At 63.8% G+C, this 92,655-nt stretch carries 72 protein-coding genes, 1 pseudogene, 1 CRISPR repeat array and 1 riboswitch; of the genes and pseudogenes, 64 read left to right on the plus strand and 9 right to left on the minus strand.

All coding sequences use genetic code 11. From position 1 onward, the window contains the following. The first annotated feature begins 1,664 nt into the window (after window positions 1-1,664). On the plus strand, window positions 1,665-2,477 hold the full coding sequence (locus A9Z00_RS07160; RefSeq protein ID WP_296975493.1) for a DUF2935 domain-containing protein: 813 nt from the start codon (window positions 1,665-1,667) through the stop codon (window positions 2,475-2,477). Between the two features lie 149 nt (window positions 2,478-2,626). Continuing rightward, entirely contained in the window at window positions 2,627-4,759 is a 2,133-nt protein-coding gene (locus A9Z00_RS07165; RefSeq protein ID WP_296975494.1) for a right-handed parallel beta-helix repeat-containing protein, read from the plus strand. 218 nt (window positions 4,760-4,977) lie between these two features. On the opposite strand, the gene A9Z00_RS07170 is transcribed toward A9Z00_RS07165, so the two are convergent. Continuing rightward, window positions 4,978-6,147, minus strand: a complete 1,170-nt coding sequence (locus A9Z00_RS07170; RefSeq protein ID WP_296975495.1) for a conserved virulence factor C family protein — start codon at window positions 6,145-6,147, stop codon at window positions 4,978-4,980. 203 nt (window positions 6,148-6,350) lie between these two features. Between A9Z00_RS07170 and A9Z00_RS07175 the strand changes: the two genes are divergently transcribed. The 3 genes from A9Z00_RS07175 to A9Z00_RS07185 all read left to right on the plus strand — a co-directional run bounded on the left by A9Z00_RS07175 (window position 6,351) and on the right by A9Z00_RS07185 (window position 10,470). After that, window positions 6,351-7,412 (plus strand): Gfo/Idh/MocA family protein, encoded by a 1,062-nt coding sequence (locus tag A9Z00_RS07175; RefSeq protein ID WP_296975496.1) that lies wholly within the window; start codon window positions 6,351-6,353, stop codon window positions 7,410-7,412. Window positions 7,413-7,728: 316 nt separating this feature from the next. Further along, window positions 7,729-9,348, plus strand: coding sequence for an ABC-F family ATP-binding cassette domain-containing protein (locus A9Z00_RS07180; protein WP_296975497.1), 1,620 nt, complete (start codon window positions 7,729-7,731; stop codon window positions 9,346-9,348). A 192-nt stretch (window positions 9,349-9,540) separates the two neighbouring features. Beyond that, window positions 9,541-10,470, plus strand: coding sequence for a cation diffusion facilitator family transporter (locus A9Z00_RS07185; RefSeq protein WP_296975498.1), 930 nt, complete (start codon window positions 9,541-9,543; stop codon window positions 10,468-10,470). A gap of 746 nt (window positions 10,471-11,216) precedes the next feature. On the opposite strand, the gene A9Z00_RS07190 is transcribed toward A9Z00_RS07185, so the two are convergent. Beyond that, window positions 11,217-11,546: a helix-turn-helix domain-containing protein gene (locus tag A9Z00_RS07190; protein ID WP_296975499.1), complete on the minus strand. Its 330-nt coding sequence runs from the start codon at window positions 11,544-11,546 to the stop codon at window positions 11,217-11,219. 135 nt (window positions 11,547-11,681) lie between these two features. On the opposite strand from A9Z00_RS07190, the gene A9Z00_RS07195 reads away from it, so the two are divergent. The 34 genes from A9Z00_RS07195 to A9Z00_RS07360 all read left to right on the plus strand — a co-directional run bounded on the left by A9Z00_RS07195 (window position 11,682) and on the right by A9Z00_RS07360 (window position 50,574). Continuing rightward, on the plus strand, window positions 11,682-11,822 hold the full coding sequence (locus tag A9Z00_RS07195; RefSeq protein ID WP_296975500.1) for an anti-repressor SinI family protein: 141 nt from the start codon (window positions 11,682-11,684) through the stop codon (window positions 11,820-11,822). 175 nt (window positions 11,823-11,997) lie between these two features. Further along, the gene (locus tag A9Z00_RS07200; protein WP_296975501.1) at window positions 11,998-12,765 is read left to right on the plus strand and encodes a YveK family protein; all 768 of its coding nucleotides are present in this window, start codon (window positions 11,998-12,000) and stop codon (window positions 12,763-12,765) included. A gap of 13 nt (window positions 12,766-12,778) precedes the next feature. Next, complete coding sequence (locus A9Z00_RS07205; protein WP_296975502.1) at window positions 12,779-13,426, plus strand: CpsD/CapB family tyrosine-protein kinase; 648 nt, start codon at window positions 12,779-12,781, stop codon at window positions 13,424-13,426. 22 nt (window positions 13,427-13,448) lie between these two features. Further along, complete coding sequence (locus tag A9Z00_RS07210) at window positions 13,449-14,735, plus strand: efflux RND transporter periplasmic adaptor subunit (RefSeq protein ID WP_296975503.1); 1,287 nt, start codon at window positions 13,449-13,451, stop codon at window positions 14,733-14,735. Continuing rightward, window positions 14,732-16,492, plus strand: a complete 1,761-nt coding sequence (locus tag A9Z00_RS07215) for a hypothetical protein (RefSeq protein ID WP_296975504.1) — start codon at window positions 14,732-14,734, stop codon at window positions 16,490-16,492. Before A9Z00_RS07210 ends, A9Z00_RS07215 begins: the two co-directional genes overlap by 4 nt. A gap of 196 nt (window positions 16,493-16,688) precedes the next feature. Next, window positions 16,689-18,620 carry an asparagine synthase-related protein gene (locus A9Z00_RS07220; RefSeq protein ID WP_296975505.1) on the plus strand — a complete coding sequence of 644 codons (1,932 nt, stop codon included), beginning with the start codon at window positions 16,689-16,691 and terminating at the stop codon, window positions 18,618-18,620. A 6-nt stretch (window positions 18,621-18,626) separates the two neighbouring features. Further along, the gene (locus tag A9Z00_RS07225; protein ID WP_296975506.1) at window positions 18,627-18,761 is read left to right on the plus strand and encodes a paeninodin family lasso peptide; all 135 of its coding nucleotides are present in this window, start codon (window positions 18,627-18,629) and stop codon (window positions 18,759-18,761) included. Window positions 18,762-18,839: 78 nt separating this feature from the next. Then, the gene (locus tag A9Z00_RS07230) at window positions 18,840-19,775 is read left to right on the plus strand and encodes an aldolase (RefSeq protein ID WP_296975507.1); all 936 of its coding nucleotides are present in this window, start codon (window positions 18,840-18,842) and stop codon (window positions 19,773-19,775) included. Beyond that, the gene (locus A9Z00_RS07235; RefSeq protein WP_296975508.1) at window positions 19,772-20,068 is read left to right on the plus strand and encodes a lasso peptide biosynthesis PqqD family chaperone; all 297 of its coding nucleotides are present in this window, start codon (window positions 19,772-19,774) and stop codon (window positions 20,066-20,068) included. The genes A9Z00_RS07230 and A9Z00_RS07235 overlap by 4 nt, the downstream gene beginning before the upstream one ends. Next, the gene (locus tag A9Z00_RS07240; RefSeq protein WP_296975509.1) at window positions 20,065-20,571 is read left to right on the plus strand and encodes a lasso peptide biosynthesis B2 protein; all 507 of its coding nucleotides are present in this window, start codon (window positions 20,065-20,067) and stop codon (window positions 20,569-20,571) included. Before A9Z00_RS07235 ends, A9Z00_RS07240 begins: the two co-directional genes overlap by 4 nt. Next, window positions 20,571-22,673 carry an ABC transporter ATP-binding protein gene (locus tag A9Z00_RS07245; protein WP_296975510.1) on the plus strand — a complete coding sequence of 701 codons (2,103 nt, stop codon included), beginning with the start codon at window positions 20,571-20,573 and terminating at the stop codon, window positions 22,671-22,673. The genes A9Z00_RS07240 and A9Z00_RS07245 overlap by 1 nt, the downstream gene beginning before the upstream one ends. 404 nt (window positions 22,674-23,077) lie before the next feature. Continuing rightward, a complete protein-coding gene (locus A9Z00_RS07250; RefSeq protein WP_296975511.1) occupies window positions 23,078-25,093 on the plus strand; it encodes a polysaccharide biosynthesis protein in 2,016 nt (671 codons plus the stop codon). 40 nt (window positions 25,094-25,133) lie between these two features. Then, window positions 25,134-26,021, plus strand: a complete 888-nt coding sequence (galU, locus tag A9Z00_RS07255; RefSeq protein ID WP_296975512.1) for a UTP--glucose-1-phosphate uridylyltransferase GalU — start codon at window positions 25,134-25,136, stop codon at window positions 26,019-26,021. Between the two features lie 6 nt (window positions 26,022-26,027). Continuing rightward, on the plus strand, window positions 26,028-27,218 hold the full coding sequence (locus tag A9Z00_RS07260; RefSeq protein WP_296975513.1) for a glycosyltransferase family 4 protein: 1,191 nt from the start codon (window positions 26,028-26,030) through the stop codon (window positions 27,216-27,218). Further along, the gene (locus A9Z00_RS07265; RefSeq protein ID WP_296975514.1) at window positions 27,176-28,336 is read left to right on the plus strand and encodes a glycosyltransferase family 1 protein; all 1,161 of its coding nucleotides are present in this window, start codon (window positions 27,176-27,178) and stop codon (window positions 28,334-28,336) included. Before A9Z00_RS07260 ends, A9Z00_RS07265 begins: the two co-directional genes overlap by 43 nt. 10 nt (window positions 28,337-28,346) lie before the next feature. After that, window positions 28,347-29,465, plus strand: coding sequence for a glycosyltransferase (locus A9Z00_RS07270; RefSeq protein WP_296975515.1), 1,119 nt, complete (start codon window positions 28,347-28,349; stop codon window positions 29,463-29,465). A gap of 2 nt (window positions 29,466-29,467) precedes the next feature. After that, a complete protein-coding gene (locus tag A9Z00_RS07275; protein WP_296975516.1) occupies window positions 29,468-30,385 on the plus strand; it encodes a glycosyltransferase family 2 protein in 918 nt (305 codons plus the stop codon). A gap of 12 nt (window positions 30,386-30,397) precedes the next feature. Next, entirely contained in the window at window positions 30,398-31,483 is a 1,086-nt protein-coding gene (locus A9Z00_RS07280) for an EpsG family protein (RefSeq protein WP_296975517.1), read from the plus strand. A gap of 32 nt (window positions 31,484-31,515) precedes the next feature. Beyond that, complete coding sequence (locus A9Z00_RS07285; protein ID WP_296975518.1) at window positions 31,516-32,715, plus strand: glycosyltransferase; 1,200 nt, start codon at window positions 31,516-31,518, stop codon at window positions 32,713-32,715. A 707-nt stretch (window positions 32,716-33,422) separates the two neighbouring features. After that, window positions 33,423-34,178, plus strand: a complete 756-nt coding sequence (locus A9Z00_RS07290; RefSeq protein ID WP_296975519.1) for a glycosyltransferase family 32 protein — start codon at window positions 33,423-33,425, stop codon at window positions 34,176-34,178. Window positions 34,179-34,688: 510 nt separating this feature from the next. After that, a complete protein-coding gene (locus tag A9Z00_RS07295; RefSeq protein ID WP_296975520.1) occupies window positions 34,689-35,933 on the plus strand; it encodes a nucleotidyltransferase domain-containing protein in 1,245 nt (414 codons plus the stop codon). Then, complete coding sequence (locus tag A9Z00_RS07300; RefSeq protein WP_296975521.1) at window positions 35,930-37,162, plus strand: glycosyltransferase; 1,233 nt, start codon at window positions 35,930-35,932, stop codon at window positions 37,160-37,162. Before A9Z00_RS07295 ends, A9Z00_RS07300 begins: the two co-directional genes overlap by 4 nt. Window positions 37,163-37,175: 13 nt before the next feature. Next, a complete protein-coding gene (locus A9Z00_RS07305; RefSeq protein WP_296975522.1) occupies window positions 37,176-38,198 on the plus strand; it encodes a glycosyltransferase family 2 protein in 1,023 nt (340 codons plus the stop codon). Between the two features lie 35 nt (window positions 38,199-38,233). Next, entirely contained in the window at window positions 38,234-39,388 is a 1,155-nt protein-coding gene (locus tag A9Z00_RS07310) for a polysaccharide pyruvyl transferase family protein (RefSeq protein WP_296975523.1), read from the plus strand. A gap of 15 nt (window positions 39,389-39,403) precedes the next feature. Then, window positions 39,404-40,654 (plus strand): glycosyltransferase, encoded by a 1,251-nt coding sequence (locus A9Z00_RS07315; RefSeq protein WP_367189281.1) that lies wholly within the window; start codon window positions 39,404-39,406, stop codon window positions 40,652-40,654. Further along, on the plus strand, window positions 40,612-42,030 hold the full coding sequence (locus A9Z00_RS07320; RefSeq protein ID WP_296975524.1) for a glycosyltransferase: 1,419 nt from the start codon (window positions 40,612-40,614) through the stop codon (window positions 42,028-42,030). The genes A9Z00_RS07315 and A9Z00_RS07320 overlap by 43 nt, the downstream gene beginning before the upstream one ends. Then, window positions 42,027-43,409 carry a glycoside hydrolase family 88 protein gene (locus A9Z00_RS07325; RefSeq protein ID WP_296975525.1) on the plus strand — a complete coding sequence of 461 codons (1,383 nt, stop codon included), beginning with the start codon at window positions 42,027-42,029 and terminating at the stop codon, window positions 43,407-43,409. Before A9Z00_RS07320 ends, A9Z00_RS07325 begins: the two co-directional genes overlap by 4 nt. Next, window positions 43,406-44,980, plus strand: coding sequence for a lipopolysaccharide biosynthesis protein (locus A9Z00_RS07330; protein WP_296975526.1), 1,575 nt, complete (start codon window positions 43,406-43,408; stop codon window positions 44,978-44,980). Before A9Z00_RS07325 ends, A9Z00_RS07330 begins: the two co-directional genes overlap by 4 nt. A 522-nt stretch (window positions 44,981-45,502) precedes the next feature. Then, a complete protein-coding gene (locus tag A9Z00_RS07335; RefSeq protein ID WP_296975527.1) occupies window positions 45,503-46,801 on the plus strand; it encodes an NAD-dependent epimerase/dehydratase family protein in 1,299 nt (432 codons plus the stop codon). Beyond that, window positions 46,798-47,352: a hypothetical protein gene (locus A9Z00_RS07340; RefSeq protein WP_296975528.1), complete on the plus strand. Its 555-nt coding sequence runs from the start codon at window positions 46,798-46,800 to the stop codon at window positions 47,350-47,352. The genes A9Z00_RS07335 and A9Z00_RS07340 overlap by 4 nt, the downstream gene beginning before the upstream one ends. Before the next feature lie 2 nt (window positions 47,353-47,354). After that, complete coding sequence (locus A9Z00_RS07345) at window positions 47,355-47,954, plus strand: sugar transferase (RefSeq protein ID WP_296975561.1); 600 nt, start codon at window positions 47,355-47,357, stop codon at window positions 47,952-47,954. Continuing rightward, complete coding sequence (locus A9Z00_RS07350) at window positions 47,954-48,865, plus strand: acetyltransferase (RefSeq protein ID WP_483316281.1); 912 nt, start codon at window positions 47,954-47,956, stop codon at window positions 48,863-48,865. The genes A9Z00_RS07345 and A9Z00_RS07350 overlap by 1 nt, the downstream gene beginning before the upstream one ends. Window positions 48,866-48,909: 44 nt before the next feature. Then, on the plus strand, window positions 48,910-50,037 hold the full coding sequence (locus tag A9Z00_RS07355) for a DegT/DnrJ/EryC1/StrS family aminotransferase (protein WP_483316282.1): 1,128 nt from the start codon (window positions 48,910-48,912) through the stop codon (window positions 50,035-50,037). 120 nt (window positions 50,038-50,157) lie between these two features. Further along, on the plus strand, window positions 50,158-50,574 hold the full coding sequence (locus tag A9Z00_RS07360; RefSeq protein ID WP_367189282.1) for a helix-turn-helix domain-containing protein: 417 nt from the start codon (window positions 50,158-50,160) through the stop codon (window positions 50,572-50,574). 57 nt (window positions 50,575-50,631) lie between these two features. Here A9Z00_RS07360 and A9Z00_RS07365 read toward each other — a convergent pair whose 3' ends face one another. Together A9Z00_RS07365 and A9Z00_RS07370 are read right to left on the minus strand one after the other, a co-directional pair. Then, window positions 50,632-51,756, minus strand: coding sequence for an MGDG synthase family glycosyltransferase (locus tag A9Z00_RS07365; RefSeq protein WP_296975563.1), 1,125 nt, complete (start codon window positions 51,754-51,756; stop codon window positions 50,632-50,634). A gap of 96 nt (window positions 51,757-51,852) precedes the next feature. After that, complete coding sequence (locus A9Z00_RS07370) at window positions 51,853-53,169, minus strand: SGNH/GDSL hydrolase family protein (RefSeq protein ID WP_296975531.1); 1,317 nt, start codon at window positions 53,167-53,169, stop codon at window positions 51,853-51,855. Window positions 53,170-53,498: 329 nt separating this feature from the next. On the opposite strand from A9Z00_RS07370, the gene gltB reads away from it, so the two are divergent. Beyond that, on the plus strand, window positions 53,499-58,103 hold the full coding sequence (gltB, locus tag A9Z00_RS07375) for a glutamate synthase large subunit (RefSeq protein WP_296975532.1): 4,605 nt from the start codon (window positions 53,499-53,501) through the stop codon (window positions 58,101-58,103). Between the two features lie 93 nt (window positions 58,104-58,196). Here gltB and A9Z00_RS07380 read toward each other — a convergent pair whose 3' ends face one another. After that, window positions 58,197-58,571: a helix-turn-helix domain-containing protein gene (locus A9Z00_RS07380; protein WP_296975533.1), complete on the minus strand. Its 375-nt coding sequence runs from the start codon at window positions 58,569-58,571 to the stop codon at window positions 58,197-58,199. Window positions 58,572-58,979: 408 nt separating this feature from the next. Between A9Z00_RS07380 and A9Z00_RS07385 the strand changes: the two genes are divergently transcribed. From A9Z00_RS07385 to A9Z00_RS07395, 3 genes are all read left to right on the plus strand, one after another. After that, the gene (locus A9Z00_RS07385; RefSeq protein ID WP_296975534.1) at window positions 58,980-59,231 is read left to right on the plus strand and encodes a hypothetical protein; all 252 of its coding nucleotides are present in this window, start codon (window positions 58,980-58,982) and stop codon (window positions 59,229-59,231) included. Window positions 59,232-59,381: 150 nt separating this feature from the next. Then, window positions 59,382-60,308, plus strand: a complete 927-nt coding sequence (locus A9Z00_RS07390; RefSeq protein WP_483316280.1) for an ABC transporter ATP-binding protein — start codon at window positions 59,382-59,384, stop codon at window positions 60,306-60,308. Next, on the plus strand, window positions 60,301-61,077 hold the full coding sequence (locus tag A9Z00_RS07395; protein WP_296975536.1) for an ABC transporter permease: 777 nt from the start codon (window positions 60,301-60,303) through the stop codon (window positions 61,075-61,077). The genes A9Z00_RS07390 and A9Z00_RS07395 overlap by 8 nt, the downstream gene beginning before the upstream one ends. 130 nt (window positions 61,078-61,207) lie before the next feature. Here A9Z00_RS07395 and A9Z00_RS07400 read toward each other — a convergent pair whose 3' ends face one another. The 3 genes from A9Z00_RS07400 to A9Z00_RS07410 form a co-directional block, all read right to left on the minus strand. Next, complete coding sequence (locus A9Z00_RS07400) at window positions 61,208-62,374, minus strand: acyltransferase (RefSeq protein WP_296975537.1); 1,167 nt, start codon at window positions 62,372-62,374, stop codon at window positions 61,208-61,210. A 143-nt stretch (window positions 62,375-62,517) separates the two neighbouring features. After that, the gene (locus A9Z00_RS07405) at window positions 62,518-63,855 is read right to left on the minus strand and encodes a glutamate-1-semialdehyde 2,1-aminomutase (RefSeq protein ID WP_296975538.1); all 1,338 of its coding nucleotides are present in this window, start codon (window positions 63,853-63,855) and stop codon (window positions 62,518-62,520) included. Window positions 63,856-63,987: 132 nt separating this feature from the next. Beyond that, the gene (locus tag A9Z00_RS07410; RefSeq protein ID WP_296975539.1) at window positions 63,988-65,073 is read right to left on the minus strand and encodes an LCP family protein; all 1,086 of its coding nucleotides are present in this window, start codon (window positions 65,071-65,073) and stop codon (window positions 63,988-63,990) included. A 246-nt stretch (window positions 65,074-65,319) separates the two neighbouring features. On the opposite strand from A9Z00_RS07410, the gene A9Z00_RS07415 reads away from it, so the two are divergent. The 3 genes and pseudogenes from A9Z00_RS07415 to A9Z00_RS07425 all read left to right on the plus strand — a co-directional run bounded on the left by A9Z00_RS07415 (window position 65,320) and on the right by A9Z00_RS07425 (window position 67,949). Then, window positions 65,320-66,357, plus strand: coding sequence for an ABC transporter ATP-binding protein (locus A9Z00_RS07415; protein WP_296975564.1), 1,038 nt, complete (start codon window positions 65,320-65,322; stop codon window positions 66,355-66,357). Then, window positions 66,354-67,147, plus strand: a pseudogene (locus tag A9Z00_RS07420) (ABC transporter permease). Before A9Z00_RS07415 ends, A9Z00_RS07420 begins: the two are co-directional and overlap by 4 nt. 10 nt (window positions 67,148-67,157) lie before the next feature. Then, entirely contained in the window at window positions 67,158-67,949 is a 792-nt protein-coding gene (locus tag A9Z00_RS07425) for an ABC transporter permease (RefSeq protein WP_296975540.1), read from the plus strand. A gap of 363 nt (window positions 67,950-68,312) precedes the next feature. On the opposite strand, the gene A9Z00_RS07430 is transcribed toward A9Z00_RS07425, so the two are convergent. After that, window positions 68,313-68,975, minus strand: coding sequence for a DNA-binding response regulator (locus tag A9Z00_RS07430; protein WP_296975541.1), 663 nt, complete (start codon window positions 68,973-68,975; stop codon window positions 68,313-68,315). A 259-nt stretch (window positions 68,976-69,234) separates the two neighbouring features. Between A9Z00_RS07430 and bcp the strand changes: the two genes are divergently transcribed. The 18 genes from bcp (at window position 69,235) to cas6 (ending at window position 89,618) form a co-directional block, all read left to right on the plus strand. Beyond that, window positions 69,235-69,723: a thioredoxin-dependent thiol peroxidase gene (bcp, locus tag A9Z00_RS07435; protein WP_296975542.1), complete on the plus strand. Its 489-nt coding sequence runs from the start codon at window positions 69,235-69,237 to the stop codon at window positions 69,721-69,723. Between the two features lie 532 nt (window positions 69,724-70,255). Beyond that, window positions 70,256-71,794: a glutamine-hydrolyzing GMP synthase gene (guaA, locus tag A9Z00_RS07440; RefSeq protein ID WP_296975543.1), complete on the plus strand. Its 1,539-nt coding sequence runs from the start codon at window positions 70,256-70,258 to the stop codon at window positions 71,792-71,794. Between the two features lie 201 nt (window positions 71,795-71,995). Next, window positions 71,996-73,012, plus strand: a complete 1,017-nt coding sequence (locus A9Z00_RS07445) for an HD-GYP domain-containing protein (RefSeq protein WP_296975544.1) — start codon at window positions 71,996-71,998, stop codon at window positions 73,010-73,012. A gap of 26 nt (window positions 73,013-73,038) precedes the next feature. Next, window positions 73,039-73,731 (plus strand): Crp/Fnr family transcriptional regulator, encoded by a 693-nt coding sequence (locus tag A9Z00_RS07450; RefSeq protein WP_296975545.1) that lies wholly within the window; start codon window positions 73,039-73,041, stop codon window positions 73,729-73,731. A gap of 221 nt (window positions 73,732-73,952) precedes the next feature. After that, window positions 73,953-74,054, plus strand: a riboswitch (purine riboswitch). A gap of 115 nt (window positions 74,055-74,169) precedes the next feature. After that, on the plus strand, window positions 74,170-75,501 hold the full coding sequence (locus tag A9Z00_RS07455) for an NCS2 family permease (RefSeq protein WP_296975546.1): 1,332 nt from the start codon (window positions 74,170-74,172) through the stop codon (window positions 75,499-75,501). Window positions 75,502-75,859: 358 nt separating this feature from the next. Further along, window positions 75,860-76,885, plus strand: coding sequence for a LacI family DNA-binding transcriptional regulator (locus A9Z00_RS07460; RefSeq protein ID WP_296975547.1), 1,026 nt, complete (start codon window positions 75,860-75,862; stop codon window positions 76,883-76,885). A gap of 145 nt (window positions 76,886-77,030) precedes the next feature. After that, window positions 77,031-77,732 carry an RraA family protein gene (locus tag A9Z00_RS07465; RefSeq protein WP_296975548.1) on the plus strand — a complete coding sequence of 234 codons (702 nt, stop codon included), beginning with the start codon at window positions 77,031-77,033 and terminating at the stop codon, window positions 77,730-77,732. Window positions 77,733-77,868: 136 nt separating this feature from the next. Beyond that, window positions 77,869-78,777: an NAD(P)-dependent oxidoreductase gene (locus tag A9Z00_RS07470; RefSeq protein ID WP_296975549.1), complete on the plus strand. Its 909-nt coding sequence runs from the start codon at window positions 77,869-77,871 to the stop codon at window positions 78,775-78,777. Window position 78,778: 1 nt separating this feature from the next. Next, on the plus strand, window positions 78,779-80,131 hold the full coding sequence (locus A9Z00_RS07475) for an ABC transporter substrate-binding protein (protein ID WP_296975550.1): 1,353 nt from the start codon (window positions 78,779-78,781) through the stop codon (window positions 80,129-80,131). An 83-nt stretch (window positions 80,132-80,214) separates the two neighbouring features. Next, the gene (locus A9Z00_RS07480) at window positions 80,215-81,111 is read left to right on the plus strand and encodes a carbohydrate ABC transporter permease (RefSeq protein WP_296975551.1); all 897 of its coding nucleotides are present in this window, start codon (window positions 80,215-80,217) and stop codon (window positions 81,109-81,111) included. A 21-nt stretch (window positions 81,112-81,132) separates the two neighbouring features. Beyond that, on the plus strand, window positions 81,133-81,975 hold the full coding sequence (locus A9Z00_RS07485; protein ID WP_483316283.1) for a carbohydrate ABC transporter permease: 843 nt from the start codon (window positions 81,133-81,135) through the stop codon (window positions 81,973-81,975). A 19-nt stretch (window positions 81,976-81,994) separates the two neighbouring features. After that, window positions 81,995-82,690 (plus strand): RraA family protein, encoded by a 696-nt coding sequence (locus A9Z00_RS07490; protein ID WP_296975553.1) that lies wholly within the window; start codon window positions 81,995-81,997, stop codon window positions 82,688-82,690. Further along, complete coding sequence (locus tag A9Z00_RS07495) at window positions 82,668-83,729, plus strand: Ldh family oxidoreductase (protein ID WP_296975554.1); 1,062 nt, start codon at window positions 82,668-82,670, stop codon at window positions 83,727-83,729. Before A9Z00_RS07490 ends, A9Z00_RS07495 begins: the two co-directional genes overlap by 23 nt. A 25-nt stretch (window positions 83,730-83,754) precedes the next feature. Continuing rightward, a complete protein-coding gene (locus tag A9Z00_RS07500; RefSeq protein WP_296975555.1) occupies window positions 83,755-84,921 on the plus strand; it encodes an iron-containing alcohol dehydrogenase in 1,167 nt (388 codons plus the stop codon). A gap of 15 nt (window positions 84,922-84,936) precedes the next feature. Beyond that, entirely contained in the window at window positions 84,937-86,406 is a 1,470-nt protein-coding gene (locus A9Z00_RS07505; protein ID WP_296975556.1) for an aldehyde dehydrogenase family protein, read from the plus strand. 16 nt (window positions 86,407-86,422) lie between these two features. Further along, a complete protein-coding gene (locus tag A9Z00_RS07510) occupies window positions 86,423-87,568 on the plus strand; it encodes a glycerate kinase (protein ID WP_296975557.1) in 1,146 nt (381 codons plus the stop codon). A 34-nt stretch (window positions 87,569-87,602) separates the two neighbouring features. Continuing rightward, window positions 87,603-88,589: a 2-hydroxyacid dehydrogenase gene (locus A9Z00_RS07515; RefSeq protein ID WP_296975558.1), complete on the plus strand. Its 987-nt coding sequence runs from the start codon at window positions 87,603-87,605 to the stop codon at window positions 88,587-88,589. Window positions 88,590-88,874: 285 nt separating this feature from the next. Continuing rightward, on the plus strand, window positions 88,875-89,618 hold the full coding sequence (gene cas6, locus A9Z00_RS07520; RefSeq protein WP_296975559.1) for a CRISPR-associated endoribonuclease Cas6: 744 nt from the start codon (window positions 88,875-88,877) through the stop codon (window positions 89,616-89,618). A 205-nt stretch (window positions 89,619-89,823) separates the two neighbouring features. Further along, window positions 89,824-92,474: direct repeats of the CRISPR family, unit length 30 nt; unit sequence GTTTTGATCGTACCTATGAGGAATTGAAAC. Window positions 92,475-92,655: the final 181 nt, after the last annotated feature.

Raw genomic sequence — 92,655 nt, forward strand, 5'->3', positions numbered from 1 at the left:
GCGGCGACGATCGTTCGGCACAGCAGGAAGCTCATCCTGAAACTGGCTCACGACTTTCCATACCGCCATGCGTGGAAGCGAATCGAAGCGCGGCTGGCGACCATGTCAGGTTAGAGATTCCCACAATTTTACATGGAAAACCAAAAGCCCCTTGCGGTGGGGGAGGGGGGAGGAATACCTTTCAACGCTGACGGGGAGTTGTCTGGCTGGGAACTTCCCTGTTATTTACAGGGTGTTATGCGCTAACATCTCGTGATTTTACCGAAACAATGGGCTTTCGAAATTTAGGATAAATTATTCATTCAAGGCCGTTCGGGATAGGGTGTTACATGGCCGGGCACCGCTCCCTCCGTCTTAATATGGAAAGACGAGAAATATATTATCCTAGAGATGGAAATATTGACAAAAAAATTATTTTTATATATAATTAAGAATACAATTAAATAATATCAAAAAAATCGATAAAGGAGAACTTTAGACAAGCTGCTGCAGCACAATTATCAATGACTGTATCAGAATCAATTCAGACAACATTTTCACCTGAGATTTCTTCGATATTGGGGTGGAGTGGAGCACAAATTGCATCTAAACTTGGAATAACATATCAGGCTTCACGCCATTTTGAAAGGACATATGGTCCGATTCAAATTCCTGCTGGAAAAAAATATACGATTTATTGCGCACCTACCTAATAATATAATTTGTATGAATTTGAGGTTTGGGAAGACGATTGGCTTTATGATGATTTTATAGGATTGTTCGAATATCGTGATCCTACCGGACTATACTTTTACTGGCAAGATGAAACAGGATGGTAATCATCAGAATTTGATATCCAAATTACAACCAGAAAAATGAGGAGTCGCTTTCCAAAGTGCACTGGAACGTGAGAACAAGAAATATACTCGCGCTTGTTTTCTTCGCTTGTTCGGTCATACTGACCGTTGCAGGGTTCGTCTGCTTGCTCAACAGCACTGAATGGGGGATGGAGAAAGCCCTCCATTTGATTGGGCTGTATCAGCACGTGGAATCGGACAAGACAGATATTTTCGGGCAGTTCCTCCAATCTTTCATCTGGACGTACCAAATATTCGGCATATTGCTTGTTGGACTGGGCGCGATGGCTCTATGGATTTGCATCATGCTGACGTTTAAGTTGAAATAACAAATGCCGCCCATGCTCTGGCTATCGTCACTTCCAGCTGGAGCATGGGCATTTCTGTTCAGGCGGGAGCTTTCCGTTTTCGCACACTCGGCACGATACGCGCAGTTGCGTGCAATCGGTGGACGCGAATGTCATCCCCGGCTTCGAATCCGATATGAGCGTCGGGCTCATGGACCGGCGATTCTTCTGACCGCAAGTGTAAGGAAGGGAAGCGGCGGACCATGCAAAATGACTAACGGACCGGAAAGGGCGTCAGGCGGCCGGCGTACGCGAATTCGGGGCGTCGATCGCGCCGTTCGGGGATGACGGCTCGGTGCTACCCGAGGTCACATGGATCAGACGAGCGGTGCTGCCGTCTTCTTTTTTTGTCGGCGGTCCGCGCCCGGCCGGACGGCCGGTATCGTGCCTGCTGACGGCTTGCCTTCGTTCTGCCGCTCCTGACGTGGTCATATACTCCATACGGTTGTCACGACAGCCGGAAAGGAGCGGAGAACGTTTCATGAACATGGCGAGCCTTGCGGAGGAGGGACCGCTGTTTGAACACCGGTTCTGGCTGCAGATTCTGGGCGACCACGCCCGCTTCATCCTGATGGCGCTGTCGCCGGCGGAGCGGGAGGACGTCCGCCGGGCCGAGTCGTTCATCGCGCGGTTCGACGCGCTGCTCGCGGCCGCCCGGATGCGGGACGCGGAGACGCGGCTTCCGGCGCTGAACCGGGAGGCGGCGGAGGCGACCCGGGAGCTGAAGGCGTTCAAGCTCGATCTGCTCGAGCGGCTCCTCACCGGCAAGGTGGACCTGCTGTTCACACCGACGTTCCTGAACCACATGGTGAACGAGCTCGAGGAATACGAGCGCATTCTCGCGGAGCTGCTGGCCGGTCGTCCCGTGCCGCGCCTTCACCCGCTGCACTACGACATCGTCTGGCTGCAGGACGCCATCGGACACGCGGCGGAGCTGTCGTACGACATGGACCCGGTGGAGCGGCGCTGGATCGAGAAGAGCCGGGCGTTTCAGATGGAGTTCGGGGCCTTTTTCCTGAAAGCGATCGAAATGGCGGGGTATCTGCGCACTTCGCTCGGCACGTTTCCCGCCTTCGAGAAGTTCCACTCCGACATCGATCTCGAGATGAAGCTGTTCATGCGCTTCCTGCAGGAGCTGGAGGAGCTGCAGATCGGACCGAAACTGCTGGACCGGATCCATCCGCTCATGCCGGACCATATGTTCCGCGAGGAATGCTACTATCTGACGAAGCTGGCCGCCTACGGCCTCGTGCCCGATCCGGGGTGCGACCCGTCGAGGCCCAGGACGGCCTGACAGATACGGCTTCCGTCCCGGCCGCCGACTGTCGATTCGGATCGAAACAGGGAATGAAATCCCAATTATTGCAGAACTGTGCGATATACCCATTCCTTGTCCAACAAAATCTCGTATACTGAAACGGGACGAGGAAGGGAGTGATCGCGATGAAGCGATGGATGGGCCGACTGCTGCTTGCGGCGCTGCTCATCCTGACCGGTGCGGTCGCAGCGGCGGACGGCCAGTTGTCCGCCCAGACGGAGAAAGCCTATCGCCTGGTGCCCGCCGATTTCGGCATCTACACGGACGGTACGCATCCGGTCGAGACGACGAAAGGGTTCAACGATGCGCTTCAATGGGCGCATGAACAGGGGTACACGACATTCATCGTGCCGCCCGGCACCTACATGATCAAGAAGGGCGTGAAGGGTCAGTCCAGCCCCGACGCCCGGATCAACATGGTGCCGAACATGAAGCTCGTATTTGAAGAAGGCGCCGTGCTCGTGAAGGAGCCGAACGACGCGGAGCGGTACGATTTGCTCTTCATCGGCTACGGCGTCAACAACGTGACGATCCGGGGAGGCGTCTTCGTCGGCGACCGGGACCAGCATGATTACAGTCAGAAAGACAGCCCGTATTCGGCGGGGACGCACGAAGGCGGGATCGGCATTCTGGTGGCCGGCGCGAAGAATGTCACGATCGAGGGAATCGAGGCGTACGGATTCACGGGCGACGCGATCGCGATCGGCGGCTACGGCCAGATGATCCGGGATCTGTACGCGGGGCATTTCGTTTCCGGCACGATCGGAGAGGACGGCCAGCCGGCGCCCGACCCGAACCGGATCCGGACGGCCCAGCCGGTGAAGCTGAGTCACGAGCTGTTCCAGAAAGAACCGTACTTCGAACTGTCGAACAACATCAACCTTCCCGCCGAATTCGACCTGTATTTCTATGACGAGGCCGGGAACCTGATTGGCGCGAAGAAGGAGGTGCGGGTCCGGCAGCGGCTCCGCATTCCGGACGGCGCGGCTTCGATTCATCTCGTGTTCGAGCGCTCGACGAACACCGGCTCGTACATCGAAATCTGGTGGCGGGCGCCGTCGCGCAACGTCATCATCCGCAATTCGGATCTGCACTACAACCGTCGCCAGGGCATCACGATCGGCGGGGCGGACAACGTGCTGATCGAAAACAACGTCATTCACGGCATGCGCGGGATCGCGCCCCAATCCGGCATCGACGTCGAGGGCGGTTACGGCCAGAACGGATTTCTCAACACGAACATCGTGATCCGGAACAACAAATTCTACGACAACGCCTCCTATGACATCATCCTGTACGACGGCTACAACGCGGTCGTGGAAGGGAATCATCTGGCGTCGAAGGGCGCCATCGGGGTCGCGGTATCGAAGCCGTTCACGGGAGCGGTCATCCGGAACAACCATTTCGACGGGACGCGGCTTTTCGTCTACCATGACGTGGCGATCATCGGCAACAAAATGAACGATTCGTACACGTTCATCGAGGGGCCGAACGTCATTGTCGACGGGATGAAGTTTACGGACGCCACTTTCAACGTGAACAGCATCGAGCCGTTCGGCGTGGAAGTCCGGAACGTCACGATGACGCACAACAAGCGGGCGGACAGTTCCTTCGGGATCTGGGTGGAGCCGATTCGCATCACGAACCTGACGATCATCGGCGAATCGCGGCTCGGCGTCATCAAAGCGGGCAACGCGGAAGGCAACGTGTTCACGAACCTGCGGCTCATCGGCCACAGCGGCGGCACGCTGCCGCCCGGGACGTACAACGGATGCTACTTCGAGGAGGCGCCGGAGAACAAGCGCGAGCTGTCGATCACGAAAGGCGGCAAGTACGTGTTCGAAAACTGCACGTTCAAGGCGCCGATCATCCCGCTCGGCATCTACCACGTCGACGCGGATGTGACGATCCGCAAATCGGTCGTGGAGCTGACCGGCGACAGCCACGGCGTGAACGTCGGATCCGCGAAATCGTTCGTGTTCGAAGAGAACACGGTGCTGGCCAACAACCTCAAGCGGAAGGAACTCGAGCTCGTGAAGATCAACGACTACTGGCAGCGGGACAAACCGTACGACGTGCAGAAGGTCGTGATCCAGAAGAATGTGATCGAGTCGAACATCGAGGCGCGGGGCATCTCGACGATGTATGCGGGTATCGGCGCTCCGCCGTACATTGTGAAGGACAACACGCTCTACAATGCGAAGTTGTTCCTGAAGGAGAACGACGTGCAATCCGGCAACCGGGAACTGACGAAGTGACGGAAATGGAACGGATGCCGCGGCGGTGAAGGTAAAAAAAGACCCGCTGGACGCGCGGCTTCACGCGGTCGGAACGGTCCCTTCAGCGACAGCGAAAATAACAACCATGCATCGGCCGGACTCCGCGAAATGCGGAGTCCGTTTTGATGCTGATGTTCAATCCGAATGGAAAGGCCTCCTCGAAGGAGGGGGCGGCCTCATGCTGGTTCTTGTTGCAGCTATTGCTGCGTGTCCCGGCGCTCGCGGCGGGCGGCGGGCATCTGCTGCCAGACCGTGCCCGCGGCCTCCTCGCCGCGCTCGATCCGCTCGAGCGCCATCCTGGCCTGCAGCCGGACCTCGAACTCCTCGTCCTCCGCCGCTTCGCGCAGGGCAGGCAGCGCCGACTCGTCCCCGAGCTCGTAGAGGAAGCGGGCCGCGCGCCAGCGGACGAGCTTGTTCGGATCCTTGAGCGCCCCGATCATCGCGGGCATCGCGGCCGGGTCGCCGAGGTCGTTCAACGTGTCGCCCGCGGTGCGGCGGACGGCGGGCGACCGGTCCCCCAGCGCTTCGATGAGCAGCGGCAGCGCCTCCGGCGAACGGAGATCGCCGAGATAGACGACCGCGAGCCGCCGGATCGAGACGTGGTCGTCGCGCAGCGCCTTCGCGAGCAGCGGCAGCATGGAGGGCTCCGGCTGCGTCCGCTCCAGCGCCGCGTAGCGCGTTTGCCAGTCCGGCGCCTCGAGCGCCCGCGCGAGCTCCTCCGCGGAGAGCGGCCGCCGTTCACGCGGCGCAACCGGAACGTCCGGCGCTGCCGGCCCCATCGCCTTCGCGGCCTCGACCAGCTCGCGCAGCCGCTCGTCCGGATAGGCGGCATCGAGCTCCGCCGCGACCTGGGCGGCGATCTCCTCCGGCTCCCCGTAGCGGATGCCGTACTCCTCCAGCCGACGCTCCATGATCAGCGTCGAGCCGGCCGCCTCGTGGACGGCGCGCGAGAATTTCTCGGGCAGCCCGAGGCGGGCCACCTCGCGGTCGCCGCTGCGGACGCGGACCTGCATCGGGATGCCGCGGTACACCTGCACGAGGACGTGCAGCTCGCCGAATGCGGCGTCCGGTCCGGCCGGCGCCGGTGCGGCGTTCGGATCCGCGCCCTCCGCCGTCTCGAAGAGCTTCGCCGCTTCGGCCAGTATCCGCTGCCAGTCGGCGCCGGGCTTGCGGTCGAGCGCGATGAAGTCGGCGGTGCGGAACACGCCCTTGACGCCGTCGATCTTGAGCAGGCTCCGGAGCGGCTCGGGCGCCTCCTCCGCCCGTTCCGGCGTGTACGCGGCGCGCCGTCCGGCCGGCCACCGCTCGTCGACGTTCAGCTTCATCGTGTTCGGACTCGGTGTCGGTTCCACGGACAACAGCTTCATGGCGGAATCTCCTCCTTGCGTCGCCCAAGGGACGGTTGCCGATTCATGACTGCTGATCCTATAGTAACCGATCTTCGCGTCCGAACCAAACCCGGATGACAAAAAAGGCACACAAGGAGACCAAAATCGCATCTGGGAAGGAGCCGTCCGCAGGACTATACTGAAGGGCGGAGAGAAACCATCCCGGGGAGGACATCCAAGGCATGACGGGCACAGTCCGCGTCGGCGTCATCGGCGCCGGCATGATCGGAAACGAACATTTGCGGGTATTCGGACAACTGGAAGAAGCGGAGGTCGCCGGCGTGGCCGACGCCTCTCCGTCCGCGGCCGAAAGCCGCGCGCGGGAGCACGGCGTGAAGGCGTACGCGTCGCCGGAGGCGCTGCTCGACGACCGGTCGATCGACGCGGTCGTCATCGGCGTTCCCAACCGCTATCACGCGCCGCTGGCGATCGCGGCGATGGAGCGCGGCAAACACGTGCTGCTCGAGAAGCCGATGGCGATCAACGAGGAGGCGGCGAGGCAGATCCTCGATACGCAGAAGCGGACGGGCCGCGTGCTCATGATGGCGCATCAGATGCGCTGGACCGGCCTCGCGCGCGCCGCCAAGGCGAAGATCGACGCGGGCGAACTCGGCCGCATTTACAACGCGAAGACCGGCTGGATCCGCCGGAAGGGCATTCCGGGTTGGGGAAGCTGGTTTACGCGCATGGACGAGGCCGGCGGCGGACCGCTCATCGATATCGGCGTCCACATGTTGGACCTCACCCTGTACCTGATGGGCAATCCGAAGCCGGTGTCCGTCTACGGCGCGACCTACGCCGAATTCGGCCCGCACCGGCGGGGGATCGGCGACTGGGGCACGCCGGACTGGAACGGTTATTACGACGTCGAGGATCTCGCGACGGCGCTCATCAAGCTGGACAACGGCGCGACGCTCTCCCTCGAGGTGAGCTGGGCGGCGAACGCCGCCGGGCTGACGGACAAGCCGTTCGTCCACCTGATGGGGACGGAGGCGGGCATCGGCATCATCGGCGACCGCGGCGTGATCGTGAGACAATCGGAAGCCGGGGTCGTCGAGGAGGCGCTCGAGCCGCTCGACGGCGAGGAGGACCGCGTCCTGCTGAGCCGGCATTTCATCGAGTGCGTCCGCGAAGGGAAGGAACCGATCGCGCCGGCGCTGTCCGGCTATGTGAACAACCGGATTCTGAGCGCGATCTACGAATCGTCCCGCACGGGCCGCGAAGTGCAGCTGAGCTGGGATTGATCCCGGCGGAACGGACATCCGGCGAGCCCCCGGGGCGGCATGGCCGCCCCGGGGGCTCGATTGCATTTGGCAGCGGCGCGGATCTTGCCGCCGTTGTACCTGGCGTTCGGGGCCTGCGGTTCGCTGACGGCCTTCCCGGTCGTGCAGGACGGATCCGCGTGGGCCTATGTGACCAGGCTGCCGATCCCGGTGCCGCGTTCCGGAAATCCGCGAGGCGGTACCGGGTGCTCCGGCGCGAATGACCGTCTGTGGCTTCTGTGCTATAATGCGGAAGGACGACATCCGAAATTACGGGAAGAAGCGGGGAAGTGATCCGATGATCAGCGTCAGCGGCGTGTCGCTCCGGTTCGGGAAGCGCGCGCTTTTCGAGGACGTCAACATCAAGTTCACGCCGGGCAATTGCTACGGCCTCATCGGGGCGAACGGCGCGGGCAAGTCGACGTTCCTGAAGATTCTGTCCGGCGAGATCGAGCCGACGACCGGCGAGGTGCACGTGACGCCGGGCGAGCGGATCGCCGTGCTGAAGCAGGACCATTTCGCATATGACGAGTACAAGGTGCTCGATACGGTCATCATGGGGCACAAGCGTCTGTACGACGTGATGAAGGAGCGGGAGGCGATCTACGCGAAGCCGGACTTCACCGATGAGGACGGCATGCGGGCGGGCGAGCTCGAGGCGGAGTTCGCCGAGCTGAACGGCTGGGAGGCGGAATCGGAAGCCGCCAGCCTGCTGAACGGGCTCGGCATTCCGAACGAGCTGCACGACCGGTACATGAAGGAGCTGGACGGCAACCAGAAGGTGCGCGTCCTGCTGGCGCAGGCGCTGTTCGGCAACCCGCAGATTCTGCTGCTCGACGAGCCGACGAACCATCTGGACGAGAAGTCGATCGAGTGGCTGGAGGATTTTCTGCTGCATTATGAGGGGACGGTCATCGTCGTCTCCCACGACCGGCACTTCCTGAACACGGTCTGCACGCACATCGCGGACATCGATTACGGCAAGATCCAGCTCTACGTCGGCAACTACGATTTCTGGTACGAGTCGAGCCAGCTGGCGCAGAAGCTCATGCGCGAGCAGAACAAGAAGAAGGAAGAGAAGATCAGGGAATTGCAGGCGTTCATCCAGCGGTTCAGCGCGAACAAGTCGAAGGCGAGGCAGGCGACCGCCCGGAAGAAGCTGCTCGAGAAGATCACGCTCGACGACATCAAGCCGTCGAACCGGAAGTATCCGTTCATCCAGTTCAAGCCGGAGCGCGAGGCGGGCAAGCAGCTCCTGCACATCGAAGGCCTGACGAAAACGATCGACGGCGTCAAGGTGATCGACAACCTGACGCTGACCGTGAACAAGGGAGACAAGATCGCGCTGGTCGGCCCGGAGTCGCTCTGGAAGACGACGCTCCTGCAGATTCTGGCGGGCGAGCTCGAGCCGGACGCGGGCACGTGCCAGTGGGGCGTGACGACGACGCGGGCGTATTTCCCGAAGGACAACTCGCAGTATTTTGACGGCGTGGAGTTGAATCTGGTCGATTGGCTGCGGCAGTTCTCGAAGGAGCAGGACGAGACGTTCATCCGCGGCTTTCTCGGGCGGATGCTGTTCTCCGGCGACGAGGCGCTGAAGAAGGCGAGCGTCCTGTCCGGCGGCGAACGCGTGCGCTGCATGCTGGCCCGGATGATGCTGTCCGGGGCGAACGTGCTGCTGATGGACGAGCCGACGAACCATCTGGATCTCGAGTCGATCACGGCGCTCAACAACGCGTTGATCGAGTTCGACGGAACGATGATCTTCACTTCGCAGGACCGCCAGTTCGTCTCGACGATCGCGAACCGGATCCTCGAGATCACGCCGCACGGCGTCATCGACCGGCTGATGACGTACGACGAATATCTCGGGAGCGACGAGGTCAAGGCGTTGAGGGAGCAGGCCGATTCCGCTTGATGGCACGGCGAAGCCGCCGGGCGCTGAAGCCCGGCGGCTTCGCGCTTGGGATCCCGGGCGCGGAAGGGCCGGCCTGCCGGCGGGTCGGGGTTGGCATGCGGACAGACTGTTGCATGGATGCATAAAATGCGCATCGCATCAAAACTGTTTCACTGGACCCACACGGACGCCGTCGGGTATGATACTGCTGTTGTGAAAGATTCGTCAGGAACGGGGGTGCCCGGGCTGGATCCGTATCAAAACATTCGCGCCGGCGAACGGGGCGCCTGGGCGAGCATTGCCGCGTATCTCCTGCTCTCGGGTGTCAAGCTGGCCGCCGGGTACTGGTTTTCCTCCAGCGCGCTGACCGCGGACGGGTACAACAATCTGTCCGATATCGCCGCTTCGGTGGCGGTGCTCATCGGCCTGCGCATCTCGCGCAAGCCGCCCGACCGGGATCATCCCTACGGCCATTTCCGTGCCGAGACGATTGCCGCGCTGATCGCTTCCTTCATGATGTCGATGGTCGGTCTGCAGGTGCTGTTCGATGCCGGACGATCGATCTTCACGGGGGACCGGGCCGCACCGGATCCGCTGTCCGCGTGGGTCGCATTGGGCGCCGCGCTCGTCATGCTGGGCGTCCACTTCTACAACCGGCGGCTGGCGGCGCGCATTCGCAGCCACGCGCTGATGGCCGCGGCCAAGGACAATCTGTCCGACGCGCTGGTCAGCCTCGGCGCGGCGGCGGGCATCTTCGGCTCCCAGTTCGGCATGCCCTGGCTCGATCCGGCTGCCGCCGTCGTCGTCGGTTTGCTCATTCTCCGGACGGCCTGGGGCATCTTCTACCGTTCATCCCATGCGCTGACCGACGGATTTGACGCGAAGGAACTCGAGACGCTGCGCAACACGATCGAGCGGACGAAGGGCGTCCGCCGCATCAAGGACATCAAGGCGCGCGTTCACGGCAGCAACGTCCTGATCGATGTCATCATTCAGGTTGACCCCGAATTGTCGCTGATCGAAAGCCACCGGATCAGCGACGAGATCGAGCGCCGGATGGAGCGCCGGCACAATATCGCGAACGTGCATGTCCACGTCGAGCCGGATGAGGATGCGCGTTCGCCGCAGACGAACGGGTCGTGAGCGCGGGGCCGCCCCGGAATGGGTGGTCTCGCGCTTTCAGTTTCGGCGGAGGCGATGCCGGGAATGGGGGCAGGGGCGCGCGGCGGCGGCAAGAACGCGGGGATCGGCGCATGAACAGGAATAACGGTATGGCGTACCGTTGGCCGGCGGATGCGCGCGTACCGCGAGGGTTTTCGGGCCGTGTAACGGTACGGTGTACCGTTGGCGGGCCGGAAGCGGCTGATGAACGGGAATTAACGGTACGGTGTACCGTTAGCCGGCGGATGTGCGCGTGCCGCGAGGGTTTTCGGGCCGTGTAACGGTACGGTGTACCGTTGGCGGGCCGGAAGCGGCGCCTGAACGGGATTTAAAGGTACGATGTACCGTTAGCCGGCGGATGCGCGCGAGTCGCGAGGGTTTTCGGGCCGTGCAGCGGTATGGTGTATCGTCGGCACCCGGCTCTGAGCACACCTCGCGGCAGCAAATCGGCGCACGCGAATGCGCCGGTCAGTTCCAACGGGCGCACAGCCGTGACGGTCCCGGAGAATCGACGCCGATTCCCCGTGGACACGCCGACCTGATTCGCGTGAAGAAAGCCTCCGGCCCGCCGTTCGCGGCGGATCGGAGGCTTTCGCGTTGATGCGCCAAATTCCGTACACCCGGAGAATACATTTTGGAACAATATAGGGTTGACACGATACGAATTGTATCATATGATAGGGACAAGTTGTTCGATATCGTGAACTGTCCCGGCGAACCAGAGACCGTCACCCTTGTGACTTGCGCCACTTCTGGTACTCGAGAAATTCCCGGAACTGCTCCTTGTCGACGCCGGATGCCATCGCTTCCCGAACCAGTTCCGTCCATTCGGGGTCCAGCGCGCCTTCCGGATCATCCTCGCCGAACAGCAGGACGTGCATCGGCACGCGGAGGGTGGCGGCCATCTTCTCGATGAACTGGATGGACGGATTGTTCTGGATTCCCCGCTCGACATTGCTGAGATAGGACTTGGCCACGCCTGCGGCTTCGGCCAGTTCCGTAAGCGACATCCGGCGCTGCATCCGGATGGCCTTGATCCTTGCACCTATGCTTTCCATTGTCCGTCTCGTCCTTTGCATGAAAGTTCCTGACATCCTGGTCATAGGAATTATACCATAGTTCCTTAAAGCGAACAAATCGCCGCGTGCGGAGGAGAAACCGTCATGCATGAGTCTGGGGAGGCTGGTCAAAACATGAACGCCGGAGTGCGGACCTTCGATCCGGAATGGGCGGCGCTGATCGAGCTGGCGAGAAGAATCGGCCTGACGATCGAGGAGATCCGGGATTTTCTGCGCGACCCGGAACGTCTGCGGCGCACGAAATGCACGGAATGAAAGGTCGGAGCGGCGGCGCAGCCGGCGGCTTAACCGGCCGGCGTATGCCGGAATGTTCACTATATAGAACAATCCTTACCTTGACGGCGAACAAACCGTACAAACCGCCGATCCGCCCGTCCGCCGCGCCCGGAGCGGGCCGCGCCGCGGGCGGATCTTCCGGAGGCGACGATGCTTGAGATCCGAAGAGATTGATTTGCGGGAATATGTGCGGATCGTACGCCGCAGGCTTTGGCTTATCCTGTTGATGGTGCTGGGCTGCACGACGGGCGCCGCGTATATCAGCTATGCCACCTACGTCCCGCTCTATTCGGCGCAGACGAAGGTCTATGTGAACAACGCGGACGCCCTGGATCCGTTCAGCCGGGGGGCCATGACGATCGGGCAGATGTCCGCGAATAACAGCGTCATCGAGACGTACAAGGAGATCATCCGAACCCCGATCATCATGGACAAAGTGGTCGAACGTTACCCGCAGCTCGACGTGTCGACCGAAGAGCTCATCCGCAGCGTGTCCGTACACGCGCTGAACAACACCTCCGTCATGATCATTTCCGTCACCAGCCTGTCCCACGAACGGGCGGTGATGATGGTCAACGCGATCACGGACGTGTTCGTGACGGAGCTGCCGAAAATCTCTCCGGGCCATTCCGCCGTGCTGCTGACCGAAGCGAAGTTCGCGGCGAACCCCTCCCCGGTGAACGAGAAGCGCAACACCTACATCGTCCTCGCTTTTCTCGGATCGCTGATCCTGGCCGTCGGCATCGCGATTCTGCTCGACGTGCTCGACGACCGGATCAAGGACGAGGCGGATGTCGTGCGGGTGCTCGGCATTTCGACGCTCGCTTCGGTGCCGAAGACGCGGCTCCGGTCGGGCCGGCCCCGCAGCCGCAAGGGAGCCAAGGGAAGGATCGGTGAGGAAGCCTATGCCACGGTCAAATAAAGAAGCGCCGACGTTGCCGATTGACGACGTTTCGCCGTTCATGGAAGCCTACCGGACGCTGAAGGCGAACATCGAGTTCGCTTCCCGCCGCAAGCCGATCCGCTCCGTTGCGATCGCCTCGGCCACACCCGGCGAAGGAAAATCGACCACGGCGCTCTACCTTGCGTCCGCCTACGCGCGGGCGGGGCAGACGGTCGTCCTCATCGACGGCGACATCCGCAAACCGACGCTCCACCAGGTGATCGACCGGCGCCGCAGCCCGGGGCTCTCGGATTATCTGCTGGATCCCGGCATGATGCCGTCCTACGTGCTGAAGGACACGTTCATCGGCGCCGCGTTCATCAGCGCGGGGCGCAGCGTGCCGAATCCGTCGGATCTGCTCGCCTCCGAGCGGATGACGGAGCTGATCGCGCTGCTGAAGCAGGCGTACGACATGGTCATTGTGGACACGCCGCCGATTCTGGCGGCCATCGACGCGAAAATTCTCGCCGCCAAATGCGACGGCGTCTTGCTCGTGCTCGAGAGCGGCAAGGCGCGCGAGAAGGCGGTGCTGAAGGCAAAGGAAGAGCTGCTGCTGGCGAACGCGAACCTGCTGGGCGCGGTGCTGAACAAAACGAGCCGGAAATCGAACCCTTATTATTATGAAGGTTACGGCAAATGAGGCGAACGAGGGGGTACCACCGGTGCGAAGAGCGCGAAGGATGCGGCATACGGCGCGCGCGGCGCGGCATGCCGTCGTCATCGCGATCTGCTTGGCGATAACGCCGGGCTGTTCGCTTCTCGGCGCATTCTCCGCGTCGCCGAAGGAGGCGGTCCAGGAGCCGCAGCTCCGCACGGTCCGGACCGAGACGGCGGTCGTGCGGCAGATCGAGGAACCGATCCAAGTGACGGCGGATGTCCTGTCATCGGTCCAGTTTGACATCGAGCCGGCCGTTTCCGGAACGGTCGAGACGCTGTACCGGAAACTCGGCGACGAGGTGAAGGCGGGCGATCCGATCGCGCGGCTCGTCTCGGAAGAACTGGAGATGGCGCTGGATCAGGCGCAGGCCGCCGTCGCCCAGGCGAGGGACGCGCTCCAGTCGGCGCGCCAGGAGCTGTCGGTCAGACGCCAGGAGCTCGCGGCGGATCTCCGCAGGATGGAGCGCGAGCTGGACGAGAGGCAGCGTCGGCACAACAAGCTGCTCAATGATTACGACAGCGGCCTGGCGACGAAGGCCGATGTCGAACGGTCCGCTGCCGAACTCGACGCGTTCCGGCAGGACCTGGAACTGGCGCGCAAGCGGATGCAATCCTTGAACGATTCCGACAGGATCCGGGACCTGGAGAGCCGGCTGTCCGACGCCACGCGGACGCTGCAACACCGCAACGAGGAGATGGAGAAGCTGACGATCCGGGCGAAGGTCGGCGGCATCATCACGCAGCTTTCGTTGATTGAAGGCATGATGGTCCGCGCGGACGTGCCGGTCGGCCGGATCGAGCAGGTGAACCCGGTGCGGATCGTCGCGCTGCTGAACGAAGAGGGCGCGAACTACGCAAAGGGCAAGACCGAACTGAACTATGTGCTTCCCGGCGGCGAAGAGCGTGGACAAGCCCCCGTGAGCTTCCTGTCCACGATTCCCGATCCGGAGAAAAACGCCTATGTGCTGGAGCTGACGGTGCCGAACGACGACGGGCGGCTCAAGCCGGGCATGAAGGTGGCCGTCGAACTGTCGGAGGCCGCCGAACTGACCGCGCTTGCGGTACCGCAGTACGCCGTGCTCGAGGAAGGAAGCCGGCGGTTCGTGTATGTCATCGAGGACGGCGTTGCAAGGAAGCGCGAGGTGATGACCGGCCGGTCGACGCCGTCCTATTACGAAGTGCTGTCCGGCCTGAGCGAGGGAGAGCAAGTCGCGATTACCGGCATCAGCGCGCTCAAGGACGGAGAAAGGGTCGTCGTCGAGGGAAGCGGCAAGGAGGAGAGGACGAATTGAGCGGACAAGCATGGAAACGTTGGGCGTTATGGGTCATGGCCGTGCTGATCTTCATCGCGCCGGCATCGACGGGTTCGGGGTCGGCGCCCGTCGCCGTTGCGGCCGAATCCGCGGCGAACGACACGCCGTACAAGCTGACCTCGGCGCTCCGGGCCGGCGTGAAGACGGTGCTGAACGAGCGGGTGCCGGACGGCTTCCGGATCGGAGCGGTCGTGCGGCTGTACAACACCGGAAGCCGCTCCGTCGCCGTCCCGGGATACGAGGTGCGCGCGGTCACGACGGGCGGGGACGTCTATACCCTGATGCCTTCCGCCGACAATCCGCGCATCGTGCAACCGAAGGAGAAGGCCGAATTGAGTTACATGCTGAGGGTGGCCCGGTCCGACGCCTTCTCGCTGAAACGGCTCGAATGGGTGGAGGTGGACGAATACGTCTATCCGAAGAAGGAAACCGTCATCCTGAACATGCCGGTCGCCGGGCTTGAATGGTCCGGACCGTCCACAGTGTTCACGGACGCGAAGCGCCTCAAGGCCTGGGGCGATTCGTTCACGATCCCGACGGAATCCGCCGGGCTGGTCTACACACCCGTCCGGTTCTCGGAGCGGCATACCCCGCAGGGAACGACGGCCGTCCTCGTGCTGGAGGCGAAGAACACGGGCAGCCGTCCCGCCTGGGTTCCGGAGTTCACCGTGACCGGCAGGACCGAGCAGGACTACTACCCGGCGGAGCGCGCCGAGAGCGGCCCGATCGAGATTCAGCCGGGAGATGTGCGGTACCTGCACTTCGTCATGCGGCTTCCGGGCCCGGAACGCTGGACCGGCTTCACGATCGGCACGCCGGAATCGTTCAGCGATGCGAGCGGCACCGTACGCTATGAAGCGGGACGCCTCCAGATCAAGCCGCCCGCCGCGTCCGAGGCGCAGCAGATCCAAACCGTGTATTCCCTGTTCAACCCGATCCGCGTCACCTCGACATTCCGGCCGAACCTGGCGAAGGAAGTCGACATTTCGCTGGCCGAGGTGTACCGGTTCGAACAGGCGGGTGACGGGTATCTGACGGCCGTGGCGAAATTCAGGCTGCTGAACCGTTCCAGGGTCACCGTGGCCGTTCCGAATTTCGGCGTCGAGTGGACGACCTCGACGGGCGTCAGCTATGCGGGTGAAAGGCTGGAACCGCGGCAGAAAATGCTGTCGCCGGGTGTCGGCATGATGGTCGCCTACGTGTTCACGCTGCCCCTCTCGGCGGAGCGGGATACCAGGGCGCGCCTCACGCTGCTCGACGGCCATCCGGATACGTTCCAGCTGCCGGTCGGCGCGGTGGAAATCCGTCTCGATGAACTGGGGAAAGTCGCCAACCGCGACGAAGACGCCGACAACCTGTATCCGTTCAGGCTGGCCGTCGGCTCCGGATCGGTGGATGATGAATCCGGCATTCTCGGCCTCGAAATCGACCTCACGCGGACGCCCAACGTGGTGTTCGACGAGGAGTCCGTCCGCCTCAAGATCGAAATTGCCGACGGGAACGACCGGGTGCTGGCGTCCAAGATTTATGCGCTGGCCGGCCCGGAGCGGTTGACGTCGGGCCTGAAAACCTTCGATCTCGGCTTCGGAAACCGGACGAAGGCGGGAGCCGATACATCCGGATCGGACGAATCGGCCTTCAAGGGGCCGTTCATCGTGCGGGTCTATGAAGTGCTTGCGGCGCCCGGCGGGAATATCGAACGCCTCGTGGAATCGGTTCGGCTGCCGGCCGAATGAAGCGGCCGGCAGCCGCCGCGCGCCGGGCGGATGGAGAATCGGCGGCTGCGAATTACGGATTGACAGCGGGACAAATAGGTGTTACGATGCAGGTGCGTTCGTTATAAAGAATTTCCTGGGGCAAATATCCTGTTTTGTCCATCATTTTTTCGGTTAATGTTCACTATAAGGAACAACCGTAGGATCGGAGGGCGGCATGAGCGCCATCGTCGCCATCTACGACAGATGCGGCAATCCGGCGGCTTCGGAGCAGGGGAGTGCCATGATGCGGAAATTGGCCCGGTTTCCGGCGGACGACGAGCGGACCTGGACCAGGCCGGGGGTTTTTCTCGGCTGCCGTGCCCGGTGGATCACGCCCGAATCGGTCGGCGAATCCAATCCGCTGCATGATCCGGAGCGCGGGCTCGCCGTCGTCGCCGATGCGATCCTCGACAACCGGGAGGAGCTGTGCGATGCGCTCGGGATCGGAGCCGGCCGCCGCAGGACCCTGACGGACCCGGAGCTGCTTCTCTTGGCCTATGACGCCTGGGGCGTGCGGATGGCCGAGCGACTCGTGGGCGATTTCGCCTTCGCGATCTGGGATGAACGCGGGCGAAAGCTCTATGCGGCCCGGGACTTCTCGGGGACCCGGACGTTGTATTTCACCCGGGATCCGGTCCGCGGCACGGTCTGGATCTGCACGATCATGGGACCGCTCCTCGGGACCGGACATGTCAGCGGAGCACTGAACCGGCAGTGGATCGCCGATTTCCTGGCCCTGCCGTTCACGACCGATGCCGTGGATGCAAGGCCCACGGTCTATGAAGGCATCGAACAGATTCCTCCGGGGCACTGGCTGGTGGCGGATGCGGAAGGCCGTCTGACGCTGCGGTCTTATTGCAGCATCGAAGTGCCGCGGGAGAGGCTGAGACTGAAGTCGGATGCGGAATACGAGGAGGCGCTCCGCGATGTGGTCGGCCGGGCGGTCAGAGCGAGGCTCCGCGCGCGCCGGAACATCGGGGCGCATCTCAGCGGCGGGCTTGATTCGGGAACCGTCGCCTCCTTCGCCGCCCGCGAGCTGCAAACCCGGGGCCAGCCGCTGTACACGTTCAGCTACGTGCCGCTTGCGGATTTCGAGGGCAGCTGGGCACCGCGGACCCGGATCGCGGATGAACGGGAGTATATCCGCGCCGTCGTCGATCATGCCGGCAACATCGTGCCGACCTACTGCGATTTTCCGGGCCAGAGTCCGTATTCCGTCATCGACGAGTGGCTGGACGTGCTGGAGATGCCTTACAAGTTCTATGCGAACTCGTTCTGGACGCTGGGCATCGGCAGACTGGCGGCGGAGCGGGACATCTCCGTGGTGCTGACCGGGCAGCGCGGCAACTGGACGATTTCCTGGGGACCGGCGCTGGATTACCAGGCCGGGCTGCTGAGGCGCCTGCGGCTTGTCCGGTTTTACCGGGAGCTCACCGGATATGCGCGGCAGATGGGTGCCAGCCGGAAGCGGGTGATGAGAGCGGTCTGGCGGAAGGCGGTCGGCGGTTCGGCACCGACAGACGTCCCGGTTTTGGGAAGCCCGTTGCTGTTGGAAGAGACCGGGGCCTACGAACGGCTCAGACAGCACGGCATGTCCGGCGACGGCCGGGTGTCGGATGCCTACCGGGCCCGAAAACGGGTCTTCAAGCAGACCGCCATCTGGAACTTGACCGGCGTATGCAACACGAAACTTTCGCTTCGGTACGGCCTTTGGTACCGGGACCCGACCAACGACCTGCGCGTCGTGCGCTTCTGCCTGTCCGTACCGGAAGAGCAATGCGTGCGGGACGGCATCGACCGCGCGCTTGCCCGCCGCGCGACCCGCGGGCTGCTGCCGGACAAGGTTCGTCTGAACCAGAAGGTGCGCGGCCTTCAGGGGGCCGACAGCGTTCATCGGATGAAGCCGGAATGGCCGATGTTCATCCGCGAGGCCGAGGAGATGCTGGCGGATGAACGGATGCGCGAGTATTTGAATCTGGATGCCCTTCGGACGTCGCTGAACCATTTGAAGGAGCCGAAGCCGGAACAAGCGTTTGACCATCATTTTAGTTCCGTGATGCAAGCGATCATTTTCCGCCGTTTTGTCAAAAGACATGAAAGGAGGTGAAGGCACATGCGGAAGAAGGAATGGCAGGCGCCGGAACTGGAAGTGCTGGACGTGAGGAAGACGGCTGCTGGTTGGGGGCACAAAATCGAGGACGACTGGCAGAACGACCCGGACGATCCCGATTTCTGGTCCGCCAGCTGAACCTGACGACCTGAAGCGGAATGCGGCTGTGACCATCGCATGCCAGCCGCATTCCGGCCTCCGGATGGAGTGTTGACCGTGGCTGGAACGAACATCGTGTACCGATACCGGGCCTTCGGTCTCCGGATCGACAGCGACTTTCCCATTCCCGAACTCGGGGCATCGGCCGGTCCTGACGGAGCAGCCGACGTGGAGGTGGTGAGCCGGGGACAGGACGGCGGAAATGCCCTGACGGACGACGCGGACCGGCATTGGTTGCGGGCGGCGGAAGGCGTCGTCGAGTTCCGGATCCCGCGGACGGCCGCGTTTCGCATCGTCGAAGGAAAGCGGATCGAAGTGCGGGCCGACAGCGGAGCGAACGAAGACAAGATCCGGCTGTACGTGCTCGGCACGTGCATGGGCGCCGTCCTGCTGCAACGGCGCATGCTGCCGCTTCACGGCAGCGTCGTGACACGGAACGGGCGCGCCTACGCCATCGTCGGGGATTCGGGAGCGGGCAAATCCACGTTGTCCGCGGCGCTGCTCGAGCTCGGGTTCCGTCTCGTGTCGGACGACGTCGCCGCCGTCGTCTTCGACGAGCGGGGAACACCGCTTGTCATGCCGGCCTATCCGCAGCAGAAGCTGTGGCAGGACAGCCTCGACCGTCTGCAAATATCCGGCAGCGGCTTCAAGCCGCTGGTGGAACGGGAGGCGAAATTCGCGGTCCCGGCCGGCGGGTCGTTCTGGCCGGAACCGGTGCCGCTGGTACATATTTACGAGCTCGTCCATTCCGACGGCCGGGAGCCGTCGATCAAGCCGATTGACCGGCTGGAGCGGTGCTATATCCTGTATCGCCATACCTTCCGGCGGTCGCTGATCGTGCCGTCGGGTCTTGCCGCATGGCATTTCGAGACGGCGGTGAGAATTGCGGAGAAGACCGGCATGTATCGGCTGTTCCGACCGGTGCGGGTGTTCGCGGCGCGGGAATCCGCGCGGCTCATCCGGGCGCATGCCGAGGGGGAGGTGAGCCCATGATCCGGCAGGAAACGATCACGTCCGAATGCATCGTCGTCCAGAAACCGGGCGCGATCGTCAGCGACATGGACGGCGAGAAAGTGATGCTCAGCGTGGAGAACGGCAAGTATTACAATCTCGGCAGGCAGGGCGGCCGCATCTGGGAGCTGATCGCGTCCCCCGTCGCCGTCACGGATCTGGTGACCACCTTGATGGCGGAGTACGAGGTCGACCGGGAAACCTGCGAACGCGACGTGCTCAAATTTCTGTCCGCGCTGCTGCGCGAGAACATGATCGAGGTGTCCCGCCCGTGAACAGGAATCAGGTCCTGCGGCCTTCGCGGGTGTTCTCCGTGGCGGCGAAGGCGATCCGGCTGATGCTGAGCCGTCCGGACGCGGCGGCGCTGCTTGCCGAGGCCTGGCTGTCGCTGGCATGGTCGCGGCTGATGCTCCTCCTGCCGTTCCGGCACCTGGCGCCGCGGCTCGGCGTACCCGGACGCGAGACGGAATGGCGGGAGCTTCCCCGCGAGACGCTGATGGAACTGCACCGCATCGCCGAGGCCGTCCGGATTGCCAGCCGCTACGCATGGTGGGATTGCAAATGCCTGGTCCGCGCGCTGGCGGCCATGCGGATGCTGGGGCGCCGGGGCATCGAAAGCACGCTGTATCTGGGGACCGGCCGGGACGCGGACGGCCGTCTGGCCGCCCATGCCTGGCTGCGCAGCGGTAGCCGGTACATTACAGGCGCAGAGGAGAGAGACAGGTTCACCGTCATCGGCATGTACGCCGCCGTCGGACGGAACCTGGAGCGGACATGATGAACATCCTCCTGCAAACGGCGGGCATGATGCGCAAGTATGCCGGCGGCGCGGCTGCGCTGGTCGTCCTGGGTACGGTGCTGGCGGGCATTTTCGAAGGCGTCGGCATCCTGCTGATCGTCCCGCTGCTCGGGGCGGGCGGCTTTCTGGACGGATCCCGGGATGCGGTGCCTCTCATCGGGCCGCTGCTGGCCGGTATCCGGCATTGGCCCGCGGAGCTCCTGCTGCCCGTGTTGCTTGCCTCGTTCGTGCTGGTCGTCGCCTGCCAGAGCGGGCTGCAGCGGTTTGTCACCGTCCGCAGCACGGAAATCGTGAATCGTTGCGGACGGCAATTCCGGATCGAACTGTTCGAGGCGCTTCAGGAAGCGCGATGGAGCTTCCATCTGCGCAAGCGTCGCGCCGATCTGCTGAACGCCATGACGAGCGAGGCGGCCCGCTTGCAGACCGGGTTCGCGTTGATGCTGCAGGCGGCTTCCGCCCTGATCTTCACCGTCCTGCAGTTCGGCATCGCGCTTGCGATCTCCTGGCAGCTCACGGCGCTCGTGCTGGCATGCGGCGCAGCCGTGCTGCTCGCGTCCCGCCGGCAGGTCCGGAAGGCGAACGCGCTGGGCCGTCTCACGACGGATCTGGTCCAGGAATATGTGGCCGGCGTCAGCGAGCAGCTGCAGGGCTTGAAGGACATCAAGGGCAATGCGATGGAGGAGGGCGGCCGCCTCTGGATCCGTTCGATTACGGACAGGATCCGGCGGGAACAGCTCGCCCATGTCCGCCTCCGGTCGACGACCGAGGCAGCCTACCGGATCGTCTCGGCCGCGCTTGCCGCGGGCTTTGCCTGTGCCGCCCTGCTCGTCCTCCATACGCCGCCCCATGCGTTGCTTACGATCTTCATCATCATGACGCGGCTGTGGCCGCGGATCACGACGCTGCAGACCCAGGCGCAGCAGTTCGCGTCCAATGCGCCCGGGGTCGCTTCCGTCCTCGCGCTGCTCGAGGAAAGCCGGCGGGAGCGCGAATCGGACGTGTTCGCAACGGAACCGCCGTTCGCCGGCGGCTTCCGGACGGACGGGAATGCGGCGGCGCCGGATTCCGGACTTCCGGCCGCGCGGAAGCACCCGCCGGCCGGAGACACGGGGGAACCCGGATCACCGGCGCGGAATGCCGCGGAAGTTTCGCCGGCAACGGCGGCGCCGGGCTCCGGATCGTCGGTGCGGGCCGCTGCGGGAGCTTCGCCGGCGGCGGAATCGGGTTCGTCCGCCGCGTCCGGCCGCCGGCCGGATCCGGCGTCGGCGAGCCCCGTCCTCCCGGTTCCGTCCCGATCCGCGAACGGCGAGGCGGAAGAGGCGGGCGGCCGGCTGCGGCTCGAGCGGGGCATCCGGCTGAGCGGCGTCGTCTTCGGCTACGAGACCGGCGGCGGGCGGCGGGCGCTGGACGGCGTCGATCTCTTCATCCCGGCGGGTTCGGCGACGGCGATCGTCGGCCATTCCGGCGCGGGCAAGAGCACCCTCGCGGACCTGATCATGGGGCTGATCCGGCCGCAGGAAGGGACCGTCCTGTACGACGGCAGGCCGCTGAACGGCAGGATGCTGCATGAGCTCCGGCGATCGGTCGGCTACGTGCCGCAGGATCCGTTCCTGTTCGGCGGGAGCGTGCTGGACAATCTCCGGATGGCATGTCCCGGCGTGACGGAGGAGGAGGCGTTCGAGGCGCTCCGGCTTGCGGCGGCCGACGGGTTCGTCAGCCGGCTGCCGCGGGGCATCCGAACGCCGGTCGGCGACCGCGGCGTCCGGCTGTCGGGCGGCGAACGGCAGCGCATCGTGCTCGCGCGGGCCATCCTGAAGCGGCCCAGCCTGCTCATCCTCGACGAGGCGACCAGCGCGCTCGACGCGGAGAGCGAACAGGCGATCCTCGCATCGCTCGACCGGCTCCGGGGCAGCATGACGATCCTCGTGATCGCGCACCGGCTCTCCACCATCCGCGGCGCCGACCAGATCGTCGTCCTGGAGCGGGGGCGCGTCGTCCAGTGCGGGCGATACGCGGCGCTGGCGGCCGAGGGGAGCGGCCTTTTCGAGCGGATGCTCCGACAGCAGGCGACCGGGGGTTGAAACATGGGCCACGGGCAGAAGCCGTTATGAAAATCATGAAAAAATTCTTTCTTGACACGTTCTATATAGAGAACATACAATGAAACCGGGTTCGCGGCCGAGAACACACCGTTTGTTTTGTTTTGTTTTGTTTTGTTTTGTTCGGATGTTCTTTATAGAGAACAAAAAATCCCGCACGATGTTTTTTCAGGAGAACAACCGACCGATCCGCCGGCGCCCGGCCCACGGGACGGTGGCGGCGCGCATGGCCGTCGGGAGCGCCCGCGCCGCCGCCCGACGGGTCATGCTTGCCTGCTTTCATGTTCCGGTTTCCGGACGGGCCGGAGGCCCCTGGGGTGCACGGGCCGCACGAAACCGGCTCATCAAGGCAGGCAAGCCCGCATGGGAGAAGAAGGAGGAAGACCATGCCCTACCACAGACGGCTGACCCTTCTGATGCTGCTGGACTCCCTGATCGTCATCACCGCCATTTTTGCGGGCCGCGTTCTGCTCGAAGCTTCGGTCGACGTACTGACTTTTCCGCTGGTCGTGAGTTCCCTGTCCCTGCTCCTCTCGCACCACGTGTTTGCCTGGTGTTACAAGCTCTACAAAAAGGCGTGGGAATACGCGAGCGTCGGGGAACTGCTCACGATCGCGAAGGCAGTTACGCTGTCCGTCGCGACGGCCGCGGTCATCCAGCAGGTGATCATCCAGGATATTTATTTTCGCCTGCTGGCCGTCACCTGGATGCTGCACATGCTGCTCATCGGCGGATCGCGCCTCTGCTGGAGGCTCTATCGGGACGCGCGCCTGAAAACCGGCGGAGAGGCGGCCTCTCCGGCCGGCGGAGACGGGCGGAAGCGGACGCTGATCGTCGGCGCAGGCGTCGCGGGCACGATGGTGGCGCGGCAGCTTCTCCGGCCCGGGTCGGAGCTCAGGCCGGTCGCGTTCGTCGACGACGATCCGGCGAAGCACAAGCTGGACATCCTCGGTCTTCCGGTGCTCGGCGGCATCGACCGGATTGAGACCATCGCGCGGGAGATGAACATCGAGAACATCGTGATCGCGATTCCGTCACTCGGGAAGAAGGCGCTGAACCGCATTTTCGAAGAATGCGCGAAGACGAAGGCGAAAACGCAGATCATGCCGAAGCTTGAGGACCTTGCGTCGGGCCGCGTGTCGGTCAGCGCGCTCCGGGATGTCGAAGTGGAGGACCTGCTCGGACGGGAGCCCGTCGAGCTCGACATCGACAGCATTTCGGAATACGTGACGGGCCGCACGATCCTTGTCACGGGCGCGGGCGGTTCGATCGGTTCGGAAATCTGCCGCCAGGTGGCGAAGTTCGGGCCGAAGAAGCTCGTCCTGCTCGGACACGGCGAGAACAGCATCTACTCGATCGAGTTGGAGCTCAGGGATATGTACGGGGATGCCGGAATAGAAATTGTAACGGAAATCGCCGACATCCAGGACGCGGACAAAATGATGCGCGTCATGCAGGCCCATCGTCCCGACGTCGTCTACCACGCCGCCGCGCACAAGCACGTTCCGCTGATGGAGCGGAATCCGGAGGAGGCGGTGAAGAACAACCTGATCGGCACGATGAACACGGCCCGGGCGGCGAACTGGTACGGCGTTCGGATTTTCGTCATGATTTCGACGGACAAGGCGGTCAATCCGACGAGCGTCATGGGCGCCTCGAAACGCCTCGCGGAGATGTACATCCAGTATCTGGACAGCATCAGCCGGACGAAATTCGTCGCCGTCCGGTTCGGCAACGTGCTCGGCAGCCGCGGCAGCGTCGTTCCGCTTTTCCGCAAGCAGATCGCGGCCGGCGGCCCCGTGACGGTGACCCATCCGGACATGGTCCGCTATTTCATGACGATTCCCGAGGCGTCGAAGCTTGTCATCCAGGCCGGGGCGCTGGCGAAGGGCGGCGAGATCTTCGTGCTCGATATGGGCGAGCCGGTCCGGATTGTCGATCTCGCGCGCAATCTGATCCGCCTGTCCGGATACGCCGTCGAGGAGATCGGTATCCGCTTCACCGGCATCCGCCCCGGCGAGAAGCTGTTCGAGGAGCTGATGAACCCGGACGAAGTGCAGGAACGGAACGTATATCCGAAGATTCACGTCGGAAAATCGCGCCGCGTGCCGATCCGCGAAATCGAGGATCTGGCCGAACATTTCATGGAAGTCGACCGGGAGACGCTGCGCTTCTGGATGTTGACGCTGGCGAACGGGCGCGTGGAGGAGGCGGTGAAGGCGGCCGGGAGGGAACCTCGCGCCGACGCCGTTCCGGACGCGCACGCCGTGTCGCAGGAAGCGTCCGCCGCGGCGGAAGACGCTCCCGCCGAGGCGGGGGCGAAGGCCGCGCAGCCGTCCGCCGCTTCGGACGACGGCCTGACCGCGGTGACGCTGAAGCCGGCGGCGACCGCCGTCCGGTAACGGGGCAACGGACTGGAATAACATGGGAGGGATGCTTGAGATGACCGTCAGGAAGGCGATCATTCCGGCCGCAGGACTCGGCACGCGGTTCCTGCCCGCGACGAAGGCGATGCCGAAGGAGATGCTGCCGATTGTCGACAAGCCGACGATCCAGTACATCGTCGAGGAGGCGGTGGCCTCGGGCATCGAGGACATCATCATCGTGACGGGCAAAGGCAAGCGGGCGATCGAGGACCATTTCGACAATTCCTTCGAGCTCGAGTACAACCTGCTGGAGCGGGGCAAGCTCGACCTGCTCAGCGAGGTTCAGAAGCCGTCGCAGATGGCGGACATCCATTACATCCGGCAAAAGGAACCCCGCGGACTCGGACACGCCGTCTGGTGCGCCCGCAAATTCATCGGCAACGAGCCGTTCGCCGTGCTGCTCGGGGACGACATCGTGCGCGCCGAGCGCCCGGCGCTGCGCCAGCTCATGGACATGCACGACCGGTACCGGTCGTCGGTCATCGGCGTGAAGCCGGTGCCGGACGATGAAGTGCACCGCTACGGCATCGTCGACGGCAAGCCGATCGACCGCGGCTTCTACAGCGTGTCCGGTCTCGTCGAGAAGCCGGCGAAGGGGGCCGCGCCGTCGAACCTCGCGATCATGGGGCGCTATATCCTGAGCCCGACGATCTTCGACATCCTGGGCAGCCTGGAGCCCGGCGCCGGCGGCGAGATCCAGCTCACCGACGCGATCGCGAAGCTGAACGAGACGGAGGCGGTGTACGCGTTCGAATTCGAGGGCACCCGTTACGACGTCGGGGAAAAAATGGGCTTCATCCGCACCACGATCGAGTTCGCGCTGGAGCGCAGCGATCTGCGCGACGGGCTGCTCGATTATCTGACGCAGTTGCTGCATGAACGGCAGCCTGCCGAAACCCGGTGATCGGCGATGGCGCAGCCTGCCGGCCGGATTCTGTTCTGCGCGACCGTCGCGCGGCATCTCGAGCGGTTCCACCAACCCGTCATGCGTTGGTTCAAATCCAGGGGGTGGGAGGTGCACGCGGCCGCTTCCGGCACGCCGGAGCTGCCCTGGACGGACCGGCAGTTCGACGTGCCGTTCAGCCGGTCGCCGCTCAAGCCCGTGAACATCGCCGCCTACCGGCAGCTCAGGCGGATCATCGCGGAAGGCGGCTATCAGCTCATCCATTGCCACACGCCGACGGCGGGCGTTCTGACGAGACTCGCGGCGCGCGGGGCCAGGCGCTCCGGCGTCCGGGTGCTTTATACGGCACACGGCTTTCATTTTCAGAGCGGAGGGCCGAAGCTGAACTGGCTGCTCTTCTACCCGGTCGAGCGGATGCTTGCCCGGCTGACCGACTGCCTGATCACGATCAACGAGGAGGATTTCCGGCTGGCGGCGGACCGCCGCTTCCCGGCCGGCCGCATCGTCCGCGTCCACGGCGTCGGCATCGACCTGGAGCGTTTCCGGCCGGCCGACGCCGAGCGGAGGCGCGGCATGCGCCGGCTGCTCGGTTACGGGATGGAGGATCAACTGCTGTTCTACGCGGCGGAGTTCAACCGGAACAAGAACCAGCGGATGCTCATCGAGGCGCTTGCGCTGCTGAAGGACGATTTTCCGCGGGCGAGGCTGCTCCTGGCGGGCGACGGCCCGCTGCGGCCGGCCTGCGAGGAACTGGCCGCGCGGCTCGGCGTCCGGGATCGGGTCGACTTTCTCGGTTACCGGCCGGACATCGCCGACTGGCTGCCCGCCCTGGACATTGCCGTCGCGTCCAGCTTCCGGGAGGGGCTGCCGGTAAACGTGCTGGAGGCGATGGCGTGCGGCCTGCCGGTCGTCGCGACGTCGAACCGCGGGCACCGGGAGCTCGTGCGGCCCGGCAGGAACGGCTGGCTCGTGCCTCCCGGGGACGCCCGGCAGATGGCCGGCCGGATCCGGGATCTGCTCGCCAATCCCCGCGAGCGCGCGGCGTTCGGCGCCGCCGGCCGCGCGATCGCCTCGTCGTCGTACGGCCTGGATACGGTGATGGCGGAGCTGCGCGCCGTCTACGCATCGATACTGGGTGAAATGGAGATCGGAAAATGGCAACGGCAATTCGGGTACTCCACGCCGTCGTCAACATGAACCGCGGAGGCGCGGAGACGCTGATCATGAACCTGTACCGGCGGATCGACCGGTCGCGGCTGCAGTTCGATTTTCTCACCTGCCGGGAAGGGGTGTACGACGACGAGATTCGTGCGCTCGGCGGGATCGTCCACCGCGTTCCCTGGATCACCGAGGCGGGGCCGGTCGGCTACATCCGCGCGCTGGACCGCTTCTTCGCGGAGCACCGCCATTACCGGATCGTGCACGCGCACATGGACCGGATGAGCGGCTGGGTGCTCCGGGCTGCCCGGCGCGCCGGCGTTCCGGTGCGGATCGCGCACAGCCACAACACGAGAAGCGAAGGCGGTCCGCTGGCGAGGCTGTACAAATGGGCGTCGGGGCGGCTGATCGCGCCGAATGCGACCGGGCGGCTCGCCTGCTCGGAGGCGGCGGCCGCCTGGCTGTTCGGCGGCCGGGCGAAGGAGGCGCGGATCATCCGCAACGCCGTCGACTGCGCCGCCCTCGCGTTCGATCCGGAGATCCGGCGGGCGGTTCGGGCGGAGCTGAACCTCAAGCCCGGGCAGCTCGCCGTCTGCCACGTCGGCCGCTTCACGACGCAGAAGAACCACGCGTTCCTGATCGATCTGTTCGCGCATCTTGCGGCGGAGCGGCCGGACGCGGCGCTGCTGCTCGTCGGGGACGGGCCGCTCCGGGAGCCGATCGCGCGGCGGGCCGAAGCGGCCGGCATCGCCGGCCGCGTCCGCTTTCTCGGCCTGCGGAGCGACGTCCCGCGGCTGCTCGCGGGCATGGACGTCATGGTGTTCCCCTCGCTGCACGAGGGGCTGCCGCTCACGCTGATCGAGGCGCAGGCCGCCGGACTGCCGTGCGTCGTCTCCGACCGGGTGACGGAGGAGGCCGATCTCGGGATCGGACTCGTGGCGCGTCTGCCGCTGGAGGCGCCGCGCGACGCGTGGATCCGCGGGATCCTGCGGGCGGAGGCCCGGTCGGACTCGGTCCTCATGCGCACGCGGGCGGCGGACGAAGTGCGCGGGCGGGGCTACGACATCGGGGCCGTCGCGGAGGAACTGGCCGGCTATTACGGACAAGCCTGCCGCGCGTTCGCCGCCGTGCCGGCGGAGGCCAGGAGAATCGTATGAGGTGGATCATATGGCGAAGATGCGTTGCCGGATGCGGCTCGGCGAGGTGCCGCTCCATCTCTACCAGGTGATCGCGGGGTTCGAACTGCTGGCACGGCGGGGCGTCATCGAGCTCGAGATCGCGTGGGATACGGGGCGCGCGGCGGGCAAGCCGCGCCTTCCCTACAATATGCTGGAAGTGATCCTGGACGGGGAAATCCGGCTGCTCTACGACCTGAACGACGGGTACGACAATCTCGCTCGGGACCCCGACGAGCTGTACGGCCCCCTGCTCAAACATTATGATCTCTGCTTCAAGCGCAGCTTCAGCGCGAAGCGCAACGCCGCGCTCACGCACGGCGGGAAGATCCGGCCGCTCGGCCTGAACTATTGGGTGACGATCCCCGGCAGCGCCGCCCACCGGCCGGCGCCGCTCGATCCGCCGAAGGAGAAGCTGAAGAAGCTGGTCCGGATGCTGCCGATCACCTCCCATTACAACGGCTGGTACACGATCGAGACGTTCGAGGACGAGCCGAAGCCGGACGCGCCGCCGAACATCCTGTTCATGGCGCGGATGTGGGACGTGCAGGGCGATCCCGGCTGGCAATTGACGGAGGCGAAGCGCGAGGAGCGGCATTACATCAACGAGCAGCGCGCGCGCACGATCCGGCTGTGCCGGGAGGCGTTCGGCGACCGGTTCCACGGCGGCGTCGCGCCGACCCGCTTTGCCCTCGAGCGCTACCCCGACCTCGTGATCGCCGACCGGCGCGCGGTCACCCGCCGTGCGTATCTGGAACGGATGAAGCGCTCGGTGATCTGCATCGCGACGATGGGGCTGCACCAGTCGATCGGCTGGAAATTCGCCGAGTACGTCGCCGCGTCCAAGGCGATCGTGACGGAGACGCTGCATTACGAAGTGCCGGGGATCTTCGGCGAAGGCCGCAATTATCTGTCGTTCCGGACGCCGGAGGAATGCGTCGAGGCCGTGGACCGGCTGATCCGGGACGATCGGCTCCGGCTGAGCCTCATGCGGAACAACCGGAATTACTACCGGCGCCATGTGCGCCCCGACCGGCTCGTGCTGAACAGCCTGATGGCCGCGATCGGCGCGTCCCGGACGGAGCACGGCGCCGCCGAAGGGTGGATGTGACGATGGCGGACGGACCGAAGCCGACGCTGACGGTGTTCACGCCGACCTACAACCGGGCGTACGTGCTGCCCCGCGTCTATGAAAGCCTGCGCCGCCAGACGTGCAGGGACTTCGTCTGGCTCGTCATCGACGACGGCTCGACCGACAACACGGCGGAGCTCGTGCGCGGCTGGATGGCGGAGGGAGAAATCCCGATCCGCTACCACTATCAGGAGAACCAGGGGATGCACGGCGCGCACAACGCGGCTTATGGGCTGATCGACACGGAGCTGAACGTCTGCATCGACTCGGACGACGAGATGCCGGAAGACGCGGTGGAAAAGATCATCCGCTTCTGGCGCGAACACGGCGGCGACGACTACGCCGGCATCATCGGGCTTGACGCGGACCGGGACGGGAACATCATCGGCGACCGGCTGCCGGAGGGATTGAAGGCGTGCACGCTGTCCGGCCTGCACGCGATCCACAAGGTGCGGGGCGACAAGAAGCTGGTGTACCGGACCGATCTCGTGAAGGCCGTTCCGCCGTATCCCGTTTTCCCCGGTGAGAAATACTGCCCGCTGAGCTACAAGTATCTGCTGATCGACAAGATCCGCCCGCTGCTCCTCCTGAACGAGGTGCTCTGCCGGGTCGAGTACCTGCCCGACGGATCGAGCCTGAACATGATCCGCCAATACCGGAACAATCCGCGCGGATTCGCCTTTTTCCGGCGGACGGCGATGGAGGTGCAGCCGACCTGGAAGCAGCGGTTCCGCGAGTCGATCCACTACGTTTCGAGCTGCCTGATGACGGGCGGACGCGGCATGCTGCGCGATTCGCCGCGCAAAGGTCTGACGCTGCTCGCGCTGCCGTTCGGCGTGCTGCTGTATCTCTATGTGATGGGCACCCGCCGATCGGCGCCGCGTGCGGCCGGACGCTGAGGGGGCGGATGGATGACCGTCCTGTGGATCAACCTGCTGGTCGTGTTCGTCTTCGCGGCGCTGGCCCGCATGATTCCGCTGGCGCGGCGGGACGGGCTGCCCGATCATGCCGGCAGTCAGGAGGCGGTGAAGCCGAACAAGCTGCTCGTGGCGGCAGCCGCGGCGAGCATCGTGCTCGTCTCCGGACTGCGCAACAACATCGGCGACACGCCTTACTACATGAACGGCTATTCTCTGCTCGAGCCGACGTTCGAGGGTTTCAGCTTCAGGGGAGACTTCGGTTTCAACGCGCTCCAGATCGCGCTGAAGATGCTCATGCCCGATCCGCAGGCGCTCGTCTTCCTGACGGCGCTGGCGACCAATGTGCTCATCGTCGCGGGGCTGTACCGGTACGCGTTGATGATCGAGGTCAGCCTGTTCCTGTACATCACGACCGGCATGTTCACGGTTTCGATGAACGGCATCCGCCAGTACCTCGCCGCGGCCATCCTGTTTGCCGGAACGCACTGGCTGATCCGGGGCGACTGGAAGCGGTATTTCCCGCTCGTCCTGCTGGCTGCGACGATTCACAAGACGGCGCTCATCATGCTGCCCGTCTATTTCTTCGTGCGCAGGAAGGCGTGGACGAAGGCGACGATGCTGATACTCGCGCTGGCCGTGATGGCCGTGGTCGGATTCGAACTGTTCTTCGGCGCCCTGCTCGTCCTGCTCGAAGGCAGCAAGTATGCAGTCTACGGAAATTTCGACAAGGGCGGCGCGAACATCATCCGGGTTGCGGTCGCGGGCGTTCCGCTCGCCATCGCGTTTCTCGGCCGGCGCAAGCTGCGGAACATCTGGCCCGAAAGCGATGTTTTCGTCAACATGACGCTGCTGGGATTCGTGTTCATGATCATTTCGACCGCGAACTGGATATTCGCGCGGCTCAACATTTATTTCGGCCTCTACAGCCTGGTGCTGTTCTCGTGGATCATCCCGCTGTTTGCGGAGCGGTACCGGAAGCTGGCCTATTACGGGGTGCTGGTGTGCCATTTGCTGTATTTCTACTATGAACATGTCGTGTCGCTGGGTCTGCATTATCGAAGCGACTACCTGTTGTGACAGCCCCGCGACCAGCCGGAGGTGACCATTGCATGCCGACTGGCGTACATGCCGGGATTGCGGAGCCGGCCGAAAGGCCGATCGTCGTGCTGCATGTCGTGCCGGGCATTTCGGCGGAAGGCATCGGGACGTTCGTCCTCAACATGCTGGAGCATCTTGACCGGAGCAGAACGAAGGTGCTGCTCGCCGTCACGACGGATTGGGATCAGCTTCATGAAGGCCGGGCGCGGGAGCTGGGCGCGGAAATTTACCGCACGGCCGAGATCGGCGCCGGGCTGATCGGATGGGCGAGGCATTTTGTCCGGCTGATCCGGCTCATCCGGCGGCACGGGGCGATCGACGCCGTGCACAGCCACATGGACTATTTCAACGGCATCAACTGTCTCGCCGCGCTGATCGCAGGCGTGCCCGTCCGCATCGCGCACGCCCACCGGGCGGCCGATTCCGGACGGATCGGCTGGCTCAGGCGGCTCTACTCGTTCGTCATGCGGGTGCTCATCGCGCTCTGCGCGACGGAGCGGGTCGGGTGCTCCGATTCGGCGAACAAGGGGCAGCACCGGATCGGACCGTGGCAGTTCGGTTCGAAGGTCGTGACGAACGGCATCGACATGGGCGTCTTCACGCCGGTCCGGACACCGGAAGCGCCGGAAGGGATCGACGTGCGGGACGATGCGGTCCGCCTGGTGACGGTAGGGCGGATGGACCCGTCGAAGAATCCGCTTTTTCTCGTGCGGATCTTCCATGAGGTGAAGAAGCGGATGCCGGGCGTCCGGCTGTACTGGATCGGCACCGGCAGCCTGCGCGGGGAAGTGGAGGCTTTGATTTCGGAGCTCGGACTCGAGTCGTCGGTGACGCTGCTCGGCGTCCGCCGCGATGTGCCCGCCATTCTGCCCTGGATGGACTGGATGTTGTTCCCGTCCAGGCTGGAGGGGCTTCCGTTCGCGGTGATCGAGGCGCAGGCGTGCGGCGTGAAGTGCTTCGTCTCGGACGCGATTCCCGATGAGGCCAATTTCGGGCTGTGCGTGACGCTGCCGCTGGAGGAGCGTGAGACGTACTGGGCGGACCGGATCTGCGAGCGGCTGGCGGATGGCGGCGCCGGGCTTGCGCTGGACCCGGTGCGTGCGGCCCGGTACGACATCCGGAACACCGTGCGGGAGCTGGATGCGCTCTGGCGGGCGCGGCGCGGCGGGTACGCCGAACCGGGAGTCGCCCGGGAAGGGGCGCCGTTGTAAGGCGGCACAGGGTCCGTCGGGCATCCGGTTCACCGTTTCGGTTTACGGTTTACGGTCTGCGGGACCGTTAACAAGCGCCGCGGTCGGCTTCCGGAGCGCATTAACGGTCCGCGGGACCGTAAACGGTCTGGATTCGGGGCACGGAGCTGCGTGGTGCCGACGAATAACGGTCTGCGGGACCGTTAACAAGCGCCGCGGTCGGCTTCCGGAGCGCATTAACGGTCCGCGGGACCGTAAACGGTCTGGATTCGGGGCGCGAAGCTGCGCGGTGCCGACGAATAACGGTCTGCGGGACCGTTAACAAGCGCCGCGGTCGGCTTCCGGAGCGCATTAACGGTCCGCGGGACCGTAAACGGTCTGGATTCGGGGCACGGAGCTGCGTGGTGCCGACGAATAACGGTCTGCGGGACCGTTAACAAGCGCCGCGGTCGGCTTCCGGAGCGCATTAACGGTCCGCGGGACCGTAAACGGCGAGGATTCGGGGCGCGGAGCTGCGCGGTGCCGACGAATAACGGTCTGCGGGACCGTTAACAAGCGTCGCGGTCGGCTTCCGGAGCGGAATAACGGTCCGCGGGACCGTAAACGGTCTGGATTCGGGGCGCGGAGCTGCGTGATGCCCCCGGCTTTTGCAAACGGCAGAACGACCGGACGCTTCAGGGTTGTGTTGTTGACAGTCAAAGTGAAGGAAGCCGGAAGGAGCGGTGCGGATGGCGGACAAGATGCCTGACGGATGGCGGATTCCGAAGAAGCTCCATTATTGCTGGTTCGGCCGGGGAGAAAAGCCGCGGCTGGTGCGGAAATGCATGCGGAGCTGGCGGCGCCATCTCGGCGATTACGAGTGGATCGAGTGGAACGAGGACAATTTCGACGTCAGCTCGCATCCCTATGTGCGGGAGGCGTACGAGGCGGGGAAATATGCGTTCGTCAGCGATTATGTACGCCTGGTCGCCCTGCTGGAGCACGGCGGCATCTATCTCGACACCGACGTCGAAGTGCTCCGGCCGCTGGCGCCTCTGCACAAGCATCGCGCGTTCACCGGATTCGAGGACGGCCTCCACCTTCAATCCGGTACGCTCGGCGCGGAGCCCGGGCATCCGTGGATCGCGGCGCTGCTGCACGAATACGAGGGCAGGCGGTTCCGGCTTCCGGACGGCGGCTTCGACACGACGACGAACACGGCCGCGATGACGCGTTTCTGCGAATCGATCGGCCTGAAGCGGGACGGCAGCTTCCAGATGCTGCCCGACGGGGTGGCCGTCTATCCGCGCAGCTATTTCAGCCCGTACGATTACATCAACGGGCGCAGCTGCCTGACGACCGAGAGCTATACGATTCACCATTTCTCGCAGTCCTGGCTGCCCGCGCACGTGCGGCTGCGCACCGGGGCGAAGCGGTTCCTGGGCCGCGTGGCGGGACCGGCGGTGGTCGTCGGCCTGCGGCAACTGTTCGGGAGAAACGGGTGAGGCGGCGGTGTTGGCCGCCGGCGGATTCGCGCGGAGGCGTTGGCCACGGGACGGTTGCGCGGGCGCCGCGACGCGGGTGCCGCGCTGCCGGCCGATGGCGGGTGATAGCGCGGAAGCAGCGCCGTGGAGAGCACCCGTCGGAGCCCGTAACGGTACGCGGTACCGTGATAGAGGCGGGGACGGCGGTTGCGAGCGGCCGGGATCGGCCTGTAACGGTACGCGGTACCGTCAGCCGGCCGTGCAACGCGTCTCTGCATTCTCTAACGGCACACGGTACCGTTCGAGGCGGGGAATGCGGTCGCGGGGCGAATTGACAGCTCGGCCAATAGGTGCTATTGTAATCCTGTGTTCATTATAGAGAACATCAAAAAATTAAAAAATATTAAATAGCGAACATTCCGATCCTTCATCCCTTCACCATCGTGAACATCCATTCTGGAGGCGAGGGCGGTGCCTTCGAAACGGTTTCCGCGCTGGGACACCTCAACGTTTCCGGTGGAGCTCAAGGTCATGATCGAGCTGCTGAGCGACAAGCGCACGCCGTGCGTCTGCCCGGATCCGAATCCGTCCGACGGGTTCGACTGGCGCAAATTCGCGGAGCTGGCGGTCCACCACCGGGTCCATCCTTTCATCCTGCGGCGGCTCCGGCTGGGCTGGCCGACGGACATGCCGCAGGCCGTGCTGAACCGGCTGGAAGCGCAATGCCGGAACAACACGATCCGGATGCTGCAACTGACCGCCGAGACGGGTCGCCTCGCCGGCCTTTTCCGCGAGCGAAACATCCGCATGCTGGTGCTGAAGGGGCCGGCGCTGTCGCTCGACCTGTACGGCGACCCGGCGCTCCGTCCATCGGGCGACGTCGATCTGCTCGTGCCGTTCGCCGACATCGGGGAGGCGGACCGGCTGCTCCGGAACCAGGGATACGTGAAGGACGACTACATCCGCACGGTGCTCGGCGACTGGCGTTGGCGCCACCATCACTATGCCTTCTTCCATCCGCAGACCGGAGCGAAAATCGAGCTTCACTGGAGGATGCATCCCTGGCCCGCGCGGGAACCGGCCTTTGACATGCTGTGGGAGCGTCGGCGGACGATGATGATCGGCGGGCGGCCCGTCGAACTGCCCGGGCTCGAGGACATGTTCCTGTATCTCGCATCGCACGGCGCCCGCCACGGCTGGTCCCGTCTACGCTGGCTGCTCGACATCGACCGCCTTGCACGCCAGCCGCTCCGCTGGGAGCGGGTCGACGACGAGGCCCGGCGCCACGAATGCGCGCACCTCTGCGGGCAGGCGCTCCGGCTTGCGGCGGGCCTGCTCGGCACGCCGACCCCGGCCGGCGCGGCGCGAATGGCCGAACATCCGCGGGCGCATGAACTTGCGGAAGCGGCGCTGTTCTATATCGGCCGCGTCATCAACCTGCACAGCCCGCCGCTGCCGCCGGAGGTGGCGCGCTACCACAGCCGCCACCTGCTTCGCCTGATGACGCCGCGGCAGCGCATCCTGTTCCGGCTGAGCTGGCTGCACCCGTACCACGCGGACGCCGAGTCGCTGCCGCTGCCGAAAAACCTGCATTTCCTGTACTTCCCGCTCAGGCCGGTCATCTGGGCATGCAGGAAAGCTCACAGGCCGGTCATCCGGGCATGGCGGATGGTTCACAGGCCGGTCATCCGGGCGGGACGGAAGATGCTGGGCCCGGTCATCCGGGTGCGGCGAAAATCGCGGGTCCCCGCCCGGCCGGGAGGCGGACCGGCGTGAAGAAGCGGGTGCTCTTCACCCTGTACGACATGGAGATCGGCGGGATCGAGCGGAGCCTCGTCAACATGCTGGAGCATTTCGACTATGACCGGTATGACGTCGACCTGCTCGTCTTCCGGCACACCGGCGAACTGCTGCCGCTCGTCACGGACCGGGTCCGCCTGCTTCCCGAGGAGCGCGGGCTCGCCGCCTACCGCAAATCGATCGCCGAATGCGTCCGGGACGGCCAGCTCGCCTCGGCGCTCGTCCGGCTGGCCTGCAAATACGGCGCGCGGCTCAAGGCGCTGCGCCATCCGGTGAACCGCGAGGACGCCGGCGCCGGCTACATCCAGATGCAGCTCGTCTCGAAGTACATGGCCCGCCTTCAGCGGAAGCGCCGTGAGCGGTACGACGCCGCGATCAGTTTCTCCTGGCCGCACGACTACACGGCGCGGAACGTGGAGGCGAACGTGAAGATCGCCTGGATCCACACGGACTACTCCTCGCTCTCCGTCGACCCCGGGATGGATCTGGAGATGTGGCGGTCGTTCGATTTCCTCGCCTCCGTCTCTCCCGCCTGCACGCGGGCGTTCCTGAGCCGCTATCCGGAGCTGGACGGGCGGGTCGTCGAGATCGAGAACATCACCTCGCCGTCGTTCGTGCGCGCCATGGCCGGAGACGGGACCCCGCCGCCCGAGATGGCGGACGATGCCGCAGATAGATCGGGCCGAAAGCCGTTCCGCATCGTCTCCGTCGGACGGCTGTCGTATGCGAAGGGGTTTGACCTGGCGGCCCGGGCGCTCCGGCTGTTGCACGACCGCGGTCACACGCATATCCGCTGGTACATCGTCGGCTTCGGCGGGCAGGAGGCGGAGCTCCGGGCGCTGATCGCGGAGCTCGGGCTTCAGGACAGCTTCCGGCTTCTCGGCAAAAAGGCCAACCCGTACCCCTACATGAACGCCGCCGATCTGTACGTCCAGCCGTCGCGTTACGAAGGCAAGGCGGTCGTCGTCACCGAGGCGCAGATCCTCGGCAAGCCCGTGCTCGTCGCGGACTATCCGACCGCGGCGAGCCAGGTGACGGACGGTGTCGACGGCTACATCTGCCCGGGCGGCGCGGAGGGCCTCGCGGACGCGATCGAGCGGCTGGTGAAGCATCCGGAAGCGCTGGAGCGGGTCGCCGAAGGCGCCCGGCGGCGCGACTACGGCAACGCGGACGAGCTGAAGAAGCTGTATCACATGATTTCGTGAAGGTGGCCGGATCGTGGAAGTCAGTGTCATCGTGCCGGTGTACAACGCGGAAGCGCATCTCGAGCGCTGCATCGCTTCGCTCCGCGCGCAGACGCTGGAGGCGTGCGAGTTCATTTTCGTAAATGACGGATCGACGGACGGCAGCCGGCGGATCCTCGAGCGGCACGCGGCGCTGGACGACCGGATCGTGCTGATCGACCAGCCGAACCGGGGCGTCAGCGCGGCCCGGAACGCCGGGCTCGACGCCGCCATCGGGCGGTTCGTCGGCTTCGTCGATGCGGACGACGAGGTCGCGCCGGAGTGGTTCGAGACGCTGCGGGAAGCGGCGGAGCGGCACGGGTGCGACGCGGTCATCGCGGAGTTCGCGGAGGGCGAAGCGGGCCGGACCGTATCCTTCCCGTTCCCGGCCGGTGTACGGCTTGACCGCGATTACATCCGCTCGCATCTGCTGCCCAATTTCGTGGAATCGGACCGCTGCAACGCGGTTTGGAACAAGCTGTACCGGATGAGCGCGGTCCGCCGCTCCGGCGCCCGGTTCCCGAACCGGGTGGCGCTCGGCGAAGACGGCTGGTTCAACATGCTGTTCTTCGCCGGGGCGGAATCGGCCGTCTACCTGAACTACTGCGGTTACCGGTACCGGGAAACGGAGGGCGGCGCGACCCGGCGCTGGCGCGACCGGGATTATTTCGCCCGGGCGCTGGAGGTGTACCATGCGGAGCTGCCGCCGATCTACGCGGAGCTGATGGACGAGCGGGAGCTCGAGATCCTGCGCTCGGCGAAGCTGATCCGCAGCGTGCTGGCCTACATCTACGTCTACTGCCGGCCGGCCGTCGGGCTTACGCCCGCCGAACGGCTCAGGCGGCTGCGCCGGATGATCGACCATCGCGACGTCCGCCGGGCGCTGGAGGTGTACCGTGCCGCGTTCGGCGGCGGTTCGGGGCGCTACGAGCGGATCATGCTCGAACTCATGAGCCGGCGGTCGGCGCTCGGGGTGTACTGTGCCGCCACCTGGAGCCGGCTGCGGAACGGGGATTGATCGTCCGAATCGACCGAGAACGGGAGGTGCCGATCGTGAAAGTTCTCATGTTCGCACACGCCGGAAGCATGAACCGGGGATGCGAGGCGATCGTCCGGTCGTCGGCCGCCCTCATCCAGTCGCGGATCCGCGGCGCGACGGTGCTGCTGGCGTCCGAGCGCCCGGAGACGGACCGCGGGCTGAACGTTTCGGCGGTGTACGACGGTTCGGCGCGGACGCTGAAGCGCTTCTCGCCGGAGTGGATCGTGTCGTCCATCCGGTACAAGCTGACGGGTGACGAATCGTACGCGCTGGCCCGCATCCACCGCAACGTCATCCGGCGGATCCGGGAAGCGGACGTTTGCCTCTCGATCGGCGGCGACAACTATTGCTACGGCGAGCAGCCGGGCCTGTACGAAATCGACCGCCGGGTGAAACAAATGGGCCGCAAACTCGTGCTCTGGTGCTGCTCCATCGGCGAGGAGGATCTGTCGGCGCGGAAAATGGAGGATCTCAAGCGGTTCGATCTCATCCTCGCGCGGGAGTCCGTGACGTACGACGTGCTGCGCGGCCGCGGCCTCGACAACGTCCGGCTCGTCGCCGACCCGGCGTTCACGCTGCCGGACATCCGGCTTCCGCTGCCGCCGGGCTGGAAGGAAGGCGACACGATCGGCGTCAACATGAGCCCGCTCGTCGCGGAGCGCAATCCCAGGGCCCTCGAGGCCGTGCGCGGACTCGTGCGCCACGTATTGGAGACGACGGAATCGGCGATCGCGCTCACGCCGCACGTCATCCAGCACGGGAACAGCGATCTCGACACGCTCCGGCCGCTGTACGAGGCATTCAGGGAAACGGGGCGGGTGCTGCTCCTGCCGGGCGATCTGAACGCGATGCAGCTGAAGGGATACATCGCGCGCATGCGCTTCTTCGTCGGCGCCCGGACGCACGCGACGATCGCCGCCTATTCGAGCGGCGTGCCGACGATCGTGCTCGGGTACAGCGTGAAATCGAAGGGCATCGCGCGCGATCTGTTCGGCCGGGAGCGGCTCGTGATCGATACCCGCGTCATGGCGAATCCCGCGGAGCTGATCGACGCGTTCGAGGAAATGGTCTCCGAAGAAGAGGCGCTGCGCGGCCGGCTCGCCGACACCCTCCCCCGCATCCGGTCGATGTCGCAGCGGGCCGCGGACTATCTCGCCGAATTGGCATAGGGAGCGCGGCTCGACGTGCGGAAGAAGAAGCTGCTGTTCATCATGCCGGGACTTGCCGCGGGCGGCGGGGAGAAGGCCCTCGTCAATCTGCTGGGGCAACTTGATTACGGTCGGTACGACGTCGATCTCTTTCTGCTCGATCACGGCGGGCTGTTCATGGATCTGTTGCCCCGGGAGGTGCGCCTCTTGCCCTTGCCCGCGCGCTACGAACGGTTCCGGCGGCCCGCCCTTCGCTCCGTGCTGGCGTCGCTCCGCGCGGGCGATCCGGAGCTGGCGTTCTGCCGCGTCCTGTATGCGGTGCGCAGCCGGATCGGGCGCACGGAAGCGGTGCGCGAGCAGTACGGCTGGCGATACCTGCGGCGCGCCCTCGCGTCCGCCGTCTCCGACCGTTACGACGCGGCGATCGGCTTCCTCGAGAAGACGTCGACCTACTTCTGCGTCGATCTGGTGCGGGCGGACCGGAAAATCGGGTGGATCCACATCGACTACGACCGGCTTGGCATGGACCCGGCGTTCGACGACCCGTATTTCGCGAAGCTGGACCACCTCGTGACGGTGTCGGAGGAATGCGCGGCGGTGCTGAAGACGCGTTTTCCCCGGCACCGGGAAAAGATCCGCGTCATCCGCAACATCGTCTCGCCTGCGGTGGTCCGGCGGCTGGCGGAGGCGGAGACGGGCGACCTGTACGGACGCCGGGAAGGCGAGATGATCATCGTGTCGGTCGGCCGGCTCCATCCGCAGAAGGGGTTCGACCTCGCGATCGACGCCTGCGCGCTTCTGGTGGAGCAGGGGCGGAAGGTGCGCTGGTTCGTGATCGGCGAGGGCGGCGAACGGGAACGGCTGGAGAAGCGGATCCGGGAGCGCGGGCTGGAAGGACGGTTCGTGCTGCTCGGGGTGAAGGCGAATCCGTACCCGTACATGCGCCAGGCCGACATCTACGCGCAGCCTTCGCGGTTCGAGGGGAAGCCGATCGCGGTCGACGAGGCGAAAATGCTCGGGCTGCCGATTCTCGTCACCGATTACCCGACGGCGGGGAGTCAGATCGTGCATGAAAAGAACGGGCTGATCGCGGCGATGGAGCCGGAGGCGATCGCGGGCGGACTCATGCGGCTGATGGACGATCCGGCGCTCCGGGAGCAGCTGGTGCGGAATCTCGCGCTGGAACCGCTCGGCACCGAGGATGAGGTGCGCAAGTTCGACGCGCTGCTGGAAGGAGAATCGGAATGGACGGCCGGAAGCGGAAAACAAGCCTCTTGTTCGTCATGAATCATCTGCACTGCGGCGGCGCGGAACGGGCGCTCGTCAGCCTGCTCGGCGTCCTCGATTACGGGCGGTACGAGGTCGATCTTCTGCTGTTCAAGCGGGAGGGGATGTTCCTCGCCAGCCTGCCGCCGGAGGTCCGGGTGCTGGAAGAGCCGGCCGCCTATCGGCTCTTCGACATGAAGATCGAACGGGCGCTGGGACGAGCGCTCCGGGCGGGCCGGCCCGACCATGCCCTCGCCCGCCTGATGGCGGGGGCGATCATCCGGACCGAGCCGGTGCCCGCGCGCAGCGACCAGCGGATCTGGCGGTACATGGCCTGGTGCCTGCCGTCTCCGGAGAAGCGGTACGACTGCGCGATCGGCTTTCTCGAACGGGGGCCGATCTATTATGTGCTGGACAAGGTGCGGGCGGACCGGAAAATCGGCTGGATCCACACCGATTACGACCGGCACGGGATGGACCCGGCGTTCGACGACCCGTATTTCGCGAAGCTGGACCACCTCGTGACGGTGTCGGAGGAATGCGCGGCGGTGCTGAAGACGCGTTTTCCCCGGCACCGGGAAAAGATCCGCGTCATCCGCAACATCGTCTCGCCTGCGGCGGTCCGGCGGCTGGCGGAGGCGGAGACGGGCGACCTGTACGGACGCCGGGAAGGCGAGACGATCATCGTGTCGGTCGGCCGGCTCCATCCGCAGAAGGGGTTCGACCTCGCGATCGACGCCTGCGCGCTTCTGGTGGAGCAGGGGCGGAAGGTGCGCTGGTTCGTGATCGGCGAGGGGGACGAGCGGGAACGGCTGGAGAAGCGGATCCGGGAGCGCGGGCTGGAAGGACGGTTCGTGCTGCTCGGGGCGAAGGCGAATCCGTACCCGTACATGCGCCAGGCCGACCTTTATGTCCAGCCGTCCCGAACCGAGGGCCGGTCGATCGCGGTCGACGAGGCGAAAATGCTCGGGCTGCCGATTCTCGTCACCGATTACCCGACGGCGGGGAGTCAGATCGTGCATGAAAAGAACGGGCTGATCGCGGCGATGGAGCCGGAGGCGATCGCGGACGGGCTCATGCGGCTGATGGACGATCCGGCGCTCCGGGAGCAGCTGGTGCGGAATCTCGCGCTGGAACCGCTCGGCACCGAGGATGAGGTGCGCAAGTTCGACGCGCTGACCGGCGCGTTCGGAGGCGGTGAAGGGGACGGGCCGGCGGCGATCGCGGAGGCGGCCGGCGCCTTCGAAGCCGCGGGAACCGGCACAGCGGCGGGCGCGACCGGGCTGCCGGCGGCGGAGATCAAGCCGGCATCCGGCGAGCCGCCCGTTCCGGAGGGCGCGGCCGGTCCGTCCGGTTCCGGGGCGGCGGTGCTGACGGAGGGAAGCGGCGGACGATGAACGCGATCCTGTTCGGGACATCCTCGGCGATCGCGCTGGCGGCGCTGGCGTCGGCGGCGATCGATCTTGCGCCCGCGGCGTCCGCCTGGGCCGGGCGGATCGGCATCGGACGGTTCCCGGATGAAGCGGCCTGGCGGGAAGCGGCGGCGGAGCGCGCGGTGAAGTGGCTGATCCGGACGCCGACGGTCCGCGTCACCGACCAGACGCGCCTGCTCTGGCTCGACATGCTGCGCGGCGAGTACAGGCGCGCGGCGATCCAGCACTGGCAGGAGGCGGCGCTCGTGCTCGGGCTGACCGAACTGGCGGGCATGGGCGCGGATGAGGAGCCGGCGGCAACCGGATCGGCGGCTGCGCGGTTCGGGCCGGCGGGCGCGGCGCCGCCGGAAACCGCGGCGGCGGCCCGGACCGCGAACCTTCGGACCGCGGAAGCCTTCGCGGCCCGTCTCCGCCCGCGCCTGCGCGCGGCGCTCGGACGCTTCCTCGACCGCAAGTTCGGCGAAGACGGCGCCTGGCGGGTGAAGCCGGGGCAGGTCGACGCGGCGATGCTCGCCTTCGCGGTGATGCGGTGCGGCATGGAGCCGGAGCGGTACCGGCGGGCGTACGACGAGACGGCCGAACTCGTGCTGCGCCATGTCGGCGACGACGGGCTGGTGCGCTACCGGCAGGGGGCGGTCGGCGGCTACCGCTACGTCGACACGATCGGGCTCGTGTGCCCGTTCCTCACCGCTTACGGCCTGGCTTACGGCCGGGAAGACTGCGTCGATCTCGCGATCCGGCAGATCGAAGCGTACGAGCGGCGCGGGCTGCACCCGGAGATCGGGCTGCCGTACCACGCGTACGCCGCCTGCGACGGCCGGCCGCTCGGCCTGTGCGGCTGGGGCCGCGGGCTCGCCTGGTACGCGATCGGGCTCGCCGAGGTATGGCGGCTCCTGCCGGCATCCGAACGGCGCAAGGCGGAGATGGAGGCGCGCGTCGCGAAGCTCGCGCGGGCGGCCGCCCGGTTCCAGCAGGCCGACGGCAGCTGGCGGTGGACGGTGACCCGGCCCGAGACGCGGGCCGATTCGTCCGCCACCGCCGCGCTGGCCTGGTTCCTGCTGCGGTCGGCGGCCGCCTCCGGCGCACCGGACGACGCGCGCGAGCGGGCGCTGCGGGCGCTCACGTACCTGCGCGGCGTGACGCGGCGCGGCGGCGCGGTCGACTTCGCGCAGGGCGACACGCGCGACATCGGCGTGTACGCGCAGCGGTTCGACGTGCTGCCGTTCGCGCAGGGCTTTGCCCTGCGCGCCGCGGCCGCCGCGGAGCAGGTGGAAGCGGCGGAGCGCGCGGATCCGGCGCCTGCGGAACCGATGCCCGCGGAACCGGCGGGGCGGCGCGCATGAGAACCCGCTACGCCTTTTTCAACATCGCCGCCGGACTCGGCAACCAGCTCGTCATCACCGCGCTCAGCTTCCTGTCGCGGACCGTGTTCATCCACAGCCTGGGCGCCGAGTATCTCGGCGTCAACGCGCTGTTCACGAGCGTGCTCGCGATGATCTCGCTGGCCGAGGCCGGCATCGGCGCCAGCATCACGTACCAGCTCTACAAGCCGGTCGCCGAGGATGACCGGCCGCGCATCCTCGGGCTCATGCGGCTGTACCGGCGCGCCTACGCCGCGATCGGGCTCGTCGTGCTGGCGCTCGGCCTCGCGATGCTGCCGCTCTTGCCGTACGTGGTGCGGGACGTGTCGGTGGAGCGGCTCGAGCTGGTGTACGTGCTGTTCGTGCTCAACACGGCGTTGCCCTACTTTTTCATTCACCGGCATTCGTTCCTGAACGTCAACCAGAAGAACTACATCGTGACGCTGACCTTCACCGGCGCGACGGTGCTGGCGACCGCGCTGAAGGTTCTGGTGCTGCTCCGGACCGGCGATTACATCCTGTACCTGGTCACCGAATTCAGCATCATGCTCGCGGCGACGATCGGCGTGGCGGCGGTCGTCGGACGGATGTATCCGTGGCTGCGCCTGAAGGATGCGCCGCCGGTCGATCCCGCGACGAAGCGGGAACTCATGACGAACGTGAAGGCGATTTTGCTCCAGAACGTCGGAACGTACCTCATCTTCGGCGCGGAAAGCCTCGTCATCTCGTCGTTCGTCAGCGTCGCCGCGGTCGGCCTGTATTCCAACTACAAAATGCTGATCGACATTTGCCGGAACTTCATCTACCAGGTGTCGAACAACCTGTACCACAGCGTCGGCAACCTGGTGGCGCGGGAGAGCCGGGAGCGGATCTACGAGGTGTTCCGCGGCATGCAGCTCATGAATTTCTGGCTCTACTCGTGCGCGGGCATCGCGCTGTACGCCGTGATCGGACCGTTCATCCGGGCGTGGATCGGCGAAGCCTGGGTGATGGAGCCGGCGGTGCCGGCGCTGCTCCTGCTCCTGTTCTATGAGCGGGGGATGCGGAACGCCGTCGCGACGGTGAAGACGACGTCGGGCATATTCCGCGAGGACCGGTACGCGCCGCTCGTGCAGGCCGCGGTCACCCTCGGCTGCGCGGTCGCGCTGGTCGGGCCGCTCGGCATCTCCGGCGTCTTCCTCGGTTCATTGATCGGCGCCCTCGCGGTTCCGTTCTGGGTGACGCCCTGGTGGGTGTACCGCAAGGTATTCGCGATGCCGCTCCGGCGTTACTTCATCGTCTACGCCCGGTATACGGCGGTCGCCGGTGCGGCGCTCGCGGCGGTGCTCATGGCAAGCCGTTTCCTGCCGGCGGACGGCTGGACGGCCGTGGCCGCCCGGCTGGCCTTGGCGCTGACGGTGCCGAATCTGCTTTATTGGGCGATGTTCCGGCGGCTGAAGGAGTTCGAGGTGCTGGCCGGCGCCGCGCGGCGGATCGCGGAGATGCTGTTCGGCCGGCTGCGGCCCGGCGCGGAGCGGTCCGCGGAAGCCCGGAAGGCGGGGCAGACGCAGTGAGCGGAAGCGGCGCGGTCCGGCGGCGGATGGCGGATGCGAAGGAACGGGGCGGCGCCGGCTGCTGCGAATGGCGGGTGCCGGGTGGGTGCTGAGAGACGGATCGGTCCTTCTGCCGGTTGCGGGCGCCGTGCAGGGAGGCGGATCGGTCCAGCTGCCGGTTGCGGGTGTCATCCGGGGAGACGCATCCGTGCCGGTCGCCGGCGGCGGGTACCGGCTGTTGCGGGGGGATAGACCGGTCCCGGCTGTCGGAGGCGGGTGCCGGGTGTTGTGGGGGGACACCGGTACCGGTTGCCGGCGGCAAGGCGATGTGCGAAGGGGTGAAGCGGCGCCCCGCATTCCCGGAAAGGCCGGCATTGCGGCGGCCTTGCGTCCCGGAGCGGTCTTGGAGCGAAGGCGTTCTCCTTGACATGTTCTTTATAAAGAACTATAATTGTAAAAAACTAGATACATATTATTTTATTTTTTTATGGGTGAATTGTTCTTTATAGAGAATAAACCACGCCAACCTGCGGAGGGCTGACTATGGCGGTGCTGATCACGGGCGGAGCCGGATACATCGGAAGCCATACGTGCACGGAACTGCTGGAGGCGGGCCGCGAGATCATCGTCGCCGATCGCCCGGAGCATGCGCCGGTCATCGAACGCTTGCGGACGGTATTTGGACGGAACGTGACGTTCCATCCGCTCGACCCGTTGGACCGGCGGGGACTCGAGCGCATTTTCGGGCAATACGGGATCGAGGCGGTCATTCATTTCGCCGGCATCCGGCCGTTGATGGAGCATCAGCGCGCCCATCTTCCGATCGCGTGGACGGTCAACCTCTGCGACGTCATGCAGCGGCACGGGGTGCGGCGGCTCGTCTTCAGCTCGTCGGCGGCCGTCTACGGCAGGCCGAGGCAGACGCCGGTGCCGGAGACGGCGCCGCTCGGCGCGGCCAACCGCTACGGGCGGACGATGTTGATGATCGAGGAAATCCTGCACGATCTGTACGAGGCGGACCGGAAGTGGAGCATCGTCCTGCTCCGCAATTTCAATCCGGCGGGCGCGCATCCGAGCGGGTGGATCGACGCGGAGGCGCTCCGGGACGGCCGCAAGCGGGACGGGGACGGCTGCGGCGGAACGATGGACGGCGGGAGAGATGGAGAGCGGACCGGCGAAGAATCGGGGGACGCGCGCGCCGGCGGCGGCATCGGCGGCGAGACGGGCATCGCGAACGCGTCCGCACGGATCGCCCTGCCCGAATCCGCGAGGACCGGGGAGGCGGGCGCCGCCCGTGAACCCGCGGCGAACGGCCATCAACCGTGCGCCGCGTGCGATGCCGGAACGATCGGCAGCGATCCCGACGACCGCGATCAGCCGCACCTGTTCCCGCGCCTGATGCGCATCGCCGCCCGACGGCGGGGCGAACTGCCGATCTACGGCGGCGATTATCCGACCCGCGACGGCACATGCGTCCGCGACTACGTCCATGTGAAGGATTTGGCGCGGGCCCACCTGAAGGCGTTGGACAAGGTGGCGTCGGAGACCGGCATCGACGCCTTCAACCTCGGTTCGGGCGTCGGGTATACCGTGCTCGAGGTGGTCGCGGCGTTCGAGAAGGCGTCGGGCGTCGAGATTCCCCGCCGGATCGTCGAGCGGCGCCCGGGCGACGCGCCGGCCATCTGCGCCGATCCGTCGAAGGCGCAGCGGGAACTCGGATGGCGGGCCGAGCTCGGGCTGGATCGGATGTGCGAGGACGCCTTGAAATGGCTGCGCAGACGCATGGCCGGTCCGGATCCGGGAGCGCGCGTCTCGCTCGGCGCGGGAGGGATGGCGGGATGAACATCGCCGGCAAAATCACCGCCGCGCAATTTCGCAAGGTGGTCGTGGCCGTCTGGCGCCTCGGGCTGATGAAACGGGATCTCCGGGTTTCCGACGCGGTCCGGGAGATCAAGCGCCGGCTGCTTGCGGAACTGCTCGCGAACACGGAAGCCGCGGCGGCGGAGCTTCCGGTCCGGGCCGATTCGGCCGGCGCGCGCGGGGCGGAGGGTTCGACGGGAGTGTGGGCGGCGGAAGGATCGGCGGAATCGCGCGAAGCGGACGGATCGGCGTCGTCGCGCGCGGCGGACGGCTTCCGATCGACGCGCGCGGATCACGGGACGGACAGGCGGACGGCGGGGAGACCGGCGGAAGTGCGGACGGCGGACGGTGCGCTGTTCGCGCGGACTGCGGACGACTCGGCCGGAGCGTGTGCTTCGGATCTTCCGGAAGGGGCGCAGGCGGACGGCCGTTCGGCGGATGCGCGGAGAGCGCGGGCACCGGCGAAGGCGCAAGCCGAAACCGGGCTGCGGCGGGAGGCGGGCCGGCCGGCGGAAGGGATGCGGTCCGGATGAAGCTGAAACGCGCCTTTGATGTGATGGCCGCGTTCGTGCTGCTGATCGTCCTGTCGCCGGTCATGGCGACGGTCGCGCTGCTGGTGCGGATCCGGCTCGGCCGGCCGGTGCTGTTCCGGCAGGTGCGCCCGGGCCTGCACGAGAAGCCGTTCGTGCTGTACAAGTTCCGCACCATGGCCGATCTGCGGGACGACGACGGCAACCTGCTGCCCGACGACGAACGGCTGACGCCGTTCGGCAGCAGGCTGCGCCGGTACAGCCTCGACGAGCTGCCCCAGCTCTTCAACGTGCTGAAGGGCGATCTCAGCCTCGTCGGTCCGCGGCCGCTGCTGATGGAGTATCTGCCGCTCTACACCGAGGAGCAGCGGCAGCGTCATCTCGTGCGTCCGGGCATCACCGGCTGGGCGCAGGTGAACGGCCGGAACGCCGTCTCCTGGGAGGAAAAATTCGCGATGGATGTATGGTATGTGCACAACCGAAACATGCTGCTCGATCTGAAGATACTCTGGCTGACGTTCCTGCGGCTGTTCAAGCCCTCCGGCATCAATCAGCCGGGACGTGCGACGGTGGATCGGTTCACCGGCACGGGCACGGCGGGGTGATGCGCGTGCGTCGGATTGTCATGATCGGAGACGGCGGTCACGGCAAGGTGGTGCGCGAGCTGATCGCGCTGACGCCGAATACGGTGCTGGCCGCGGTGCTGGACGATCGTTACGCCGCGCAGCACGCCGGGCGGGGCGCACGGGAAGAAACCGGCGAGGACGCCCGCCGGGAACGGCGCGATGCGCATACCGGAGCCGCAGCCGCCGTGTCGCCGGGAAATGGCGGCAACGGCGGCGACGTGCCGGAAGACGGCGTCGGCCCCGCCGGTGCAGCGCGCGCGGACGGCGAGTGCCGTCTGCCCGTCTCGGCCTGGCGCAGCCTGCGCGATCGGTATCCGTCGCTCGAGTTCGTCGTCGCGATCGGCGACAACCGGGCGCGGCATCGGATCGTCCGCGAACTGGAAGCCGCCGGCGCCCGCTTCGTGCGGCTCATCCATCCGGCGGCGGTCGTGAGTCCGCGGGCGCGGATCGGACCGGGCGCGGTCGTCATGGCGCGCGCGGTCATCCAGCCGGACGCGTCGATCGGCGCGCACGCGATCGTGAACACGGGCGCGATCGTCGAACACGACTGTGCCGTCGGCGACTGCGCGCACATCGCACCGGGTGCCGTCCTGACCGGCGGCGCCGGCGCGGACGAAGGCGCGCTGGTCGGCGCCGGGGCCGTCATCCTGCCGGGACGGAAGGTCGGTGCTTGGGCAATCGCCGGCGCGGGCGCGGTCGTGACGCGCGACGTGCCGCCGGAATGCACCGCGGCGGGCGTGCCGGCCGCCGTGATCCGGCGGGCGGACCCGGCCCCCGTCTCCGCGTTCCCGCAGCCGGAGCCGCACGAGTCACCCGGCTTCCGGAAGCCGGAACCGTACCCGGCCTCAAGCCGGCCGGCCACCAAAACACGGGGATGGGATCACGCGTGAACACGACCTTGCAGAAACCGGCCATCCTGCTGTCGCCGCCCCACATGAGCGGCGAGGAGCAGCAGTATATCGCGGAGGCGTTCGCGTCGAACTGGATCGCGCCGCTCGGCCCGCATGTCGATGCCTTCGAGCGCGAGTTCGCCGAGACGGTCGGCATCGGACATGCGGCCGCCGTCTCCTCGGGCACCGCGGCGATCCATCTCGCCCTCCGCCTGCTCGGCGTCGGTCCCGGCGACCGCGTCTTCTGCTCGAGCCTGACGTTCGTCGCCAGCGCGAATCCGATCCTCTATCAGGGAGCGGAGCCGGTGTTCATCGATGCCGAGCCGGACACGTGGGGCATGTCTCCGCGGGCGCTGGAGCGGGCGCTGGAAGAGGCGGCGCGGGAAGGCCGGCTTCCGAAGGCGGTCATCGTCGTCCATCTGTTCGGCCAGTGCGCGCGGATGGATGAAATCCTGGCGCTCTGCGGCACATACGGCGTGCCGGTCGTCGAGGACGCCGCGGAAGCGCTCGGCTCCACCTACAAGGGACGCCATGCCGGCACGATGGGCCGTTTCGGCATCTATTCCTTCAACGGCAACAAGATCATCACGACGTCCGGAGGCGGCATGCTCGTCTCGGACGACGGCGACGCGATCCGCGAAGCGCGGACGCTCGCGTCGCAGGCGCGCGATCCGGCCGTCCACTACGAGCACAGCCGGCTCGGTTACAACTACCGGCTCAGCAACGTGCTGGCCGGCATCGGCCGGGCGCAGCTCAAGGTGCTCGCGGAGCGCGTGGAGGCGAGACGCGCCGTCTTCGAACGATACCGGTCGGCGCTGGAAGGTCTGCCGGGCGTCCGGTTCATGCCCGAACTGTCGGGCACCCGGTCGAACCGGTGGCTGACGGCGCTGACGATCGACGAGCGTTCGGCGGGCATCTCCGCCGCGCAGCTCGTCGCATGGCTCGCCGAAGACCGCATCGAATCGCGGCCCGTTTGGAAACCGCTTCATCTGCAGCCGTTGTTCGCGGGCACCCGTTACTACCCCCACGGCGAACGGGAAGACGTGTCCGCCCGGCTGTTCCGGACGGGGCTGTGCCTGCCATCCGGCTCCGCCATGACGCCCGGGGAGCAGGAGCGGGTGATCGAACGGCTGAAGGCGGGCATGAAATCCGGCGCGGCCGCCGGCATCTGACGGCGCGGAGTCCGGCGGCCGCCGCACCAGCTGATGCGAGCAGCAATATCCGGAACGGGGAGTGGAATGGCGCGTGCTCAAGTCACGAAATCATCATCGCCCGGAGCGGCAGGGCGGCACATGAGCGGAAGAAAGATGAACGGGAAGAGCGGGACGGCCTTGGAGCACCGGAGCGAGCAGGGACGCGGAATGATCGGGACGAACATCAATCATTTCCGCACCCAGAGCGGCATCTCGCTGTCGGAGCTAGCCGAACGCGCCGGCATTTCGAAGTCGTATCTGTCCAGCATCGAGCGCAATCTGAAGCGGAACCCGTCGATCCAGGTGATCGAGAAGATCGCGCTCGTGCTCAACGTGGATTTGAAGACGCTGCTCGAGGTCAATCTGCCGGATCCGGAAGCGAAGGAGAAGCAGGACGAGGAATGGCACGCCTTTGTCGAAGCGCTGAGGCAGGCCGGAATCGAGAAGGACAACGTGCAGGATTACAAGATTCTCATCGAGTTCATCAAATGGTACAGGGAGCGCAAGCAGGGATGACGGACCGCCGTGTCCGCCATCCCTGTCGTCATTAATAAACAATATAGAATAGCGCCGTCACTGCACGAGCTGCAGGACGGCGCGGGAGCACCGCTCCGGATTGTATTCGGCGTTGCGCTTCTCGAGGAGTTTCCGGCGATATTCGGCGGACGCTTCCGGGTCCCGGATCAGCCGGAACCAGCGGTCGATCGTCTCGCGGCCCGCGAGAAGCTCGCCGAAGCCGTTCCGGACGAAGTATTCGCAGTTCTCTTCCTCGTGGCCGGGTATCGGCTCGTAGAACAGCATCGGAAGGCCTTTGCTCAGGCCTTCCGTGCAGGTCATGCCGCCCGGTTTCGTGATGAGGAGGTCGGACACGTCCATCAGCTTGTGAACCTCGCGGGTGAAGCCGAGAATCCGGATGTTCGGATGGCGGAAGAGCGGATTGCTCTCGAGCCGCTCCTTCACTTGCTCGTTCTGGCCCGTGCAGAAGATGAGCTGGATCTCCTCCCGGTAACCCGCCATGTATTCGAACAAACCGTCCTCGTCGTTCAGCAGCCCCCAGCCGCCTCCCATGATCAGCACGGTCGGAAGGTCGTTCAGGCCGAGTTCCCTGCGAATCTCGTCCCGGTCGCATGGCGTCCAGAAATCGGGGTGCACCGGAATGCCCGTCACCTCGATCCGTGATTCGGGCACGCCGTGCTCCATCAGCTTGTGCTTCACGACCGGCGTCGAGACGAGATATTTGTTCACTTCGGGGCTTGTCCACGTGCCGTGCGCGTCGTAATCCGTGATCAGCGTGAACAACGGCACATCCAGTCCAAGCCGCTTCAGGCGCGAGACGACCGCGTTCGGCGCCGGATGCGTGCAGACGATGGCATCCGGTCTGAGCTGGGTGATGACCCGGGACGTCCGCGCATAGAACAGCCGGTGCAGGGCGAGCTGCGCGAAGCGGTTGAACGTGCGCTTGTAGTTCGAACGGTATATGCGGCCCCACCATTCCGGCTGTCTCATCACCGTCTTCCGGTAGGCCGAGACGATCAGCGGTTCAAGCACCGGGTTGAAAAATTTGCCCAGTTCGAGCACCTTCGTCTGGACATCGGGATTGAGCAGTCGTATGCCGACGGCCAGCGCGTGGGCGGCCCGGGTGTGGCCGGAGCCGAACCCTTCCGAGAGCAGAAGGATTCTTTTCTTGCTCTTGTGCATCGTCTCACCCACTTTTTCCTACCTATCATATTACGAATCACCGTGCGCCAAGGCAAGGACGGGCCCGCCCCGCGCGGAAGGGCCGTCGGAAGATCGTCAGCCGTTGATGAACGCCGTCTTGAGCGTGTTCCGGTATACGACGTCAAACCCGAGGGCGTCGGACAACGCGCCGAGCGGCACGTAGGTCCGGCCATTCTCGACGAACGGCGCCGCCGGGATCGTCCGCTTCTCCCCGTTTACGGTCATCACGGAGCTTCCGGCCGTCAGCACGACCGTGCGCCCGTTCAGGGAGAACGTCGCCTTTTTCGCTTGGTTGTCCCACTTCAGATCCGCCTTCAGGGCGACCGCGATGTCGCGCAGGACGAGGAACGTATAGTTGTTCACGAGCTTCGGCCTCTCCGTTCCCGGGCGAAGCTCCTCGCCGTTCACGTACACCGTGATCGGCACGCCTTCTTCCCGCGTCGGCGTCACGTATCCGCCTTCACCCCAGATCGCTTCCGTGAACGCGCGCCCCATCTCGTCGTAGCCCGACTGGTTCGGGTGAATGGCCGACCGGTCGCCCTGCAGGCCGCCCGCGAGCATCGTCGTCAGCGACAGCTCGCGGCCGACGAACCGTTCGGCGGAATGGGCCACGCGGACGTCGCGCCCCTCCGCCGCGAATCGGGCGGACAGATCCTCCAGCAGGCCGGTCATCCGTCCCACGGCGTCCTGCAGCTTGTCGTAGTAGACGATTTCAACGGTCAGGATTTTCTTCGGCACCGGCGAGAACTGGTCGCCGACGACGATGAGCGCGTCCGGGTTGATGCGGTGGATCGTGCGGATCGCCGCTTCCAGCGACGACCGCATCCGCTCCAGGATATCCTGCAGCATGGCGTCCGCTGCTTCGGTCCGCCCTTCGTGCAGCGCCAGCACGTAGCCCGCAAAGTCGTTGCCGCCGATTTGGATCAGGATCAGATCGGCGTGCTCGATATTCCGCCGCACCGCCTCGCCGTCACTGACAAGGCTCCGGATGCGCGGATCGACGAAGGCCTCCTGGCCTTCCGCGAGCAGATCCGGTCCGTCCGATCCCTCGCCGCGCTCCACCCGCGCCAGCAGCTTCTCCAGCCCCTCGGTCCTGAGTCCGATGATGCCGTAGTTCGAGAACTCCGACCTGTAACCCCGGATGAGTGCCTGTTCCCACACCCGCTCGACGAACCCGTAGGGCACGGGGTTCGCGAGCTTCTCCATGCCGTATTCATAGCCCGCGGCCAGCGAGTCGCCCAGCGCCACGATGCGGAGCACGCCGTCGTCGCCCGCGTCCGGACCGGCCGCTGCCGCCGAAATTGGCAGCGTTTGCAACACGCCGGCCGCCAGCATCGCTGCCAGCGCGGCGGCCAACCACTTGTGCAGCCGCATCGTCCATGCATTCCGCAAGGAAACCACACCTCTCCGATTCGGAATCAAAAAGTGCAACCCGTCCCGACAACGAAAACTTATCGCACCCATAAAAAAGTTGATGCGCGGACGGCGGCCGCGCGGCATACGATAAGTCAATCGGTGCAAATGATCGGCGGAATAGTCCATTTTGCCGCGGGGCGTCTGATCCTATACTGAAGTTCCATGATGCAAATCGTATGGGCATCCGCCGGCCGCATACCGCCGGTTTCGGCCTTTTCATTGTAAGCCATTTTCGTCCGGATTTGAAGCTATCCCCTGAGCCGTATCGCGGTTTGCACCATTGAAGAAAAGAGGTGGCGCTTGACATGAACACGCGGCACGCGGGATTGCCGCCGAAGCAGGGGCTGTATGACCCGTGGTACGAGCGGGACGCATGCGGCATGGGCTTCGTGGCGAACATTGCGGGCATCAAATCGAATACCGTCATCCGCCGGGCGCTGACCGTTCTCGAGAACATGGAGCACCGCGGCGGACAGGGCAGCGAGCCGAACACGGGCGACGGCGCGGGAATCATGATCCAGATTCCGCACCGCTTCTTCCGCCGGGAAATGGCTGCGCTCGGCGTCACGCTGCCGGACGAGGGCGACTACGCCGTCGGCATGCTGTTCATGCCCCACGACGAAGCGCAGCGCGCCGAACAGGAGCGGGCGATCGAGGCGATCGTGCGCGAGGAAGGCCAGGAGGTGCTCGGCTGGCGCACGGTGCCGACGAACGACGAGGGGCTGGGCCGCTCCGCGAAGGAAGCGAAGCCCTACGTCCGCCAGCTGTTCATCGGCCGGGGGGCGAGCACGGAGGCGGATCTTGCGTTCGAGCGGAAGCTGTACGTGATCCGCAAGCGGGCGGAGCGGACGATCCGGTACAATCCCGATTTTCCCGGAGGCAACCACTTCTATGCGGCGAGTCTGTCCTGCCGGAAGATCGTGTACAAGGGCATGCTCACGACCGCGCAGCTCAAAACGTTCTATCCCGAGATCATGGATGACGCGATGGAAACGGCGATCGCGCTGATCCATTCCCGGTTCAGCACGAACACGTTCCCGAGCTGGGACCGCGCGCATCCGTACCGCTATCTCATCCACAACGGCGAGATCAACACGCTGCGCGGCAACATCAACTGGATGCACGCGCGCGAGACGCTGCTCGAGTCCGAGCTGTTCGGGGCCGACATCGAGAAGATCAAGCCGGTCATCGACGCGGACGGCTCCGACTCGGCGATGTTCGACAACGTGCTGGAGCTGCTCTACCTCGCCGGCCGGCCGCTTGTGCACGCGGCGATGATGATGGTGCCGGAACCGTGGACGAACCACGAGAGCATGAGCCCGGAGAAGAGGGCGTTCTACGAATACCACAGCACGCTGATGGAGCCCTGGGACGGCCCGGCCGCGATGGCGTTCACGGACGGCGTGCAGATCGGCGCGATCCTCGACCGGAACGGCCTCCGGCCGGCGCGCTACTGCGTGACGAAGGACGGCTTCATCATCCTCGCCTCCGAGCAGGGCGCGCTCGAGATACCCCAGGAGGAGATCCTGTACAAGGACCGGCTGCGCCCGGGACGGGTGCTGCTCGTCGACACGCGGGAAGGCCGGATCATTTCCGATGAGGAAGTGAAGCGCGCGATCGCGACCGAACATCCGTACCGCGAGTGGCTGGATGCGCATAGGATCGGTCTCGACGATCTGCCGGACGCGCCCGAACAGCCGGAGCCGGACGCCGTGTCGGTCCGCGTCCGCCAGGCGGCGTTCGGGTACACGTACGAGGAACTGCGCAAAATCCTCGAACCGATGGCGAGCACGGGGAACGAGCCGGTCGGCTCGATGGGCTACGACGCGCCGCTCGCCGTGCTGTCGGAGCGTCCGCAGCGGCTGTACAACTACTTCAAGCAGCTGTTCGCGCAGGTGACGAATCCGCCGATCGACGCCATCCGCGAGGAGATTGTCACCTCGACCGTCACGACGATCGGTTCGGAGCGCAACCTGCTGAAGCCCGAACCGGAGAGCTGCCGCCACGTCCGGCTGGAGACGCCGATCCTGTCGAACGAAGAGTTCGCGAAGCTGCGCCATATCCGCCGGCCGGGGTTCAAGGCGATCACGATTCCGATCCTGTTCCCGGCGGCCGAAGGGGAAAAGGGGCTGCGCGAGGCGATCGACCTCATGTGCGAAGCGGCGGACCGCGTCATCGCGAAGGGCCACAATCTGATCATCCTGTCCGACCGCGGCATCGACCGGGACCATGCGGCGATTCCGGCGCTGCTCGCCGTCTCCGCGCTGCACCACCACCTGATCCGCAACGGCACGCGGACGAAGGTCAGTCTGCTCGTCGAGTCGGGCGAGCCGCGGGAAGTGCACCATTTCGCGCTGCTCCTCGGCTACGGCGCGAGCGCGATCAATCCGTACCTCGCGTTCGAGACGCTCGGCGACATGATCCGGCGCGGGATGCTCACCGGCATCACGTACGAGAAGGCGGTCCGGAACTACATCAAGGCGGCCACGAAGGGCGTCGTCAAGATTCTGTCCAAAATGGGCATCTCGACGATCCAGTCGTACCGCGGCGCGCAGATTTTCGAGGCCGTCGGGATCGCGCAGGACGTCATCGACCGGTATTTCACCTGGACGCCGTCCCGCGTCGGCGGCATCGGCCTGGACACCATCGCCGAGGAGGCGCTGAAGCCGCATCGGAAGGCGTTCGATTCCCCCGCCGATGCCGGGGAGGAGCTCGACTCCGGCGGCGAATACCAGTGGCGCAGGGACGGCGAGGACCATCTGTTCAATCCGGAGACGGTCCATACGCTGCAGCTTGCGGCGCGGACGAACGATTACCGGCTGTACAAACGGTTCTCGAAGCTGGTCGAGGGCGAGGCGGAGACCCGGCGCACGCTCCGCTCGCTGCTCAAATTCAGGCAGGGCCGTCCGATCCCGATCGAGGAGGTCGAGCCGGTCGAGTCGATCGTGAAGCGCTTCAAGACCGGCGCGATGTCCTACGGCTCGATCAGCAAGGAGGCGCACGAGGCGCTCGCGATCGCGATGAACCGGATCGGCGGCAAGTCGAACACCGGCGAGGGCGGCGAGGACCCGCGGCGCTACGTGCCGGACCCGAACGGCGATTCGCGCCGCAGCGCGATCAAGCAGGTCGCGTCGGGACGGTTCGGCGTGACGAGCCTGTACCTGGTGAACGCCGACGAGATCCAGATCAAGATGGCGCAAGGCGCGAAGCCGGGCGAGGGCGGCCAGCTGCCGGGGCGCAAAGTCTACCCGTGGATCGCGGAGGTGCGCGGCTCGACGCCGGGCGTCGGCCTCATCTCGCCGCCGCCGCACCATGACATCTATTCGATCGAGGATCTGGCCGAACTGATTCACGACCTGAAGAACGCGAACCCGCGCGCGCGCATCAGCGTGAAGCTCGTCTCGGAAGTCGGCGTCGGCACGATCGCGGCCGGCGTCGCGAAGGGGCGCGCGGACGTCATCCTGATCAGCGGCTACGACGGCGGCACCGGCGCCTCGCCGGTCACGTCGATCCGCCACGCGGGGCTGCCGTGGGAGCTCGGCCTCGCGGAGACGCACCAGACGCTGATGTTGAACGATCTGCGCGGCCGCGTCACCCTCGAGGTCGACGGCAAGCTGATGACCGGCCGGGACGTCGCGATCGCGGCGCTGCTCGGCGCGGAGGAATTCGGGTTCTCGACGGCTCCGCTCGTCGTGCTCGGTTGCATCATGATGCGCGTCTGCCACCTCGACACGTGCCCGGTCGGCATCGCGACGCAGAATCCCGAGCTGCGGAAGAACTTCATGGGCAGTCCGGACTATGTCGTCAATTACATGCGGTTCGTCGCGCAGGAACTCCGCGAGATCATGGCCGGGCTCGGCTTCCGGACCGTCGACGAGATGGTCGGCCGCGTCGACATGCTGGAGGCGGACGAGACGGCGCTGTACGGCAAGCGCAAGGGGCTGGATCTCACGGCGCTGCTCCACCGCCCGGATCTACCGTCGGACGCGCCGCGCCGCTGCGTGCAGAAGCAGAACCACGGCCTCGAGGATTCGCTCGATGCGCGCGAGCTCATCCCGCGGGCGATGCCGGCGCTCGAGCGGCGCGAGCCGGTCAGCGCGTCGTTCCCGATCCGCAATACGAACCGGGTCGTCGGGACGATGCTCGGCTACGAGGTGACGCGCCGCTACGGCGCGGAAGGGCTTCCGGAGGATACGATCCGGTTCCATTTCACCGGGTCGGCCGGCCAGAGCTTCGGCGCATTCCTGCCGCGCGGCATCACGCTGACGCTCGAAGGCGACGCGAACGATTATGTCGGCAAGGGGCTGTCCGGCGGCAAGCTGGTCATCAAGCCTTCGCCGAAGGCGACGTTCCGGGCGGAGGAGAACATCATCATCGGCAACACGGCGCTGTACGGTGCGACCGGCGGCGAGGCGTACATCCGCGGCGTCGCCGGCGAGCGGTTTGCCGTGCGCAACAGCGGCGCCTACGCCGTCGTCGAGGGCGTGGGCGACCACGGCTGCGAGTACATGACCGGCGGGCGCGTCGTCGTCCTCGGCCGGACCGGACGGAACTTTGCGGCCGGCATGTCGGGCGGCATCGCGTACGTGTACGATGAAGACGGCGATTTTCCGGTTCGCTGCAACTTCGAGATGGTCGTCCTGGAAGCGCTGGATGCGGGCAGAGAGAGCGAGGAGGTCAGGGCGATGATCCGCCGCCACGCGGAGCTGACGGACAGCGAGCGGGCGCGCGAGATCCTGTCCGACTGGGAGACATCCCGCGCGAAGTTCGTCAAGGTCATTCCGAAGGACTACAAACGGATGATCGAGCGGATTGAAGACATGCACCGGCGCGGCTTGATCGGGGAAGCGGCGCTGATGGCCGCCTTCGAGGCGAATGCCCGCGATCTGGCCCGCGTCGGGGGGAACTGAACGGCAACGGAACGGTACCTGCATGAAACATGCGCATGCCCGCGTGCCAGGGGGCATGCGCATGTTCGCTTGGCGGCATGTTCCGGTGCGCCCTCATTCGCCGCGCATGCTCCGTTCGGCGCGGACGAATGCGATGAAGCGCCGCGTCTCCTCCGGCGTCAGCAGGCGGCCGTCGACCGAAAACGAGAACTTCGACATGATCTCCTCGTCCGAGAGTTCAAGGGAATCGACGAATTCGCGGACGTCCGGACTAAGCGGAGGATTGGGGACGTTCGTCCGGCCGACCAGATAGTCGATCGAAACGTTGAACAGATCGGCGAATTTCGTCAGCGTCTCGGTGTCGGGTTCACGCCGGTTCTTCTCGTAATGGGACAGCGCCGCGCGGGATATGCCGATCGCCGCAGCCGTTTGCTCCTGTGTCCAGCCCCGTTCTTCGCGCAGTTTTGCTATTCGGCTACCAATGTTCATGTTCATCCCCCTAACCGGTTCTCCCTTCGTGTTGCCAAGACTTGTCGTTCGAGTTGCGACTGGATGCACACTGCCGGTTGCGGCTTGATCGACGGTCGTCCATATACATAACGTAACATTTTTCTACAGGCAGTACAAGGAACTTGTCGGAACAGTTCAGGAAAAATCGGGGCCGCCGGATGCAGGCCGCATGCCGGAGTTCCGACAAAAGGATACAGCCCAAACGGGAATTCGGGATTGACACGGTGCGATAAATGTCATAAATTATAAGCGTGGGAGATACGAAATGTATCCTATTTGTGGCCGAGGCTACAAATTGAAGCTCGTCCGGACCGCAGGATGTGACGCTCCATAGTGTATCGAATCGGGGGAATTCGAACCTTTCGGGCAAAGGAGTGTTGACCGGCGATGGAGACCGGGCAATTCTATTGCATCGGCTGCCAGGAGCTGAAGGATGCGGTGTTCGGCCACCGGGTGTTCCGGACGGGATATTTTCGTCTCGTCTATCCGCTCGGCTACTGTCTGGTCTGCCACAGCAGGGAACAGGCGTCCCGATCTGCGGCGGACGAAGGCGGTTCCGGGACGGTCTTCGCGTCGCCGGACCCTGATGCGATCTCCGGGGACCTCGAACCGCCCGCCGTCCGGCAGGCCGCGGTCTGAAGCGGGCGGCGCCCCGATGCGCGCCCCCGGCCGTCATTCGGCCGGGGGTTTTATTGTGTTGAATTCTATGAAACTTGTTTTGACCGCTTCCGTTTATATAATGGACAATTTGGGCATCATGTGTCGCAGAGGATGGAGGAGGATTCGGTGTTGGAACGACACGGGGGCGGCGCGGAGCCGGTCGTGCGGCTCGTGAACGTGACGAAGCGGATCGGCAAACGCACGATCATCGACAACCTGACGTTCGACGTGCCGCCGGGTGAAGTATTCGGATTTCTCGGCCCGAACGGATCGGGGAAGACGACGACGATCCGCATGATGGTCGGCCTCATGCGGATGACTTCGGGCGAGATCTACATCAAGGGACGCAGCATCCGGACCGAATTCGAAGCCGCGGTGCGCCAGGTCGGCGCCATCGTGGAAAATCCGGAGATGTACAAATTCCTGACCGGTTACCAGAACCTGGTCCATTACGCGAGAATGCTCCCCGGCATCGGGAAGCGGCGGATCGACGAGGTCGTGGAGCTCGTCGGCCTGTCCGATCGCATCCATGACAAGGTCAAGACGTATTCGCTCGGGATGCGGCAGCGGCTCGGGGTGGCGCAGGCGATTCTGCACCGTCCGGCGCTGCTGGTCCTGGACGAACCGACGAACGGCCTCGATCCGGCCGGCATCCGCGAGCTCCGGGACTATCTGCGCCACCTCGCGAAGCATGAGGGGACGACCGTGCTCGTCTCGAGCCACCTGCTCTCGGAGATGGAGCTGATGTGCGACCGCGTCGCCATCATCCAGCAGGGGCGCCTGGTCGATGTGCGGCCGATCCGCCGCGATGCCGGCGCGGAGAAGCTGGAAATCCTGTTCGAGGTCGACCGGCCCGACACGGCTTCGGAGGTGCTGGACGGCGTCGTCCTGCGGACGGAATCCGGAGGCATCGTGGTGACCGCAGGGCGGGAGGAGACGGCCGACATCAACGCCCGGCTGGTCGCGGCGGGCGTGCGCGTGTACGGCATCCGGACCGTGACGAAGTCGCTGGAAGACCAGTTCCTCGAAGTGACGGGAGGCGGTCGCATTGGCTGATTTCCTGAACCTGGTCCGGAACGAGAACATGAAGATTTACTACCGGGTCCGGACGTGGGTCATGTCCGCGATCCTGCTGGTCCTTCCGCTCGCGATGTCGATCATCGGCCGGTTCGTCGACGATTCGCCGAACATGTGGAGCTACGTCATGCTGGAGTCCGGCCTCATGACCATGCTGCTCTCGATCTTCGCGGTCGTCATGGCGGCGGACAGCGTGGCGGGGGAATTTTCGAACGGCACGATCAAGCTGCTGCTCATCCGCCCGTGGAGCCGGAACAAGATTCTGCTATCGAAGTATCTTGCGCTGCTCTGCTACATCGTCCTGAATCTGGCGGTGTTCTTCGCGCTGACGCTGTTGCTGAATTTCGTGCTGTTTGGCGGCGGCGATTCCGGGTCTTCGATTCCGAGCGGTTGGAGTCCCTTCGGATATGTGACGGCCTGGTACGGGCTCAATCTGATCGAGATGGCGGTCGTCGCGACGATGGCGTTCATGATATCCTCCGTGTTCCGTTCCGGCGGCCTCGCGATCGGGCTGTCGATTTTCGCGCTGCTCGGCAGCGGCATCATCTCGAGTCTGCTCTCGCTGATCGACAAGCCGTGGATCGATTACGTTCTGTTCATGCATTTCGGGCTGGAGCGATATCTGAACGCCGGCGAGCTGTTCCGCGGGCATTCGCTCGGTTTCTCGCTCGGCGTGCTGGCCGGCTATTACGTCCTGTTCCTCGCGCTGTCCTGGTACGTGTTCAACCGCCGCGACGTGGCGGCCTGACGGCGGGCTGGCACGCGAAAAAAGCCTTCGGAACCGCCCGGAGCGGTGTCCGAAGGCTTTCGATGTTCGGCCGGAATCCCGGTTGCCTGTCTCCGTGGACGGTCCGGTCGGCCGTCCGTCGGTCCCGTCGTCACCTGCCGACCGACAGCGACCGTTCCGCCGATGGCTTCGGCAGCCCGGTATATCGCGCCGGCACGTTGCCGAAGAGCACCCAGGCGAACGGGATGAAGCGGAACGCCAGCGTCACGACAAGCCAGGACAGGGTCAGCGCGAGCACGAACCCGCCCGCGTACCAGAGATGGAACCAATACGTCGCGGTGACCGGATGCAACCGGTAATAGAAGAGAACCAGCGGATGAAACAGGTAAATGCCGAAGCTCATGACGCCGAGATGGTCGAGCAGCCGCACGACGCGCGCCTCCCTGTTCCATTCGCGCAACAGGAACGCGACCTGGATCAGGACGAGGGCGGTGCAGAACGTGTGCAGATTCCAGAGCAATTCGTACCACAGCGTATTGAACCAGCGTCCGTCATGGCGGGTCACGTACCAGATCCAGACATGGGAGAGCCCGAACGCCAGCCATCCGGCCCACAGCAGCGCCCAGGTCGGGCCGCGCCACGACTTCAGCTTCGCGGCGGTCGGTTTCAGCCATTCCCGGATCCGGTCGAACGAAATGCCGAAGTACGCGCCCGTGAAATAATACGCGAAATAGCTGAGCGCCCAGCTGCCCTTGTTCGGGACGGACAGCCAGTAATGGTTGAGCAGCACGAAGCCCCATTGCACCGCGAAGCCGAAGGGGATGAACCCCTTCGTCAGGAGGGGCCATTTTTTGCTTGCGTAGAGCAACAGCGGGAAGAGCACGTAAAACTGCACGCTGATGAATACAAAATAAAGGTGAGCATATGCCTTGCCCGTGAGCAGTTTGTCCACAAAGTCAGCCAGCGCGACGTCGAGGGGCCTGTCCGCATAATACCAGTAGTGCCGCAGCGCGTAGTACCCGATGGAGAAGATCAGGTACGGAAGCAGGATGTACATCAGCCTTTTCTTGTAGAACCCGAGGAAAAGGCTTCGGTCCGCCGGCCGGTCATAATAGGTGTAGAACAGGACGAGGCTGCTGAGCAGAATGAACGTCGGCGTGCCGAATTTGAAGAAGATGTTGGCGAAATTGTACAGCGGATAGAGGGACGACCCCAGCGTTTCGGTGACCGCGAACGAGGTGGAGTGCACCATGAGCACGCCGATGATCGCGAAGGCGCGCACCAGGTTGATTTCGTCGATTCTTTCCTTGGGTTTCATGGCGGAACCGCCTCCGAATCGGTGAAGAACACGTTGCCGAACCGGCTTATGGTCCACTATACCACAAATTCCCGCCCGCGGTCACCGATGGTCCGGATCGTCCGATGAGAGGATGCTCTGAGTCTGACCCGAGCGGGCGGCCCTTATCCGTTCCGGATTTCGGCCGTGATGCGGAACGCTTCATCCGCCGCCAAAATCGTCTCCTCGATGTCCGCCTCGCTGTGGGCGACGGTCAGGAACCAAGCCTCGTACTTCGACGGCGCAAGGCAGACGCCGCGGTCGAGCATGGCGCGGAAGAACGCGGCGAACGCCTCGCCGTCCGTGTCCTGCGCCTCGGCGTAATTCGTGACCGGGTGATCGCAGAAGTGCGTCGAGAACGCGCCGCGGACCCGGTTGATCGTGAGCGGCACGCCGTGCTTCGCCGCGGCTGCGGCCAGCCCCTTCGCAAGCCGCGCGGCGAGCGCGTCCATCCGTTCGTAGACGCCGGGCTCGCGGAGCACGTCGAGGCAGGCCAGCCCGGCGGAGATCGAGGCGGGGTTGCCCGCCATCGTGCCGGCCTGGTAAGCCGGGCCGAGCGGCGCGACCTGCTCCATGATCTCCTTCCTTCCGCCATAGGCGCCGATCGGCAGGCCGCCGCCGATGATTTTGCCGAGGGCGGTCAGGTCCGGCTCGATCGCGGCGTGGTCGGGGAACGCGGCGAAGTTCTGCGCCCCGCCGTAATGGAAGCGGAAGGCGGTGATCACTTCGTCGTAGATGACGAGCGCGCCGGCGTCGCGCGCCATCCGGCACACGCCTTCGAGGAAGCCGGGCTTCGGCATGACGATGCCGAAGTTGCCGACGATCGGTTCGACGAGGACGGCCGCGACGTCTTCGCCCCATCGCTCGAGGGCGAGGCGCAGGCCCTCCAGGTCGTTGTACGGCACGGTGATCACTTCGTGCGCGATCGAGAGCGGGATGCCCGCGCTGTCCGGAATGCCGAGCGTCGACGGGCCGGAGCCGGCGGCGACGAGCACGAGATCGGAATGGCCGTGGTAGCAGCCGGCGAATTTGACGATTTTCGTGCGGCCCGTGTAGGCCCGGGCGACGCGGATCGTCGTCATGACCGCCTCGGTGCCGCTGTTCACGAACCGAACCTTGTCCATCGAGGGGATCGCTTCCTTCAGGCGGCGGGCCATCTCGATCTCGAGCTCGGTCGGCGTGCCGTACAGCGTGCCGTTCTCGGCCGCACGGGCGATCGCCTCGACGATGCGCGGATGGGCGTGCCCGGCGATGATCGGCCCGTAGGCGGCGAGGTAGTCGATGTAGCGATTGCCGTCGGCATCCCAGAAATACGCGCCCTGCGCGCGTTTCATGAAGACCGGGGCGCCGCCGCCGACCGCCTTGAACGAGCGGGACGGGCTGTTCACGCCGCCGACGATGTGGCGGAGCGCTTCCCGGTAGAGGGCTTCGGATGTCGGACGGTGGCGGGTGTCTGCGGGCATGGGGGACTCTCCTTTCGCATCTGCGGGTTTCTTTTTTTTGTGTCGGGAAGCGAAATCAAGAAAAGGGCGCTCCGGCGCCGATGGCCGGAACCCCCTTCCTGGCGTATTCATCCGGTGCATGCGCTCCGAGAATCAGGCCGCGGGCTCGGCCGATTCCGCGGGCTTGCTCGTGACGGGACCGGACGTTCTGCCCGGCGCATCCTCCGTGCCGGCGTCCGGCTGCTGCTCCGTCTCGTCGCTCGCGAGCACTTCCTGCACGTACGCCTTCAGCGCTTCCGTGTCGCGAACCGCGAGCACCGCCGCCCCGCCCACGCGATCGTCCCGGATCAGCTCCATCGGCGGCACCTGCGCGGAGCCGGCGATGTGCAGCTTCAGGCCGAGCTGGCCGAGCTTCAGGATGTCTGACACCTGCATGTTCGTCTCGACGTACGGTTCGACCTTCTCCAGAATTTGTCCCATCCGGACGACGTTCCAGGTCGATTGCAGCTTCTTCGCGACGGCCTTCAGGAATTCCCGCTGCCGTTCGGTCCGCGTAAAATCGGACATCGCGTCGTGGCGGAAGCGGACGTACTGCAGCGCCTTGTCGCCGTCGAGCAGCTGGTACCCTTTCTTCAGGTGGATGTCGTACCGGTTGCCGTCCGCGTTGTCGACATAGTGCATGTCCTTTTCCACTTCGAAGTATACCCCGCCGATCGCGTCGACGAGCGCCTTGAACCCTTCGAAATCGACATAAGCATAATAATGGATATCGAGTCCGAGCAGATCGCCGATCGTCTTCATCGCGAGGTTCGGCCCGCCGAGCGTGATTGCGGAGTTGGCCCGGCCCTTGCCGTGGCCCGGAATGTCGACCCAGGTGTCGCGCAGGACCGACAGCAGATGCACGCGCTTTGTCACCGGGTCGATCGAGACGACGATCATCGAGTCGGAGCGGGCAACCTGGTTTTTCTCCAGCCCGCGCGCGTCGCCGCCGAGCAGCAGGATATTGACGCGCTCTTTGCCCTCCCATTCCGGAGGGGCCTGGACCGTCTTGTCCACGACCGCCTGAAAGCGGGATTCGGATTCGTCTTTGCTGAAGTTGTCCAGCGCATTGTATATGGTAACGCCCTGAAATGCGATATATCCAATCGCGAGGGTCATGACAGACAGGACGCTGATGAGCGTCCAACGCAGCCATAATCTGCGCCTTCGGGATTTGATCCGGGTCGATCGCGGTTCCATGACGTCCTCTCCTTCCGGCGGACAGGGGTTCCGGTTCACCGGTCTTCGGGGATTCCGGTTCCGGCGGTTCCGCCAACCACTTAGACGACACGACACGCCAACTGGTTCCACACGTAAAAAATTTGCACGCTTAAAGATTATAAAATGTCACGCCATGTCTTACAAGTGCTATACTGTTGTCGGATGCCGGAAGGTATCCGAAAGATATTTCCCGGGAAATGTGTCGAGGAGGCTGGAATGTTCGTCATGCAGCCGGCGATCGAAGTACGGGATTTGCGCAAGACGTTCAAGGTACAGCGGAACCGGGAAGGGCTTGCCGGCGCAATTCGGGATTTGTTTCGCCGCCAATATGTCGAAGTGACGGCGGTCAAGGATATCAGCTTCACGATCCCCCGCGGAGAAATCTGCGGCTATATCGGCGAGAACGGCGCCGGGAAATCGACGACGATCAAGATGCTCGCCGGCATTCTGGTGCCGACGTCGGGCACGGTGCGCGTGGCCGGCTATGTGCCGTGGCGCGAGCGCGAGAAGTTCGTGCGCCACATCGGCGTCGTGTTCGGCCAGCGCAGCCAGCTTTGGTGGGATATCGGCGTCATCGAGTCGTTCCATCTGCTCCGGAAGGTGTACCGCGTGCCGGCGGCCGATTTCCGGAGGCGGTTGGACGAGCTCGTCGAGCGGCTCAAGCTCGGCGATCTGCTGCACCGGCCGGTGCGCAAGCTCAGCCTCGGCCAGCGGATGCGGTGCGAACTGGCCGCGTCGCTGCTGCACAACCCCGCGATCCTGTTCCTGGACGAGCCGACGATCGGGCTCGACATCGTCGTGAAGACGGAAATCCGCGAGTTCCTGCTGCAGCTCAACCGCGAGCACGGAACGACGATTCTGCTGACGACGCACGATTTGCAGGATATCGAGGCGCTCTGCTCCCGGGTGATCATGCTGGATGACGGGCGGATCATTTATGACGGCGGGCTGGACGAGCTCAAGGCGCGCTGGAGCCGGGGGCGCGAGATCCGGCTGCAGTTCGGCGAACCGGTGGGACTGGAACGGCTGGAGCGGCTGACGGCCGATCTGCCCGGCGTACGGTGGCAGCTCGGCGAGGGGATGTCCGCGGTGATGCGGGTGCCTCGTGAGGTCGGGATGTCCGAGGCGCTGGCCCGCGTCGTCGGCAGCGGCGTCGACATCCGCGACATCAAGTTCGCGGAGACGAGCACGGACGAAATCGTGCGGGAGATCTACCGGTCGGGCTCGGCCGCGGGAGCGGAACGGCTGGTGGGCGTGACGTGACGGGGATGTACCTGGATCTGATCCGCATCCGGTTCCTGACGATGCTGGCGTACCGGGTCAACTATTACAGCGGCATCATTATTTATTCGGTAAACATCGGCGCCTATTTTTTTTCTGGCACGCGATCTACGGGGACCAGGAGGCGATCCGGGGGTTCACGCTGGCGCAGATGACGACGTACGTGGCGGTCACCTGGATGGCGCGCGCGTTCTATTTTAACAATCTGGACCGTGAGATCGCGAACGAGGTGCGGGATGGCAGCGTCGCGATCCAATTCGTGAGGCCGTACCACTATCTGCTGGTGAAGCTGTTCCAGGGATTCGGCGAGGGGCTGTTCCGGCTCGTCATGTTCATGGTGCCGGGACTGATCGTGGTGTGCCTGATCTTCCCGATCGAGCTTCCCCGCGATCCGGCGGTCTGGCTGCTGTACGCGGCGATGCTGGTGTTCAGCTTCCTTATTAATTCCGAGCTGAACCTGCTCACCGGGATGGGCGCGTTCTATTTCGAGAACATCGACGGCCTGATCCGCATGAAGCGGGTCGTCGTCGACCTGTTCTCCGGCCTGCTCGTGCCGATTGCGCTGTTTCCGGGTTGGCTGGCCGACATTTCGCAGTGGCTGCCGTTCCAGGCGATCGCGTATTTGCCCAGTGCGGTGTTTACGGGACAGACTTCCGGCGAAGAGGCGCTTGCCGCGGTCGGGCTGCAGGCCTTGTGGGCCGCGGCGTTGATCGTGCCGATCCGGCTCCTGTGGCGGGCGGCACGGAAGCGGCTGTTCGTGCAGGGAGGGTGAGCCGCGGTTCATGTTTTACCTTGGTCTGATGTGGGAATACTTCAAGAACTACGCGAAGTCGCGCATGACGTACCGGGCGGACTTCTGGATCGAGGTCGTGTCGGATCTCACCTACCAGGCGATGAACCTGGCCGTTATCCTGATCGCGTTCCGGCATACGCCGGCGCTCGGCGGCTGGTCCGAAGCGGAAATCGTGTTCGTGTTCGGATTCTTTATGGTGCCGTACGGCATTTTCAGTTGCTTTTTCGATCTGTGGAACTTCGGTGAGCGGTATATCGTGAAGGGCGAGATGGACCGGGTGCTGACGCGTCCGGCGCATAATCTGTTCCAGGTCATGCTCGAGAACATGTATCCGCCCGGACTCATCGGCTCGTTCGTCGGAATCGCGATCATGGCGGTCACGGCGCGGCAGATGGAGATGGCGTTCGGCTGGACGGATCTCGTGATGCTGGCCGTGCTGACGGCGGGCGCGGTGCTGGTGTATTTCGGCCTGTACACGGCGATCACGGCGATCGCGTTCTTCACCGATGCGCCGACGGGCATCTTGCCGCTCATGTACAACTTGCAGAGTTACGGCCGCTATCCGGTCACGATCTATAACCGGACGATGCGGTTCGTGCTGACTTGGCTGCTGCCGTTCGCGTTCGTCGGCGTCTATCCGGCGTCGTTTTTCCTCGAGCGCAGCGGGCCGGGGGATCTGCGGATGGCGCTGCTCACGCCGGTGGTCGGGATGGTGTTCACGGCGATCGGGTTGACGGTGTGGAACATCGGCGTGAAGCGATACCGCGGCGCGGGGTCGTAGCATGCGCGGTGGCTCCGCCGTGCGGGGCGAATAACGGTCCGCGGGACCGTAAACGGCCGATCGGGCGTGGCAAAGAGGCGCGATAACGGTCTGCGGGACCGTTAAATGCGGCTCCGGAGGGACTTGCCCCGCCCGTGCGGGGCGAATAACGGTCCGCGGGACCGTAAACGGCCGATCGGGCGAGGCAAAGAGGCGCGATAACGGTCTGCGGGACCGTTAAGTGCGGCTCCGAAGGTTCTTGCCCCGCCCGTGCGGGGCGAATAACGGTCCGCGGGACCGTAAACGGCCGACCGGACGAGGCAAAGAGGCGTGATAACGGTCTGCGGGACCGTTAAATGCGTGTCCGGCGGGGCACATTCCTTCTTACAGCCGTATTTTTGAACGGTTCAGCCGGTAGCTGCGGATACGGCGGGATCCGTTCACCGGTTCCAGATATCCGTCGACAGTCAATTCCCTCAACAGTTTTCGTGCATACTTGTCGCCTACACCCAACAGCTTCACAATTTCCGCCGGCCTGACCGGATCCGCCGAGCACGCAGCGTATCGCAGGATTTCCCGCTTCATGACCGGCAGGCCGACATAAGGGTCACCGCCGCCGAAAAGACGGCCCAGCAGCTGAAGCACGATCTGCTGGCACTTCCGGGGATGATGCTCGATATCGTCCGACGAGAAGCGGAGCACCCGCCAGTCATCGATCACGAGGTGGTTCTGGCGCATCAGGTCGTCCGAAAATTTGTAGCGGTCCGTATGCCTAGCGTGCGGTCCGAATCCGTCGGCTTCAAGGCAAATCTTGTGCGGCATGCGGATATACGCGAAGTCCAGAAACCGGGCACCGTCCTTGAAATCGGCGATTTCGTATTCCGCGTGCAGGTATTCGAAGGATCCGACCGCCGGCCACCAGACGTTCTGCAGCAGCTTCCGCTCCAGATAACCGTGTTCCCGCAGCCTCCTGCGCCGTTCCCCCTCGCTTGCGTCAATCTGCTTCTTCATCCACGCGCTGTAATGCGTCTCGAAGTCATGTTCCATCGGCATCCTCTCCTTCCTTCGCAAAATGAAAACACCGCCCCATCCGCCTAGTGCGGATCACGGGACGGTGTGCTTCACGCGTCGCAAACGGGTGACATGGGGGTTCAGGCGGCATCACACCGCCGATACCTCCATGCTATCCGCCTGTCCGGAAAAAATCAAGCAATTGCCAATTTGGGTGATGATTGTCCGACACGAACGCCGTTTCGGTTACAATTAAGAAGACACGCAAACCTGAACGCGGGAGGGATTCACGCACATGACACTGTCGATCGGAAGCATGGCGCCCGATTTCACGCTGCCCTCGGCGGACGGCGAAGTGCGGCTTTCCGATTTCCGCGGGCGGCTCGTGGTGCTGTATTTCTATCCGAAGGACATGACGCCGGGATGCACCCAGCAGGCGTGCGATTTCCGGGACGCGTACGGCGAGCTGACGAAGCACGGCGCAGTCGTCATCGGAGTCAGCACGGATGATGTCGAACGGCATATCCGGTTCCGGGACAAATACGGGCTTCCCTTCATCCTGTTGTCCGATCCGGATCACGCGGTGTGCGAACTGTATGGCGTGTGGCAGGCAAAGAAGCTGTACGGCCGCGAGTTCATGGGTATCGTCCGGTCGACGTTCCTGATCGACGAGGAAGGAAGGCTGATCCGGGAGTGGCGCAATGTGAAGCCGAAAGGGCATATCGAGGATGTGCTTGCGGCCATCCGGGAGTACAGGAAAGAAGCCGCCAACGGAAAAAAATGAGCACGCCGTCGCGAACGCAAAACCGGTTGTAAGGAAGAGAGGCGCGTGTGCCCGACGGGTTGCGAGGCATGCGGAGAAAAGCGTGCATCGTACGTGACGGCAAGGAGTTGGAAGGTGCACTTGACGGACATGCAGGGTGAGGCTTACGCCCGGCGAATGATACGGCGATAAAACGAAGCCTGGCGGTGATGCAGCGATGTAACGAACGCCTGTCGGGTGGTTGAAGCGATTGTCCGGCGGGTGGCCCGGCAATCCGGCGAACACCGGCGGGCGATACGGGTGAAAATATCAAACACCGGCGGTGGTGCGGGATGAAGCGTGTGCCTGACAGGCGTGCGGCTACCGGATGCGCGGCGGCTCCGGTCCAATGATGCAGCATGAAAGGATTCGCGAAGGTTCCGGTTCGATGATGCAGCCCGGAAGGATGCGCGGCGGTTCCGGTCCGGCGCGGGCCCGGAGGCGCGGTCCGGCACGTTGACGCCCCGAAAATCCGTTCAGTATAATTAGCGTTATGAATCGAGGGAGGCGTACCATGGACAAGCCGAATGAACGCATCGTGGTGCTCGATTTCGGGGGCCAATACAATCAACTGATCGCCCGGCGCATCCGCGATCTGGGCGTGTACAGCGAACTGTTGCCCTACAACACGCCGGCCGCGAAATTGCGCGAGCTGAAGCCGAAGGGGATCGTCTTCTCCGGCGGCCCGAACAGCGTGTATGAAGAGAACGCGCCGCTTGCCGATCCGGAAGTGTACGAGCTCGGCGTGCCGATCCTCGGCATCTGTTACGGCATGCAGATGATGGCGCATCAATTGCGCGGCCGCGTTGAACGGGCGGGCAAACGCGAATACGGCAAGGCGGAGATCGAATTCAACCCGGATTGCCGGCTGGCTGCCGGCCTCGAACCGAGGCAGACGGTCTGGATGAGCCACAGCGACAAGGTCACCGAGCTGCCGCCGGGATTCCGCGTCGACGCCAGCACGCCGGGAGCGCCGGTCGCCGCGATGAGCCATCCGGAGAAACGGTTCTACGCCGTCCAGTTCCATCCCGAAGTACGCCACACCGTGTACGGCAACGAGATGATCCGCAACTTCCTGTTCGACATCTGCGGTTGCGAAGGCAACTGGTCGATGACGACGTTCATCGAGGATGCGGTTCGGGAGATCCGCGAGCTGGTCGGGGACAAGAAAGTGCTCTGCGCCCTCTCCGGCGGCGTCGATTCGTCCGTCGTCGCGCTGCTGGTCCACAAGGCGGTCGGCGACCAGCTGACCTGCATGTTCATCGACCACGGCCTGCTGCGCAAGGGCGAAGCCGAGAGCGTCATGGAGACGTTCGCCGGCCGTTTCGACATGAAGGTCGTGAAGATCGACGCGAGCCGCCGGTTCCTGGACAAGCTGAAGGGCGTCGAGGACCCCGAACGGAAGCGGAAGATCATCGGCAACGAGTTCATCTACGTGTTCCAGGAGGAATCGGCGAAGCTGGGCGACTTCGCGTTCCTCGCCCAGGGCACGCTTTATACCGACATCATCGAAAGCGGCACCGCCACGGCCCAGACGATCAAATCGCACCACAACGTCGGCGGGCTTCCGGAGAACATGCGCTTCAAGCTCGTCGAGCCGCTGAAGACGCTCTTCAAGGATGAAGTGCGCAAGGTCGGCGAGGCGCTCGGCCTGCCCGAGGAAATCGTCTGGCGCCAGCCGTTCCCGGGACCCGGCCTTGCGGTGCGGGTGCTCGGCGAAGTGACGGAGGAGAAGCTGCATATCGTGCGCGAGTCCGACGCGATCCTGCGCGAGGAGATCGCGAAAGCCGGGCTGCACCGCGAGATCTGGCAATACTTTACGACGCTGCCGAACATGAAGAGTGTCGGCGTCATGGGCGACGCGCGCACCTACGCCTACACGGTCGGCATCCGCGCCGTCACCTCGGTCGACGGCATGACGGCCGACTGGGCGCGGATTCCCTGGGACGTGCTCGAACGCATTTCGGTCCGGATCGTGAACGAAGTGGAGAACGTGAACCGGGTCGTCTACGACATCACGTCGAAACCGCCGGCCACCATCGAATGGGAATAAAGCACGATCGACGACAGTTCCGCACAAGCGGGACTGTTTTCTTATTTTTCGGGTTGCGCAAGGTACAAAATTCGACATTTTTTCGAAATTCGGAACAATTTGTGGCGGCTGTTACAGAATTGTCGAACATGCTTTTGTTATGATGCTTCTATCGAAATAAGACGAAAGTGATATTGACATGGGGTGGTTCAATCCAATGAGATGGGTGCGACCTCGGAACTGGAAGAGGGGGACCGGATCGGACGTTCCCTTTACACGCTGGACGGGCGCCTGATTCTGTCGGCGGGACAGGTGTTGACCCGGAGAATGATCGACGGTCTGGTTCGGCTCAATGTCAACGGCGCTTATATCGATAACCGCCGGCCGAACGAGGTGTCGACAAACAGATCCGAGGCGTTCGAACATCTGCGGGCTGCGGCCTTCGATACCGTAAAAGCGGCGTTTCAGTCGGTTGCGGAGTACGAAAGGCTGGAGACGCGGCCGATCATTCGGACGGCGAACGATATCATCCGGCATCTGGGCGAGGATCCGCAGGAAGGGTTCCAGATGAAGGAACGCCGCACCGAGGCCGCCTATCTGTACGCGCACAGCGTCAACGTCTGCCTGCTGGCGGTCCGGACGGGCCGGGAGCTCGGCTACGGCGAGCAGCAGCTCAGGACGATCGCGATCGGCGCGCTGCTGCACGACATCGGGCGCGTGTCGCGCTTTGCGTTCGATCCGGAACGCGATCATCCGCGCGTCGGGTTCGATCTGATGCGCCGGTATCCCGAACTGCCGCTGCTCGCGGCCCATGTGGTGTTGCAGCACCACGAGAAGCTGAACGGAACCGGCTATCCGTTCGGCGTCCAGGGCGAGCAGTTCCGGAAAGCGGCGCAGATCGTGGCCGTCGCGAACGAATATGACCATTTCGTGAACGAAATCGGCCAGAACCACCTTCCGCATGAAGGAATTGAATACATTATGTCGAAGGTAGACACTCATTACGACATCACCGTGGTCCGGGCGTTTGTCCGGAGTGTGACGCCTTACCCGATCGGCACCGTGGTCCGGTTGTCGAACGGGATGATCGGTACCGTTGTCGAAATGCACAAGGGCAATCCTTCCCGTCCGGTCATTCAGACGAATGAGCACGGTCTGCGGATCGACCTGATGCATTTTCCGACGGAATTCATCGAAGAAGTGATCCTCGATCCGCAAATGTCGACAGGCCGTGCCTGAGCGGTGCCGGAAAGGGAGGGCTGACATTGTCGATCGATGCGGCGCGTTTGAAAGCGTCGATTCCCTTTTTTCGCGAAGTGGAAGCCGAGGCGCTGAACGTATTCATCCCGATGATGGGGGAGCGTACGTACAAGAAGGGAGCGGTCATCTTCTTCGAAGGGGATGAGGGAGAGGATGTCTTCTTCATCCGCTCGGGAGCCGTCCAGATCTATACCTTCGACGGCACGAAAAAGGTCATCCTTGCGCTCCTGCGCGACGGTGATTATTTCGGCGAGATGGCGATGATGAAGCCGGGGGCGCGCCGTTCCGCGTCCGCCGAGGCGGCGCAGCTCACGAAGGTGTATACCATGAAGCGCAACGCGTTCGAGCGGCTCGTCATGGATTATCCGCGGATCGCGCTTTACGTGCTGGACGACTCGATGGAGCGGCTGCGCAAGGCGAACCAGCAGATCTACGATCTGACGTTCCTGAACGTGCGCACCCGGATCATGAAGCGGCTGCTTCGCCTCGCGCAGGAGAACGGGACGGAGACGCCGGAGGGGCTGCTGATCGGCATCAAGGTGACGCACCAGCAGATGGCGGAGATGGTCGGCGCGGTGCGCGAGACGGTGACGAAGGTGTTTGCCGAGCTGCAGGATGAAGGGCTCATCGTCATCCGGAAGAAAATGATCCTGCTTCCGAATCCCGATCTGCTCCTCAGGCGTCTGGAAGAAAATTGAATATGGCCTCGCGTGCGGGATGCCGGATGCGGATCGCGTGCGTTGGTTCCGAGGCTCCGGCCGTATGGCGGAGGCTTTTTTTATGCGAAAATGTTGGGTGTTCTACGCTTTACTTGAAAGGAAAGCGTTTCCAATCCGAACAAATTCGCAATTTCCGGAGAAAATATTCGTAAACCCCATTGACAGCGGGGGCGGTGGGCCGGTAGAATCAGGGAGGAACGTCGAAAATCGAACATGCTTTTCGTATAATCCCGGGAATATGGCTCGGGAGTCTCTACAAGGTCACCGTAAATGATCTTGCTACGAAAAGCAGGGGAAAGGTCTGCAGTCCGGTCCGGCAGGCATAATTCTCCTGTTTTCGCAGAACCTATGGAGAGACCCGACCTCCATAGGTTCTTTGTGTTTCATCAATCCTGATGGTGGGGGCGTTGCAAAACAATGGAACGGTTCTTCAGGCTGAAGGAACTCGGCACGAACATCCGCACGGAGCTGATCGCCGGGCTGACGACCTTCATGACGATGGCGTACATCCTCGCGGTCAATCCGGCCATCCTGAGCGGAGCGGGGCTCGAGTTCTACGCGGTGTTCCTCGCGACGGCGCTGGCCGCGGGCATTTTCACGATCGCGATGGGGCTGTTTGTCAACTTCCCGGTGGCGCTCGCGCCGGGGATGGGGCTGAACGCCTACTTTGCCGCGGTGGTGGCGAGCGGAGAGGGCATCACGCCCGAAGTCGCCCTGACGGCGGTGTTCATCTCCGGTATCATTTTCATCGTGTTGACGCTGACGCAGATCCGGCAGATGCTGGTGACGGCTGTTCCGGACAGCCTGAAATTCGCGATCACGGCCGGTATCGGTCTGTTCATCACGATCATCGGCGTGAAGAATTCCGGCATCATGACGATTCACGAGGGCGGCGTCATCGCGCTCGGTTCGTTGTCCGACCCGAACGTCTGGCTGACGATCGTCGGCATCATCCTGATCGCGGTCATGATGGTGCTGCGCGTCCCGGGTGCCATCCTGCTCGGCATCGTGCTGACGACGATCCTCGCGGCGATCACGGGCAACATCGGCTCGATCGCCGAGGACGCGCGGTGGGTGCCGGATTTCAGCCAGCTGAATTTCTGGCATTTTGACTTCGCGGGCGTGTTCGAGGTCGGCCTGATCACGGTTGTCCTGACGTTCACGTTCGTCGAACTGTTCGACACGTTCGGTACGCTCGTCGGCACGGCAAACCGGGCCGGCATCGACACGAGCTCTGCCGAGGGCAAGAAGAAGATCGGCAAGGCGATGCTGGTCGACGCCATTTCCGTCAGCGGCGGCGCCGTGCTCGGCACGAGCACGGTTACGGCGTACGTCGAGAGCTCGGCCGGCATCGCGCAGGGCGGCCGCTCGGGCCTGACGGCCGTCACGACCGGCGTGCTGTTCCTGCTGTCGCTGTTCATCGCTCCGATCGTCGCGCTCGTGCCCGGCGGGGGCACCAGCGCGGCGCTCATCATCGTCGGCGCGCTGATGATGCAGTCGATCCGGAACATCAATTTCACCGATCTCGTGTACGCGATTCCGGCGTTCCTGATGATCGTCATCATGCCGTTTACGTACAACATCGCGAACGGGATCTCGTTCGGCATCGTCTCCTACGTCGTGCTCGCGCTGATCGCCAACCTGGCCGGCAAGAAGGCGGAGGACGGCAGCACGTACAAGATCCACTGGCTCTTGTGGGTGCTGGCGGTGCTGATCCTGGCACGGTACATTTTCATGGGCGGAGAGTAACCGCACGGCGGTGTGCGGAGAAGCGGCGCTGGACCGGCGCCGCTTTTTTTGTTGTCTTTGGGAAAACGGTAAACCAATATTGCATCGGGTTTTCTTGGTTTTATTGGAGGATCAGCAAAAATTTTCTTCTATGTAACCGTTGACAAAATCGCTTTCACGGTGTATGTTATTAACCAAAGGTGTATCGATTTCCTAAAATCCGAAAAACATTTAGTTTGTTAATGATTTTTATGGAGTGGAAGCTAACTGAATTCGATATGCAAGCGTTTTAGTTTTTGGGATTTTGGTTTACCGTTTTCCAAAGCTTCAGGAGGCGGTTCCTGAGCATGAAGCATGATCATTGAAGGGGAATCATGCGATGAAGGTCACCATTGCCGATGTGGCAAAGCGTGCGCAGGTCTCCAAAACGACGGTCTCGCGCATCCTGAACGGCAATTACGCCCACGCCTCCGAAGAGACGATCCGGAAGGTCCTGCAGGCGGTCGAAGAGTTGAATTACTCTCCCAATGCGCTTGCCAAAGGGCTCAAGTCCATGCGGACCCATGTGATCGGTCTCGTGCTGTCGAATCTGAAGAACCCGTTCTGGACGACGGTGCTGGAGGGACTGGAAGACACCTGCCGCGATCTGGGCTACCATCTCATGATCTGCAACTCGAACGAGGATCCGGATATGGAGGAGAAATATCTGAAGGATCTCCGCGACCGGCAGGTGGACGGTATCATCCTGCACCCGACCTGCAAGAATCCGAAGCTGTACGAGCGGTTGGCGGAGCAGCGCTATCCGTTCGTTTTCATCAACCGGAGAATGCCGGATATCCGGGTGAGCAGCGTCGTGGTCGACAACATCAAGGGCGGTTTCATCGCGGTGAATCATCTCATCAGATACGGCCGCCGCAAGGTTGCCATCTGCATGTACCGCAACGAATTCGTCAGCACCTGGAAAGATCGTCTGGAAGGGTACAAGAAAGCGATGCTCGCCAACGGGATGACGGAAGACGATTTCATCATGATCGAGCTGGAGCAGCACGCGGACAACCAGCAGGAAGCGATCATGCGTCAACTCAAGAAGCGGCCGGAGATCGACGCGATTTTCTCCACCAACAACATGATCACGCTGGAAGTCATCGGCGCGGCGAGGGAGCTGGGACTGTCCATGCCCGAGCAGCTGGCGCTCGTCAGCTATGACGAGACGGTCTGGGCGAAGTATCTGGACCCGCCGGTGACGACGATCCGGCAACCCGGCTACAAGATGGGACAAACGGCGGTGCAGACGCTCGTCGACCGGATCCTGTCGGGGGGCGACGAAGAGCCGACCGTCGTCATGCTGGAACCGGAATTGATCGTGCGCGCCTCATGCGGCGCCATGTCCTTCCATATCAGCTGAAATGTCCGAATTTTCGAACATAGATGAGACGAATTGAACCCTGTGAAGGAGGGATGCGTCGGCGAAGCATGGTGCGTGCCGAAGACCTGACGTTGAGGGTGCATCAGGGAAGCGTCACACTACGACAGAGGGAGGAGAGACTCCGGTGAGCGATGACAGGAAAGAAAGAGAGGAACTGCTCAAGCTGTACGAAAATCTCCGCGTGACGGACGTCCGGGACGGCATGGACTGGGTCGGCTATCACGGCTACGGTACCGTGCACCACAGCATCCGTCCGCTCTGGAGAACCCGGGCGGTGGGCATCGCCAAGACGGCGCGTTATTTGCCGTACGAGGGGCCGGTGCCGCGGGTGACCGGGGACGAGTACACGGAATGGGTGAGATGGTACTACAGGGAGGTGTGCAACGATCCCTGGGGCGAGGAGATCCGGGAGGGCGACTTCGTCGTGCTGGACATCTGCGGCCTCGACGTCGGACTGCTCGGCTCCAACAACACGCTGGCCTTCAAGCTCAAGGGCGCGAGGGGTTTCCTGACGAACGGAGGCGGCATCCGGGACACGGATGAAGTGATCCGGCAGCGCATTCCGGTATGGTCGAAATTCGTCTCGCAGGGCATGGATCAGACGCGCATTCGTTATTACGAGAAGGACATTCCGGTCGCCATCGGCGGCGTGGCCGTCTATCCCGGCGACGTGGTGGTGGCGGACGGCGACGGCGTCATCGTGGTGCCGCGCAAGATCGCTTTCGAAGTCGCAAAGTACGCCCATCAGGAACTGAAGGCCGACAAGGAAGCGCGCAGGCGGTATTACCTTCAGTTGGGCTGGGAGCTGGACGAGACGGTCCTCTGATCGCGCGGAGAAAAGCAGAGAAAAAAGGTCAGGAACGAACGGCGTGCGGCATGCGCGCGCGTCCGGCCTGACAAACCAAAAAAGAAAATTTTGTGCAATTTAACATTAGCATTGTATCGCGTCCAAATCAACTTGCATGCCTGGCAGTGCGGCAAACCACAATCGGGCAGGGAACGCCATGACCAAAGAACGTATCGGCTTCATCGGGCTGGGCGCCATGGGGTTGCCGATGGCGCGCAATTTGCTGAAGAACGGGTACCCGCTCGCCGTGGCGGTCAACCGCAACCGGAAGCCGGTCGACGAACTGGTCCGGCTCGGTGCGGTCGAGTTGGCCTCGACCGACGAGGTGATCGCAGGGAGCGATGTGATATGCACGATTCTGCCTGCCGATGCCGAAATGGAATCCGTTCTGCTCACCGAACGGGCGCTGGCCGGGGTCCGTCCCGGCCAGACGCTGATCGAGATGACCTCGGGCACACCTTCAATGATGAAACGAGTGGCCAAAGAATGGCAAGCCCGAGGAGCGCAGGTACTGGATGCGCCGGTGAGCGGGGGCACGGTCGGCGCCGAGCAGGGGACGCTCACGGTCATGGCCGGCGGCGATCCCGGAGTGCTGGAACGCGTCCGGCCGGTGCTGGATGCGATGGCCCGGAAGATTTACAGGGTGGGCGAAATCGGCAGCGGCAAGGCGATCAAGGCCATCAACCAGATGCTGGCCGCCATCCACATGATGGCTGCGGCGGAAGCGGTCGCGCTGGCGGAGAAGCTCGGAATCGATCCTTCCATATTAAAGGAAGTCATTGGCGCCAGCTCCGGCTCTTCCTGGATGATGGCGAACAAGCTGGACGGATTGCTCAAAGAACAATTCGAACCCGGCTTCAAGCTGTCCCTGATGAAGAAGGACATCCGGATTGCCGTCAGCGAGGCGGGAAGCGATCTCCGTCTCGATTTGGCGAAGTTCGTGCTGGATGCTTACGAACAGGCATCTGCTAGGTACGGTGAACTTGATTTCTCGGCCATCAGCATGCGAATCAGGGAGGATTGACATGAGGACACGCTTGAAAGCGTTCGCAATCATCCTGTTGTCCGCCGTGTTCGTGCTCGGACTTGCCGCATGCGGCGGCGGAAAAAGCAATGGGAACGGAGAATCGGCGGGAGGCTCCGGCAACACGGCGCAATCCGGCGATTCGGGCTCCGGGGAGACCGTCGAGATCCGCTTCACCTGGTGGGGCGACACGGCACGCAACGATCTGTACAATGCGATCGTCGACCGGTTCGAGGAAGAGTATCCGCACATCAAGGTCAAACGGGAATTCGGCGGCTGGGCCGACTACTGGGACCGTCTGGCGACCCAATCGGCCGGCGGCAATGCGCCGGACGTCGTGAGCATGCACCAGTTCTATGTCGCGGACTACGCCGCGCGCGGCGCGCTGCTCGATCTGCAGACGGTCATTGATTCGGGCGAACTGGACGTCTCGCTGTTCCCGGAAGCCGCGCTGGACAGCGGCCGCGTGAACGGCACGCTCGTCATGATTCCGAAGGGCATCACGATGCCGGGCTGGGTCTACCACACCGCCACGCTCGACAAACTCGGCATCGCGTATCCGGACATCAACTGGACGTATGACGACCTGATCGCCATTTCGCGGCAGGTCGTGGAGAAATCGGGCGGCACGATGTGGGGTACGCCCGACATGGGCGGCGGACAGCTGCAGCCGAACTTCCGCTATTTCGTACGGCAGAACGGCGAAGACCTGTACACGGAAGACGGCAAGCTCGGTTTCTCGCGCGACACGCTCGTGAAATGGTGGTCGATGTGGAAGCAGATGCGCGACGAGAAGCTCATTCCGGACGCAGCGACGTCGGCCGAATACGACGGCGTGCCGCTCGAACAGAACCTGTTCGTCACCGGCAAAGTCGCGTTGTACCAGATTCCGGCCAACCAGATCTATCTGTACGAGCAACAGTTCCCGGAAGGCGAAATCCACATGGTCCGGATGCCGTCGCTGCCCGGCGGCCAGAACGGCGAATATCTCGAAGGCGCTTATCTGAGCATTACCGCCCAGTCCAAGCATCCGAAGGAAGCGGCGCTGTTCATCAACTTCTTCGTCAACAGCGAGCGTTCGCTGGAGTTGTTCAAGGTTGAACAGGGTTCGCCGGCGAACACGGACATGGCCGAATTCGTGAAGCCTTTGCTGGCGGCGCCGCAGGCACGGGCGGTCGACTTCATCCAGACGGTCATTCCGTACGCGACCAGCGCGGCGTACGCACCGGCCGGTGCAACCGAAGTCGAAGCCGCCTTCAAGGACAATGCCACGGCCATCGCGTTCGGCCAGAAGACGGTCGAACAGGCGGCGGACGACTTCCTGGCGGCCGCCAACCGGATCCTGGGGCAATAAGCGGCTGATCCCTCGGCAATTCACAGCGTTGAAAGGAAGAAGACGCCGTTCTTCTTCCTTTCAACCTTAAAGGGGCTTGATCCATGAACCCGAAGCTGATCAACGTGTTGAAACGCAACGCGGTCGGCTATCTGTTCCTGTCTCCCTGGCTGCTCGGTCTGATCGGGCTGAGCGCGCTTCCGATCCTGGCATCCCTGTACTTTTCGTTCACCCGCTACGATATGCTCACCGCACCCGATTGGATCGGTCTCGACAACTACCGGGAAATGCTGCTCAACGACCAGAAGTGGCGCAACAGCCTGAAGGTGACGCTCATCTACGTCCTCCTGGGCGTCCCCCTGCAGCTCGTCTTTGCCCTGTCGATCGCCCTGATGCTCAACCGGGGCATCCGGGGTCTCCGGATCTACCGCGCCATCTACTATGTGCCCTCCCTGTTCGGCGGCAGCGTCGCGGTGGCGCTGCTCTGGCGGCAGCTGTTCGGCGGGGAGGGGCTTGTCAACCTGCTGCTGCGGCAAATCGGCCTGCCGGGCCACAACTGGATCGCCAGCCCCGACACGGCGCTGTACACGCTGATCGTTCTGAAGATCTGGCAGTTCGGGGCGCCGATGGTCATCTTCCTCGCCGCGCTGAAGCAGGTTCCGACGGAGCTGTACGAAGCGTCGCGGATCGACGGAGCGGGCCGGTGGAAACAGTTTTGGCGCATCACGCTGCCCCTGATTACGCCGATCGTCTTTTTCAATGTCGTCATGCAGACGATCCAGGCGTTCCAGGCGTTCACGCCGGCTTACATCGTCAGTCGGGGCACGGGCGGTCCGCTCGATTCGACGCTGTTCTACACCCTGTACCTCTACCAGAAGGGGTTCACCCACTTCCAGATGGGGTACGCCGCGTCGATGGCCTGGGTGCTGCTCATTGTCATCGCCTTCGTGACCGCCATGCTGTTCCTGTCGGCTCGCAAATGGGTTTATTACCAGGAGTGAGGTGGCGGAGCGTTGCAATCGATTCTTGCCTCATGGAAAAACAGCAAATGGCCGACCCACCTGCTGATCATCGCGGGCGCGTTCATCATGATTTACCCGCTGTTCTGGATGATCAGCGCATCGTTCAAACCGAATACGGAAATTTTCCGGAACACCTCGCTGATTCCGGAGACGTTCACGCTCGAGAACTACCGGTACGGCTGGAAGGGATTGTCCGGCGTGACGTTCGGCCACTTCTTCCTGAACACGTTCATGCTGGTTGCGGCGTGCATCGTCGGCAACATCCTCTCCTGTTCGATGGCGGCGTACGCCTTCGCCCGGCTTGAATTCGCGCTGCGCCGGGTCTGGTTCGCCCTCATGCTGGTCACGATGATGCTGCCGTTCCATGTGACGATCATTCCGCAGTACATCATGTTCAACCAGCTCGACATGATCAATACGTACTGGCCGCTCATCCTGCCGAAATATTTCGCCGCGGAAGGGTTCTTCGTCTTCCTGATGGTGCAGTTCATCCGTTCCATTCCGAGGGAGCTGGATGAAGCGGTGAAGATCGACGGCGGCGGTCCGTTCATGCTGTACGGTTATCTGATCATGCCGCTGGCGCTTCCGGCGATCATCACCACGACGATCTTCACCTTCATCTGGACGTGGAACGATTTCTTCGCGCAAATGTTGTACATCAGCGAGCTCAAGCTGTATACCGTGTCCCTGGGACTCCGGATGTTCCTGGACGCGATGGGTCAGAACCAATGGGGCGCCATGTTTGCCATGTCAACGCTGTCCTTGATCCCGCTCTTCGTCATCTTTGTTTTCTTCCAACGCTATCTGATCGAGGGCATCGCGACCGGCAGTCTGAAAGGTTAAACGAGACGGAGGGAATGGCGTGACAATACCAGGTTTTCGCATCTTGCCCATGGGGCGGCGTCCCGACCCGTCGCTGGTGAAACAATTTCGCAAGATCGCGACTCCCCTGATCAGCGACAACATGAACCGGATGCACGCGATCTCGTGCGAGCTGAGGCCGTTTCACGGCGGAGGCCGGATGGCCGGCACGGCGTTGACCGTGAAGACAAGGCCCGGCGACAATCTGATGGTGCACAAGGCGATCGACCTGGCCGAGCCCGGGGACGTCATCGTGGTGGACGCGGGCGGAGAGATGACCCACGCGATCATCGGCGAGATCATGGTCCGTCTGGCGGTCAAAAAGGGGCTCGCGGGGTTCGTCATCGACGGCTGCGTCCGCGATACGGAGGCGATCCGCGAGGGGGATTTTCCCGTGTTCGCGCGCGGCGCGACGCACCGCGGGCCCTACAAGGACGGACCCGGCGAGATCAATGTGCCCGTATCCGTGGGCGGCATGGTCGTGCATCCCGGCGACATCATCGTGGGCGACGGCGACGGCCTGGCCGTCGTTCCGGCGGATATCGCGCAGGAGATCCTGGATCTGGCATTGGCCCAGAAAAAGCGGGAAGAGGCGATGTTCGCCGCCATCGAAGACGGCACGATCGACCGGAGCTGGATTGACGCCGTGCTGATCCGGAAGGGATGTGAATGGGTTGGGGATTCCGACAAGATTTGACTGGCAGCGATTGCAGCAGTTCATCCAGCGGTTGTTCATGGCGGCAGGCGTTCCCGAACACAACGCGTTCCTCGTGGCGGAATCCCTCGTGCAGGCGAATCTGCGGGGCGTCGATTCCCACGGCGTCGTCCGGACGCCGATCTATCTTGCCCGCATCAGGCGGAAAATGGTCGACCCGAACGCCGAGATCACCGTCGTCCGGGAGAGCGAGGGCACGGCGCTCGTGGACGGGGGGAACAATTTCGGCGCGGTGGTCGGCGTGCGTGCGACGCAGATCGCGATCGACAAGGCGAAGCGGGCCGGTGCCGCGTTCGTCGGCGTGAAGCGGTCCAATCATTTCGGCACGGGCGCGTATTACGCGCTGAAGGCGATCGAGCAGAAGATGATGCTGATGGTCATGTCCAACGCGTCGCAGACGATGCCGCCGACGGGCGGCGTGCGGCCGTTCATCGGCACGAACCCGCTGGCCGTCGGCGTCCCCGCCGGGAGGGCGGTTCCGTTCCTGCTCGACATGGCCACGAGCGTCGTGGCCCGGGGCAAGATCATCGTCGCGGCGCAGAAGGGCCAGCCGATTCCGCTCGGATGGGCGGTCGACAGGCACGGCAATCCGACGACCGACCCGGAAGCCGCGCTGGAGGGCGCCGTGCTGCCGGTCGGCGGCGCCAAGGGATACGGCATCTCGCTGATGATCGATATCCTGTGCGGCGTGCTGACGGGCGCCGGATTCGGCAGGTATGTCAACAACATGTACGAGAACTGGGAAGAGCCCCAGAATGTCGGACACGTGTTCATTGCCGTCGACATCTCGCGCTTCATGCCGCTTGAACGCTTCGAGGCGCGCATGGAGCAATACATCCGGGAAATCAAGCAGGAGCCGAAGGCGCCCGGCGTGGAAGAGATTCTGATCCCGGGCGAAATCGAACACCGGCGCACGCTCGAGCTCATGAAGCACGGCATCGAGCTGCCCGAGAAGCTGGCGGAAGAGCTCGACGCGATCGGCCGGGAATACGGCCTGCGTCTTGCGGATGCGGCATATTGAAGGGATTACGGGAGGCGTCATGATCATGGACTTGCGGAAGCGGTTCCGATATGAAATTCCGACCGCCATCGAGTTCGGCTGCGGCTCCATCCAAACGCTGGCCGATCATGTGAAAGCGTTATGCGGCAGCCGGGTGCTGGTGGTCGCCGATCCCGGCGTCGTGAAGGCCGGCGTGGTCGAACGCGTCACCGAACCGCTGCGTTCGGCCGGCATTCCGTACGACATTTTCTCGGACATCGAGTCCGATCCCGATATCGCCTCGGTCGAGAAAGGGACCGGGCAGGCCCGGGACGGCGGCTGCGACCTGATCGTCGGCGTCGGCGGGGGCAGCTCGCTGGATACGGCGAAGGCCATCGGCATCATGCTTACGAACGGCGGCCATATCCGCGACTATGTCGGTCTGGGCAAGGTGAAGAACCGGCCCGCTCCCGTCATCGCCGTGCCGACGACGGCGGGGACGGGCAGCGAGCTCACGATCTGGTCGGTTCTGTCCGACAAGGAGCGGAAGGTCAAGCTGAGCGTCGGCAGCGTCTACAACTGCCCGGCGCTGGCGCTGCTCGATCCCGAGCTGACGGTGCCGCTGCCGCCGCATGTGACGGCCTTTACCGGCATGGATGCGCTGACCCACGCGATTGAATCCTACGTCAACCTGAACACCCAGCCGATCTCGGAAGGCATGTCCGTGCAGGCGATGAAGCTGATCGCGGCCAACCTGCGGACGGCCGTCGCGAACGGGAACAATCTGGAGGCGCGCGCGAACATGCTGCTCGCGAGCACGATCGCGGCGATGGCGTTCAATGCGACCCGGCTCGGACTCGCGCACGCGCTGGCGCTGCCGCTGGGCGCGCATTTCGGCATCCCGCACGGGCTCGTCAACGCGATGCTGCTGCCGGAAGTCATGCGGTACAACCTGATCGGCAATCTGCAGAAGTTCGCGGAGATCGCGGCCATCTTCGGCGAGCGGACGGAGCATCTGTCCCTGCGCGAAGCGGCCGAGCGGTCGGTTGAGGCGGTGCGCCGGCTGAACCGCGACATCGGCATCACCCAGACGCTGGGCGATTTCGGCGTGCGGGAGGAGCATCTGGACATGATCGCGAACGAAGCGATGGAATCCGGCAACGTACCGGTGAACCCCGTCCGGGCGACGGCGAAGGATCTGATCGGCATCTGCCGGCGCCTGCTCGGTGACTGAGGAGGGATGCGTTCCATGCTGACCTGGCTGGAACAGAACTGCGGCAAGACGTACGGCAACTTCATCGGCGGCGAATGGACGGCCAGCGAAGGCGGAACGGTGCCGATTTATCATGCCGCGCGGCGGAGCCAGGTGCTCGGCTACTTCCCGAACTCGACGGAAGCGGACGTGAACCGGGCGGTGGAGGCGGCGCATGCCGCCTTTCCGGCCTGGGCCGCGACGCCGGCACCGGAGCGCACCGCGATTCTGATGAAGTTCGCCGATCTGCTCGAACGGGATCAGGAGGAGCTGGCCTATCGGCTGTCCGCGGAGCAGGGCAAGACGCTGTCCGAAGCGCGGGGCGAGGTGCTGCGCGCGGCCCGGGAGACCCGGTTCGCCGCCGGCGAAGCGCTGCGGATCGCGGGAGATACGCTGCCCGGCGAGCGCGGGCGGACGTCGATCCGGACGCTGCGCCAGCCGATCGGCGTCGTCGCGGCGATCGCGCCCTGGAACTTCCCGGTGATCACGCCGGTGCGGAAGATCTCTCCGGCGCTCGCCTACGGCTGCACCGTCGTGTTCAAGCCGGCGACCGCCACGCCCTGGGCGACGGTCAGGCTGATGGAGCTGTACGCGAAAGCGGGCGTGCCGGCCGGCGTCGTCAACCTGGTCATCGGCAGCGGTTCGAAGATCGGGGATGCGCTCGTCAGCCATCCGCTGGTCGCGGGCATCAGCTTCACCGGATCGACGGCGCAGGGGCTGCGCATCCAGCGCCTGGCGGCCGGGCGGCTTGCGCGGACGCAGCTCGAGCTGGGCGGCAAGAACCCGGCCGTCGTGTTGGATTATGCGGATCTGGAGCATGCCGCGCGGCAGATCGTCTCGGCGGCCTTTACCTGCAGCGGCCAGCGCTGCACGGCGATCAGCCGGGTCATCGTGCTGCGCGAACGGGCCGAAGCGCTGAAGGAGTCGCTGCTGGCGGAGATCGCGAAGATCAAGGTCGGACCGGCCTGGGATCCGGAGGCGACCATGGGGCCGCTGATCAACCAGGCGCAGATGGATGCCGTGCTCGAGTACATCCGCATCGGGAAGGAGGAGGGCGCGCGGCTCCTCACGGGCGGGGAGGTGCTCCGCGACGGAATTTACGCGGAGGGATGCTACGTGACGCCGGCGCTTTTCGATCGGGTGACGCCGGAGATGCGGATCGCGCGCGAGGAAATTTTCGGCCCGGTACTTTGCGTGCTCGAGGCGGAAGATGCCGAAGACGCGCTCCGGATGGCGAACGATACGGATTACGGGCTGGCGGCCGCCGTGTTCACGGACCGTCTCGCGGACGCGGAGGATTTTGCCGGGCGGCTGCGGAGCGGGATGGTGCACATCAACCATGGAACGGCCAGCGCCGTCCACGCGCCGTTCGGCGGCGTGAAGATGTCCGGTTACGGACCGTACTCGATCGGGCGGTCGAATCTCGAATTCTTTACGGAGATGAAAGTGGTGTACGTTCAATACTGACGGATGGGTGATGGCCGTGAAAGTGGTGCTGGCGCCGGATTCCTTCAAGGGATCGATTTCCGCCCGCGATCTGTGCGCCGCCCTGCGGGAGGGCGTCCTCGAAGTGTTCCCCGACGCGGAGGTCACGGAGCTGCCGCTTGCGGACGGCGGGGAAGGGACGGTGGAAGCGCTCGTGCACGCGACCGGCGGCAGGCTCGTCGAACGGGTGGTCCGGGATCCGCTGGGCCGGCCGGTGCGGGCGGCGTACGGCGTGCTCGGCGACGGGCAGACCGCGGTCGTCGAGATGGCCCAGGCGTCGGGGTTGCCGCTGCTCGCCTCGCATGAGCGCAATCCGCTGATCGCCGACAGCTTCGGCACCGGACAGCTGATCCGGGACGCGCTCGCCGCCGGATACCGCCGGTTCATCATCGGCCTCGGCGGAAGCGCGACGAACGACGGCGGAGCGGGCGCGCTCCGGGCGCTGGGCGTCCGGTTCCTGGACGAAGCGGGCGAGGAGCTTCCGCCCGGCGGCGAAGCGCTGCTGCGCCTTGCGCGGGTGGATGTGACCGGGCTGGATCCGGCCGTCCGCGCGTCGCGGTTCATCCTTGCCAGCGACGTGACGAATCCGCTGTGCGGTCCGAACGGCGCCTCGGCCGTATTCGGGCCGCAGAAGGGCGCCACCCCGGACATGGTCGCGTGGCTTGACGCGGCGCTGCTGCGGTTCGGCAAGGTGCTGCGCGAGGCGACGGGCCTGGACGTTGCCGCGCTTCCGGGAAGCGGCGCGGCGGGCGGTGCCGGCGCCGGGTTCATGGCCGTCCTCGGGGCGGAATTCCGCAGCGGCATCGAGATCGTGATGGAAGCGGTCGACTTCGGGGGGAAGATCCGGGGAGCGGACTGGATCGTCACGGGCGAAGGCAGGCTGGATGAACAGACGCTGTCCGGCAAGGCGGTGGCCGGTGTCTGCCGGCTGGCCCGGACCACCGGCGTTCCGGTCATCGGAATATGCGGCAGCCTGGCGCTGTCGACGCGGCAGATGGAGGAGCTGGGGCTGGCCGCGGCCTTCAGCATCGTGCCCGGACCGTGCCCGACGAAGGAAGCGATGAAGCGGGCCGGGGAGATGGCCCGCGGGACGATGGCGCGCGTGATGCGGCTGATCCGTTCCGCGAAGGGAACGGACGGGTGAGGGGAGCGTTTTTGGTGAGGGGGAAGGACGGAAGATGAAACCGAAGGTCGTGGTCACCCGCAAAGTGCCGGACCGGGCGATCGAGCTGCTCGCTCCGCATTGCGAGCTGGACGTGTGGCCGGAGGAGGAGGCGCCGATTCCCCGGGAGGTGCTGGAGCGGAAGATCCGGGACGCGGACGGGCTGTACTGCCTGCTGACGGACACGGTCGACCGGACGCTTCTGGATCTGGCGCCCCGGCTCCGGATCATCAGCAACATGGCGGTCGGCTACAACAACATCGACGTCGCGGAGGCGACCCGGCGGAACATCATGGTCACGAACACGCCGGATGTCCTGACCGAGACGACCGCCGATCTGACGTTCGCCCTGCTGATGGCGGCGGCGCGGCGGATCACGGAAGCGGAGCGGTTCCTGCGGGACGGGAAGTGGAAGACGTGGTCGCCGATGCTGCTGACGGGGCAGGACGTGTACGGCGCGACGCTGGGTATCATCGGCCTCGGCCGGATCGGGTCGGCCGTGGCCCGGCGGGCGCGGGGCTACGACATGCGGGTGCTGTATCACGCGACCCGCCGGAACGAGCAGGCGGAACGGGAACTCGGCGTGCGGTACGCCGGTCTGGACGAGCTGCTCGCCGAATCGGATTTCGTGGTGATCATGACGCCGCTGACCCCGCAGACCCGGAACCTGATCGGCGCGCGGGAGCTCGCGCTCATGAAGCCAACCGCGGTGCTCGTCAACGCGGCGCGCGGCGGCATCGTGGACGAGCGGGCGCTCTATGACGCGCTGAAAGAGGGCAGGATCTGGGCCGCCGGGCTGGACGTGTTCGAGGAGGAGCCGGTCCCGACCGACCATCCGCTGCTGTCGCTGCCCAATGTGACGGCTCTGCCCCATATCGGCAGCGCTTCGGTCCGCACCCGGACCCGGATGGCCGAGCTCGCCGCGGAGAATCTGCTCGACGGGCTGGCCGGCCGGGTGCCGAAGTGCCTCGTGAACCGGGAGGTCGCGGACGGGCGGGGGTGACGGTCTGTCCGCGGCAGGAGCGGCGCCGGGTCGGCGGTGCTCATATTTTTGCGAAGCGGCCGCCGAGCGCCAGCCTTATTTTGTCGTCGCCCTCCGGTCGTGCCGCATTCCCGTTTCCTGCTATTGGCCTTTCTCATACCGTGTTGTGCGGGTGAGAGGGGTCTTTTTTCTTTGGCCGATTTGATGGAAAATAGAATCGCGGAACCGCGGCCGACAGCTTTTGACACGGAACGACGTGCGGCTGCGGCCGGATCGTACCTAACGGAGGGATGAAGAGTCGTGCGCATGATGCTTCATTTTGTGAGCGAAGAGCCGCTGGATCTGCCGATCAACTATCAGGACTTGCTGATCGGATTCATCTACCGGAACATCAGCGACGAGGCGTATCGGCGATTCCTGCACGAGGAAGGGTACGCCTACCGGGGCAGGACGTACAAGCATTTTGCGTTTTCGCGTCTGGACGGTCGAAGGAAGGTGGATCTGGAACGGAAGCGGATCGTGTTTTTCCCGCCGTTCCGGCTGCTGGTGACGTCGCCGCTGAATGCGTTCCTCGAGTCCTTCGCGAAATCGATGCTTCTCTCGGACGAGCTGCGCATCGGGCGCTACCCGGTGCATTTGATTTCGTTCGAGGCGCAGCCGGAGCCGGCGGAAATGCCGGATGCGGTTCGGATCCGCATGCTGAGCCCGCTCGTCATTTACAGCACGCTGACGAATCCGAACGGCGTGAAGTATACCTATTATTACAGGCCCGATCACGAACAGTTCTCCCGCAAGGTCGGGGAGAATTTGAAGCGGCGGTATTTCAGCCTGCACGAGGAAGATCCGGAGCTTGCCGCGAGCCCGTTTTTGATCCGCCCGATCAGGGTTACGCCGCGCGACAAAGTCGTGACCCGCTTCCACGGCACGATCATCGAGGGATGGATGGGCGAGTACGAGTTGCGCGGCGATCCGCGCCTGCTCCATTGGGCGTACCACACGTGCCTGGGCGGCAAGGGCTCACAGGGATTCGGGGTGTTCGAGCTGATCTGAGTTCGAAGGTGTCAGGAAAGGTATCCTGGCGTGCAAATTTGTCGTCGACCTCCGGTGCTGCAAAAACCCCGGGGGGTCGACGACAAATGAAAAACCATGAAAATGCTGATGGGACAAAGGTTCTGTGATATACTGAGGGTGGATATGGAGATTTAAGGAAGGTATAGCATTGACAAAAATGGTTTATTTTTCGGGGGTTTTTGGGGTTTTGATCGTACCTATGAGGAATTGAAACTCAACCTTTCGCATCGTTCCGTCCTCTTGGACGATGTGTTTTGATCGTACCTATGAGGAATTGAAACCCAAACGGCGTTGATGTGTCGAGCGTCTCCGTGATGGGTTTTGATCGTACCTATGAGGAATTGAAACTGCGACAAAATGACATACAAACTGTCGCACAAAGTGACGTTTTGATCGTACCTATGAGGAATTGAAACTCGATAGAACCCCAGGATCGTTTCTGTCCCGCCGCTCGTTTTGATCGTACCTATGAGGAATTGAAACTCGGTCCGATGTGGGGAGGTTATGAAAACGGAAAAGCAGTTTTGATCGTACCTATGAGGAATTGAAACTCTACTAGAACATCATAGGTGAATGTCGTAGCTTTCGTTTTGATCGTACCTATGAGGAATTGAAACAAAAATTCCTATATTCAGTTTACGTTTTGTGCGCCGTGTTTTGATCGTACCTATGAGGAATTGAAACCAGCGCCGTTTCCGCCGAATCCAGCCGGCCCGGGGCGGTTTTGATCGTACCTATGAGGAATTGAAACACGCCGGGCACGGTCCCGAGACGCCGGGGAAGCGAAGGTTTTGATCGTACCTATGAGGAATTGAAACATCCCCAACTCGTTGAGGATAACCGGAATGTAGCATCCGGGTTTTGATCGTACCTATGAGGAATTGAAACAGGTACGCCGTCATGACCGAGATGACCGCGTACGCCGTTTTGATCGTACCTATGAGGAATTGAAACCCACGTCGTGACGCACGGCAACAGCTGGGAGCGTCGTTTTGATCGTACCTATGAGGAATTGAAACCAGAAGGCCGGTGACAAGCTCAAGTCCGCCGGCGAGAAAAGTTTTGATCGTACCTATGAGGAATTGAAACACTAACTTTCCCCCTTGTAAGTACGTTTTAAGCACGTCCGGTTTTGATCGTACCTATGAGGAATTGAAACAGGACTGTCACGACCGGGCGGTATTTGTGTCCGATGGTTTTGATCGTACCTATGAGGAATTGAAACTCTTTCGGGATCACCGCAAATTCAGTAGGGTCTTTTTTGGTTTTGATCGTACCTATGAGGAATTGAAACATATTTGCGACAATCACGCCGCGCGCACGCCCGAGGAAGTTTTGATCGTACCTATGAGGAATTGAAACATCCTGTGTAGCGATGAACCAGATGCAGTTCTCCCGGTTTTGATCGTACCTATGAGGAATTGAAACTTTTGCTCGCTCAATGGCTTCCTGTGTATTCTGGATGTTTTGATCGTACCTATGAGGAATTGAAACAACCCAATGATTGTATATTTCCCATTGGGCTTAATTTGGTTTTGATCGTACCTATGAGGAATTGAAACATTTGGGGGGCACCCGGAAACGGCAAGAGCCATCTTGCGTTTTGATCGTACCTATGAGGAATTGAAACAGGCCAGTAAATTCATATTTTGCACTCAATTCATCGTTTTGATCGTACCTATGAGGAATTGAAACCATTCTGATCACTGTAGTGCCGTCTGTCGGTCAAAGTTTTGATCGTACCTACGAGGAATTGAAACCCATAAAAATATATGTTTGGATTCAGATCGGGAAAGTTTTGATCGTACCTATGAGGAATTGAAACTAAAACCCTTCTTCTCATTCTTTTCATTCTTATATTCTTGTTTTGATCGTACCTATGAGGAATTGAAACTCGAACAAGCCAATCGGTACAGCGCCAATCGGTTTAAGTTTTGATCGTACCTATGAGGAATTGAAACCCCGATGTGGGAGATCCCGTACAAAACGGAGTGGGTTTTGATCGTACCTATGAGGAATTGAAACCCTTTTCCAACGCTTCCCGAATGACCGCGATCTTCTTGTTTTGATCGTACCTATGAGGAATTGAAACCCCGCTGAACAGGTGGAGTCCGCCCATCAGAGGGCGTTTTGATCGTACCTATGAGGAATTGAAACCCCACTTCTTAATCGACGATGCAAGATTATCTGCAGACGGTTTTGATCGTACCTATGAGGAATTGAAACCGGGCATGGCAGCTCATCCCACTTCGGCGTCGAGGCTGGGAGTTTTGATCGTACCTATGAGGAATTGAAACTGAAGTTCAAAGAGGGGTCGGGATAGGTGTTTCGTTTGCGTTTTGATCGTACCTATGAGGAATTGAAACTACAGAGCGTTGGTTCTGGGAATCAACTTTTTCAAGTTTTGATCGTACCTATGAGGAATTGAAACTCTGGCCGCCGCCGCCGCGAGTGGCCTGCTGAACATTCGTTTTGATCGTACCTATGAGGAATTGAAACCCCGGACGGCTGACGGCGACTTCCTGACGTACAGGACGGGTTTTGATCGTACCTATGAGGAATTGAAACAAAACAGCGTTGCGCGGGCCTACAACCTGACGGGCTTCCGTTTTGATCGTACCTATGAGGAATTGAAACTCAAGCCGGTTCGGATGATTAAGACCGAAGTTCACGGTTTTGATCGTACCTATGAGGAATTGAAACCGCGTTTCATTGCTAGGTATTCGACCCCGTCCCGAAGTTTTGATCGTACCTATGAGGAATTGAAACGGCGAATGATCAGGTCCGATCCATGTCGAAAAAACGGTTTTGATCGTACCTATGAGGAATTGAAACAAAAAGCTCGGCGAGAAACATCCGTTCAGTCGGCCATGTTTTGATCGTACCTATGAGCCATTCCTGTAGTGAATTAATTTAAGGTTTGAAAGAAAAGAGCGCCTCCTGTATGCTGGGTCTCGAATGTTGCGCACATTCACTGCCCTGATAAAAGGAGGACGCTCTAAATGAAGCATAACCC

This window comes from Thermobacillus sp. ZCTH02-B1 (genome assembly GCF_002159085.1).
Classification (GTDB): Bacteria; Bacillota; Bacilli; order Paenibacillales; family Paenibacillaceae; genus Thermobacillus.

Bases quoted from the DNA above. Each gene is read 5' to 3' on its own strand.
- bcp (WP_296975542.1), top strand. From the start codon at position 69,235: ATGACACTGTCGATCGGAAGCATGGCGCCCGATTTCACGCTGCCCTCG.
- A9Z00_RS07505 (WP_296975556.1), top strand. From the start codon at position 84,937: ATGCTGACCTGGCTGGAACAGAACTGCGGCAAGACGTACGGCAACTTC.
- A9Z00_RS07195 (WP_296975500.1), top strand. From the start codon at position 11,682: ATGAACGCCGGAGTGCGGACCTTCGATCCGGAATGGGCGGCGCTGATC.
- A9Z00_RS07410 (WP_296975539.1), bottom strand. From the start codon at position 65,073: ATGGAACCGCGATCGACCCGGATCAAATCCCGAAGGCGCAGATTATGG.
- A9Z00_RS07350 (WP_483316281.1), top strand. From the start codon at position 47,954: ATGCGCGTGCGTCGGATTGTCATGATCGGAGACGGCGGTCACGGCAAG.
- A9Z00_RS07165 (WP_296975494.1), top strand. From the start codon at position 2,627: ATGAAGCGATGGATGGGCCGACTGCTGCTTGCGGCGCTGCTCATCCTG.
- A9Z00_RS07285 (WP_296975518.1), top strand. From the start codon at position 31,516: ATGCCGACTGGCGTACATGCCGGGATTGCGGAGCCGGCCGAAAGGCCG.
- cas6 (WP_296975559.1), top strand. From the start codon at position 88,875: ATGATGCTTCATTTTGTGAGCGAAGAGCCGCTGGATCTGCCGATCAAC.
- A9Z00_RS07260 (WP_296975513.1), top strand. From the start codon at position 26,028: ATGGCGCAGCCTGCCGGCCGGATTCTGTTCTGCGCGACCGTCGCGCGG.
- A9Z00_RS07220 (WP_296975505.1), top strand. From the start codon at position 16,689: ATGAGCGCCATCGTCGCCATCTACGACAGATGCGGCAATCCGGCGGCT.
- A9Z00_RS07170 (WP_296975495.1), bottom strand. From the start codon at position 6,147: ATGAAGCTGTTGTCCGTGGAACCGACACCGAGTCCGAACACGATGAAG.
- A9Z00_RS07225 (WP_296975506.1), top strand. From the start codon at position 18,627: ATGCGGAAGAAGGAATGGCAGGCGCCGGAACTGGAAGTGCTGGACGTG.
- A9Z00_RS07295 (WP_296975520.1), top strand. From the start codon at position 34,689: ATGATCGAGCTGCTGAGCGACAAGCGCACGCCGTGCGTCTGCCCGGAT.
- A9Z00_RS07275 (WP_296975516.1), top strand. From the start codon at position 29,468: ATGGCGGACGGACCGAAGCCGACGCTGACGGTGTTCACGCCGACCTAC.
- A9Z00_RS07445 (WP_296975544.1), top strand. From the start codon at position 71,996: ATGGGTGCGACCTCGGAACTGGAAGAGGGGGACCGGATCGGACGTTCC.
- A9Z00_RS07430 (WP_296975541.1), bottom strand. From the start codon at position 68,975: ATGGAACATGACTTCGAGACGCATTACAGCGCGTGGATGAAGAAGCAG.
- A9Z00_RS07470 (WP_296975549.1), top strand. From the start codon at position 77,869: ATGCCTGGCAGTGCGGCAAACCACAATCGGGCAGGGAACGCCATGACC.
- A9Z00_RS07190 (WP_296975499.1), bottom strand. From the start codon at position 11,546: ATGGAAAGCATAGGTGCAAGGATCAAGGCCATCCGGATGCAGCGCCGG.
- galU (WP_296975512.1), top strand. From the start codon at position 25,134: ATGACCGTCAGGAAGGCGATCATTCCGGCCGCAGGACTCGGCACGCGG.
- A9Z00_RS07365 (WP_296975563.1), bottom strand. From the start codon at position 51,756: ATGCACAAGAGCAAGAAAAGAATCCTTCTGCTCTCGGAAGGGTTCGGC.
- A9Z00_RS07280 (WP_296975517.1), top strand. From the start codon at position 30,398: ATGACCGTCCTGTGGATCAACCTGCTGGTCGTGTTCGTCTTCGCGGCG.
- A9Z00_RS07160 (WP_296975493.1), top strand. From the start codon at position 1,665: ATGAACATGGCGAGCCTTGCGGAGGAGGGACCGCTGTTTGAACACCGG.
- A9Z00_RS07480 (WP_296975551.1), top strand. From the start codon at position 80,215: ATGAACCCGAAGCTGATCAACGTGTTGAAACGCAACGCGGTCGGCTAT.
- A9Z00_RS07455 (WP_296975546.1), top strand. From the start codon at position 74,170: ATGGAACGGTTCTTCAGGCTGAAGGAACTCGGCACGAACATCCGCACG.
- guaA (WP_296975543.1), top strand. From the start codon at position 70,256: ATGGACAAGCCGAATGAACGCATCGTGGTGCTCGATTTCGGGGGCCAA.
- gltB (WP_296975532.1), top strand. From the start codon at position 53,499: ATGAACACGCGGCACGCGGGATTGCCGCCGAAGCAGGGGCTGTATGAC.
- A9Z00_RS07515 (WP_296975558.1), top strand. From the start codon at position 87,603: ATGAAACCGAAGGTCGTGGTCACCCGCAAAGTGCCGGACCGGGCGATC.
- A9Z00_RS07415 (WP_296975564.1), top strand. From the start codon at position 65,320: ATGCAGCCGGCGATCGAAGTACGGGATTTGCGCAAGACGTTCAAGGTA.
- A9Z00_RS07425 (WP_296975540.1), top strand. From the start codon at position 67,158: ATGTTTTACCTTGGTCTGATGTGGGAATACTTCAAGAACTACGCGAAG.
- A9Z00_RS07335 (WP_296975527.1), top strand. From the start codon at position 45,503: ATGGCGGTGCTGATCACGGGCGGAGCCGGATACATCGGAAGCCATACG.
- A9Z00_RS07405 (WP_296975538.1), bottom strand. From the start codon at position 63,855: ATGCCCGCAGACACCCGCCACCGTCCGACATCCGAAGCCCTCTACCGG.
- A9Z00_RS07500 (WP_296975555.1), top strand. From the start codon at position 83,755: ATGGACTTGCGGAAGCGGTTCCGATATGAAATTCCGACCGCCATCGAG.
- A9Z00_RS07380 (WP_296975533.1), bottom strand. From the start codon at position 58,571: ATGAACATTGGTAGCCGAATAGCAAAACTGCGCGAAGAACGGGGCTGG.
- A9Z00_RS07270 (WP_296975515.1), top strand. From the start codon at position 28,347: ATGGCGAAGATGCGTTGCCGGATGCGGCTCGGCGAGGTGCCGCTCCAT.
- A9Z00_RS07340 (WP_296975528.1), top strand. From the start codon at position 46,798: ATGAACATCGCCGGCAAAATCACCGCCGCGCAATTTCGCAAGGTGGTC.
- A9Z00_RS07235 (WP_296975508.1), top strand. From the start codon at position 19,772: ATGATCCGGCAGGAAACGATCACGTCCGAATGCATCGTCGTCCAGAAA.
- A9Z00_RS07355 (WP_483316282.1), top strand. From the start codon at position 48,910: ATGAGCGGCGAGGAGCAGCAGTATATCGCGGAGGCGTTCGCGTCGAAC.
- A9Z00_RS07400 (WP_296975537.1), bottom strand. From the start codon at position 62,374: ATGAAACCCAAGGAAAGAATCGACGAAATCAACCTGGTGCGCGCCTTC.
- A9Z00_RS07180 (WP_296975497.1), top strand. From the start codon at position 7,729: ATGATCAGCGTCAGCGGCGTGTCGCTCCGGTTCGGGAAGCGCGCGCTT.
- A9Z00_RS07475 (WP_296975550.1), top strand. From the start codon at position 78,779: ATGAGGACACGCTTGAAAGCGTTCGCAATCATCCTGTTGTCCGCCGTG.
- A9Z00_RS07460 (WP_296975547.1), top strand. From the start codon at position 75,860: ATGAAGGTCACCATTGCCGATGTGGCAAAGCGTGCGCAGGTCTCCAAA.
- A9Z00_RS07265 (WP_296975514.1), top strand. From the start codon at position 27,176: ATGGCAACGGCAATTCGGGTACTCCACGCCGTCGTCAACATGAACCGC.
- A9Z00_RS07330 (WP_296975526.1), top strand. From the start codon at position 43,406: ATGAGAACCCGCTACGCCTTTTTCAACATCGCCGCCGGACTCGGCAAC.
- A9Z00_RS07290 (WP_296975519.1), top strand. From the start codon at position 33,423: ATGGCGGACAAGATGCCTGACGGATGGCGGATTCCGAAGAAGCTCCAT.
- A9Z00_RS07385 (WP_296975534.1), top strand. From the start codon at position 58,980: ATGGAGACCGGGCAATTCTATTGCATCGGCTGCCAGGAGCTGAAGGAT.
- A9Z00_RS07245 (WP_296975510.1), top strand. From the start codon at position 20,571: ATGAACATCCTCCTGCAAACGGCGGGCATGATGCGCAAGTATGCCGGC.
- A9Z00_RS07325 (WP_296975525.1), top strand. From the start codon at position 42,027: ATGAACGCGATCCTGTTCGGGACATCCTCGGCGATCGCGCTGGCGGCG.
- A9Z00_RS07360 (WP_367189282.1), top strand. From the start codon at position 50,158: ATGAGCGGAAGAAAGATGAACGGGAAGAGCGGGACGGCCTTGGAGCAC.
- A9Z00_RS07320 (WP_296975524.1), top strand. From the start codon at position 40,612: ATGGACGGCCGGAAGCGGAAAACAAGCCTCTTGTTCGTCATGAATCAT.
- A9Z00_RS07250 (WP_296975511.1), top strand. From the start codon at position 23,078: ATGCCCTACCACAGACGGCTGACCCTTCTGATGCTGCTGGACTCCCTG.
- A9Z00_RS07175 (WP_296975496.1), top strand. From the start codon at position 6,351: ATGACGGGCACAGTCCGCGTCGGCGTCATCGGCGCCGGCATGATCGGA.